The organism is Pseudocoprococcus catus (assembly GCF_019734885.1).
Classification (GTDB): Bacteria; Bacillota; Clostridia; order Lachnospirales; family Lachnospiraceae; genus Coprococcus_A; species Coprococcus_A catus.
The window spans coordinates 57,672-160,855 of record NZ_JAAXCM010000005.1 but is presented as its reverse complement, the minus strand read 5'-3'; the positions used below and the strand labels follow the sequence as shown (position 1 = coordinate 160,855).

The window sequence follows — 103,184 nt, the reverse complement described above, 5'->3', positions numbered from 1 at the left end:
CTGAGTCCTGTACAATACAGGATTCAATCCCTTGTAGCTTAGCTCTCAAATTTGTCTAACTTTTTGGGGTCAGATCAGATAAACCGGATCTGCGGTGTTTTGTTTGAGAGGGTAAATTAATTTATTCCTGGGTTAAAATGTTTTTTACATGCTGAACTTCCTGAACACTGGCTTTTTCGGCCGGGACATAGTACTGATGGGCCCGGGCCAGCTGGTAGATTTCTTCCTGGGAAGTTTCGCAGGCATTTCTCAGTTGTTTTAATGTCTGCTTCAGCTGTTTGTTCTCGGTCTGAGGGATCATTTCTCCAAAACGTGTTAATTCACCGTTGATGCCAGCCAGTGTGTCGGCAACCATTGTTTTTTCGTCGATCATTTTCAAAAACCTCCCTTAATGGATAAACTGCATGAGCTGCTGTTTGTTCTGCATGGCTGACTGGGCAGATTTCTGGAAAAACTGCCTGATCTGAGGATCAGAGGCGCCGGATGCATATTCCATCATTTTCTTATGAGTGGTTTCATAGCCACCGATGAGATGGCGGAGATTTTGCAGATCTAATACTGATAATTCGTCCATATTGTGACCTCCTGTGCAAAATGACATGTAATGAAAACTTTGTTTAAAATATTACAGATGAAATATGACAAAGCAATCATTACAATGCTTACATAGCTATTGTGCGCAGAGGTTGTTTCTTATATGTACGGAAAATTTTTCAAATCAGATCAGTCCCATGCTTCTCAAAAAGAAGATCCAGAAAGTCAGTGTGACGGATGACAACAGGGTTGCCATAACAATGATACTGGAGGACAAAACATCATCATTTCCCATATTTTTGGCCATGATATAGCAGGTAACCGTTGTGGGGGAGCCGACCATGATGAGGATAGCTACCAGTGCACTTTCACGAAATCCCATGGCAATAGCAAATGGAAAATAAATGGCAGGCAGGGCGATCAGTTTGATGAACGTGGCAATCATCGTTGGTTTGATCTTCTTGATGGCTTTGCGCCCTTCAAAACCGGCACCCACGGCAAGAAGTGCCATTGGTGTGGCTGTCTGTGCAACATTGGTCACCGTTTTTAAGACCAGAGGGGGTAGCTCGATATTCAGCAGAGAAAACGGTACACCTGCAGCAATACCAAGGATGATGGGATTGGTCAGAATATTTTTGCAGGCACGCTTGATGGTGGCTGCCCGGTTAGAGTGATCCTGGTCATTGGCGCAAAATGTCAGAATGATCACAGAATAAATATTGTACAGCGGAACGGCAGATACGATCATTAACGGTGTCATACCGGAATTGCCGTAGATATTCTGGACAAAGGCAATGCCTAGAACAGCGGCACTGCCCCGGGCAGATGCCTGGGTGAAAGCACCAACCATTGATTTATCTTTCATAAAAATGGTTGTCAGTGCCCAGATGCCCATAAACATGATAGTGGTGCCAACCATACAAAAAATAACAAATTTCGGATCAAAGGCATCTTTGATGGGTGTGGTGGCAATATCTTTAAACAACAGGACAGGCAGTGACACTTTGAAAACAAACTTGTTGATGATATCAACAAAGTTGTCGTTAAACATTTTTTTCTGCATTAAAAACCAGCCCAGAACGATGACCAGGAAAACTGGCAGCGTTGCATTCAGGCTGAACATAAAATTACTCATCTGGTAACCCCCCTTTTTCTGAATATTTCTAAAAAATTTCTCCTGATGTTTAGAGTAACATTCACAGTGTCCGCTGTCAATGCACATAAAGATGTTCTGCAGCATATGCTGATATATGAATTTAGAATAGCGGGTATAATAGATGGCCATTAAAATATTTATTGATCAGGGACATAATCCATCCGGACCAAATACCGGTGCGGAAGGTTTCGGTTTAAAAGAACAGGATATTACCTATCAAGTGGGAAAAGAACTGGCAGAGCTTTTGCGGGCAGATGACCGGTTTGAAGTCCGTCTGTCACGGAACACACCGGAAGAACGGCTGGGAACAAGCAATACAACAAGTCTGGCTGCCAGAGTGAGGGCGGCCAATGCATGGCCGGCGGATTATTTTATCAGTATCCATGCCAATGCCAATACAGATCCTGTTGTCAACGGTACGGAGGTTTATGTATACAGAAAATATACCCAGTCCTACTATCTTGCACAACACATATTAAGTGCGATTGTTGATGTTGTGGGAACCAGAGATAACGGGGTGAGAGTGAATCCATCTCTTTATGTTTTGAGAAGAACCAATATGCCTGCGGTGCTGGTGGAGCTGGCTTATGTGACCAATGCCGGGGATGCAGAGAAACTTGAAACCATGCAGCCGGAATTTGCCAGAGGCATTTATGAGGGACTGCTCAGTTATTTTGGACTGGATCAATAGAAAAAAGCAGAAATCAATGAAAATATGGTATAATGTACCTATATCTAAACGGGCGGAGTTCTTCATCCTGTTTGTAAATAGCAGCGGCAATGAATCAGAGAAAATTGAAAGAGAGGAAAATCATGCGATATAAGAAATTCGGAAAAACGGGACTGGAAGTCTCACAGATTTGTCTTGGTACATGGGGAATCGGAGGGGCCGGATGGGATACTCATTCAGATGAGGAGCGAATGGATGCCATTAAGGCGGCTCTTGATTGCGGGATTAATTTTATTGATACCGCACCGGCTTATAATGCGGGTAAAGCAGAACAGTATATCGGTGAGACACTGCATCATCTGGGTGCCCGTAAGGATGTGGTGATCGCGACAAAATGCGGTAATAAGTATGTGGATGGAAAGTATATCCGCTGCGGTTCCGAATCATTAATCCGCAGGCAGTGTGAGGAATCATTGAAAAATCTGCAGACAGATTATATCGATCTCTATCTTGTTCATTGGCCGGATCCGAATGTATCTATGGCGGAAACCATCGGTACGGTGGCACAGTTGAAAAAAGAAGGCAAGATTCTTCATGCCGGCGTTTCCAATTTTACAAAGGAGCAGATAGAAGAAGCATCGAAGTATTGTGAGATTGAAGCTTATCAGCCGCAGTATTCTATGTTAGATGGTGATAATGAGGAAACCATCCGATGGGCTGCTGACCGGGGAATGGGAGTCATGACTTACGGTACACTGGGCGGAGGTATTCTGACAGGCGATTATCGGGAAATCCGGACATTTGGCGAGACGGACAATAGAAACCGCTTTTATCCGTATTTCAGAGAACCTCTTTTTTCGAAGGTGATGGAATTGCTGAAGGTGATGGATGCCATTGCTGCTGAGAGAAATGTTCCTCTGGCGCAGATTGCAGTCAACTGGACATTGCAGCAGGAATTTATCTCATCCTGTATTACCGGGGCCCAGAGCCGCCGCAAGGTTGAGGAGAACTGTGCCGGATTGAACTGGAATCTGATGGATGAAGAAATTATTTGCCTAAATAAAGCAATAAAGTGTTATAGACAGTAAAAAATAAAAGAAGCAGTAAAGATTAAGGTGATTCCCTCGGTCTTTACTGCTTCTTTGGTGTTCGGTTTCAATTAATGCTGCTGCGGGTCTTTCGGACTGTTTGAAGTGATATCTTCAGATGAATCCTTCCGGTCTGAGAAATCCTTTGGAATAAAGACATTCTCAGGGTTGATGTCAGGAATCTCTACATTGGTCAGATCAGACCGCAGGTGCTTTTTGTAGAGCATGTAATCAAAAATATGATTCATCAGGTAAACTAAAACGGCAGTGATCGGGACACCTAAGAACATACCGATGACACCGCCTGTGGCCCCTCCTACGGTAATGGCGAAGATGATCCATATCGGTGAAAGACCTGTGGAGTCTCCGAGAATCTTTGGACCAAGGATGGTTCCGTCAAACTGCTGAAGCAGAAGGATCAGAATCAGGAAGATTAAAGCCTGTTTTGGGGAGATGATCAGTAAAATGATAAGCCCCGGAATAGCTCCGATAAAAGGTCCAAAATAAGGAATCATGTTGGTGATACCGACAACAATGCTGATGAGCAGGGCATACTGCAGTTTGAGAATGCACATGAGAACAAAGCAGATAATGCCGATAATAAGGGAATCCAGAGCCTTGCCAATGATATACTGACCAAATATCCGGTTGCATTCTTTGATGGTAAAAATGACCTTGTAGGCGGTCTTCTGGTCAAAGAATGCATAAATAATACGTTTCATGCCATGGATAATGCACTTCTTGCTGGACATCAGGTAACATGAAATCACAAAAGCCAGAATGATATTGATGATCCAGCTGATAATGGATCTGCCGGCATTATAGATCATAGGAACGATGTCAGTCATCACTGTCTGGACGGAACTGATTGCATTCGGGAGGGCATTATTGATCGTATCAATGATATATGCAAAGTCAATATTCGGATAGCGCTCATTCAGAGAATTCAAACCGTTCATGATGGTGTCATACAGAGAGGAAGACTGCATGATCAGCTGCATAATACTTTCAACAATCTGGGGAATCACAAAAGTCAGAACAAGGGCAATAAAGCCGATGACAATGACATAAGCCAGCAGGAGCGAAAGAAATTTATGTAATTTGGCAAATTTCTCGTTTTGTGACCTGCTGAAAAGAAGCTTATCAATCCTGTTGACCAGCGGATTGATAAAATAGGCGATCAAAAACGCGATCAGAAAAGGTGACAGCGTTGATAAAATAGAAGCTGTGTATTTCTGGGCATCCCGCCAGTTATTGATAAACTTAAAAATAATCAGGCAGATGGTGAATGTGGCTACAGCATACGTACATATGGAAAAATATTTATTATTAGATTCAAACTTCTTTTTCCTGCCGGAATTTTGGCTGGAATTAGAAGAGGGCTTCTGGGTGTGTTCAGGTAAAGTCATAGTGTGTATTTCGCCTCCGGTAAAATGCAGGGCCAGCCATCGGGACGGATTGGTTTGGCCATCAAAAGATACTGTTTTTATTATATGCGTTATGGTGACCTAAATACAAGATGAAAAGTTAAATTTTTACTAAAAACAGATTGAAAACTTTATTTGAAAAAAATTAAAAAAATTTAAAAAAACATGTTGACAAAACATGATTTATGCGGTAAGATTAATAGCGTCGCTGAGGTAATCACTTCGGACGATGGGTAAGCGCTTTTAGCTCAGTTGGTAGAGCACCTGACTCTTAATCAGGGTGTCCAGGGTTCGAGCCCCTGAAGGCGCATCAAAAGCACTGTTTTTGCAGACATAGGAGCTGTGGGGGCGGTGCTTTTTTTATGTCCGGAAACGATTGTTCAAAATAAAGGTATCACAAGCCGTATTTGTTACAAAATTTGCAGAACGTCTTTTTTTTAGACACAAGTGGTAAAATTTTATCGAGGAAGAATGTAACATATGAAATGACAACTTGACTTATTCATGTTGAATTTACAGCGATATGTGAAGTTGTAGAGAAAGTAAAATTCAAATAAATTGTATTTATTTGAATACATTGTCTGACGGAGTGTCAACAATAGACATTTTAAGGGTCGTGTATGATTTGGGTAAATCAGGTGTTCCGTGTATTTGGAATCGTGCTATAATGATTGTACAGAAAAAGATACATAAGTAACGGCCATTACTTCTATGCAATATCTACTGAATAAAAATCACAATGTAGTAAATGCGGGAGGTACGATTATGATTAAAGTCAATTTACAGAATATAGCAGTGAACAATATGTTAACAGGTCAGAATACATTGGATAGTATTTTCATCGACGGCAATTCTATTTTATTCATCACAAAGCCAGAGTATCTGAAGCAGCTTTACAGAGATGAGATTAGAGCAAGATCAATCAAGATGAATTTGAAGATTGCAAGGGAAGAAATCCACAAGAGAACACAAGATGACAGATACAATAATCTGGATGATATGGAGACGCTGAAGAAGTTCAGAGCCCAGACAGATGAATTGAGGAAGTCGGAGAGAGAGTACAGAAGGATGCTCAGTGAGTGTGAGAATGTGAAGATGATACCTGTTTATTCCGGCATGAAGCTCGATGTGACAACAGGCGAAAGTGTTGAAGTGAAACAGGCAGAATATACGGATTATGTTGAGACAGAAGGGAATAAGGCAAGGATGGTTCTGGATATTCTGGCACTGGATGTGGATAGACTTGAGAGAGATTGTCAGTGGCTTCAGACAAAAGGTTGCGGCATCAGCATGACGACGACACCGGGGGTTCCGTTGGAAATTGAAGGCGGTACACTGGAAGAAGCCATTGCAGCACTTATTGGAGAAAAAGCGGCTTAATCGTGTAGATTCAACAGAATATATAAAAGTGACAGGGTGCCTGTGATTTGCGAAAAAGCGAATCATGGGTACCTTTTTGCACCATTGACTTTACTTAGTGAACATGCTACCATATGAAAAGTATTTTTACTTTTAATATCAAAGGAGTTTGTATGGATTACGTTAAAAAATATGGCGAATTAATCAAGGATAAAGCAGGTGTAAAGCCTGAACGTGCGCGCTCTATGATTCGGCTGGGACTGCGTGCGGAGAATGCCAGAACCAAACTGCTTCCGAATAAAGAGATGCCGAAAGCTTTCCGGATGCTGACACATTTAGCTATGAAAAGTGTGCTGAAGGCACTGGATCATCCGGAGAAATCCTGTTGGACGAATATTTTTGCCCCGGTGGAGATTATGCAATGCTTTGGTCTGCAGTGTGTGTCTATGGAGTGTTTGTCTTCTTTTATGTCTGGCTTTAAAATAGAGGATTATCTGATTGATTATGCACAGAATGAGGGCATCGCTTCTACACTTTGTTCTTATCATAAGAATTTTATCGGTGGTGTGGATTCTGGTGTCTTGCCAAAGGCGGCTATGTCAGTGACCACTTCTATGATCTGCGACGGCAATATCAACACATTTCGGCATATGGAGCAGAAACATCAGGTGGAAAGCTATGTGTTGGATATTCCGAATACTTACTCACCGGAAGCAGAGCGTTATGTGGTGGGACAGCTTCAGGAGCTGATTGAATTGCTGGAGACAAAAACCGGGCAGATGCTGGATATGAATGAGCTGCAGGCGGCAATCCAACGTGAAAATGAATCAAAAGAATATTACAAAGCCTTTTTGAAAGAACAGAAGCACAGATATTATCCAAATACTATGACATTGGATCTGTATATGCTGTTTGCCTCACATTTGAATATCGGCACTCAGGAAACACTGGATTTCTTTAAATGTCTGGCTGAGGATGTCAAAACTTATCCGGAATTTGATGGAAAAGGCATTTTGTGGGTACATCTGATGCCTTACTATCAGGAAACTTTACAGCAATATATGAATTATCAGGAGAAATACTACATTCAGGCCTGTGATCTGAATCTGGATTACATGGAACCGTTGGATGCGGCACATCCTCTGGAAGCACTGGCAAAAAAGATGATTTTGAATATTTATAATGGCCCGTATGAGAGAAAGGTTGAGATGATACGTCATCTTGTCAAAGAATTTCAGTCGGATGCGGTGATTCATTTCTGCCACTGGGGCTGCAAGCAGTCCTCCGGCGGCGTGATGCTTTTAAAGGAAGCCATGCGTGAGGAAAATGTACCGATGCTGATTCTTGACGGAGATGCCCTGGATCGAAGAAACAGTCATGACGGACAGATCAAGACGCGTCTGCAGGCATTTCTGGAGTTGATTGACAATATTGAGGAGGACAAGGACTGATGATTGGATATGTATGTAAATATACACCGGTGGAAGTTTTTGAGGCCATGGGTGTCGAAATCAGACGAATTCAGCCGGAAGTGACCAATTTCAACCAGGCAGATACATTGATGCATCCGAATATCTGCTCATTTACCAAGTCAGTGCTGGAGGATGTGCTGGCCGGAGATTATGAAGGAGTTGTTCTCACCACATGCTGTGACAGCATCCGACGTCTGTACGATGTGCTGAAACAGCAGTGTCCGGATAAATTCCTGTATCTGTTGGATGTGCCGAGAAAAGTAAATGATTTTTCTACAGAGATGTACCGCAAAAATATTCTGGATATGGTGCATGCCTATGAAGCTTTTTCGGGGAAAACTTTTGATGAGACAGTGTTAAAGCAATTGCTGGAACGCCGTGAGGCAGGGCAGAACCTTCGAACCGCACCGAAAAATAAGGCTTCCGTGCATATCGGTCTGATGGGGGCCAGGTGCAGTAAGGGCATTATTGATCTGTTGGAAAACAGAGGCGTGGATATTTTGTTTGATATGACCTGTACAGGTCTTAAGCGGGAATTTCATGTAGAACCGGACAATCTGCTGCAGGCTTATGCGTGGCAGTTGTTAAATCAGGTGCCTTGTCTTCGTATGGTAAAGGCGGTCAACAGAGAGAATTATATGGAAGGCTTCAAGGACCGTCTGGACGGTATTCTTTATCATACAGTGCAGTTTTGTGACAATTATGCCTATGAATACACGAATCTGAAGCAGCGGTTGGATATCCCGCTTCTGATGGTGGAAACGGATGCCACAAAGCAGTGTGAGGGTCAGATTCGAACGAGAGTGGAGGCTTTTATTGAATCTCTGAAAATTGCGAAGGGCGCCTCTATTGGCAAAAAGAGTCTGAAAAAAGCGGAGGATGGAAAAATGTATGTACTTGGTATTGACAGCGGTTCGACATCAACCAATGCTGTTATTTTGAATGAAAATAAAGAAATCGTTGCTTTTGACGTTGTCCGTACCGGGGCAAAAAGCGGCGAGAGTGCGGAAAGAATTCTGGCGGAAATTCTTGAGAGAGCCGGATTAAAGCGGGAAGATATTTCTCTGATCGTGTCCACAGGTTATGGTCGTGTCAGCATTCCTTTTGCGGATGAAAATGTGACAGAAATCAGCTGTCACGGACGGGGCGCACACTATTTTAATCCGGATGTGCGGACGATTCTCGATATTGGCGGCCAGGACAGCAAGGCCATTCGGTTGAATGAAAACGGCGAAGTGGTGGATTTTGTTATGAATGATAAATGCGCTGCCGGTACAGGTCGTTTCCTTGAGATGATGGCAAGAACTCTGGAAATGGATATCAGTGAAATGGGACCGGAATCCCTGAAATGGAAGGAAGATATTGATATCAGCAGCATGTGCTCTGTCTTTGCGGAATCGGAAGTCATTTCTCTGATTGCTTTAAATAAAGAAAAAGCGGATATCGCACATGGCCTGCATAAAGCCATTGCCAATAAATCTTATTCCTTGTTGAAACGTGTCGGATTAAATGAGACATTTATGATGACCGGCGGTGTTGCCAAAAATCCCGGTGTTGTCAAAGCAGTGGAGGAAAAGCTTGGAAGCAAACTCTTTATCTGCAAGGAACCGGAGATTGTGGGTGCCCTGGGTGCGGCACTTTTTGGATTAGATAAGTAGCGGTAGATTGTGGGTACAATGGATGTGGTGGATGATTTCAACAGGGCTTTATAGAAGTGCAGAAATTTGAATAAGAAACAGGTCTGCACAGTAGAACCGAATTTCGCGCAGGACTCATCGGTGAGTCATGAATATTACAAAAAATAAACACCATGACGGTTGGAAACGCCATGGTGTTTATCTTTTGTGCATGTAAAAATTTATCTTTGGTAGTTTGATAAAGCAGTTGTCTTTGGCAATTCATCTTTTGTGTTTGCTCATGAATCATTTGCAGCTTGCAATGAATCTTTTGTGGTTTGCAATGAATCATCAGGAGTGAGATTTTACTGCAATGAGAAGTCTTTATCTTTGGTGTTTCAAAAGGTTAAATGAGTTTCTCTTGGCAATTGCAAAGTGCTTTATCTTTGGTGTTTTGTAGAAGTTTTATCTTTTGTATGATTGAATTATAGCATAGGTTTCGTGACAAATAAAGTCAAAATGTGTAGCATAGTTATGTAAAAGTTGTAACATAAGTGAAAAGACGATAAACATTTCACTATGTTTTAGGCTTGTGTCAGGTAGGCTGAAAATGGTATACTAGATGCGTGATGTCCTGCACTTTGAAGGGTGGGACAGGAAGAAGGAAAGAAATTTTTAACGGTGATGGCTGGCAGATTGCGAAAATGGAGGTGACAGGATGCCGGGATATGTGATTCATCTGGCAGAGGCGGAATTGATATTGGACAAGATGCGTAAGCTCAGGCAAATTGATGATGCCTTTGAGCAGGCCTTTCTTACGGGTACCCTGCTTCCGGATACCAGATTAAAAGGGGAAAAGTGTTTTTCACATTTCTGGGATCCGGATAAGCTGGAATGTCTGGCACTGGGACCGGAGTTGGCACGTTTTACAGATAAATACGGACAGCGGTTGAATGAGCCGGTGATGCTTGGCTATCTGGCGCATTTGCATCTGGATGCCCGCTATGTAACGGAATACTGGCCGACAGTCATGGCCTTTTATGGCTGTACCGGGGAACCGGAATATAGGAAAACCCATATTGCGGAAGTGGAGATCAAACGGCTTCAGAAGTGTGTGCCGGTGAGTCGGTTTTTCTCCGTTGATTATTATTATGGAGATTACACAAAACTCAACGGTTACTTTATTCATAAATATCACCTCAGAGTACCAAAATGGCAGAGCATTCCGATGTCGCCGCCGGAGGAAGTTAACCTGCAGGATATGCAGATGATCTGCAGAGAACTGGATCATTTGAAGAAGGAATGCCATGCCGGCGACGAGAAGAGAATACAGGTCTTTGAACTTGGATCATTGGAGCGGTTTATGGCAGCCTCGGCGGAGAAATTTTGTGATAGCTACATTTAACGATTAACCAGGATGAAGAAATCAAAGGAGGGAAGATAATAATGAATTATATTTTGACAGCTGCAACGGCTGTATCCAAGGAAGCCGGTTCAATGAGCGAAATGCTGCCGAAGTTTGGCGTTATTGCCCTTGTGGTAGTGATTATTTTAATCGGCATGTTTATTTATGCGAAGAAAAAGAAATAAACATTAGAACCAATTGCCGCAGCATGCATAGAATAATGAAAAAAGGGTGAGAATATGCGCCTTTTCTTCACAAAAATGCATGGATTGGGCAATGACTATATTTATATGGACGGCTTTGACAGTCGGATGTCAAAGCCTGCAGCATGGTCGTCGGAGCAAAAAGGACGACTGGCGGTTGTGATGAGCCGGAGGCATACGGGAATCGGTGCCGACGGCTTAATTTTTATTCAGCCCTCAGAAGAAGCTGTTTTTCGGATGGAAATGTACAATGCTGATGGTTCAAGGGGTGCCATGTGCGGTAATGGTATCCGGTGTGCGGCACGCTATGCCTATGACCATGGCATTAGTACGAATCAGTCTTTTCAGGTGCAGACTGACAGCGGCATAAAGTCTGTTTATATCAGAAAAACGGATGAAGGAGAGCATATAACCTCCGTTCAGGTGGACATGGGTGTAATGGCTAACCTTGGGGAGCAGAGAGTCCTGTTAAAAGCGAAGGAAGAATGGATAGATTTTACAGGCGGCAGCTTTCCGGTGCAGTATGTATCGGCGGGCAACCGCCATTGTATTTTCTTTGTAGAAAATGTCGAAGCATTTCCGCTGAAGAAGGCAGCGGAATTGATCCATACCTTGCCTGGTAATGAAGACGGCGTTAATGTCGAAGCCGCAGCCGTTGAAAAAATAGCCGTCACCGGAGAAAAATACATCAAAATGAGAGTCGTTGAGCGTGGATCTGGAGAAACTATGGCCTGCGGCACCGGCGCCTGTGCTGTGACAGCGGCGGCCGTATGGCAGGGATATTGCAGATATGATGAAAATGTGGAGGTCAGGCAGCCCGGAGGCATCTTAACAACAGCTTATCTTGCCGATGGGCGGATGCTGATGGAGGGGCCGACGGAATATGTTTTTGAAGGATATTTTGATATTCCCATCGCTTCGCTTTATAATAGTGCCAGATAATTGAAGCTATAAACTATGAGAAACACGCTCCGCGAGTTTCTCAAGTTATCGCGGCCTCTACACTCCGTTTCGGTCGTTGCTAAACAAGCGCCACTGGCGCTTAGCAACGCCAAGGTCTCGTGCAAGCACGGACTTTGGCTCGTTGCTCGCGTAAATAAAATAACAGGGAGACTGTGATTCCACCACTGAATCACAGTTTCCCTGTTGCCTTCATATGAATTAATCTACAAAATTAAAATCGTCTTTGAATCTCTCTTTGAATACTTCAAATACCTTGTCCAGTGTAGTTGCATCCTCAATGCTGAGGTATTCTTCGTTTTCTTCATCCAGAGGGTGGACTTCAAGGATAATTACTTCACCGTCTGCATTTTCATCTTCGCTTTCAACCGGAAGAAGAACAACATATTCCTTATCATCTAAGTCAATTAAATCCAGAAATTCAAAATCCTTGTCTGTGCCGTCTTCATCGGTCAGTGTAATAATATTCAGTTCTTCTTCGTTGAGAGTTTCATCAAAATCGCTCATGTTCAGTCCTTTCTTCTGAAGGCTGTGGCTTCAGAACCATCAATAATTAAAATTTCAGGCTGTTTCACAGGTATTATACCATGGCAGAACAAAATACATCAACTGATTTTATTGCTATTTTTTTGTAGTTAGAATATAATGATAATATTGTTCAGAATGTTCGAGAGGAGGACATGAATTGAAAGACGCAATAGGAGTCATTGGCGGAATGGGGCCGCTGGCCTCACAGCTTTTTTATAAAATGATAACAGAACATACGGCGGCAGAATGTGATCAGGATCATGTGCCACTGCTTATTTTAAGTGATGTGACGATGCCGGACAGAACAGGGGCTATTCTGGATGGGAAATATGATGCACCTTATAACAGACTGATGGAGGATGCGAAGTTTCTGGAGGAATATGGCTGTACGGCGGTGGTTGTGACATGCAATACCGCACATTTCTTTATGGATATGATTGAACATGAACTGAGAATTCCTTTTATATCCATGATCAGGGAATCGGCCAAAGAGGTGGCCAGTCTTCATCCGGGCAGTGTCGTTGCGGTACTGGCAACGGATGGAACAGTGAAAGCAGGACTGTACCAGCGTGCATTGGAGGCTGAAGATCTGATTCCATGGGTACCGGATGCAGATATTCAGAAAGAAGTCATGTATCAGATTTATGATCGTATTAAAAAAGGGCTGCCATGTGACAAGGCAAGCTGGCAGAAGATAGAAGATGCCTGTCTGGAAGCCGGATGCAGCCGTGTGCTGCTGGCCTGTACAGAGCTTTCTGTGATTAAGAATGATGAAAAACTGTCAGACTGGTATATTGACCCGATGGAAATTCTGGCCAAAAGAGTAATAGAATTCTCGGGAAAGAAATACCAATAAACACGATGTAGATAGTTTCTGAATAATCATTGCGTGATAGGTGAATTGTCAAAAATCTATATGGCAATTTTTGACAGGATAGGGCAAGTTTATTTTAAATTATGTTGCACTTTGGCCAAAAAATTGCTACACTAAAAAGTAGAGTCGTTGCATCGTATTAAAGCGGTAACCCGTGCTTAAAATGTAACTGTTCATAGCGCTGTGAGGCATTTGGAAGCAGGGTTTGGACGGTCGATTTGAAATAATTAAATGAGGTGGAAAAAATTATGAACAATCCGATTATTTCTCTCGAGGGAGTCGAGAAAAGATTCGGGTCCAATCTGGTTGTTAAGAAAATGAACCTTGAGATAGCTGAAGGTGAGTTTCTGACACTTTTAGGGCCATCGGGATGCGGAAAGACAACAACACTGCGTATGATCGCAGGTTTTGAGGAAGCATCAGCCGGTGTAATCAAGGTCGAAGGCGAACGTATCGAAGACAAGGAGCCGTTTCAGAGAAACGTCAATACTGTTTTCCAGAATTATGCATTGTTCCCACATATGACGGTTTTTAATAATGTAGCATACGGACTGACGATCAAGAAAGTACCAAAGCCTGAGATTCAGGAAAGAGTCATGGAGATGCTGAGACTTGTTCAGCTGGAAGGGTTTGAGAAGCGTAAGCCGGATGAGCTTTCCGGCGGTCAGAAACAGCGAGTGGCGATTGCAAGAGCGCTGGTCAACAGACCGAAGGTACTGCTTCTGGATGAACCTTTGGGTGCGCTTGACTTGAAGCTGCGTAAGCAGATGCAGATTGAATTGAAGCGTCTTCAGAAGAAACTGGGAATTACATTTATCTATGTTACCCATGATCAGGAAGAGGCATTGACCATGAGTGATCGGATCGCGGTTATGCATGATGGCGTTCTGGAACAGTTAGATGTACCGATGGAGATTTATGAGCATCCGAAGACAAAGTTTGTAGCCGGATTTATAGGCGAATCCAATATTTTTGATGGTAAGGTGACAGACAAGAAAGACAATGTGCTGACTGTCCAGACAGAGGCTGGTATGATGCAGGTATGCGGGGCTGATTTTGAAGTTGGCGAGGAGATGCATGTGGCTATCCGTCCGGAATATATGGATGTGAGCAAGACGCCTGTTGAAGGATTTGATCTGCCTGGCACCGTGAAGGATTTTATTTATCAGGGAACGGTTGTCAAGACAGCCCTCGATATTAAGAACGGTCAGGAGATTAAGTATTCTCGTTTTGAGCAGGATACAGATATTGCAGAAGGCAATCAGGTTTATGTTTACTGGAGACCTGAGAAGGCCGTTGCCATCAAGAAGAGTATGTAGGGGGCGGTCTGATGAACAATAAGAAAAAGAAGAATATGCTTCCGGCATTGGCCATGGCAGGCCCGGTATCTGTCTGGATGATTTTGTTTGTGACCATTCCGATGCTGTATATTATTTATATCAGTTTTATGTCCAGAGGTGTATTCGGTGATGTCGTTTATAAGTTTTCAACAGAAAGCTACAAAACGATTCTTGATCCTACATATTTTAAGGTTATTTTGAAGTCGCTGAAAGCAGCAGGAATCACGACGATTCTCTGTCTGCTGTTGGGATATCCGTTGGCTTATATTATTGCCCATAAGCCGAAGGATACAGCTGCGAAGCTGATCACGCTGATCATGATCCCGTTCTGGACGAATTCATTGATGCGTTTGAACAGCTGGCTGCTTTTGTTCCAGACAAGTGGTCCGATCAACAATTTCCTTGTGGGAACAGGCATTGTCAAGGAACCGATTACATTTATTTATACAGATGGGCTGGTGCTGATCGGTCTGATTACCAACATGCTGCCATTTGCGGTGCTTCCGCTTTACAGTACCATTGAGAAGCTGGACAAGTCTCTGATTGAGGCATCCGCAGACCTGGGTGCCAGTGCAGCCACTACATTCATGCGTGTGACGCTGCCAATCACATTTCCGGGTATTTTTTCAGCAATCATCCTTGTATTTATCCCGAGCCTGGGTATTTACACCGTTACTGATATGCTGGGCGGCGGCAAGATCTTATACATTGGTAATATTATCAAGAACCAGTTCGGTTCCATCCGAAACTGGCCGCTGGGTGCAGCACTGTCTGTAATGCTGATCGTTATTACTATGCTGCTTATCTTCATTTATACAAGATTTGCGAAGATTGAAGATATGGAGGTAGTATAATGTCGAAAATTGCCAAGAAAAGAAAAAGACTGAACATCATCAGTAATGTGTATGCATTTCTGGTGTATGCCCTTTTGTATATTCCGGTGGCAGTTATGATGGTTTTCTCTTTTAATGACCAGAAGTATAACTATTACTGGAATGGTTTTACCACACAGTGGTACACCAAGCTCTTTACCAATTCTACATTGGTGGACAGTTTGATCTACAGTTTGATCATTGCGGTACTGAGTACTCTGATTTCCGTATTTATCGGTACCATCGGTGCCCTCGGTTTGAAGCGGTATGAATTCAAGATGAAGAAATTCATCGACAATATGCTGTATATTCCGATCATCGTGCCGGAAATTGTTCTGGCGGTGGCATTGCTGATTATTTTCCTGAAAGTCGGCGTGTCTATGGGGATGGGAACCATTCTGATCGGTCACTGTACATTCTGTATTCCATATGCCATCGTCACCATTAAAGGACGTATCAGCGGCGACAACGAGACTTTGGAAGAGGCCAGCATGGATCTTGGTGCCAACCGGGTACAGACCCTGCTTCGCGTGACCCTGCCGAATATTTTTCCGGGTGTCATGAGTGCGGCATTTCTGTCCTTTACAATGTCATTTGATGATGTTGTCATGAGTAATATGCTGGCAGGTGCTAAACAGTCCACATTGCCTGTCCTGATCCTTTCTATGAACAAGACAGGTGTAACGCCGGATGTCAATGCATTGGCGACAATTATGATTCTTATCATCGTAGCAGCGATGATTTTGAATAATATTATTCAAGGGGCCCTTCACAAAAGGGTAAAATAAGGAGGTTTTCATTATGAAAAAGAGATTACTGGCGACTGTCCTTGCCGGTGCCATGGTTTTATCAATGGCAGCATGTGGCAACAGTAATGCCAACAAAACAGAATCCGCAGCAGCATCCGAAACTGCGAATGCTTCAACAGAAGCCGGAGCAGAAAGTGGTGAAACACAGGCAGCTGCTCAGGACGGCAATGCAAGCTCTGAGCTGAACATTTATATGTGGCAGCAGTACATTTCTGATGATCTGATCAAGAACTTTGAGACGGAGAACAACTGTAAGGTGAATCTTTCTTACATGAGTGATAATGCTGATGCCATCAATAAACTGACAGCAGGCGGCGGTGATGAATATGACCTGATCATGACATGTGATGCTTACATGAAATCCCTGATCGCAGGCGGTTATGTTGAAGAACTGAATCTGGACAACATTCCGAATTCATCCAACATCAACGATACATACTGGGTATCCAAGGGTTACTGTGTACCTTATCTGATGAACTACATCTATGTTGTATATGATTCAGAAACATGCCCTGTTGAAATCCACAGCTACAATGATCTGCTTCAGTCCGGTCTGAAGATTTCTACAATTGATGGCGCAAGAAACCTGTTCCCAATCGCACTTGTTGCCCTTGGTTATGATCCTAACTCCACAAATGAGAGTGAAATCGCAGAAGCTTACGAGTGGCTGCAGAAGTTCAATGAAAATGTTGTTGCTTATGGTAATGCAGAACAGAACCTGACAAATGGCACAGCGAATGTTGCTGTTACATACGATGGTAATGCTTCATGGGCTATGAAAGAAAAGAACACAATCAAAGTTGCAGATTTCACAAGCGATCCGATCCAGCTTGGTATTGACCTCTTTGTTATGCCTAAGGGTGCAAAACATGTAGATCTTGCAGAAAAATTCCTGAACTACATCTGCACAGCTGAAGTTATGGCTAAGAACCTTGAAGAGTTCCCATACTCCTGTCCGAACGATGCAGCCGTTGCAGCAGCATCTGATGATTACAAGAACGACCCTGCAAGAGATTTCTCTTACAAGGAAAATGTATTCTTCCAGGAAGATGTTGGCGATGCGCTGACAATCTACAACGACTACTATCAGAAACTTAAAGTTGGTGAATAAGCCGATTTGATAATAGGGTGGACCGCTCTTCTGATTGAAGTGGAGTGCGGTCTAGGAAAATAGAGGCCCCAGAACGGAGTTTATTCAAACACAGGCACGTTTGCACTGCCTGGTGCTGAAAGTCCAGTGGACTTTCGTTAGCACCGACCGGAGTGGAATGCAGACTCATGTTGGAAGCACCTGTTTTTGAATAAGCTCCGTTCGGGGGGCCTTTTTGTCTTTGACCGCATTCCATTGAAGGAATTTAGGCGGTCCAACTGGCATCAAAGACGTACTTTGGTCAAATTTCCTGATTAAAAAGCTTGCAACGGAGCTTCTTCTGCTGTATGATGAGATAGGTTATTTTTTTGACATTATTTAAGAAATGGAGATAAAGATTATGCTGAAATTTGATGAACAGAAGCAGCTGGACAGCGTCAATGGTGCTCTGGCTCTTCGCGGTCGTATTGAAGAAATTGTTGATGCTATTTGTGCTGAAGGCTACAAGAATATCTGCTGGCTTGGCATTGGCGGTACATGGGCTTCCGCTCTGCAGGCTGAAGTGCATATGAAGGAGAAATCTGCTATTGAACTTTTCTCAGAGAACGCAGCTGAGTATGTGACAACAGGCAACAAGCGTGTCGGCAAAGGCACAATTGTGATTCTGTCTTCTGTTACAGGAAGCACGATTGAGATGGTTGAAGGTGTGAAGAAAGCACAGGCTGACGGTGCCAAAGTATTTGGTTTCATTGATAAGGCAGAAGCTGAACTGGCGAAGATGGTAGATTATGTGATTTCTTATCCAGCCAATGAACAGCTGAAATTCTTCATGGTTGCAGACCGTTTCATGAAGAATGCAGGCGAGTTTGAAGATTACGATGAATATTATGCAGAAATGGATGCACATCTGGCTCAGGGTCTTGTAGATGTAGAGAAGGCTGCAGATGCATTTGGTGCTGCTTACGCTGAAAAGCACTGCAATGACAAACTGCATTACTTTGTAGGCGCCGGCAATCAGTACGGCTCTACATATTCTTATGCAATGTGTTATTGGGAAGAACAGCACTGGCTGCGTACAAAGTCTATCCACAGTGCAGAATTCTTCCATGGTATGCTGGAAGTTATCGACAAGGATACACCTGTAACTGTATTTGTCGGTGAAGATTCCCAGAGAAGACTCAGCGAAAGAGTTGCAGCATTCCTGCCAAAGGTATGTGCTAACTACACAATTATTGATACAAAAGATTATCCGATCAAGGGTATCAGCGAGAAATACCGCGGCAGCATCAGCCATCTGATCAGCCATGCAGTTACTCAGAGAATCGATGCGCATATCGAGAAGATCAACTGCCACCCAATGGAGATCAGAAGATATTACAGACAGTTTGATTACTAAAATATAGACAATCACGATGAAGAGGCAGTTTATTGAGACTGCCTTTTTCAATATAATTCACAAAACAACAAAAGTTGGGAAATGATATTTCCGATGATTGAAAAATAAGAGAAGGGAGGTGGAAGCTGTGGAATTAGGACTTTTTACCTGCGGCTATCAGCGCTATCCGTTAGAACAGGCCTTTGAAGATGCCGGTCGCTTTGGATACGATTACATAGAATTATGGGGCGGTTATCCGCATGCTTACGTGGAAGATTTGTCCCTTACAGGCGTCAGAGAAGTTGAAAGACTTGTTCAAAAATATCATATACCGGTGAAATGTTTTACACCGGAACACAATGCTTATCCGTTTAATTATATGACCGGAGATGCTTTTCAATGGGTTCGATCCATGAATTATCTGGAAAGAGCCATAGAGCTGACTGCGGCTATGGGGGCTTCGAAGATGTTGTTTTCAGCAGGCCATGCCGGTTATCGGATGTCGGTACAGGAGATTGATGAGAGACTTCAGAAAAGTCTGGAACGTCTTGTACAAAAGGCAGAGCAGCAGAGTGTTACATTGATACTTGAACCATTGACGGTTTATGAAAGCAATGTGATCACTGGACTGAATGATCTGGAACGGGCACTGGACAAAGTTGATTCACCAAATCTTGTCGGTATGTGTGATTTGGCGGTGCCTTTTACGACGGGAGAGCCGGCGGCTGAGTATGTGCGAAGACTTGGCAGACGTTTTGGATATCTGCATGTGATTGATAATGATGGCGTCAGTGACAGTCACATTTTACCGGGAGAAGGAAATATTCCTCTTGAGGGAATTCTTCGTGAGATCAGGCGTGCCGGGTATGACGGCTGCGCGACTATTGAACTTGTGACAGGGTATTTGAAGGAACCTTCAGTTTATGCGGAGCTGGCAATAGAGCGTATTCGTGAAATGTTAAAAAATGAGTAACAGGAGAAATATTCGTATGAAGAAAATAAGAATTGCAGCAGCTGGTGACAACTGCATGGATGTTTACGATAAAGAGAATAAGGCTTTCCCGGGAGGCAATCCTGTGAATGTGGCAGTTTATGTGGCACGTCTTGGCGGTGCATCCGCCTATATCGGACCGGTGGGTACAGATGCTTACGGTAAGCAGATGATGGATGCCATTCAGGGCAAAGGTGTGGATGTTTCCCGGATGAAGATACTTGAGGGAACAACTGCTGTGACCCACGTGGAGATTGTGGATGGCGACAGAGTGCTTGGTGATTATGAAGAGGGCGTCATGGCGGATTTTAAGCTGGATGAGGAAGATATTGATTTTCTCAGTAGTTATGATATGGTTGTTTCCGGTCTCTGGGGCATGATTGAGAATGATCTGCCGGTTTTGAAGGAAAAAGGAGCAACAGTAGCCTTTGATTTTGCCACAAGACCGGATGATCCGGTATCCGTCAAAGCTATTCCGTATGTAGATTATGGTTTCTTTGCGGATGATGACAAGGATGAAGAAGAATTGAAGAAAATGCTGATTGACCTGCATACCAAAGGACCGAAGGTGATTGTTGTTACCCGCGGCGAGAAGGGCAGCATGGCTTATGACGGCGAGAAGTTTTATTATGGCGGTATTGTGCCCTGTGAAGTGGTGGATACCATGGGGGCAGGCGACAGCTTTATCGCAGGATTTCTTTATGCTATCTGCGCGGGAAAGGGAATTCAGGAAGCTATGGCGGACGGTGCTGCTAACAGCAGTGTGACCATTGCCTATTCCGGCGCTTGGTAGGATACAAGCAGAAACAGGAATTTGAGTGAATAATGAGCCAAAACCTATGTGAACAATAAAGGATAGAATGCGGCGATATAAATGGTATTAAATTTAAGAAAAAATATACTGATTCTGAATGATTTGTCTATATCCTGCCGGCTGATTCGTTCAGACAGACGTTCTTTGGGGCTTGAGATAAGAAAAATTCCGGAGGGCGGAGCGGAACTTCTGATTCGTGCACCAAGGCGGATGAAGATAGCGTATATTGAATGGTTTATCAATGAAAAAGAACGGTGGATAACTGAGAAATATCTGGCTGCACTTGTGGAAAAACCACGTCCGCAAATGATGGAAATTCCGGAATATGTGACGGAACAATGGCTTCGGACAGAAGGGGCTGAAAGATTCCAGCAAAAGACGGCTTTTTGGGCGGCGAGAATGAAAGTGACTTACGGAAGGATCACGATCCGTGATCAGAGAACACGGTGGGGAAGCTGCAGCAGTCGGGGAAACCTGAATTTTAACTGGCGGCTGCTTCTGATGCCGGAGAGGGTTATGGATTACGTGATTGTCCATGAACTGGCCCACCGGCGAGAAATGAACCATTCTGCGGCTTTCTGGCAGATCATCGAAACGTATCTGCCGGATTACCGGGAACGGCGGCAGTGGCTGAAAGAAAATGGCGTTCGGTATGCCGGGCCTGTTGAACTGCCGAAGCACTAGAGTAAGCAGGCACTGAAATTTTCAGATAAAATGACTGTCGAATTCTGTTAAGCAGCCCCAGGCTTTTTCTCAGGAATTTGAGAAAGCATAATGGCGGCAAACATCAGCAGACAGCCGCAGAGTTCTTTCGGAGACAGATACTGATGCAGGATGATCCATCCTGCCAGCAATGAAAATGCAGATTCCAGACTCATAAGCAATGAGGCGATGACGGGATCTGTATTTTTTTGTGCCACAATCTGAAGTGTATAACCAATAGCACAGGAAAGGCCACCTGCATAAAGAATTGGCTGCCATGCGGTCAGAATGGAATGGAGATTCGGTGATTCTGTCAGTAAAGCAGGAATGCCACAGATAATACCGCAGATGAAAAACTGGATACAGGACATACGGACGCCGTCTACCTTTGGTGAAAGATAGTCCACAATCATAATATGGAATGAAAAACAAAAAGCGCAGATCAATTCCAGCAGATCGCCTTTATTCAGTGCGATACTGCCTGTCATACATAAAAGATATAATCCCACAACGGAAAGGCCGACACTGATCCAGGCCAGAGCGCGGACTTTTTTGCCGAGAAACAGTCCGAGGATTGGGACGATGACAATGTACATGGCAGTGATAAATCCGGCTTTTCCCACGGAAGTGTAGGCGATGCCGATCTGTTGGAAAGAGCTGGCAACCGCAAGACAGATACCGCAGAGGATACCGCCGATGATCAATGTCCGTCTGTCGGAGGAGGATACGTTGGCAGCAGGATCAGATGCAGGATCTGTGGAGGCAGATGTCCGGTTGGTTTTATCGATCAAAGGAATAAAAAGCAACAGGACAAAAGCACCGATAAAGTTTCGGACGGAGTTAAAGGTAAAGGGACCGACATATTCCATTCCGACACTTTGGGCGACAAAAGAGACGCCCCAGATAAAAGCTGTTAGTAGAAGCATGAGGTTGCTGTGCAATTTTTTTGAATTCATTTTATGTTCACCTCTCGTAATTTGTTGTGGTAAAGTATTGCAATAAGGTTTATAATAGCACATGTATCTATAAAAATAAAAGAAAAAAGCATAAAAGTTGGAAAAAACACTTGATTATCGACAGAAATAGTGTATTTTATGTAATTAAGAAAATATTTCGAATTAATCGGAGGATTGAATCATGAAAATCGTTGTAAAATTTGGCGGCAGCTCTCTGGCAAGTGCCGAACAGTTTAAGAAAGTTGCAGATATTATTCACGCAGACCCTCACAGAAGATTTGTTGTTCCTTCTGCACCGGGCAAGCGTTTTGATGGAGATACAAAAGTTACAGATATGTTATACGGATGCTATGATCTGGCAGAAGCCGGCAAGGATTTTGATGGTGCACTGGCAGACATCAAGGCCCGCTATGATGAAATTATTGAAGGACTTGAGCTGGATCTGACACTGGACAAAGAGTTTGAGACAATCCATGAACAGTTCCGTCTGAAAGCCGGAAGAAATTATGCGGCCTCCAGAGGTGAATATCTGAATGGTATCGTGCTGGCCAATTATCTTGGTTTTGAGTTCGTTGATGCAGCTACAGTTATCCGTTTTGATGATGCAGGCAATTTTGAAGCAGACAGAACAGATTTGATTTTGTCTTCAAGATTGAAAGATGTTGAATATGCCGTTGTGCCTGGTTTCTATGGGGCTCAGGATGATGGTGTGGTGACAACTTTCTCCAGAGGCGGTTCTGATATTACAGGTTCTATCGTGGCAAAGGCTGTCCATGCGGATGTATATGAGAACTGGACAGATGTTTCCGGTTTCCTTGTGGCGGATCCGAGAATTATCAAGAATCCTGAAGCGATTGAAGCAATTACATATAAGGAACTGCGTGAGCTTTCTTACATGGGCGCATCTGTACTGCATGAAGATGCTATCTTCCCGGTACGTAAAGAGGGTATTCCAATCAATATCCGCAATACCAACAAACCGGATGATCAGGGTACATGGATTGTAGAAAGCACATGTCGTAAGCCAAAGCACACGATTACAGGTATTGCAGGCAAGAAAGGTTTTGCATCTATCAACATTGAAAAGGATATGATGAACTCCGAAATCGGATTCGGCAGAAAAGTACTGCAGGTATTTGAGGACAATAATCTTTCATTTGAACATATGCCGTCAGGTGTCGATACAATGACTGTGTTTGTTCATCAGTCTGAGTTTGAGCACAAAGAACAGCAGGTCATCTCAGGTATTCACCGTGCCGTTCATCCGGATCTTCTGGATCTCGAATCTGGTCTGGCATTGATCGCGGTTGTAGGTCGGGGTATGAGAGATACACGTGGCGTGGCAAGTAAAGTATTCGATGCACTGGCCAAGGTGAATATCAATATTAAGATGATCGACCAGGGGTCCAGTGAGTTGAATATTATCATTGGTGTGAAAGAAAAGTATTTTGAAGATGCCATTAAAGTCATCTATGATGCATTTATTACAGGCGCAAATTAATAGCAGATATGAGATATCTGGAATGTATTGAACAAAAAAGGGGGCATTGCGTATGAAGAAAATGGGGAAATGGTTGTTAAGTCTCATGGTTGCTGTATCACTGACAATGCCGGTGCTGGCAGATGTGAATGTGCAGAGCACAGGAACAGAATTTGCATCAGAGATCGGGGCAGCAGAATTACAGGCAGACACAGAGCAAGCAATTGAATCACAGACTGAAGCAGAACCCGAGTCGCAGACAGAACCTGAGGAGCAGACAGAGGAGCAGACAGAGGATCCTGTAGATGTTGAACTGGATGATTACCTGAATACATCGGTTGTATTACAAAATGCTTCCAGTATTGGGTTTGACAGGGTGCAGATTCAGTGGCAGCCATTTTCGCTGTTGGAAGTGGAAGGATACCGTATTTACAGAAAGACGGCGAATTCCAAGTGGGCAGTACTGGCGGACGTGACAGATACTTCCTATGATGTTCTGACTGGTGCTAAGAATGTTGAAGGTGCAGATGGTTTTTATGTTTATCGAAAGACCAATAATGGAAAATGGGAAAAAATAGACGATTGTCCAGTATTTACCGGTTCGAATGCAGGACCATTATATGAAAAGGCTGAACAAACATTATTTAGAGATAGTACAGTAAGACCAGGCAATATCTATACTTATACATGCAGGGCTTACTGTAAAGTGAACGGTAAAATTATTCTCAGCGGTTATGATCCAAAAGGTTCATCTGTAACTGTTAAATAATAACGACATAACATCAGTCGGAAAACATATAACCACAGTAGGAATTGCAATTGACGCTTATTTTCGGATATGATAAAATAACTGAGAAAAGCTTGGTACGAAGCCAACTGTGAATTGAAAGAGACGATATATAAAGATAATTATAATTGTTCATAGCAAGTTTTGAATAGTTAGAATAAATAAAAGGCCACGAAGGCGTTTAAGAGTGTATAGCCATATGTGTGAATGATGGTTTGACTCAGTGCGTTTTCGTGGCCTTTGTTTATGTATGGGAGAGGAAAAATGGACGTTTTAAAATTACTGGAAGATGTGAAAAATGACAAAGTTTCACTGGAAGAAGCAGCAAAAGAATTGAAACAGCTGCCCTATGAAGATCTTGGATTTGCCAAGCTGGATCACCATCGCCAGATCCGGTCGGGTTTTGGAGAAGTCGTCTTCTGCAGCGGTAAGTCTGATGAGCATCTGCTGAAGATTTACGAGACATTTTATAAAACAGATACGGAGGTTCTTGGAACACGTGCTTCTGAACATCAGTATGAACTGGTCAAGGCTGTTATTCCGGAAGTGACCTATGATCCGCTTTCAAGAATTTTGAAAATTGAGAAACCGGGCAAAGAGAAAATCGGCCGCGTTGCTGTGTGTACAGCGGGTACAGCAGATATTGCTGTGGCTGAAGAGGCGGCACAGGTAGCGGAATATTTCGGAACGAATGTTGACAGATTTTATGATGTTGGTGTTGCAGGTATTCATCGTCTTTTTGCAAAACTGGAAGAAATCCGTAAAGCGAACTGCATTATTGCGGTAGCAGGTATGGAAGGTGCTCTCGGCGGAGTTTTAGCCGGACTGGTGGAAGTGCCTGTTATTGCGGTTCCGACATCCGTTGGCTATGGTGCGAACTTCGGCGGTCTGTCAGCACTTCTGACTATGCTGAATTCATGTTCCAACGGGATTACTGTTGTCAACATTGATAATGGTTATGGTGCGGGCTATATCAGTACCCAGATTAACCGCCTGGCAGTAAAAGCTTATAAGCCTGAATAAATATCAGGGATAGTTATTTGCTTTGGGTAATACAAAATATACATGAATAATTCAACAAAAGGGGATAGAAGAATGAGTAAAAAAGTATTATATCTGGAATGCTTTTCCGGTATCAGCGGGGATATGACAGTTGGTGCATTATTAGATCTGGGAGCAGATCCGGAGGTTTTAAAGCAGTCACTGGATTTATTGCATGTGGAGGGATATGAGATAAAAATCGGCAGAAGCAGCAAATGCGGTATTGATGCCTGTGACTTTGATGTTCTGATTCCGGATCAGCCGGAATATGATGAGGGTCATATGCATCATCACCACGATGAAGATCACGGCCATGCCCATGAGCATCATCACCATGATGAGGATCACGAATATGCCCATGAACACCATCACCACGATGAAGATCATGACCACGCCCATGAACATCATCACCACGATGAAGATCATGATCACGCCCATGAACATCATCACCACGATGAAGATCATGATCACGCCCATGAACATCACCACGATCATGACCATGCACATCATCATGCACATGTACACAGAAATATTCATGATGTATTTGCTGTCATTGACAAACTGGAGAATGAACATGTCAAAGAACTGGCCAAGAAGATGTTTATGATCGTTGCTGAAGCTGAATCAAAAGCTCATGGATTGCCAATTGAAGAAGTACATTTTCATGAAGTAGGGGCCATTGACTCTATTGTCGATATTATCAGTGTGGCAGTTTGCGTGGATAATCTGGGTGTAGATGATATTGTTGTGTCTGAATTATATGAAGGTTCCGGTCATGTACATTGCCAGCATGGTATGATGCCTGTCCCTGTGCCGGCTACAGTGAATATTGTGGCGGCCAATCATCTGCAGATGAAGATTACAGATGCTCAGGGTGAGATGGTAACACCGACAGGTGCAGCTATTGCAGCAGCACTGCGTACACAGGATCATCTGCCGGAAGATTATCAGTTATTGAAGATTGGTCTTGGTGCCGGAAAGAAGGACTTCCCGAAGGCAAATGTTTTAAGAGCGATGCTTCTTGAGACAAAGGATCAGGTTCAGACAGGCATTGAAGAGGATATCTGGAAACTGGAGAGCAATATTGATGACTGTTCAGGTGAGGTTCTTGGTTATACGATGGATCGACTTCTTGCGGCCGGCGCAAGAGATGTGTGCTATGCACCGATTTATATGAAGAAAAATCGTCCGGCCTATATGCTTCATGTATTATGTGATGGCAGTCAGATTTCAGAAATGGAAGAGATTATTTTTAATGAGACCACAACCATCGGTATTCGCAGATACAAGGTTGAACGTACCATTTTAAAACGCCATGAGGCAAAGGCAAAAACAGCTTATGGTGAAGTAGAATTAAAGATCTGTGAAAAAAATGGTACGGTTTATCGTTATCCGGAGTATGAAAGTGTTAAAAAGCTCTGTGAAGCAGCAGGGGTGCCGTTCAAAGTTGTGTATCAGGCAGCCTGCGAAGCAGAAATCAATGAATAAGGGGTGGCAAAGCAAGGAGAAGTTTGAATAGTTACATAAGTATTCAATGAAAATGTCTAATAGGCATCGAATGGGAGCCATAAAAGAGGGGAATCAGACATGGAAATCAGAACACGTTTAGTGAACTATATGAAAGAATTGGGAGATAAAGATCTGTGTGTCGCTTTTTCAGGGGGCGTGGACAGTTCAGTTATCTTAAGAGCAGCCTGTGAGGCGGCAGCGGCCAATGGTAAAAGTGTTTATGCAGTAACATTTGAAACAAAGCTTCATCCGAAGGCGGACCTGCCTCAGGCCCAGAGAGTTGCCAAAGAGGCGGGAGCCATCCATCATGTGATTTATGTCAATGAGCTGGATAATGAGGAAATGCTCAACAATCCGGAAAACAGATGTTATCTCTGCAAAAAATATCTGTTTCAGAATTTACTGGCATTTGCGGCTGAAAAAGGCATTGATACGATTATGGAGGGTAATAATGCCGATGACCTTCATGTCTATCGGCCGGGAACAAAGGCTGTCAAAGAACTGGGGGTTTTAAGCCCACTGGCAGAACTGGGTATCACAAAAGCCCAGGTGCGTGAAATTGCGGCGGATATGGGACTTTCTTGTGCCAGCCGTCCATCATCCCCTTGTCTGGCTACAAGATTGCCGTATGGCACACCGATTTCATTTGAATTGCTGGAAAGAGTAGATGCAGGTGAACAGTGGATGAAAGAGCAGGGATTTCCGATTGTCCGTCTCCGTGTACATGGTGATATTCTGCGTATTGAGATAGAAAAGGAACGTTTTGCCGATTTTATCGCGATGTCTGATCAGATTACGGCTAAAATGAAGGAGCTTGGCTTTGCTTATATTACATTAGATGCTGAAGGCTTTCGTTCCGGCAGCATGGATGTACATATCGTGAAATAACAGATAAAAATATAAAAGACAGCGTGTTTGACATGCTGTCTTTTTGCAGTTTATAATTCCCAGTAGGATACAGGCATATATGGAATAAAATCCGGTGTGGGAAGGGGGATGTTCCGACAGATATGCATTGGATTATACAGCATCAGACGATGGGCTGTTTCATCAGAAAACTTGAGAGAAATATATCGGAAGATTTCCTGCATCTGCGGGGTACGTACAATTGCCCTATGAGCATCGCTGGCAATAAAAGAAACCATTCGGTGCTCAAGCAGAAAGTGGGCGGCAATTTCAGCGTGACGGCCAAAGTCCCCGAGAAAACTGCCTTTATTGCATTGAAGCAGACATCCGGCTTTCAGCCAGTTTTCCACCAGCCAGGGAGCATCCTGGATGCAGTTATAACGTTCGGGATGTGCAATGATGGGAATTTTGCCGGTATGGCGGATATCCTGCAATTTGTCAGTCATCCATTTAGGCGGTGCTGAAAAATCAAATTCAACCAGCAGATAATCTGAAAAATTTAGTCCAATGAGCTGTTGGTTATGGATCAAAGAAGCAATATTGTCTGTAGTAAAGACTTCCATTCCCAGAAGAACCTGAAGAGAAATACCAGCTTTTTGAATGGCGGACTGCAAGTTGCGAAAAGCGGCCATCAACTCTGGTGTATAATAGTTATCGAAGTAATCAGGGATATTGCAGTGAGGTGTAAGAATAACTGTGTCGACACCGCTTGCGGCGGCAATTTCGGCCATATCAAGGCTGTTATCAAGAGTAGGAGAACCGTCATCAATAAACGGCAGAAGATGATTGTGGATATCGATCATATAAATACCTCTTTTTATTTTTATTATAACATAATATAAACATCGCCAAAAGTTAAAACAATGAAAAAGGTTGCTCTTATGAGAACATATGGGTATAATTTAGTGTGAGCAGTAAGATGCTTTTGAAAAATATGGACGCAGTCGGTGAGAGGAATGAATGAATGAAGACTATTTTGAAAGAAGGAAAATATGCGGCAAAAGGAAAGCAGGTTTATTTAGAAGTATTACGGATAATGGCAATTATTCTGGTTATTTTTAATCATACAGGGAACAATGGCTTTTTTTTGTTTTCGGTATCAGGAAAATCGATTTGGACACCGGTATATTTGTTTTGTTCGATTGCATGTAAAATTGCAGTGCCGTTGTTTTGGATGATTTCAGGATCATTGCTACTAGGCAAAGAGGAGCCGATAAAAACTGTTTACAGAAAAAGAGTTTTAAGGATGGTCATTGTACTGGCAGTATTTTCTTTTATTCAGTATTTATACAATTTGTTGTTTTTAGGACAAAGCGATATAGGGGGGATTGTATATTTTTTAAACAGGCTGTATACAAACAAATGGGCGACGGCCTATTGGTATATTTATGCTTACATAGGCATTTTAATTGTTTTGCCTGTTCTTAGGAAGTTGATAGCCAATATGGAAGAGAAAGACTATAAATATTTATTTACCATAAGTATTTTGGCCAATGGTGCTATTCCAATCGTGCAGTATTTAGCTGGTAAGGGGCAGTGGACACTGAATAGTCGTGTTTTTGAAAATTTACTGAGTATGAATGTTGTTTACTTTATTGCGGGCTATTATTTTGGAAAAGTCATTAAAAAGGAAAGCATGACAATAAAAAAAGCACTTATTTTTCTTTTTGTCGGGGGCATTGCCATTGCAATTTCATGCTTTATGACAAAGTTTCAGATTGCGCAGACGGGATCTGCCTTGGAAAAAGATGCGCAGATGTTCCATAATAGTTTAAGTATTTTTCCGACGTGTGCGGTTTTCTATACGATGCGCTTTTGGTTTGATCATATCCGAATTTCAAATCGAATGACGAAGATATTATCTGCATTGGGCGGTGCTACATTTGGTGTTATGCTGATTGAAAATATTATGAGAAATCAGTTAAAACCGATGTTTGAAAGTTTGAAAGTACATATACATATTTTCCCTGCGTGTATGGTATGGGTACTCTGTGCGTGGGGAGCGGGAACAATCATTACATTGATCATGAAGCAGATTCCCGGATTGAAAAAAATTATATAAAAGTATTTAGCAGTACTTGTTTCTTGAAAGTAAAATTTGTATAATGAAATAATCAATATGAAACATGTTTGAAGAGAATTGAGATTAGGAGTGAAATTATGAAAAAGAGATGGATGGCAGGGCTATTGGTGTTGTCTATGATGGTTGCTGATTTTGCAATGCCGGTATCAGCTTCTGTTGGAGAGACAGTATCAGGTGCAGAAGAGACAGTCATGGTTTCCGAGAGTGCTGAGAGTATGGCTCTATCTGAGTCGGAAACTTTTTTAGAAACATTAGAAATAGAGCAGGAAGTTATTCAGGAAAGTGATTCAAAAATAGAAGCACCTGTGCTGGCAGGTGAGCTTCAAAATTTAGGCTTTATATTGTCTTGGGAGAAAATAGACGGTATTTCAGAATATGAAGTTGAACGGAAAGCAGGAACTGATGATGAATGGGAACTGCTTGCCAGAATTTCTGATAATTATTATACAGATAGTTCATTAGAGTCCGGAAAGAAATATACATACAGGGTATGTGCAGTTTCAGGGGATGAGAAGAGTCCATATTCCAATGAGTATACTGAAATTGCGCAAATCGGTCCGGAAGACATTCAGGGAGTAAAGGCAGTAGCAGGAGAATGTGAGTCTGTATTAAGCTGGAATGCTGTCAAAAATGCAGAAGAATATATTGTTTATCAGTATGATCCGGCAACAAATGAGAGAACCAGGATTGGATCAACCAAAGAGCAGAAGTACAAGGTAACAGATCTTGTTCCTGATCAGGAATACTATTATCAGATCCGAGCCAGACGGTCTGTTGATGGAAAAGACGTTTACAGTAGTTTTACTGACTTTGAAGATGCAAAAGTCCTTCCTTATATTCTGAGTCCGGAACAGGCAGAAGATGTGAAAGTTGTGCCGGGAGAATGTGAAGTGACTTTGACCTGGAATAAAGGCATAAATGCTCAGGGTTATACAGTTCGTATGTATAATTATGATACGAACAGCTATGAATGGGTAGGAAGTACACAGAAATGCAGTCTTAAGCTGACAGATCTGAAACCGGGTAAATACAGTTTCCAGATTCGATCCTACAGAAAAATATATAATCAGCATAAATATAGTTTAATGACAGCGCCAGAAGAGGCTGTTATAGAACTTCTTCAGCCGCAGGAAGCACAGAATGTTAAAGTAGTGGCCGGTGAGTGCGCTGTAACTCTGACTTGGGATCCGGGTGAAAATGCCCAGGGTTATACGGTCCGTATGTATAATTATGATACAAACAGCTATGAATGGGTAGGAAGTACACAGAAATGCAGTCTTAAATTAACGGATCTGAAACCGGGTAAATACAGTTTCCAGATTCGGTCCTACAGAAAGATTTATAATCAGCATAAATACAGCGCCATGACAGAAGCCAGAGAAGCAGAAGTATATCTGCTGCAGCCGGGAGAGGCCGAGAACATCAAAGTAACGTCAGGAGAGTGCTCTGCAACATTGCAGTGGGATAAAGGTGAGAATGCTCAGGGTTATACAATCCGTATGTATAATTCTGAGACGAAGAGCTATGAATGGCTTGGAAGCACAAAAGACTGTAAATATACAATAAAAAATTTAAAACCTGGAACATATAGTTTTCAGATTCGATCCTACAGAAAAATATATAATCAGCATAAGTACAGTACGATGACGAAAGCTGTTGAAGCAAAGCCATATCTTCTTCAGCCGGAACAGGCAAAAAATGTTAAAGCTACTGCTGGCGGATATTCAGTAACTTTGAAATGGGATAAAGGCAAAAATGCTCAGGGTTACAGTATTTTAGTATATGATTACGAAACCAACAAATATGAATGGGCAGGAAGCACAACAGGAACAAGTTTTACAATAAAGGACTTAAAAGCAAAACAGAAATATGGTTTTCAGGTGCGCTCTTATAGAAAAGTTTATGATTATCATAAGTATAGTGCAATGACAAAAACTGTTGATGCAACGCCATTGGCTGTAGTAGAGGGATGGAATACGATTAATGGTCAGAAATACTATTACAAAGATGGTGCGTTTTTGAAGAGTTGTCATAAGATTGATGGAAAATACTATTATTTTGACAAAAAGACAGGCGCTATGAAGACAGGCTGGGTATATTATGCCGGTTACAAGTTTTACTTTGACAAAAAAACAGGGGCCCGGGTCAACGATGTCAGCAGTATTATTGGCAAACAGAAATCTTATGAAATTCAGGTAAACAAAAAGAAAAATGTTGTAACTATATATGCGAAGGATGGGGATCGCGGATATATTATTCCGGTGAAAGCTATGATCTGTTCCACAGGAGAGGCAACTCCGACAGGCACTTTCTATACCCCAAACAGATGGCGCTGGCTGAGGATGATGGGTGACACCTGGGGACAATGGGTTACCCAGATAAAGGGAGATTATTTATTCCACTCTGTATACTATTGGTCACAGAATAACAATGACTTAAGTGTCGGAGCCTATAATAATCTTGGGAAAACATGTTCTCATGGCTGTATTCGTCTAACAGCTGCAGATGCAAAATGGATTTATGACAATTGCAAATTAAGTACAAAAGTTATCATTAACGAGAGTGTAGGAACACCATTTGGCAAACCGACGGCATATAAACTTGAAAAATGGCACACATGGGACCCAACAGATCCAAATATGGCTTATAAGTGTAAGCAGCGAGGTTGTCATTAAAGTGACACAATGAGTCTAGGACGCAGACCGGATATCTGGTCTGCGTCTTCTTTTAGGGAAAAATATTGATTTATAGCGGTAGATATAGTATGATAATCAGAGGATTTTATAGTAAAATTGAGGAGGCGTAATGTGAACAGATTTATAAAAGATACAAAGAAATATTGGAAATATACCATTTACGCTGCAAAATCTCAGCTTAAAACAGAGGTAGCCAATTCCTATCTGAATTGGATATGGTGGATTTTAGAGCCATTTTGTTTTATGTTGATTTATGCATTTGTATTTGGATTTATTTTTAAACATAAAGAGTTATATTACAATGCCTATATATTTGTAGGTCTTGCTATTTGGGATTTCTTTAATCGCTGTATAAAGAGTTCTGTCCGAATGGTGAAGAGAAATAAGGCGATAGTTTCAAAGGTATATCTTCCAAAGCACACATTGATTATATCAGATATGATGGTAAATGGTTTTAAGATGCTTATATGTCTGGCCATTGTTGTCGGAATGCTTATTTTTTATCGTGTACCTGTAGATTTACACATCATATATGTGATTCCTATTTTGATCACGACGATTTTGTTTACATTTGGATGTTGCTGTATCCTTTTGCATCTGGGCGTTTTTATTGAAGATATGTCCAATGTCATCAATATTGTACTGAGATTTGTTTTTTATCTGACCGGTATTTTTTATAATATCCGCAGTTTCCCAGAACCATACCGGAGCCTGATTCTAAAAGGTAATCCGCTGGCACTTTTAATTACTGATTTAAGAGACTGCGTATTATATCAGACAAAACCTGATGTGCTGTGGCTTTGCATCTGGTTGGGAATTTCACTTTTATTGTCTATGTTTGGTATCTGGAATATTTATAAAAATGAAAATACGTATGTAAAGGTAATATAGTATGGAAGAATATGCAATTACAGTCAAAGATTTAAAAATTCGTTATAAAAGTGTGCAGGCTTACTCAATTAAGAAAAGCCTGCTGAGATTAAAAGGCGTTGACACGGAAGCTTTTGAGGCCGTGCGCGGTATTAGTTTTGAAGTCAAACAGGGAGAAATTCTTGGTATAACAGGTAAGAATGGCAGTGGTAAATCTACGCTTTTGCGTGCGCTTGCCAATATTTTTTCAGCGGATGAAGGCACGATAGACCTTCATGGACACTCTGTGTCTCTTCTGGCAATTGGTGTCGGTTTTAAGAATGAGATGACCGGACGTGAAAATATCATGTTATCTGGTATGCTGTTAGGATTCAGCGAAAAAGAAGTCCAGGCGCGAATGGATGAAATTATTGATTTTGCAGGCCTTGGAAAGTTTATTGATATGCCGGTACGAACTTATTCAAGTGGTATGTATTCTAAACTGGCTTTTTCGATAACAGCTATTTTAGAGACAGATATTATGCTGATTGATGAGGTTCTCAGTGTTGGTGATGAGAAGTTTAAGAAAAAGAGCTATGCCAAGATGAAGTCACTGATCTCACAGCGCAACAGAACGGTGGTTATAGTATCCCATAACCTGAAAACATTAGAAGAATTATGTGACAGGGTTATGTGGATGCATGAAGGAGAAATTGTTAAAATAGGTGAACCAAAAGAAATTTTGAAAGAATATAAAGAGTTCATGAAGTAGTATGAATGCATTTATGCAGAGGGACTGATATGGAACAAAAAATATTGGAGAAATTGAAAATGGTTAAATTCGGGGACTTAATACATATTTTTAAGTTCCTGTTTGCTTTGCTGCCATCAATATTTTATAAAAGAAAGCATAAGGATTTATGGCTGATCTGTGATTACGAAATGGAAGCAAGAGATAACCCGTATTGGCTATTTCGCTATATCTGCAAACATCATTCGGAACAGGAAGTTGTTTATGCGATTAATTATCATTCACCGGACTATAGGAGAGTGGCAAAACTGGGAAGAACGGTTCCGTATGGGAGTTTGAAACACTGGATATACTATCTGGCAGCAAGCAAAAATATCAGTTCGCAGAAGGGCGGAAAACCGAATGCGGCAGTTTGCTATGTGCTGGAAGTATCAGGCATACTCAGGAATACAAGAGTATTTCTGCAGCATGGAATTATCAAAGATGATTTATCTTATCTCTACTATAAAAATACAAAAATGAGAATGTTTGTATGCTCTGTGCCAAGAGAATATGAATTTGTACGGGATACATATGGGTATCCTAAAGGATATGTACAGATGCTTGGATTATGCAGATATGATAATCTTTTTAAGGTCAGAGGCAAAGAGCGGATTCTTCTTGTTATGCCGACATGGAGAAAATGGATTGCACATTCTGTTGCAGATTCAGTGGAATCCGTCAGTAGCTTTAATGAAACAGAGTTTGCCAAAGCCTGGAAGCATTTTTTGCATGATTCAAGACTCAGGGGATTTTTGGAAAGAGAAAACATGAAACTTGTTTTTTATCTTCATAGAAATATGCAGAAATTTTCCGGGTATTTCCAGTCTTTAAGTGATGTGGCAGTCATTGCAACCTGGCCTGAATATGATTGTCAGAAATTATTGAAAGAGGCGGAATGTCTGATTACAGATTATTCAAGTGTAGCAATGGATTTTGCTTATATGCGTAAACCGGTATTATATTACCAGTTTGATTATGAACAGTTTAGAAAAGGACACATGGGTGAGGGTTATTACGACTACCATAAAGATGGCTTTGGCCCAATTTGTGAAAACGGGGATGCATTAATTAAGAGCTTACAAAATACAGCCGAGAATAATTTCTGTATGAAACAGGAATATCAGAAACGGTGTGATGACTTCTTTTACTTTAACGACAGGAATTATTGCAGAAGAAATTATGAAGCAATCAAGAAATTGAAGTGAGGGAAATAATAAGCAGGGGGTAAGAAATGGGAAGCAAAAATAGAAAACCGATAGATTTTGTTATTATTTGGGTAGATGGCAATGACCCTGAGTGGAGAGCTATTAAAAATCAATATGATCCCAAACCGGTGGGTGAAGACGATCAGGAAGTACGATACAGAGACTGGGATAACCTTCAGTATTGGTTTAGGGCAGTGGAAAAATACACACCATGGGTGCGTAAAATCCATTTTGTAACATGGGGGCATCTGCCTTCATGGCTGAATGTGAATCATCCAAAATTGAATATTGTGAACCATAAAGATTATATACCGGAAGAATATCTGCCGACATTTAATTCACACACAATTGAATTGAATTTGCACCGTATTAAGGGATTGGCTGAGCAATTTGTATATTTTAATGACGATATGTTTATTAATAAGCCAATGTTCCCAGAAGATTTTTTTGTGGACGGAAAACCATGTGATACATTTGCAATGGATTGCATTTATTTTGGAAAAGGAAGTGCCGGTCCCTATAATGGCAATGACATGACGGTAATTAATGCGAATTTTAGTAAAAAACGCATGTTTCTGAAGAATTTTACCAAGTGGTTCCGTTTGAGGTATGGTATAAAATATCTTTACAGAACACTTGTTCTTATGCCATGGGATTGGTTCCCGGGATTCTATTATCATCATTTGCCGAATAGTTTTCTGAAATCTACTTATCGGGAAATATGGAAAACAGAGCCGGAGATTCTTGATGCGACCTGCCGATGCAAGATTCGATCCGTTACGAATGTGAATCAATGGTTAATGAAATTCTGGCAGCTTGCATCAGGTGATTTTTATCCAAGAACCATAAAAATAGGACGCTGTTACCATATTAAGGACAAAAATGTATATAAGTTATTGGATTCTATTAGAAATAGCACAGATGCGATGATTTGTGTAAATGATACAGATAAGACAGTAAATTTTGATGAAAAGAAAAAGCTGGTAATTGATGCCTTTCAGGAAAGACTGCCTGAGAAGTCATCTTTTGAGGTGTAATAAATTAAGATGGAAAACGTAATTAGAGCTGAAGAGGATCAAATCAAGGACATTTTACTTAATGGTGTTTCGTATACAAGAAAGTTAATCCCATTTGATACAGTTTGTACGGATAATGGCAATATACAATTGCATATAGGTATTTCCGGAGAACAAAACTGGCGGTATATGTTGTATGACAGAGCTGAGCAGGGCGGGATTGATTTAGATGAAGCTTGTATTTCAAGTGGATGGCTTCAGCTTGGACAATGGAAACATAAACTGGCAGAAAGATATGAGACAGGCATAGACAGGTATACGCTTCTGGCGGTAGATGATGAGAAAAAAAATGCCTATGTTTTTGCAGGTGATATAAAAGGCGAGACAGATTTTTATGATCGCATGGCGGATATGCTTTATGCAGAGCGAATTTGCGAGAATGAGAACAAAGAATATATTGAGGGCATTTTTTATCTTACAAATGCAGATAAAACACTGAAGTTGGTTGTTCGAAGGGAATATCTGCACCTGGAAAGCTTTTTCACAGCAAAAGTAGATAAAATCCAATTAAAAAAGGATAAATTGACATTAAAAGTGCATTTTAGGGATTATGGTTATGAAATTGCATCTGTAAAGATGAGATTAAGGAATGCTGTAGAAGAGATTCAATATGCTTTTGATTTGAAAAAAATAAAAACAGGCGATACTTTTTATGTGACAGCAAGTATTGCATTAGAGCCATTGAAACTTTCACAGTTTTACTGGGATATAAAAGGAACTGCAGTATATAAAGGCGGCGAGTGTTCCTTCAACTTAAAAAACAGAGATTTATGGATGCATCGGATAATGTATTTGAAACAGATGCATTATGTGTTTAAAGATGGCAATATTGTTTATCCCTACAAAACAAAATCCAATGAATTTGCTTTGCAGTACAGACAAAAGACAGAATATGACAATTGGGGTTTTATTTTTAAAGAATATATGGCTCTGGCAATTTGCTATCTGACATACCCATGGCTGAAGAAAAAAAATATCTGGCTGGTTTATGAAAAATATTGTGTAATGGCACAGGATAATGGATTTTACTTTTTTAAATATTGTATGGAAAATCTTTCGGCCAAAGAGCGGTCACATATTTTTTATGTTATTGATAAAAAAGCGTCGGATTATCAATATGTCAAAGGGTATGGCAATCAGGTGGTGGATTTCCTAAGCATAAAACATATGGTATACCTGATGGCAGCGAAACTGCTTGTTTCATCAGACACAAAGGCGCATGCGTATGCATGGCATTCTCCGAATTCCATTTATAGAAATATGCTCAAACGTAAAGAAAATGTGTTTCTGCAGCATGGGGTCATTTCTTTTAAATGTTGTCATAAAGGTTTGAGGAAGAAGAGTGTTAATGCTTCCAAATTGTTTGTTGTATCATCGGAAGAAGAAAAACAGATTGTGCTTGACTATTTTGGTTATGATGAAGATCAGATTCTGGTTACAGGGCTCGCAAGATGGGATGTACTTGAAGATAAATCTAAGGGACAGCCAAGACAGATCATTCTGATGCCGACATGGCGAACCTGGCTGGAGGAAGTAACAGAAGAAGAATTCAAAGCCAGTGAATATTATCAGCATTATATGGCATTGCTGAATAATCCGGTTTTAATCAGCACACTGGAAAAATATAATATCATATTAAATTTTTATATTCATCCAAAATTTAGGGAATATCTTGGCGCATTTTATGTTCAGAGCAATTTGATTCATATTATTCCTTTTGGTTCGGAGCCATTAAATGAGTTAATGATGAAGTGTTCCATGATGATTACGGATTATTCAAGTGCGGTATGGGATGTTTTTTATCAGGGAAAACCAGTTGCATTTTATCTTTTTGATCTGGATTTATACAATGAAGTTCAGGGAAGTTATATTGATATGAGAACGGAAGCCTTTGGAGATGTCGCATATACTCCGGAGCAGTTGTCTGAAATTGTAAAAATATATGCAGAAAGCGGCTTTAAAGAAAAGGATAAATACAAAGAGATGCGTCAGTATAGGATTGCTTATATAGACGATAAAAACAGTGAGAGAATCTATCATGAAATTATAGAGCGGTATCCTTTATAATAACAGAAATAAATAACAGGAGGAATAGCTTACAAATGAGGACAGATGATTTAGAAAATAAAAAAGCCTATGAAGATTTTTTGCTATCGGAAAAAGCAGTTCCAAGTGGAACTTATGCCGCGAATATCCAAAGTAATAATACCGGTGAATTAAATATAGAAATTACAGATCAGATTTTATCAGAAAATGATTATTATTTAGTACTTATACCATCTGATAAATCGGTTGAGCGCAAAATAATTGAAGGTAAAATCAATGGATCCAATGTTGTTTTTTCGTTTTCCAAGGCAGCTAATGATATTTTTGGGAAAGATACAATATGGCTGTGTTATTTTGCATCAAGAACAGAGAAAATTTTCAGCCGTTTAAAAAGAACAGGAAAAGCATTGTATCCGAAGCGGGGAGACAGACCTTATCCTTCATTATGGCATGACAGCGGCAGATATTTGAATAGCCTGGCCCATAAAGAAATAGCAGGTACAGAGTATTGGCTGCTGCCATTTTTTAATGAAAAGAGAAATACATTGTCCATAAAGAAAGAAGAGGCTGTAAGTGCCAGAAGTTTATGTACGGCGGAGAATCTTTATCATAAAGAAAAAATAATTAAAGACATAAAAAAATATCCATTTGAGATATCTGTTATCATGGCAGTATATATGGCAGAAGATTATCTGGAAGAGGCGATTGAAAGTATTGTACAGCAGGATATAGGATTTGAGGAAAATGTACAGTTGGTGCTGGTAGATGATGGTTCGAAGGATGGTTCCGGAGCTATTTGTGACCGTTATGCGGAAAGATATCCGCATAATGTAACCGTTATTCATAAGGGAAACGGTGGTGTTGCCAGTGCCAGAAATGAAGGCATGAAAGCTGCATCAGGGAAATATCTGAATTTCTGTGATTCAGATGACAAATTTTCTTTAAATGCATTCAGAATAGCAAAAGCGTTTTTTGACAGTAAATACGATCAGGTAGATGTCGTCACAATTCCTATTTTCTTCTTTGAGGGACAGGAAGGCGGACATTGGCAGAATTACAAATTTAATAAAGGCACAAGAGTGATCAATCTGTGGACAGAATATACAGCCAGTGATATGTTCGTTAATGCCAGTTTCTTTAAAGAAAGTGCTGCCAGAAAATTCTCCTTTGAACACAGAATTGCAACAGGGGAAGATCTTTTGTATATTGCCCAGATTTTGCTGGAGAAAATGCAATTGGGTGTTGTAACAGGCTGTAATTATTGGTATCGCCGCAGAAATGCAGGTAATTCACTGGTAGATACGTCTCGGTTAAAAAAGAGCTGGTATTTTAATTATTTTACGTGTCTGGTATTTTTCCTTGAAGCGTACAGCAGAAAGAAATATGGAAGTGTACCGTATTTTATCCAAAATACAATTATGATGGATATGCAATGGCGATTTAAGCAGGAGAGTTTCCCGGAGGGACTTCTGACAGAACGTGAAAAAGCAAAATATAGGAAAAATATTATAAAAACAATCAATAGTATTGATGATAATGTCATTGCGGCTCAGAAGAAATTATATATTGAAGAACAGATTCAATTATTTAAAATGAAATATCGGAATGGATTAAGTGTTCAAAAGACATGTAACGATATAGCTGTTCTCTGCCGGGACAAATGTCTCAGAACTGTTGGTGAAATGCAGACACACTTTGACTTTATTCAATTAGAAAAAGACAAAGTGAAGTTTGATGGCTACGTACAGATTATGGGTGTAGAGGCGTATAAGCAGGCAGATATATATTTGTCGGTAGGCAATAACTACTATTTGTGCAGTCAGATTCAAAGAAATATTCCGAAAGACAATTGCTTTGGAAATCTCAGGCATGTCATTGGATTTAAGGGAGAGCTTCCGATTACACAATATATGTATGGTAAAAAGATTCGTGTAGTTGTAGTGGTTGATGGCCATTTGATTATCAAAAGAAGATATCGCTATGGAAAATTCTGCCCGGTTAATACAAATTTTGAAAATCAATACTATTGTAAAAATGGGCTGGTTTTAAAGGGTGATTTAACAGGGGTTATTCTGGATGTGATGCAGATGCCGGAAAGTGATTATGAAGCATTGTATGAACAGGAATTACAGGCGTCTGTCATTGATAATGCGGAGGAAGAATTGTTCCCAAAACCATCCATGCAGAAGGATCTGACAGAGGAAAAGGTACAGGAAATTATTTCGTTAAGGCAATATGCGAAAACAGCTGAAAAGAAAAAACCAATTTGGTTGGTATCAGACAGATGGACGGTGGCAGATGACAATGGCGCAGCTTTGTTTAAATATCTGATGAAGCAGAAGGATTTGCCGGCGGATGTGTATTTTGTTATAGAAAAGGATTGCGAAGACTATAAAAAATTATCAGAAGTCGGTCCGGTACTGGATTATGGAAGTGAAGAACATCTGAAGAAACATCTGCAGGCGGATCTGATTATTTCATCTCAGGCGGAAGAATATGTCATGACGCCGTTCGGTCGGGATACATTCTATTATGGGGATCGAAAGTATTATAGTGATATTTTGGCAGATCATCAATTTATATTCCTTCAGCATGGAATTACGAAAGATGATTTGACAGGATGGTTGAACCGATATAATAAAAATATTACGGGATTTATCACAGCAGTCGAAAGGGAACGGGATTCTATTTTAGAATATGATTATTACTATGATGAAGAAAACGTTTGGCTGACTGGATTCCCAAGGTTTGATTATCTGTATGAGGATAACAAAAAATATATTACAATTTGTCCAACATGGCGATTATACTTAAAGGATTTGACGGAGCATCAGTTTATCAACAGTGCTTACTTTAAATTCTATATGGATTTGCTGGATAATAAACGGTTAAAGGAAGCCATTAAAACAAATGGATATCAGTTGTGCCTGAAAATGCATCCGATGCTGCAGCAGTACAGAGAGCTTTTTGCAAAAGATGATTTGCTTATTCTGGAACCGGAAGATCCGTACAGGCAGATGTATGCAGAGAGCAGACTTCTGATTACGGATTATTCATCCGCAGTTATGGATTTTGCGTATTTACGAAAGCCGGTTGTGTATTGTCAGTTTGATAAGGATGTATTCTTTGAAAAACATACAATGAAAAAGGGATATTTTGATTATGAGAGAGATGGATTTGGCGAGGTTACGTATAATGTAGAAGAGACAGTTGATGCGATTATACGTATTATCGATAACAAATGCAAAATGTCGGAAAAATATTTGGAGAGATGTGAGAAATTTTTCCCTAAACGTGATCAGGATAACTGTCATAGAGTTTATGAGAAGCTCAAAGAATTACAAAAATAATCATTATAAAATGGCCAGGTTCTAACATTTGTTTAGAACCTGGCCATTTTGATTTAGTTATTGGTTTTTAATGTAATGTTGTCGGTGTTGTCTATAATCTGCCAGGAATCTGTATCTGTAAGCGCAAGCGTAAGACTGACAGAAGAAATAGAACCGGATTCTTCAAGATTTTCACTGGCAGATATTGCGCAAATAGCATTTTTATGTTTTGGAATACTGTAATTGTAGCTGCATTCAAAATCGCTCCCGTTGATTGTGATAGTGCCGTCTTTGAGATTAAGTGAAATATTTTTATCGGATTCATTGATAACAAGGAATATAGGTGAATGATTATATTCATTATCACTGTAAAATCCTTTGCTGATGATTTTAATATCATTTTTGTCGTATACGATTGTACCGTTCAGGTTGACATTCTGTCCGGCGGAAACGGACAGGTTGGTTTGGATTTCCAGCCATCCGGTATCAAAAAGATAGTTGTAATCATTCAGATCATATATACCTAAAATAAATGAGATATCAGAAAGCTGTTTGATCTCACATGCATTTAATAAGGTATTGGAAAACGGAATACCGGTTGTCACGGATGAATGGGCGCCTATTTCCAGGGAAAAATCAGAGCTGATGATAAAATTGTTCAGCGATGCATTCTCACATATAACAGACAGATCGGAATCAGAGTCATTATTAATAGTAAGGATAATGTAGGTATCATCCGTATCGGAATCAATGCAGTCTGTCGTAACAGAAAAATTGTTGTCGTCATACAGACACTGTCCGGATGTTATCTGGACAGATTCAGGCTGGGTATTGTCATCAAGATGAAAATCAGATACCTGGGTTTCAATCACCTGGTTATGAGAGGCACAACCGGTAAGCAGAATACAACAAATTAATAGTAAAGTCCATTTTTTCATATAAAAACCCCTTTAAATATTTTGGTATAATGTGTGTTGCGTAATTTTTTCAAGTATAGAAATTCATGAAGGAAGATGTCTTTATTAATACATATATTAGGCACAAATGTCAAGAGTGATGCTTGAAAAAAGAGAAAGTTGTCGATATAATAAAATAAATATATAAATTTGCAGCTCTAGGTGAGGGAAATTATATGAAAAAGAAAATTATGGCAGGAATGCTGGTTTTAATGTTGGTAATGGGGAATGTGGACTCTTTTTCCTTTGCAGATGTGAGTGAAGCTGCAGTTGAATCAGAATCGTATGAGGTGATATCTGAATCAGAAAGCAATGGAGAGAGTACGGAACAGGTGGAAAGTCTGCAGCAGCGGGAGACAGAGAATGAGACAGAAGAGACACAGGATGATGAGCTGGAGAATATTTCAGATGCATTTGAATTGCAGGCACCTGTGGTAAGTGCGATTCCGGAGAATCTTGGTTTTTCTTTAAAATGGACAAAAATAGAAAACGCAGTGTCTTATGAGGTTGAGCGCAGCGAAGATGGCGTGGAATGGCAGCTTTTGGCGGATACGGACCAGATTCGGTATACAGATACAGGACTTCAGTCGGGTAAAGAATATTTTTACAGAGTGCGTTCAATGAATGAAGAAACACAAAGTGATTATTCGGAGATTTATTCAGAAATCGCATTAGAAGGACCGGACAAAGTACAGAAGATTACGGCAGAATCCGGAGAGTGTGAGATAACTTTAAAGTGGAAAGCGGTATCAAAGGCTCAGGAGTATGTTCTGTATATGTATGATGAGGAGTCAGATGATTATCTGGTTGTTGGGAAGACCAAAGAGTTAAGTATGAAGGTCAAGGATCTTGCACCGGATCAGAAGCATCTGTTTGTTGTCAGGGCGAGATGCAAGAACAATGAGAAAATGGTCTATAGTACAGCATCGGATGAGATTGAAGCAGAGTGTTATCTTTTTAAGCCTGAAGAAGCCAAAAAAGTGAAGGTTACAGTCGGCGAATGCGAAGCTTCCTTAGAGTGGCAGGCAGGAAAGAATGCCCAGGGATATACGATTCTGATGACGGATGAGAATGGCGAAACAAAATGGCTTGGCAGTACAAAAGGGACAAGCTACAAAGTAACGGATTTGAAACCGGGGGTATATCGTTACCAGATACGTTCTTACCGGAAGATATACAATCAGAACAAGTACAGCAGTATGACAGAGCCTGTTGAAGCCAATGTTTATCTTCTTCAGCCAGAAGCAGCAAAGAATGTAAATGTAACAAAGGGCGAGTGCGAAGCTTCCTTAAAGTGGCAGGCAGGAAAGAATGCTCAGGGCTATACGATTCTGATGACGGATGAGAATGGCGAAACAAAATGGCTTGGCAGTACAAAAGGGACAAGCTACAAAGTAACGGATTTGAAACCGGGGGTATATCGTTATCAGATACGTTCTTACCGAAAAATATACAATCAGAACAAATACAGCAATATGACAGAGCCTGTTGAAGCAAAAGCTTATCTTCTTCAGCCGGAGGAGGCAAAGGAGGTAAAGGCTGTATCAGGAGAGCATTCAGCCGTACTTAATTGGAAAGAGGGCAAAAATGCGCAAGGGTATTCCATATTCTTATATGACAACAGCACACATACTTATGAGTGGGCAGGAAGTACAAAACAAACAAGTTTTACAGTTGGAAATCTGAATGCAAATCAGAGCTACAGTTTTTGTGTACGTTCTTACCGAAAAGTCTATAATCAGTCTGCATACAGTAAGATGACAAATGCAGTAAGTGCGGTCCCGACGGAGATCATACCTGCTGTTCCGGCAGATGTAAAGGCCATTGCCGGAGATAATTGTATTACCGTACAGTGGAGTGCAGCGAAGAATGCAACGTTTTATCGTGTTTTTGCATATAATCCGACGGATGGAAAACTGAGCTATGTTGCAGGAACAGGCGGTAATAGGCTCAAATACACTGTGAACAATCTAAAAAATGGCCAGAAGTACCAGTACGTTGTTAAATCATTCAGAAAGTCTTATGATTTTACTACGGAAAGTAAGGTATCGAAAGTTGTTGAGGCGACGCCTGTTATGACACCGCCGACACCGCCGACTTCTTTGAGTGTGCAATACAAATCCGGCAATAATAATCTGTCATGGCCGAAAGTGGATAAAGCAACAGGATATTACGTATATTTATATAACTACAGCACAAATGAATATGAGCAATTGGCAAAGGTAACAACCAATTCATATGTGCATAAAGGAAATGGCAAAAAAGGAAAATATAAATATATGGTCAAAACTTATCGCGAGGACAATGGAAAGACTGTGGTAAGTAAAAAGGGCGTGGAGAAATTAGTTTTTGGTGCAGATGATATCACGGATGTAAAGAAAACAGTTCATCCAATGTATTATAGTGCAACCATTAATCAGCCTACACGTATTTATAGTTCTTTTAGTGCGAAAGAAAAATGCGGAACGGTTAATGCCGGAGAGAGAGTCACAGTTATTTACAGACGCTCAAAACGCTGTACAATTAAAAGAAAAGATGGCAGTGTTGTATATATTAAGACAAGTGGTCTGAATTTTACTGCTGAACATTATACCAGCAAAGATTATACCACCGAACAAAAAGAAATATTTGTAAATAGTCAGGGCTATTCCAGTAAAACAAAATATTTAATCTGGTTAAATACATACACACAGAGGGTTAATATTTTCAAGGGATCAAAAGGAGAATGGAAACTGATCAGGAATAATACCTGTGCAACAGGTGCTATTTTAACACCAACGCCGCCGGGTATCAGAAGTTTGTACAAAAAACAGAGAATCCACAGATATACGAATTCTCATTATGATTATTTGTCAAAATTCCAGCTGGAGAATGCGTTCCATACCCGGGTAAGATATAACAGCGGTGCCTTTGTTGATTCAAGGCTTGGCAGACCGTTGTCACATGGATGTGTACGTATGAAGGACAATGATGCTATTTATATTTATAAGAATATGCCATTGGATACAACGGTTGTTATTTACTAATTAATTGTATATTGGAACAGATAGCTTCGCAGGGCTGAGTATTTTGGCCTTGCGAAGCTTTTTTAAGGCATTGAAAAGAAAATGCAAAAATGGTAGTATAAAGGGGATAAATGTAGAAATCGGGAGAGAAGAGAAATGGATATAAAATCACGCACAGAACGAAATATGCAGGAAATGTTGCTGTTTGGCAGTGTAGTATTGATGTGCCTGCAATTGTTTGGTGCACATTCGAAGATTTTAAAATTTACAGTACATCTGGGATATTATACGATGATAGGCGCATTATGTGCTTTTATTGGTTATCAGGCCTGCCGTTGGTTTGTACAGGGAAATTTAAAGAAAAAAGCGATACAGTACAGTCTTTGCTATTATGGCCTTTTTGTGGCAGCAGGTGTGTGCAGAATGTGGCTCAATGATGAGAAACCGATTGTGAACAGCTTAGTTCAGGTGCTTGTTTTGAGAAAAATTCCAAAGTATACAGAACTTTTTTTTGCAATGGCACTTTTGGCTGTATTGTCTATATGGATTGTTCCTTTTGTATATAGAAAGCTACAATACAAAAAATTATGGATATTGATTGCCGCTGCAAGTATTATGATTACTTTTTTGCCGGATGACTTATTGGGTTATCCAGTGTTGGGAATGCTTTTTGGGACGGAAGTATTTCGCGGTCTGACGCTGGTTGCCTATTCAGGCTGTTATTTAATGGGCTGTGCCTTGTTTAAGCGCCATGAAACGGAGCGGCGATTGAAATTATCAGAGACAGTTGTGGGCACTTTTGTTTCATTTGTGATTATCTATCTGAATCGCAGAGTATTAAAACATGGTATGGATTTTCCGCTTCTTTATTGGGAAGTATTGATTTCATTTGGTCTGACAGCTGTTTGTTTGTACATCTGTGAACGTGGAAAGCTTAAAACGCTGAGAGCATCAGTGGTGTTTGCATCGACGGGACTGATGGTTGTTATGGCATATATTTTGAATATTGATGTCGGAATTGAAAAAATCGGAACAAAAACAATGCCATTTTTTTGCATTTTGTTAGGATTGGCTGCAGTGAGTATTTGTATGGCCGTGAATTGGATTGTGCGGGAACTGGCCAGTCTCTGGAAAAATAAAGAACTGGGCACTCGGCGATATTATCTGGTATATTGGTTTACATATACAGTGGCTTTTGCGGTTTTGATGACAATTGTCTTTCTTCCTTTTCGTGAGACGCAGACGGTCTTTTTGTGGTGCCGTGATGCAATTTCTCAATATTTTCCAAAGGCCATTTTCTTTTCGGGAAATGTACGCGAAGCAGTGCATAATATTCTGACAGGAAGTTATACTTTGAAAATGTATGATTTTTCTCTGGGAATGGGCGATGCGGTCATATGGAGTCTTGATCCGGTTTACTGGCTGTATGCTTTTTTTGCACCGGAGAATATGGAAGCGGGATATCAGTTCGTAACAGTACTCAGATTCTATATGATTGGTCTGAGTGTATCGGTCTTGCTTTTCTATTTAAGAAAAGGACGCAAAATTACACTTTTCTGTAGCTTTATTTATGTTTTTTCCGGATATGCACTCTATGCTGTTGCACGTCATCCGCAGTTTGCAATTCCTATGGTTATGCTTCCTCTGCTGATTATTGCGGTTGAAGAAATACTGAGGCATAAAAAGTGGCATCTTGGGTGTGCATTGATTGTATTGTCTCTTTTGAGCAATTATTATTTTCTTTTTATGAATACCATAGCGTTGGTTGTATATTTTTTGGTCAGATTTTTCTGTATGGAAAAAACAGAACGTACAGTCAGAAACTTCTTTACATATTTGAGAATTTTTACAGGGGCGTATATTCTCGGTGCGGGGATGGGGTCTATGACTATTTTTACATCTTTTATGGCTTATGCGGGTTCTGAACGTGCTGGTGCGGGGGTTATGCGGACAGCGTCGCCATTATTTTATGAAACATCATGGCCTATGGATGTTTACATGTTTTTTCTGACAACAGGAAGAAGTGCCGGAAACTGGTTAAAGATGGGATTTGTTCCATTGGCCTATGCAGCTTTGGTATTACTTTTCATCAAAAAAGGCAGAAAGGAATTAAAAGCACTGCTTAGCATTTGTCTGCTTTTTATTCTTTTCCCAGTGGCCGGATATGTGATGGGAGGCATGGGAAATGTTACGAATCGATGGAGTTATATGCTGGCATTGGTGGTGACCGTTGGTGTGGCTGAGATGCTGCCGGTTATTCATGAAATTTCCAGACGTGAGATTAAATTACTGCTGTTGTCAGTGCTTCCGTATGCAGTCATTGCTATGGGATACCGGCACTACAGCAATGAGTATACATTAAAGGCGTTGATTCTGCTTTTGATTACCTGCATGATTTTAGTTCTTTCAGCAGATGTCATTGGAATTTTGAACAGAAAGCAGATGGCAGCGGTTTTATCGGTGCTGCTTGTTGTCTGTTTGTGGGTGAATGGTGATACCATGTACAGTCTTGAGGAGGCGGGTGCTGTAGCAGAATATACGCCAAAAGGCGGAGCTATGGAGGCTGCCACAGGAACTGCTGTAAGAGCGCTGCAGGACTATGATGATGACAGTTTTTACAGAGTGGGAGAAGCGTATACAAGTGAATATCAGATTTGCGCTTCAACGATTTTGAATCTCAACAGTATTGCCTATTACAATAGTACAATTAATGGAAAAATTATTGATTATAATGTTTCCATGGGTAATCTGATGAGTGGTCTTGTAGAGCAGAGAGGTTTTAACAACAGGACTTTTATGAATGCGCTGGCCTGTGTAAAATATTATGGCGCAGATAAAGGGACAGGAGCAATCGGTCAGGAAAGCAGTTATGAGTATTTTAATAATGGTCAGTCTGAAAAGGGAGTTCCATATGGCTACATTTATGTCGGTGACAGAGAAGTGGATGGACAGGATTATGAGATTTATGAGAATCAGTATGCATTGCCTTTGGGGTATACATACAGCCAGACGATCAGCCGTTCAGAGTTTGAACAGTACAATGCAGCCGAGAAGCAGGAAATCATGCTGACGCATGCTGTTGTGGAGGATGAGCAGGAAACCGCAGAAATACAGAAGATAATCAAAAATCTGACTGTTCAGAAAATGAAGATTACGGACATAGATCTGGGTGACTGTAAGATTGAAGATGGAAAATTATATGTTCAGGAGGGGGCGACCATGACGCTGTATTTTGACGGTCTGGCTAATTCAGAGACATATCTTTATCTGAATGGGCATGTCAGTGACCAGCCGGGAGACAAAGATCAGCTGTGGTTTAAACTTCTGAGTGAGGCGGATTCTTATACGGGATTTCTGAGATCGTCCAGAAATACTTATGGTTTGGATCGGGATGAATATCTGATGAATACCGGATATAGTAAAGATGGTATTCACGCTATATCGTTGAGGTGGAGTACGGAAGGCAGTATCGATTTAAATGAGTTGGCAGTTTATTGCCAGCCGATGACACAATATGGACAGTATATTGATAATTTAAAGGAAGATGTACTGGAGAATATCAGGATATCAGATAATAAAGTGACAGGAACGATTTCCCTGGAACAGTCCAAATTGCTTGTGTTGAGTATTCCTTATCAAAATGGATGGTCTGCTTATGTGGATGGAGAAAAAACGGATTTGAAGAACGTTAACATCATGTATACAGGCTTGGAACTGTCTCCGGGAGAACATACAATTGAACTGAGATTCGAGCTTCCGGGAGTTAGATATGGAATGGCAGTAACGGCGGTCAGTATTGTGATTTTTGCAGTATTTTTAATTGCAGATAGAATAAGAAGAAAGAAAAAGAAAGAGGCATAGAAATGTTAACTTATCTTGTAACAGGAGGAGCCGGGTTTATCGGTTCAAATTTTATACTGTATATGTTAGAAAAATATGGGGATGATATTCAGATTGTTAATCTGGATGCTCTGACTTATGCCGGTAATCCGGAAAATTTGCAGCAGATAGAGAACAGGCCGAATTATGTGTTTGTAAAGGGGGATATCTGTGACCGTGTTTTGGTAGAACAGCTTTTTGAAAAGTGGGAATTTGACAGAGTTGTTCATTTCGCGGCAGAAAGTCATGTGGATCGTTCGATTAAAAAACCGGAAGTATTTGTAAAAACAAATGTACTGGGAACACAGGTTTTGCTGCAATGTACTATGAATGCATGGCAGCAGGGAGAAGGATTTAGGCAAAATAAAAAATATCTGCAGGTATCAACAGATGAGGTATATGGTTCATTAAATATTGGTGAGGATACTTATTTCAGGGAAACATCCCCTCTGAATCCACATAGTCCGTATTCGGCCAGTAAGGCTTCTGCCGATATGCTGGTCAAAGCGTATATAGATACATATGGTTTCCCGGCAAATATTACACGATGTTCCAATAATTATGGCCCATATCAGTTTCCTGAAAAACTGATACCATTAATGATTCATAATGCATTGACAGGCAAAAAGCTGCCGGTTTATGGTGATGGAAAAAATATTCGTGACTGGCTTTATGTGGTTGATCATGCGAAGGCAATTGATATGGTACTGGAACATTCAGAGAATGGACAGATTTATAATGTGGGTGGGCATAATGAGAAAAAGAATATCGATATTGTCAAGATTATTATTTGTACACTGAAAGAATTACTGCTGGAGAATGATATCCGACAAGTACATTTGAATGAAGATTTGATTACATATGTTGAGGATCGAAAGGGGCATGATCGTCGATATGCCATTGCACCGGATAAGATTAAGGCAGAACTTGGATGGTATCCTGAAACAGATTTTGAAACGGGCATCAGGCTGACAATTCAGTGGTATCTGGAACATGAAGAATGGATGCGTCATGTCACAAGCGGTGCCTATCAGCAGTATTATGTAGCCATGTATCATATGGAGAAAGGAAAATAGTTATGAAAGGAATTGTGCTTGCAGGAGGAACTGGCAGCCGACTTTATCCGATGACAAAGGCTATGTCAAAACAGATGATGCCTGTTTATGATAAACCAATGATCTATTATCCGTTATCGACATTGATGCTGGCAGGCATTCAGGAAATATTGGTCATCTCCACACCAAGGGATCTTCCTTTATTCAAAGCTCTTTTGGGTGATGGACATCAGATTGGTTTGAAATTGTCTTATATTGTGCAGGAGGAGCCAAAGGGGCTTGCAGAAGCTTTTATTCTCGGAGAAGATTTTATCGAGGAAGATGCAGTTGCATTAGTACTGGGAGATAATATTTTTTATGGACAATATTTTTCAGATACATTGAAAAAAGTGATGCAGTATAAAGAAGGCGCAACGATTTTTGGATATTACGTCAAGGATCCGAGAGCGTATGGTGTTGTAGAATTTGATGAAAACCGTATGGTGACCTCTATTGAGGAAAAGCCAAAGCAGCCAAAGTCTAATTATGCTGTTCCGGGACTTTATTTTTATGATAATCAGGTAGTAGAAATTGCAAAAGGTATTCAGCCGTCCGCAAGAGGAGAACTGGAGATTACCAGTATTAATGAAGAATATAGGCACCGTGGCCAGTTGAGAGTGCAGCTTTTGGGACGTGGATTTGCATGGCTGGATACGGGAACACCAGATGCACTGATGGATGCGGCTAATTTCGTTGCAGCTTTTCAGAACAGGCAGGGGTTGTATATTTCATGTATTGAAGAAATTGCCTATAAGCGCGGTTTTATAACGGCAGAACAGCTTTGGACACTGGGAGATGAACTGAAAATGACACCTTACGGACAATACCTGATGGATGTTGCCAAAAATGGATAGAAAGAGAACGTATGTTGAATAGATTATTCGAGAAAAAAAGAAATGTATATATATTTGCGTTGATTGCAATTGTTATTGAAAGCTTTTCTTCAGCTATTTTAAAAATAGCAGGACAGTATCCGTTGCTTTCGGCAAATTATCTTCTGTGGTTTGCATTGGCTGTGGCTGTTATGGGAATTTATGCGGTAGCATGGCAGCTGGTTTTGGAACATTTACCGCTTTCAACTGCATATATGCGGAAAGGCATTACTTATGTTCTGATTTTTGTTTGGGCAGTATTACTGTTCCATGAAGCAATTACGCTCCAGCAGGTTGTGGGCATTGCCGTGATTATTGTAGGAATGGCGGTGAGTATGCGTGGTGAGTAGTTATATTGCAGCTATTGCGGCAGTTATTATTGCAGCGGTATCACAAGTTTTGCTGAAGAAGGAGGCCAATAATAAACATGAAACTTTCATTGGAAAGTTCATGAATGCAAAAGTTATTTTAGCTTATATTCTTTTGTTTGGCTCGCTGTTTTTAAATACGGTTGCTCTTCGTAATATGGAATTGACAGTTTTGCCCTGTATTACAGCCAGTAGTTTTATATGGATTCTTTTGTTTTCTTACATTTATTTGGGAGAACGTCCTGGCAAAAATAAAATTATTGGATCCCTGATTATTGCAGCGGGTATTATTATTTCGAGAATATAAAGAGAGGTAAAAGGATTGTTTGAGGAAATACAGAAAAAAATGACGAATGTGAATCTGTTTCTTGCGTTGATGCAGATGGACAAAAAGATTGGTGCAGACTTAAAGAAAGAAAAACAAAAACAAAATGCACACATTAATCAGTTAATGAAAAAAGCATATGAAATTCCTTTTTATAGAAAAAGGTTTGATCAGGCGGGTGTAAACCCTAAAGATATCAAAACAAGTGAAGATCTTGTTAAGCTGCCGCCATTGACAAAAGACGAATTGCGTGTGTGGATGGAAGAAGAGGCAGCAAAGCCAGAGCATAAAGGGTGGTATGCGGATACAACATCAGGGTCATCGGGTATTCCGCTGACAGTAGTGATGTCGCCAAAGGAAAAAGCCTGGATGATGGCCAATTGGTTCAGAGTATTGATGAAAGCGGGATATAATCCGGTTTTTGGAAAAATGATGACACGTATTAATGCGCATGAGGATAAGCATAAAGATTATGATACATTTTTACAGCGCCTCGGATTTATGCGCAGAAAATATGTCAATCAGTTTGGATCGGAAGAAGAAGTGATTAAAGCAATCAATGACTATCATCCGGATATGCTGTACTTAAATCATTCCGAATTTATGAGAATTGCTTTATACAGCAGGGATCATGGAATTAAAGTATGGCATCCGAAGTTCTATGCTCCGGTAGGGGAAAAAACGGACGATGCGGCACGTGCTTTGTTTATGGAGGTATTCGGAGAAAACCTTGTTGATTCATATGGCAGTGCGGAGACAGGGGCTTGTTTGCTTCGGGTACCCGGAAGCGATGAATATGTTGTACATAATGATTATTATGCCGTTAATATTTATGATGAACAAAATCAACTGGCAAAAGAAGGTAAGATTGTTATTACACCGCTTTTTAAGACAGATATGCCGATTATTAATTACGTGATCGGTGATAGCGCAGAGTCCCGTGTCGAAGATGGTATTCGTTTTATTACCAATATTAAGGGACGTATAAATGATGTGTTCAAATACAGAGACGGTACTGTGACGACCTTTTTTGAGGTAACGCCCTTAATTACGCATAACAGAGATATTATTCAGATACGGTTTATTCAGGAAAGTTATGATCTTGTTCATGTACAGGCTGTACAGGATCGTGAAAAGAGTATAAAATCAAAAGAAGAAATAGAAAAGGAATTGACAGAAAAATTCCTGGAGGTTATGAAGCATCCTGTTAAGTTTGAATTTGAGTGGATGAATGCGATTCCACCGGATCCAAATGGTAAATTACGAATGATTGTATGCAATATTAAATAACTAAGCAGCAGATAGAGGGAGAACATGATTAATTTTAATGTACCGCCTTATACAGGCAATGAAGAGCGTTATATGATGGAAGCTGTTCGTGCACATAAAATATGCGGGGATGGACAGTTTACAAAAAAATGTAATCAGTGGATTGAAGAAAAGACAGGAACAGCCAAAGCACTTCTTACGACTTCTTGTACACATGCAACAGAGATGGCAGCACTTTTGGCAGATATACAGCCGGGAAATGAAGTTATTATGCCGTCTTATACATTTGTTTCTACAGCAGATGCATTTGTTCTTCGGGGAGCCACAGTGGTATTTGTTGATATCAGGCCAGATACAATGAATATAGATGAACAGTTGATTGAAGCGGCAGTTACAGAAAAAACAAGAGCAATTGTTCCTGTGCATTATGCAGGTGTACCTTGTGAAATGAACAAAATTATGGAAATTGCAGAAAAATATCATCTTTGTGTCATTGAGGATGCGGCACAAGGAGTGATGTCTTCGTATTATGGGATGGCGCTTGGAACGATTGGAGATTATGGCTGTTTTAGTTTCCATGAAACAAAGAATTACAGTATGGGCGAGGGCGGATGTCTTTTGATCAAAGACCCTGTTCAAGCAGAACGTGCTGAAATTATTCGTGAAAAAGGAACAAATAGAAGTAAATTTTTCAGAGGTCAGATTGATAAATATACATGGGTAGATAAAGGTTCTTCTTATCTTCCAAGTGATTTGAATGCAGCTTATCTTTGGGCACAGCTGGAGTATGCAGAAGATATTTATGATGACAGGATGCATAACTGGAATCTGTATAAAGAACAGCTTCAGCCGCTGGCAGATAAAGGAATCATTGATTTGCCTTTTATACCGGAGGGATGTGTCCATAATGCGCATATGTTTTATATAAAAGCCAAAGATTTGGCAGAGCGTTCGGCACTCATCAGCTGGCTGAAAGAACATGGTATATCGGCGGTTTTCCATTATATTCCGCTGCATTCTTCACCGGCAGGCCAGAAATTTGGAAGATTTTGTGGTGAAGATGTGTATACAACCCGCGAGAGTGAACGTTTACTTCGCTTGCCGATGTATTATGGATTGAAAGAAAGCGACGTTGTACAGGTGTGTGATTGTGTCAAAGCATTTTATGAAACATCACGATAGGGGGCGAGGACAGTGATATCAGTTGTTATTCCATGCTATCGCTCCAGTAAGACTATTGAAAAAGTGGTTAATCTGACAGCAGCAGAACTAGATAGACTTGGACGGTATGATTATGAATTTGTTCTTGTGGATGACTGTTCTCCTGACAATGGTGCGACGGCAGCCGTACTTCAAAAGCTGAGTGAGGAACATCCATATGTAAAATCTATTCTTCTGGCGCGGAATGCCGGACAGCATAATGCTTTAATGGCGGCGTTGAATTATGCATCGGGAGATACGTTGATCGGTATGGATGATGACATGCAGACGCATCCGTCACAGCTGCAATATCTTTTGGCGGAATTTGATAAGGGCTATGATATTGTTTATGGCTATTATCCGGAGAAAAAACACAGCGGTTTTAGAAATTTTGGCAGTTATATCAATTATCTTTCCGTACGTATTTTGATAGGTAAACCTAAAGAATTGAAAACATCCAGTTATTGGGTAGTAAGAAGATTTGTTAGAGATTATGTGATACAATATAAGAGTCCATATGCTTATATGCAGGGCCTGTTCCTGCGTACAACGAGAAATATCAGCTGTATACCGATTCGGCATTATGAGCGTGAAGTGGGAAAATCAAACTACACTTTTTCAAAATTAGTAAAGTTATGGTCCAATATTATGGGTTTCTCTGTTGTACCTTTGAGAATGGCAACATATGTCGGATATATTTTTTCAGTAATTGGTATTATTGGAGCACTCGTAATTATTATACGAAAGCTTTTAATGCCGGCAATGGCGATGGGATGGCCGTCCATGATGGTGGCAATCTGCTTTTTCTCCGGAATCAATCTTCTTTTTATGGGATTAATTGGAGAATATATTGGCCGGATGTTTTTAGGTATGAATAAAGCACCGCAGTATGTTGTGCGAAAAATTTGTGGTGCGGACACAGTAGAGAATGGAGAAGAGCAATGAAAAAGTTAATGATTTTGGGGGCAGGTATCTATCAGGTACAATTAATCAGAACAGCAAAAGAGATGGGACTTTATACGATTGTTGTAAGTATTCCGGGACATTATCCAGGGTTTGAGCTAGCTGATAAAGTTTATTATGAGAACACAGTAGATTATGAAAAAATTCTTGAAATTGCCCGAGAAGAAAAGATTGATGGTATTCTGACAGCGGGCACAGATGTTGCAGTTATTACGATTGGCCGTGTATGTGATGAATTACATTTAACAGGTCTTAGCTTTGAAGCGGCGCATGCAGCGTCCAATAAACTTCTGATGAAAGAAAAATATGAAGCAGCAGGGGTGCGGACTGCAAGATTCAGAAAGATATCGGTGAAGGAGCAGCAATTGTCGGAAAAACTTTCTGAACTAAGATTTCCGTTAATCTTTAAAGCCGTTGATACTTCGGGAAGCCGCGGAATTATGCGTGTTGACAGTTGTGAGGAGTTTGAAACGGCACGAGCGAATGTCATCAAATATACCAAACTGGATTACTATATTGTTGAGGAGTTCATTGAGGGTGAAGAGTTTGGGGCTCAGGCATTTATACGCGATGGCAAAATCCAGTTTATTCTGCCGCATGGAGATTATGTTTTCCATGGTGACACAGGCGTTCCGGTAGGTCATTTTGCACCTTATGATTTGAAGGAAGACGTTATTGAAGATACGAAGAAACAGCTGACAAGTGCGGCATTGGCCATGGGGCTTGATAATTGTGCCATCAATGCGGATTTCATATTATCAGATGATAAAGTGTATGTTCTTGAATTAGGCGGCCGGTCAGGGGCAACATGTCTTGCAGAACTGGTGTCTATTTATTATGGCTATAACTATTATGAGAAAATGATTCTCACAGCACTGGGACAGGAAGTTTCGTTTGAAAGCAATCAGTCTGTTCCGAATGCAAGTAAGCTGCTGATGAGTGACAGAACGGGAACAATTCTTTCAATTAAGAATAATAATGGACCAGACGACAGAATTTGTGAGATTCAGTTTGATTACAGTGTTGGTGAAGATGTCAATGCTTTTCGTGTGGGTCCTGACCGGATTGGGCATATTATAACAAAAGGAAGCACTCTTTTGGAGGCTGTTGAAGTTTTAGATTCAGCGATGGATAAAATTACGATTGAAGTTGGGCAGAAAGGCTGATTAAGATGATAAGAGCGTCAGTGGGTGGAGACAAATGAATAATGGATTGCTGTCAGTCATTATACCTGCGTATAATGAACAGGAAATGATTCCGCGAACAGCCGAAACCATTGCAAAGGTCCTGGAGCAGTCGGATGTTTCCTATGAATTATTGTTTGTGAATGATGGATCAAAGGACAAAAGCTGGCAATATATACAGGATGAGGCCAGGAAGAACGAGAATGTCAGAGGTGTGAATTTCTCGAGAAATTTTGGAAAAGAATCCGCTATGTTTGCCGGCCTTTCGGAGGCAGTAGGAGATTGCGTTGTGGTCATCGACTGTGACCTTCAGCATCCGCCGGAGAAGATTGTAGAAATGTATCATCTGTGGCAGGAAGGCTATGAAGTCATTGAAGGTGTGAAGCGCAGCCGTGGTAAGGAGAGTGCGGTGCATACCTTTGCGGCATCCTGCTTTTATCATATGATTGGGAAAGCAGCCGGGTTTGATATGAGCCGCGCTTCAGATTTTAAATTGCTTGACCGGAAAGCGGTCAATGTACTTTTGAATATAAAAGAGAAGAATGCTTTCTTCAGGGCACTGTCATCCTGGGTTGGATTTAAGACAACATCGGTGGAATTTGATGTTCAGGAGAGAGTGGCTGGTGAATCCAAGTGGTCTGTCTGGTCACTTGTGAAGTACGCGATTTCCAATATCACATCTTTTTCAACGGCACCTATGCAGATTGTGACTTTTCTTGGAGGAGTCATGCTGATATTATCCGTGGTGCTTGGCGCAATTGCCATCGGACAGAAGATTTCCGGGGCAGCCCTTGGCGGTTTCACGACGGTGATTATTATTCAGTTGTTTACAGGCAGTATTATCATGATTAGTCTTGGTATAATTGGATATTATATAGCGAAGATTTATGATGAAGTGAAAGGACGGCCGAGATATATTATTGCTTCTACCTGTGGGGAGAAGCAATCCCAGATGGATAAAGGAGCAACAGGAGGAAAATAAAACATGTATGATTATTTAATTGTAGGATCCGGTTTATTTGGTGCGATTTTTGCCCATGAGGCCATGAAGAAAGGCAAGACCTGTCTGGTTCTTGAGAAGAGAGACCATATCGGCGGCAATATTTACACAGAAGAAGTGGAAGGTATTCAGGTTCACCGTTATGGTGCCCACATTTTCCATACAAGCAACAAAGAAGTCTGGGATTACATTCAGCAGTTTGCAGAATTTAACCGCTATACCAATTCACCGATTGCCAGATATAAAGATGAACTTTATAATCTGCCCTTCAATATGAACACATTTTCAAAGATGTGGGGGATTGCAACACCTGCTGAAGCAAAAGCCAGGATTGAAGAACAGGTGAAGGAGGCCGGCATCACGGAACCGAAGAATCTGGAAGAACAGGCATTAAGCCTTGTGGGTCGTGATATCTATGAGAAACTGGTGAAGGGCTATACAGAGAAGCAGTGGGGACGTCGTGCCACAGAACTGCCGTCCTTTATTATCAAGCGTCTGCCGGTTCGTCTCACATATGATAATAATTACTTTAATGATAAATATCAGGGTATACCTGTAGGAGGATATACGCAGATCATTGAAAAGATGCTGGAAGGTGCCGATGTGCGTCTGAATACAGATTTCCTTTCAAATAAAGAAAGCTTTTCAGCGATGGCGCATAAGATCGTCTACACAGGCATGATCGATGCTTACTATGACTATAGTCTGGGGGAACTGGAATACAGAAGTCTGAGATTTGAGGATGAGATTCTTGATACAGACAATTATCAGGGCAATGCGGTTGTGAATTATACAGAGTATGAGGTGCCTTATACACGAATTATCGAGCATAAGCATTTTGAGTATGGAACACAGCCAAAGACAGTGATCACCCGAGAGTATCCGCAGGTATGGCATCATGGTGATGAGCCGTACTATCCGATGAATGATGAGAAAAACAATACATTATATAAGAAGTACCGTGAGCTGGCAGACAAAGAGGAGAATGTGATCTTCGGCGGAAGACTGGGAATGTATCAGTATTTTGATATGCACAATATCGTAGCTGAAGCACTGAAGTGTGCCAAACAGTACTTATAATCAGAGAAGGTGACTGGATTGAAAACAGTAATAGAATTGTATGATGCCGAAAACCGCAGATCGGAAGTTATGGAGAAGGCCGGAGAAATCCTGAAATCAGGCGGCCTTGTGGCATTTCCTACGGAAACAGTATATGGCCTCGGCGGTGATGCCCTGAATCCTGAAGCATCAGCAAAGATTTATGCGGCGAAGGGAAGACCTTCAGACAATCCGCTGATTGTGCATATTGCGGATATGGAGGCATTAAAGGTGTTGGCATCGGAAGTGCCGGAGAAAGCAAAGCTTCTGGCTGACCGCTTCTGGCCGGGACCATTGACCATGATTATGCCGAAGTCTGATGCGGTGCCTTATGCCACAACAGGGGGGCTGGATACAGTGGCGATCCGTATGCCGTCCCATCCTACTGCCTATGAACTGATCAGAAGCTCAGGGGTTTATATTGCGGCACCAAGTGCCAATACATCAGGCCGTCCTAGTCCGACAACGGCCCAGCATGTTTACGAGGATTTAAATGGCCGCATTGATATGATCATTGACAGCGGCAAGGTGGATATTGGACTGGAGTCCACAATTGTGGATCTGACCGGGGAGATTCCGACGATTCTCCGTCCGGGTTATATTACCAGGGCGATGCTTGAAGAAGTTGTCGGACCGGTGACTATTGACAAGGCTATTCTGGCAGAGCATGAGGATCCGAATCTCCGTCCAAAGGCCCCGGGAATGAAATACAAGCACTATGCACCGAAAGGTGATCTGGTCATTGTTGAGGGCAAAAAGCAGGCAGTGGCTGAGATGATCAATTATTTAACAAAGATGGATGCAGAATCCGGATTAAAAACGGCAGTTATTGCTTCGGATGAGAATTTATCGCTGTATGATGCGGACTGCAGGATCAATATCGGATCCCGGGAACATGAAGAGAGCATTGCGGCCAATTTGTATGAAGTGCTTCGTGAAATGGATGAACTGGGGGTTCAGAAGATGTATTCTGAGAGCTTTGCAGGGGGAAGCCTTGGCGCGGCTATTATGAATCGTCTGCTGAAAGCAGCGGGACATCATGTGATCCGTGTGTAGCCGGCGTAGCCATTGCTTCGTAGCGGATCTGAAAGTCGGTGTGCAAAATGGGGCATAGAGATGTCCCAGCATTATATATAACAAAGGAGAATGAGAAAATGATAGCACTTGGATGTGACCATGGTGGTTATGAACTGATGAAGGAAGTCATCAAATATCTGGAAGAACATGGATTGGAATATAAGAATTATGGTACGTATTCCACAGATTCCTGTGATTATCCGGATTATGCGAAGAAAGTGGCAGAAGCAATTCTTTCAGGTGAATGCGAAAAAGGTATTCTGATCTGTGGTACAGGTATCGGAATCACAATTGCGGCCAATCGCTATGAGGGAATCAGAGCGGCCAACTGTACAAACAGCTTTATGGCAGAAGCCACAAGAGAGCATAACGATGCCAATATCCTTGGTATGGGTGCCCGTGTCATCGGTGTCGGTACAGCGTTGAAGATTGTTGATACTTTCCTCAATACACCGTTTTCCGATGATGAAAGACATAAGAGAAGAATTGCGAAGATTGAAAACTAATGGATCAAAATCATCCGCCGGGCAGGCATCAGCGCCTGCTCTCAGCGGATGATTTTATACTATGTAAAAAAATAGATGCGTGATCAAGAAAAGGGGGATAAAGATGTCAGAAAAGAGACAGGATTATATCAGTTGGGATGAGTATTTTATGGGGGTAGCGAAGCTGGCAGGCTTGAGATCCAAAGATCCCAACAGCCAAGTGGGATCCTGCATCGTCAGCCCGGACAATAAAATTCTTTCTATTGGGTACAATGGTTTTCCGAGAGGGTGCTCAGATGATGTTTTCCCATGGAGCAGAGAGGGCGATGAACTGGATACCAAGTATTTTTATGTGACACACAGCGAATTGAATGCTATTCTGAACTATCGAGGGGGAAGCCTGGAGGGCAGCAAAATATATGTGTCACTGTTTCCCTGCAATGAATGTTCCAAGGCGATCATCCAGAGCGGAATCCGTGAGATAATCTATGATTCGGACAAATACGGAGATACACCGGCAGTTATTGCGTCAAGAAAAATGCTGGATGCGGCAGGGGTTCATTATCGTCGTTATATCCGGAGTGGCCGTGAACTGAAGATAACGGTATAGCCGGAAATAACGGTATAACCAAATGATTATAAGGTATTCATAAATTTTATTGGTAAAATATGTTCAATATGAACAGTAGGAAGATACAGAATTATGTATACAGTAGACATGTTAAATAATAAATATGAGCCTATGCAAAAGAATTATAGACATATTCGTTAAATTTTGCTAAAATAAATATTGTATGAATTTTGGAACAAATAGAGCAATCATAAAAGGGAGAGAGAGGATGAAGGATAAACATGGTATCGGACAGGCGATTGTGATGATCACACAGCTGGGTATCAATATGCTGGTGCCTGTTTTTATGTGTCTGTTTATAGGTATCTGGCTGGATAAGCAGTTGGGTACGGGATGGCTGACACTTGTTTTTCTGATTCTTGGTATTATGGCATCTATTCGTTCAATGTTCATCACATTAAAGCCATTGTTGAAGGGAGAAAGAGAGAAGAAGGATGAAGCATTTAAAAAGCAACTGGATGAGCAATTTAAAGACTCAGAATGAAGCACTTGTGGATCTGATTCTTGGTATCCTGATATTTGGCATACTGGTAGTATTTGTGGGACTGTTTGCGGCCCCGGATAAAGCAGCATTTGTGCTGGGAACAGTACTGGGTACGGCGGCTTCTGTGATTCGAGCTGTGCATATGGCGGTGACACTTGACAGACAGCTGGATTACAGTGAGAAGGATGCGAGAGCTTATGCGGCACGTAATTACAGCATTCGTTATCTCATTATGATCGCGGTACTTCTTGTTTCCACCAGACTGGGTGTTTCCGGTATGGCGGGAACGGTGATCGGACTGTTTTCGATGAAGCCGGCTGCGATTTTGAGTCCGCAGATTCACAAGTATGTGTATACCAGAATTTTTGGCAAAGGAAGGTGAAGTTATGGGCAATGAAGTCGACTTTATGGTACATGGATATGTTCCTCTGAATATTTTCGGCCATGAAGTCTGGTTGACGACAACACATGTCTGCCTGCTGATTGTCTGCCTTTTTATGCTGGTCATAGGGCTGATTGTCAACAACAAGATGAAGCACGCAACAGAGGTGCCGGGAATGGTACAGAACATTGCGGAGCTTTATGTGGAAATGATGGACGGCGTGGTCCAGTCAAGTATGTTCAGGCATTGGGGCAAATATGCCAACTATATCCTGACAATTTTCATGTTCCTTCTGTTTTCCAACATTTCGGGTCTTTTCGGACTCAGACCGCCAACTGCTGATTACGGTGTGACATTGCCGCTGGCATTGATCACGTTCGTTCTCATTCAGTTTAATGCATTCAAGTGGAAGGGTGTTGGAGGCTATGTGAAGGATCTGATGGATCCAATCCCATTATTCCTGCCAATCAATATTATCAGCGAATTTGCAACGCCGGTTTCACTGTCGCTGCGTCTGTTTGGTAATGTCATGGCCGGAACCATTATGCTGGCATTGTATTACGGCATGCTGCCTGTGCTGGCAACAGTAGTGATTCCGTCATTCTTACATGCATATCTTGACTTATTCTCTGGAGCGATCCAGGCATATGTCTTCTGTATGCTGTCAATGACATTTATCTACCAGAAAATGCCGGAATAAAATATCCGGACAATCAAAATTTATATTTTTTTAAGGAGGAAATATAATGAATGGTATAACAAATGAAGGTTTAGTATTAGCGTGTTCAGCAATTGGCGCCGGCCTCGCTGTTATTGCCGGTATCGGACCTGGTGTAGGCCAGGGTATTGCAGCCGGTCATGGTGCATCTGCAGTTGGACGTAACCCGGGTGCTAAGGGTGATATCATGCAGACAATGCTTCTTGGTCAGGCCGTTGCCGAGACAACAGGTCTTTATGGTCTGGTTATCGCTCTGATTCTGCTCTTCGCCAACCCATTATTTGGCAAACTGTAAGATCAGACAATATTGTTTAAGCAACAATATAAAACAGAGATATTCTGAAAGGAGGCTTAAACTTGGAGGACAGATTGTTTGGGCTTGACGTGCAGCTCCTGTTCGATGCGTTTGTACTGTTTGTTGTGATTATGATCATGTACGCCATCATGAGCAGGCTCTTCTTTAAGCCGGTGCGTGCCTTTCTTGAACAGAGAAAGCAGGCAGTGGCAGCAGATAGAGATGAAGCACAGCAGCTTCAGGAAGCAGCCGAGGTATCAAAGGCAGCATATGAAGAAAAGCTGAAGGCTGTACACAAAGAAGCCGAAGAGATTCTATCCGCATCCAGAAAAGCTGCAATGAAGCAGCAGGATGCCATTATTGACCAGGCGAAGTCAGAAGCCTCTGCAATCATGGAACAGGCAGACAGGGAAACAGTATCTGAAAAACAGCGTATCAAAGCGGATGTGAGAAAAGAGATGTGCGGACTGGCACTTGCAATGACAGGGCGGTTTGCAGATCATGCGGATCCACAGCGTGGCGAAGCCCTTCTTGAGGAAGCGCTGAAGGAAATGGGTGGTGAAGCATGGTTGAATTAATTGTTACAGCGATCAATGTGTTCATCCTGTTTTTCCTGATAGGATACCTTGTCTCAGATATGCTGTCCGGGATGCTCACAAAGCGTCAGGAACGGATTGCTGATGACATCAACACAGCCCGTATGAGTAAAGAAGAAGCGCTGGCTCTTAAGAATGATTATGAGCACAGACTGGCTGATTTTGAAAGTGAAAGGGCTGATATTCTTGAGAATACACGCAGGAAAGCTGCACAGATGGAAGAGAGAATTCTGCTGGATGGACAGCAGGAGGCTGACAGAGTGATTGCCCGTGCGAAGAGAGAAGCTGAGTTGAAGAAGACGAAGCTTATGGAAGATGTCAGACATGATATGATCATGGCTGCATCTATCACAGCATGCAAGCTGGCAGCAGAAACTCTTGATGACAAGAAGCAGGCGGTATATATTCAGGAAATGCTGGATGAGATGGGTGAATCAACATGGCAGAATTAATTGATAAGACGTATGGAGAGGCATTGTTTCAGCTGAGTCTTGAAGAAGGCAAAGTAGAACAGTATGCCGATGAGGTAAGAAGCATCAAAGAAGCCATTGCTGAGAACCCTGAATTCATGGTTTTACTGGACCATCCTCAGATTACGAGGGAAGAGAAAGTGGAAGTTATGAGAAACTGTCTGGATGGCAGAGCCTCTGACAGTGTGACCGGTTTCTTTGTTACCGTTATTCAGGCGGGAAGACAGCATTTTCTTATGGGAATGATTGATTATTTCCTGGATGCTGTCAGAAAGTATCAGCATATTGGCATAGCAGATGTGACCAGTGCCTGTGCATTGAGTGATGCGCAGAAGGCGGCCGTTGAAAAACGGCTTCTGGAGACAACAGGTGATGTCTCCATTGAGATTAATTATCAGGTAGATCCTGAGATCATTGGAGGATTGGTTATCCGGATCGGTGACAAGGTTGCCGACAACAGTATCCGGACAAAGATCAATACTCTGACGAAGGCTATATTAAACAGCTAGAAAGAAGGTGCCGAAAGCTCCATGAATTTAAGACCTGAAGAAATTAGTTCAGTTATTAAAGAACAGATTAAGAGATATAAATCAGAACTTGAAGTATCAGATATTGGTACAGTCGTTCAGGTAGCGGATGGTATTGCGCGTATTCACGGACTTGAGAATGCGATGCAGGGCGAACTTCTTGAATTCCCGGGTGACGTTTATGGTATGGTCATGAACCTGGAGGAAGATAATGTTGGTGCCGTTTTACTTGGCAGTAACAGAAATATCAATGAGGGTGACGTTGTTAAGACAACAGGACGAGTTGTTGAGGTACCTGTTGGTGACGCAATGCTTGGACGTGTGGTAAACTCCCTTGGCCAGCCAATTGATGGCAAAGGCCCTATTGATACCAATGCTTTCCGACAGATTGAGAGAGTAGCCCATGGCGTTATCGAGAGAAAGAAAGTCGATACACCGTTACAGACAGGAATTAAGGCGATTGACGCCATGATCCCGATTGGCCGTGGTCAGCGTGAGCTGATCATCGGTGACAGACAGACTGGTAAAACAGCTATTGCCCTTGATACAATCATCAATCAGAAAGGACAGGATGTCCTTTGTATCTATGTTGCAATTGGCCAGAAGCAGTCTACAGTTTCTTCTATTGTACACACACTGGAATCCTTCGGAGCCATGGATTATACAGTTGTTGTTGCAGCAACAGCATCCGAACTTGCACCACTGCAGTACATCGCACCATATGCGGGTTGTGCAATTGGTGAAGAGTGGATGGAGCAGGGCAAGGATGTCCTCATTGTTTATGATGACTTGACCAAGCATGCCGCTGCTTATCGTACACTTTCCTTGCTTCTCCGCAGACCACCAGGGCGTGAAGCATACCCAGGTGACGTTTTCTACCTGCATTCAAGACTTCTGGAACGTGCTTCCAGACTGTCCGATGATCTGGGCGGCGGTTCACTGACTGCACTTCCGATCATTGAAACACAGGCAGGCGACGTATCTGCGTATATTCCGACAAACGTTATCTCCATCACAGACGGACAGATCTATCTTGAAACAGAAATGTTCAACGCAGGTTTCAGACCAGCGATCAATGCCGGACTTTCTGTCAGCCGAGTTGGTGGTGATGCGCAGATCAAGGCAATGAAGAAGATTGCCGGTCCTATCCGTACAGAGCTTGCTCAGTTCAGAGAACTGCAGTCCTTCGCACAGTTCGGTTCCGACCTGGATGCGGATACACTGCAGAACCTGGCACAGGGTGAGCGTATCCAGCAGATACTGAAACAGCCTCAGTATCAGCCAATGCCGGTTGAGAAGCAGGTTGTTATGATTTATGCCGTTACAAGAAGACATCTGACAGATATTCCTGTAGATCAGGTACTTGACTTTGAAAAAGGTCTGCTTGAATACATGGACAGCAAGTGCGATGATGTTCTGACAGCTATCCGTACAGAAAAGGTATTGACAGAAGATATCGAAGCAGGTCTGGTAAAGGCAATCACAGAGTACAAGAAGGTATTTCTGGAAGAAAATAAGAGGTGATAAAGCATGGCCTCAATGAGAGAAATTAAACGACGCAAAACCAGTATTCAGAGTACGGCTCAGATTACAAAAGCCATGAAACTGGTTTCTACGGTTAAGTTTCAGAAGGCGAAAGTCAAAGCTGAAACCACTCGTCCGTATTTTGACAAGATGTATGAGACAGTGTCTTCTATCCTGTCAAGATCAGGCAATATTCACCATCGTTATCTGATGCAGGGTGAATCTCAGAAAAAGGCAGTTATTGTTATTACGTCCAATCGCGGCCTTGCCGGCGGCTACAACAGTAATGTTGAAAAGGCTGTTACCAGTGCCGGTTTTAATCCTGCAGATGTGCAGCTTTACACAGTAGGTAGTAAAGGACGTGACAATCTCTCCAAAAAAGGTTATGCCGTAGCAAAGGATTACGGCGATGTCATTGAAGCACCGACGTATCGTGCAGCAATGGATATCGGCCGTGATGTGCTGAATGCCTTTTCGTCCGGTGAAGTGGGTGAAATCTGGATGGCCTATACGGTCTTCAAGAATACGATCACTCATATTCCGAAGATGATCCGTCTTCTGCCTGTAGCTGTTCCTGAAGAGGAAACAGCCGAAGAGAAGAAAGACGGACCAATGCTTCTGATGAATTTTGAGCCGGAACCGGAAGAAGTACTGGATGCAGTCATTCCGAAGTATATCAATAGTGTTATCTACGGTGGTATGATGGATGCCGTTGCCTCTGAGAACGGTGCCCGTATGACAGCCATGGATAATGCAACAAGCAATGCAGAGGATATGATTGAGAATCTGACATTAAGCTATAACAGAGCAAGACAGGGTGCGATTACACAGGAAATTACCGAAATCGTATCCGGTGCAGAAGCGCTTAAATAAACAGAAGGGAGTGATAGCAGCATATGGCAGAGCATAGTATTGGCAAAATCACTCAGATTATCGGTGCGGTACTGGATATCAAGTTTGCCGACGGAAATCTTCCTGAGATAAACGATGCCATCCGCATTACCAGAAAAGACGGCTCAACACTCGTTGTTGAAGTTGCTCAGCATCTGGGTGATGATACTGTCCGCTGTATTTCCATGGGACCTACTGATGGTCTTGTGCGAGGTATGGAGGCTATCGCTACAGGCGGCCCTATTATGGTGCCTGTAGGTGAAAAGACACTGGGACGTATTTTCAACGTTCTCGGTGAAGCAATTGATAATAAAGAAGCTCCACAGGCTGAAGAACACCTGCCGATTCATAGAAAACCACCTGCTTTTGAAGATCTGTCTGATGAGCAGGAAATTCTTGAGACAGGTATCAAAGTCGTTGACTTACTTTGCCCTTATCAGAAGGGTGGTAAGATCGGTCTGTTCGGTGGTGCCGGTGTAGGTAAGACCGTCCTGATCCAGGAGCTGATCCGTAATATCGCAACAGAGCACGGCGGCTACTCTGTATTCACAGGTGTAGGCGAGCGTACCCGTGAAGGTAATGACCTTTACACAGAAATGTCTGAATCCGGCGTTATCAACAAGACAACCATGGTATTCGGACAGATGAATGAGCCGCCTGGCTCAAGAATGCGTGTCGGTCTGACAGGACTGACAATGGCAGAATATTTCCGTGATACCGGCAAAGACGTGCTGCTTTTCATTGACAATATTTTCCGTTTTACACAGGCTGGTTCAGAGGTATCCGCTCTGTTGGGCCGTGTACCTAGTGCCGTTGGTTATCAGCCGACACTGCAGACGGAAATGGGTGCGCTTCAGGAGCGTATCACATCTACAAAGACAGGTTCCATCACATCCGTACAGGCTGTATATGTACCTGCCGATGACTTAACGGACCCTGCTCCGGCAACGACATTCACCCATCTGGATGCAACAACGGTACTTTCACGTTCCATCGTTGAGCTGGGTATTTATCCGGCCGTTGATCCGCTGGAATCCACATCACGTATGTTGGATCCTCATATTGTTGGTGAGGAACATTACCGTGTTGCCAGAAGCGTACAGGAGATTCTTCAGCGTTATAAAGAATTACAGGATATTATCGCTATTCTTGGTATGGATGAACTTTCAGAAGAAGATAAGCTGGTTGTGTCCAGAGCACGTAAAGTTCAGAGATTCCTGTCCCAGCCTTTCTTCGTAGGAGAACAGTTTACAGGTCTGAAAGGACGTTATGTACCGCTGTCTGAGACAATCCAGGGCTTCAAGGAAATCATTGCAGGTAAATATGATGATATTCCTGAAAGCTATTTCCTGATGGCAGGTAATATTGATGACGTTCTTGCCAAAGTGAAATAAGTCTGGAGGATGAGATATGGAAGCCTTGATGCAGCTGCAGATCATTACACCGGATCGTCTGATGTGTGATGAATCTGTCAAAATGGTTGAAATGAGAACTGCGGAAGGCGAGATTGGCGTCCTTCCGGGACATATTCCGGTGACTGTCATGATGGCGCCGGGAGTCACTCATATCACAATGGCTGACGGAAGTATCCGACATATTGCGATTCATGATGGTTTTGTAGAAATACAGCCAGACAAGGTCAGCATCATGGCGGAAATTGCCGAATGGCCAGAGGAAGTCGATCTGGATAGAGCAAAAGCTGCGCTTTCCCGTGCGAGAGAGCGTATCACTAATCCAGGTCCGGATACGGATATTGCCCGCGCAAGACGTGCATGGGCCCGTGCCGCAGCTCGAATTGAATTACTTACCCGTGAGTGGTAGCAGATAAAAGACGCTGTCAGCAGCCGATGATGAAGAATCATACGCTGTTGATGGCGTCTTTTTGTTTTTATATAGACATTATTTTTAGCACAGAGAAAAAACTTTTGATGGGGATATCGGCGTGGTATAATGATAAACGGGAGAGCTTCAGAACGACAGAAAGAGAGTGACAAGCATGCAGGAAAATTATTACAAGCCGATTAAACTGGCAGAAAACATCTTTCACATTTATGAACCGGGCAATGTCTATACCACATTGATCATCGGCGAGGAGAAAGCACTTCTTATTGACACAGGGTATGGTTTTGGAGATCTGGCCGGTTTTGTCCGGACTTTGACGGATAAGCCGTTGGAGGTCGTGCTGACCCATGGCCATACAGATCATTGCGGAGGAAATTCACAGTTTCCGATGGTTTATATGAACATGATGGATGTGCCGACCTATCTCTGGTACGAAGCGACTCAGAAAACATTGATCGTGGAGAAGTTCAAAAGAGACCGTGCGGCAGCAGGACTGCCGGACGTGTGGCCCGAGGACTTTGATCAGGAGAAATGGAGTGCACAGCATACGCGGCATTTTGAACCGCTGAAGAATGGGCAGATTTTTGATCTTGGCGGAAGGAAAGAAGAAATCTTCTTTATGCCGGGACATACCGTCGGATCCATTGTGGTTTTTGATCATGAAACAGGACTTCTTTTTTCCGGGGACAATATCAGTGATAGTTTGTGGATCATGTTTGATACCAGTGCCAGACTCTCAGAATACGTTGAGCACTTGATGGATATCAAGCTGCTTCCGATACTGGGAATTGTGGCTGCGCATCGGGGGATCATTTTTCCGATAAGTATTATGAGTGATCTGCTGAGGACGATTAGCTGTATTAATCCGGAGACAGACAGGACATTTACACATCCAAGAACGGGGCAGAAAGCACTCAAACATCGGGAAGAATGTCGAGCCGTGGAAGATATCAAGTATATATATGTTGTCTACGATAAAGATAAGATTGAATAATTATTAAGAAGTTGTTCCTATATACGATCATATTTATCTTAAATATGTATGAAATATTGCGCTTTTGTTAAGAAAGTGTTATTATAAAAAGAAGATGAGTATGAGAGAGAGGGGAGCAATGTTAGCATGAAGAAGATAGGAAAAAGACTTTTGGCAGGATGTTTAATGTCCGTTCTTATTTTGGCGCAGATTCGTCCGGAGATTGTCTATGCTCAGGAGGTAATGACGGATGTTGCTTTACAGACAGAATCTGCTGTGCAGGAGACGGAAGAAACGGATATTGCAGAAACAGAAGCAGACAATCAGATAGCGTATATCGATGATAGTGAAGTACCGGGATCCGATGATATAGAAAGTACAGAGACAGAAAGTATGGAGACTGAGACTGAGACCGAGACTGAGACCGAGACTGAGACCGAGACTGAGATAGAGATGCATACGATTACAGGTGTGCAGGATCTGGCAGAGGAGGATCGCAGAATAGATATAGCCTATGCGGATAAACCATCCTTGGAAGAATTGGTTGAGGTTATGCCGAAGACAATGAATGTTTATCTGGATGGAGGTAAAGAAGTATATACGGTTCCGGTAACCTGGTATTGCGTCACCGGGGATTATGAGGAGACGGAAGGTCATTATTATCAGTTTAGCCCTTTGTTTGATGAAACACAGTATCAATTATCGGCAGATCTGGATTTATTGACGGAAGTTCCGTATATTAGTGTCTTTTTGTATGCCGGTGATGGTATTTCACTGTTGTCTTCAAATAGTGAGAGTTCGAATACAACAATTGTATTTAATTATCTGGTGGATGAATTGAAGATGAATTCAGCCGCCGCCTGCGGTGTGCTGGCAAATATTTATTATGAGTCTGGATTTGATCCTCATATGGAAGGAGATAATAATACAAGCTACGGTATTTGCCAATGGCATGCAGATCGCAAGACGAATTTAATTAATTATTGTAAGTCGAACAACTTGGATTACACGACACTTGAGGGGCAGCTGGCCTTTTTGAAATATGAATTGGTCAATAGTTACAGCAAGATTTACAATTATATGTTGGACGAGAAGAATACAGCGGATGGTGCCTATGATGCAGGATGGTACTGGTGCTATAATTTTGAAGTTCCGGCCAACAGAGAGACCGTCTCTGTGACACGAGGCAATCTTGCTAAAAATACATATTGGGAACAGTATGGAACAGAGACACTGGCGGCACCTGAATTGACAGATATTCAGAATACTGCGTCTGGTGTCTGGATAAAATGGAAAGTTCAGGCAGGTGTTTCCGGGTACAGTATTTATAGAAAAACTTCATTATCAGATGCCTGGGAGCATATAGGAACTGTAAACGGTGGGGATATAGATCGTTATACAGACAGCAATGTTAAAAGTGGTACGACATATTATTATGCAGTGGCAGCCTGTGAAGGTGAAGATTTATATGATACATATATTACTACAGAGGCTTTAAATTATAGAACTGGTCCAGGAACATCCTATTCAAAGGCGGGAACGCTGGATAAAGGAACACGTGTAAAGGTTGTTCCCGGTTATTCACAGACAACAGATGGTTACACATGGTATAAAATACACTATGCAGGAAGTGATTATTATGCTGTTTCAGAATACCTTAAGAAAGATACATCTGGTAATGCCAATTTAAAAGAGTCAGAGAAATCGGCCTATAAGAGTATTATTTATCTTTCAACAGTTACAGTATCCAAGACAGAAAATGTATCCGGTGGAGTGAAAGTTTACTGGAATAAAGTAAATGGTGCTAAGAATTATTATGTTTATCGCAAGGAAAGCGGTGGTTCATATTCGAGAATTGCCAAAGTTTCCGGAAGTACATTAGATTATACCGATAAGGATGTATCAAGCGGAAAGACTTATGTGTATACAGCCCGTGCAGTGTCAGGCAGTATAATGGGCTACTATAAATCAACGAGTACAATTGCCTATTTGTCATGTCCGTCATTGACCAGTGGAGAAAATGTAATGAATGGCGTGAAAATCATCTGGAATAAAGTTAACGGGGCAGATGGTTATATTGTTTATCGTAAAGAGAAAGGCGGTTCATATTCACGGATTGCCAAAAATTCTGCAAATACATTGAACTATACAGATAAGACCGCGGTCAATGGCAAAACTTATATCTATACAGTTCGTGCGTATAAAAACAGCACATTTAGTTTTTATAATTCCTTCAAAGAAGTATTGTGTCTAAAGACCCCTCAGTTAAATAAAGCTGTTTCAAAGCAGGGAGGGATGCAGATATCATGGAATAAAGTCAGTGGTGCTTCCGGTTATTATATCTATCGGAAAACGGGCAGCAGTAAGTGGCAGAAAATAGGAACTACCAAGAAGGGATCAGCGATTTCGTATAATGATGGCAGTGCAATTGGGGGCCTGACTTACAGCTATACAGTACGTGCGTATAAAGGTTCTACGTTATCGGGATATAATGGCACAGGTATTGTCCAAACATTTACACAGAGACTGTCCGATTATAAAACAACGGAAAAAGTTAATTATAGGACAGGGGCAGGTACGAATTATAAAATAGCCGGTACATTTAATAAGGGAGTTAAAGTAAAGGTTGTTTCAGATTATAGTGTAAAGTCAAGCGATTATACATGGTATAAAATTTATTACAACGGCAGGTATTATTATGTTGCCAATAAATATTTGAAAAAAGCATAATATTACGCTTGACTAACCTGATATCTGCGTATTATATTAATGATAATCTCTTTGCACTGCATCTATACAGTACAAACTGATCAGGCGGGGCGCACTTTTTATAAGCGATTGCAGCCGGGCCCTTTCGGGCAGCAGATGAATGGAATGATGAAGCATCTGTGGGACAGTTGGTGTTCCGCAGGTGCTTTTTATATTGAATGAGGAGTATCTGCTGCAGAATATGGAGAGAGCGAGTAGCAAAATCGTTTCATTTTCAGAATGGAGGGCGTTATTTATGAAGAATGTAAAAGCAAAGACAAATGAACAAATTGCAATGCAGGTTTCAGCGAATAGTATTGCTGTGAATTTGATGCTATCTATTTTTAAATTGATTGCCGGTCTTTTGGCATCATCGGGAGCTATGATTTCTGATGCTATTCACTCGGCATCGGATGTATTCAGTACAATTATTGTTATCATAGGTGTGAAGATTTCCGGTAAGGCATCAGATGAAGACCATCCATATGGACATGACAGATTTGAGTGCGTTGCTTCTATTATATTGGCAATCCTTCTTGGAGTTACCGGTGTGGGTATCGGATTGACAGGTGTACAGAAACTGATAGCCGGTCATTACGATACATTGGCGATACCGGGTATATTGGCATTGGCAGCGGCAGTCATTTCTATTGTGGTCAAGGAAATCATGTACTGGTATACAAGAAATGCAGCGAAGAAAATTAATTCCGGTGCGTTAATGGCAGATGCATGGCATCATCGTTCAGATGCATTATCATCTGTAGGCAGTTTTGTGGGTATATTAGGAGCCAGAATGGGATTTCCTATGCTGGATCCTTTGGCCAGTGTTGTCATCTGTCTGTTTGTTGTCAAGGCAGCTGTCGATATTTTCAGAGATGCCATCAGCAAGATGACGGATAAATCATGCGATCAGGAAACCGTGAATGAAATGCATGACTGCATTATGAATATTCAGGGTGTAGAAGACATTGACCTTCTGAAGACAAGAAGTTTCGGGTCAAAGTATTATGTAGATATTGAGATCAAAGCGGATGGTGATAAAAAATTGTGGGAGGCACATGCCATTGCTGAGAATGTCCATCATGCCATAGAGCATCAGTTCCCATTGGTCAAACATTGCATGGTCCACGTTAATCCGGCATAAAATAATAAATGCAGAATGCTGTGTTGTTTAAATGCGTAAGAAATGATAAAAAATTACTTAGACAGAGGTTTAGGTGAAACAGTATTGAAAATTTAATAGCGCGCGGTAAAAAGCTTTAGAATAGGCTTCAAAAAGGCCATTCAGACACAGGGGCTTCAACGGCGGCTGGTACTTAGACAGTGTATTGTACTGCCTTATGTACCATTGCCAGACGTTGGCAGCGGAAGCAATCCTGTGACTGAATGGCCTTTTTGAAGCCTTTTTATGTCTGGGGCCGCACGCCCTGAATTTTCGTATTTTTTTCATGAATTTTACATTTCCCTGGTTTTAGATTTTACATGGAAGTTTTATCTTTAATAGCGACACGAGAAGTCGAGTAGTAAAAAAGAAATCTCAACGAGAAGGAGAAATGAAAAATGAAAAAATTTATTTGTACAGCATTAACACTTGCAATGGTTGTAGGAAGCCTTGCAGGATGCGGAAGTTCATCATCTAAGGAAACAACAGCAGCAAGCGGTGCCGCTACGGAAGCTGCCACAGAAGCTGCTGCAGCAGGCGATTTTGATACAAGCAAAGAAATCAGTGTTAACTCACGTGAAGATGGTTCAGGTACAAGAGGCGCTTTCATTGAATTGTTTGGTGTAGAAGAGAAAGCCGCTGATGGTACAAAGGTAGATAATACAACAGTAGAGGCCAATATCACAAACAGTACAGCTGTTATGATGACAAGCGTAGCCGGTGATCCATATGCAATCGGTTACATCTCACTTGGTTCTTTAAATGATACAGTCAAGGCAGCTAAAATTGACGGTGCTGAGGCAACAACAGAAAATGTAGCAAATGGTTCATATAAAGTAGCAAGACCGTTTAATATTGTAACAAAAGACGGACTCAGTGATGTGGCAAAGGATTTTGTAGATTATATTATGAGTGCTGAAGGTCAGGATATCATTGAACAGAACGGTTACATCAAGATTGATCAGAATGCAGCAGCTTATGCAGGCAGTAAGCCTGAGGGTAAAATCGTTGTCGCAGGTTCCTCAAGTGTATCTCCGGTTATGGAAAAATTAAAAGAAGCTTATCTTGCAGTGAACACAAATGCAGATATTGAAATCCAGACATCCGATTCCACAACAGGTGTTACATCTACACAGGAAGGTATCTGTGATATCGGTATGGCTTCCAGAGATCTGAAAGATACAGAAACAGGTGTAACAGCAACAACAATTGCACAGGATGGTATCGCAGTTATTGTCAACAATGAAAACCCTGTAGAGAACCTGACAAGTGACCAGGTAAAATCTATCTTCACAGGTGAAACAACAGTCTGGGCAGATGTTCAGTAAGCAGTATTCGAGTCAATGAATTGGGGGCTGTCTCCGGACAGTCCCCATGTTTTAGGATGCAGGAGTATTTATGAAAGTTAAAGAAAAAGTAATGGAAATCGTTTTTCTGGTGGCGACCTGTGTTTCTATTCTGGCAGTTTTACTGATTTGTGTTTTCCTCTTTTCAAGTGGTATTCCGGCCATTGGTAAGATTGGACCGCTGAATTTCCTTGGAGGAACTGTCTGGAAACCAAGCAATAACTTATTTGGTATTTTACCGATGATTCTCGGCAGTATTTATGTTACAGCAGGGGCCATCATCATTGGTGTTCCAATTGGTATATTTATGGCTGTTTTCATGGCAAGGTTTTGCCCGGGCAGCCTGTATAAAATTTTGAAGCCGGCAGTAGAACTTCTGGCGGGTATCCCATCGATTGTTTATGGTTTCTTTGGTATGGAAGTTTTGGTGCCACTGCTCCGAAATACATTTGCGGCATTTAACTGCAAAGGTAATTCTATGCTGGCAGCATCCATTCTGTTAGGCATTATGATACTTCCCACCATTATCGGTGTTTCTGAATCCGCGATTCGTGCAGTGCCGAACAGTTATTATGAAGGATCTCTGGCATTGGGAGCAGATCATGAAAGAAGTGTATTCTTTGCGGTGCTTCCAGCTGCTAAATCCGGCATTCTGGCTGGCGTTGTCCTTGGTATTGGACGTGCGATCGGTGAAACAATGGCGGTTATCATGGTAGCAGGTAATCAGCCGGCGATGGCGCACAGTATATTTAAGGGTGTACGAACCATGACAGCCAATGTTGTCATTGAAATGGGGTATGCAACAGGTATTCACAGAGAAGCATTGATTGCGACGGGTGTTGTATTATTTGTATTTATTCTTTTGATCAATCTGTTGTTCTCGGTTATTAAAAGGAGGGAGAAATAATGAGTGAAGTAGACGGCGTTAAAGCAATTAATAAAGTCACTTTTGGACAGCGCCTGAAAGCTTATAAAAGAAGCAAATTATCTTTCCTTCTGGCAGTACTTGTTTTACTTTCAGCGATTATTACGATTGGCGTGCTGGGTTACCTGATATTTTATATTTTGATTAAAGGCGTCCCAAATCTCAGTCCAGACCTGTTCTCATTGACTTACACATCAGAAAATGTGTCCATGATTCCGGCGATCATTAATACGCTGATTATGACGATTCTGGCACTTTTGATTGCAGTGCCGCTTGGTATTTTCTCAGCTATTTATATGGTTGAGTATGCGAAAAAAGGAAATAAGATTGTGGGAGTGGTCAGTGTGACAACGGAAACACTGGCAGGTATTCCTTCTATTGTCTATGGCCTTTTCGGTATGCTGTTTTTCGTTACCTATTGCCATTGGAAATATTCTATACTGGCCGGTGCATTTACTCTCTCCATTATGATTCTGCCTTCTATTATGCGTACGACGCAGGAAGCCCTTTTGTCAGTGCCGGATTCATTCCGTGAAGGTAGTTATGGACTGGGAGCCGGTAAATTGAGAACCGTTTTTAGAATTGTTCTGCCGTCAGCAATTCCGGGTATACTGGCAGGTATTATTCTGGCTATTGGTCGTATTGTAGGTGAGACAGCAGCTTTAATCTTTACAGCCGGAACTGTACCGGATATTGCAAAAAACCTGATGTCATCCGGACGAACACTGGCGGTTCATATGTATGTGTTATCCGGTGAAGGACTGCATACGGATCAGGCTTATGCAACAGCGGTTGTGCTGCTGGTCGTTGTTATCATTATCAATGGATTATCTACACTGATCGCCAAGAAATTTACGAAGGCCTAGAAGAAAGAGAAAGGAATAGATATGGATAAATTTAATGTAGAACATCTTGATTTATATTATGGTGATTTCAAGGCGCTCAAGGATATCAACCTGAAGCTTCCGGCCAACGAGATCACCGCATTTATCGGACCGTCCGGCTGCGGTAAATCAACATTTTTAAAATCACTGAATCGTATGAATGATCTGGTGGAAGGATGCAAGATTACCGGTAAAGTGACGTTGGACGGTGAGGACATTTACGGATCGAATATGGACGTCAATGTGCTGAGAAAAAAAGTAGGTATGGTTTTCCAGAAACCGAATCCTTTTCCGATGAGTGTTTATGACAATATTACTTATGGACCGAGAACCCATGGTATTCACAAAAAATCCCAATTGGACGAAATTGTAGAACGCTCACTGAGAGGAGCCGCAATCTGGGATGAATTAAAGGACAGATTAAATAAGAGTGCCCTTGGACTTTCCGGTGGACAGCAGCAGAGACTTTGTATTGCAAGAGCACTGGCTGTACAGCCGGATGTCATCCTGATGGATGAACCGACGTCTGCTTTGGATCCAATCTCAACTTCCAAGATTGAAGATCTGGTTTTGGAATTGAAAAAAGATTATACCATCATCATGGTCACTCATAATATGCAGCAGGCGACCCGTGTTTCAGACAGAACCGTCTTTTTCCTGCTGGGTGAAGTGATTGAAGATGGCAAAACAGAAGAACTCTTCTCTATGCCGAGAGATAAGAGAACAGAAGATTATATCACAGGGAGGTTTGGCTAATGCGCAATCGTTTCGATTTACAGTTAAAGCAGCTTAATGACGACATTATTGAGATGGGCAATATGATTGAGAGAGCCATCGAAATGGGTGTTTATGCCCTGATTGGTCACGATACGGATAAAGCAAAGCAGACCATTGATTATGATATGGATATTGATCACATGGAACGCGATATTGAAGCACTGTGTATGAAACTTCTGCTTCAGCAGCAGCCGGTGGCAAGAGATCTGAGACAGATTTCCTCAGCATTGAAGATGATCACAGATATGGAGCGAATCGGCGATCAGGCATCGGATATTGCGGAGCTCTCACTTCAGCTGGGAGATGTATCGGATATCGCAGAACTCTCCTTGATTCAGAAAATGGCCAATGAGACAATGATGATGGTTGTCCGTGGCACAGAGGCTTATGTAACAAAGGATTTGGAAGTCGCACATAATGTCATTGACAATGATGATGTAGTAGATGATCTCTTCGATCAGATCAAAATGGCACTTGTGAAACGCATTCAGGAGAATCATGTGAAGAGTTTTGAAGCGGCGGATCTTCTGATGGTTGCCAAATATTTTGAACGAATCGGTGATCATGCCACTAATATTGCCGAATGGGTTATTTATTCCATTACCGGCAAGCATGTGGATGAGGCAGAGAATTAAGCCGTGCAATGAGATTACAGGAGCGATAAAAGAAAGGCGGGAGAGAATGATGATAAAGCGTATGTGGTATGAACTGAATATTTTGGCACTGAGAAAACATGTGCGTCCGGTCAGCCTGTTCCTGCTGGTGCATACATTGCTCTGGTGTGATCTGACATGGCTGGTTTGCCAGATAGGCTGTGATATCCTGGAGATACCAAAGGCGTTATATCAGATGGATATCCTTCTGATCACGGCCTATGCAGGCGTCTTTGGCGGATTGATCGGCGGAATGATCTATCTGATGCATGAGAATCTCATTTAGGTGAACGTGATCGGTCAGGTTTCTTTGAAAAAATACAGAATCGTAAAAATGACCCGTATACGGTGGAAGTTCCACTGCATACGGGTCATTTTCAGATAAAAATCTTCTGAACAACACGAAAACTCACGATGTCAAATAAAAATCCTTCTGTGATATCATTTCATTCATCTGCCCGGCAGAATGTACAGAGAATCAATGGAATGTTATATGTAAGTGGTAGGAATTAAAGCATCCTTGGTTCCCGTGATATTCTGAACACTGCCGACAGTGTCAATGGATGATTATCAGACACCGCAAGTTAAAGCGTTACAGCCATTATATCATTTCGCATGGAAAATATCAATGACTGAGGCTATGAAAAAAAGCAATAGACCTGTGAGTAAAAAAGAGGGCTTGCATTTCAAGGTAGCAGCTGTTAAGCTAGAAATGCAAAGAAAGGAAGGAGCAAAGGCTATGAAAAAGAAAATAATTGCTGTAGCATGTGCAGTGTCTATGCTGGTTTCACTGCCGTCTGCAGCTTTTGCGGAGGCAGATGTGTTTGTTGAATCGAATGAAGAAACAGACGTGGCTGTGTCAGAATTTGATGGGATTGAGAATTCAACAAAGGAATCTTATGATAAGGAGACAGATTTATCAGAAACACAATTTTCGGAATCTGAGACTGAATTTGAGGAATCGTATCAAACGGATGATACGGAATATGAAACTGAAAGTGAAGTTGAAACTGAAACAGAGCTGGATTCATATTATGCAGATGATCCGCAGTATGGGAAAGAAATGCAAAAAGAATATGGCATTAGTCTGATGAGTGCGAAACCTCAGAATTATGTACATAATTCACGATATGACGAAGGATATCAGATCCATTATGGTGTAGACGTGTCAAGCTACCAAAAAGATATTGACTGGGCAAAAGCAAAAGCCGATGGTGTTGAATTTGCTATTATTCGTGCTGCCTATAGAGGCTGGGGATCGGCTGGAAATCTGGTCAAAGATACTTATATCAAGAAGAATATAGAAGGTGCGAAAAAACAGGGAATAAAAGTAGGTGTGTATATTTATTCTCAGGCTATTACGAATGCAGAAGCAAAAGAAGAAGTAGATTTTGTCATTGATGCGATACAGGGGTATTCATTGGATTTACCACTGGTTATGGATTTTGAGTATGCCTATGTAAATAATGGAGAAGGTGGCAGATTATATGACGCACATCTTTCAAAAGACAAAGCAACAGAAATCTGTATGACTTTTTGCAAGTATGCTGAATCTTTAGGTTATGATCCGATGGTTTATGCGAATAAAAGTACACTTTCAAATAATTTAAATGCCAGTACAATCAGTAGTAAGTATAAAATCTGGCTGGCGCACTATACAACGCAGAGTTCTTATTCAGGTGCTTATGATTTCTGGCAGTATTCAGAAACAATCCATGTCAATGGCATTCCTGAAGAAGACGGCAAAGGTATAGACGGAGATTTCTGGTATGAAAAAGTCCAAAATGATATTTCTATCAAGGATTATAATGTGCCGGAGAGATTATTTGTGGGGGATAGTTTTGATGTTCAGGGCACAGTTTCTTCAAAGAAAAATTTAACTTCTGTTACAGTAGGTATTTATAATAAAAATGGAGATTTAATTTCAGGCAAAACAGTTAATCCAAATGCGGTATCCTATGATATTTCACAAATAAAAAATAGTATTATGTTCGATGATCTGGATTATGGCATGTATTATTACAAAGTAATTGCTAAGAATGAAATCGGCACAGAAACTGTCGTTAAACAGAGTTTTGCGGTTCTTGGACATAATGCAACCATCGATAATGGGACCTATTACATAGGAATTCAAAAGGATAATGGATATGTATTGTCGGTAGATAATAATAAGAATACAGAAGGCGCGAATATTATGCTGTGGACCAAAGCGGATCATGAGTATAGAAAGTTTGCTTTTACTTATGAGGGTGGTGGATATTATAGTATAAAAAACATCGGGTCAGGTAAGTATCTTAGTGTCAATCAGGAATCAGGTAAATCTGGAGCGAATGTACAACAGTCAGATTATAAAATGTTATGGTATATTATACCGGATGAAGATGGGTACTGCTACATATTGCCCAAAAGTTCATCAACAAGTTGTCTGGACTTAACAAGCGGAACTGTACAGAAAGGGCAGAATATTGAAATTTGGAAATACAATATGGGAAGTGCTCAGAAATGGCAATTAGAGTCCGTTTCAGAAACTTCTAAGACGGTTGCAAAAATTAGTGGTCAGACATTGCCTGACAATCAGACAGAAGGTGCCTCATTTTCCATCCGGGGCAAAATAACATCAGATAGTAAGATTACATCCGTAAAAGTGGGTATATATAATACATCAGGGGAAACGGTTATTGGTAAAAATGTTGCTCCAAATGCTCAAAGTTATGACTTGAAAAACCTTGATACAAGTGTTAAGTTTGGTAATTTAACGGCAGGTATCTACAGATATAGGGTAACAGCGGCAAACAGCGCCGGCACAGCGACATTGATAGACAAAAGGTTTGCAGTCTATAAAGATGGACAAACAATATCAATTGGAACCTATTATATCAGTATTGCAGAAAATACAGACTATGCCTTATCAGTAGATAATGATAAAAATACTTCAGGAACGAATATTCTTCTTTGGACGAAAGCAGATTATGAGTATAGGAAGTTTGAGTTCAGTTATGCAGGGGATGGTTATTACAAGATAAAGAATGTCGGTTCAGGACAGTATCTTGCAGTGACAGGACAATCGGGAGTATCTGGTACAAATGTAGAACAGTCTTCAACGGCTGCATTGTGGAGAGTATTGCCGGATGGTACAGGAAGTTATTATTTGCTGCCGGATAGTTCATCAACAAGCTGCCTGGATTTGGCAGGAGGAACGGTACAAAAAGGGCAGAATATAGAAATCTGGCAATATAATATGGGAAAGGCCCAGAGATGGAAATTACAGTCCGCATCCAGTACTGCAAAAACCACTGCAAAGATTACCGGACAGACACAGCCTCAAAATCAAAAAGAAGGGACATCCTTTTCGATAAGAGGAGAAATTAGTTCAGATAGTAATTTAACATCTGTAAAAGTAGGGGTTTATGATACAAATGGAACCAGACAAATCGGCAAAAAAGTGAATCCAAATGCTAAAAAGTATGATTTGAAGAATCTTGATACAAGTATTAAATTCGGAAATCTGACGGCTGGTGTTTATCAGTATAAAGTGACGGCAACAAACAGTGCAGGCACGGTGACACTTGTAAATAAAAGATTTGCGGTATATAAAGAAGAACAAACAATAACAGCAGGTATATATTATATTTGCAGTGCAGAAAATACAGAGTATGCCTTATCAGTAGACAGTAATAAGAATACTTCCGGAGCAAATATATTGTTGTGGACGAAAGCAGATAATAATTATAGAAAGTTTGCGTTCAGTTATGCCGGGGAAGGCTGCTATAAAATAAAGAATGTCGGTTCTGGAAAGTATCTTAGTGTGACAGGGCAGTCAGGAAATTCTGGTGCGAATGTGGAACAGTCTTCAACGGCCGCATTATGGAGAGTATTACCAGATGGTACGGGAAGTTACTACCTGCTGCCGAAGAATTCATTGACAAGTTGTTTGGACTTGACAGGAGGAACTGCACAAAAAGGACAGAATATAGAAATCTGGCAATATAATATGGGAAAAGCTCAAAGATGGAAATTGGCAAAATAATGATAAGGGTGGTGATCAGGTGATAACATCGGATGATATATTATCCCTGAATTTTTATAATTACGGGAATCCATTTACCGGAAGCTATCAGGGAATGAGATACCGAATTGTCAAACAGAAAGAGACAAAGGATGAGGAAGGCCGGACAATCAAGGAGGAAGGTCTTCTTGTAGCGATATGGCCGGAACCTTTCGCTTATGAGAAGACAGCGGATGAGCTGAAGACAACGAAGCTTTTTCCATTTAGTGAGGAGGGCAAGGCACAGGTGCTGGAATGGTTGAATTCGTCCTGGGAGAATGGAGAATGGAAGCCGGGATTTACGGCTTCCGAGCTGGATAATCTGACACAAAAGATGAAAGAAGGACATGAAGAATGAGAAGTACAAAGACAGAGAGTCTGGAATTGATCAAAGCATTATCAGAGGCGAAGGCACCTTCCGGGTTTGAGGATGCCTCCATCGCAGTGGCAGGGGAATTTGCAGAGACATTTGCAGCAGTGGAAGAGGATCATCTTCGAAATCTTTATGTGACACCGAAGAAGAGTCAGAATTCAGATAAACCGGTATTTATGCTGGATGCTCATGGAGATGAAGTGGGGATGATGATTCATTCGATTACACCAAAAGGAACATTGCATTTCCTTACATTAGGACGATGGGATCCAAATATCCTTCCGGCATCAAAGGTCATGGTGCATACAAAGTTTAACACTTGGATTCCGGGTATTATTGCAGCAAAGCCAGTGCATTTTATGACTGAGGAAGAAAAAGGAAAGCCCCTCAATATTGCAGATCTGGTCATTGATGTAGGGGCTGTATCCTATGAAGATGCCGTGGAGAATTTTGGTGTAAGAATAGGTGAACCGGCTGTATCAGCTGTAGATTTTTCGTATGATGAACAACATGATATCATGTTTGGTAAGGGATTTGACTGCAGAATTGGCTGTGCGGCTATGCTGGAATCAGTGAAGCGTCTTAGTGATAAAGATTTGCCTTTTGCAGTCAGGGGCGTGATGTCTGCCCAGGAAGAAGTGGGAGAACGCGGTGTTCAGGTGGCAGTTCAGAATACAGCACCTCAGGTTGCAATCTGTTTTGAAGGCTGCCCGGCCGATGATACATTTACTGAAGATTATGCGGTTCAGACAGCTATGAAGAAAGGTCCGATGCTGCGGTTTATGGATGTATCTATGATAGCCAATCCGCGCTATATGCGTGATACATTTGAGTTGGCTGAGAAGCTCAGTATTCCGTGTCAGGCTTCTGTTCGTGCAGGAGGCGGCAACAATGGGGCTTACGTGAATTTGACGGGACGCGGTGTTCCGGTCATTGTCATTGGTATACCGGTGCGTTATATCCATTCTCATTATGGCATTGCATCCTACAGTGATTTTGAGGCAGCAGTCGACTTGGCAGTGGCAGTTGTGGAGCATATGACACAGGAGAAACTTGAGAGTTTTTAAAACTGCAATGTTTTTAGCGGAACGAGAATATAGGGAGATTTAAAGAATGAAACAATATGATGTGATTATAATCGGTGCAGGACCGGGCGGTATTTATTCAGCATGGGAGCTGGCCATGAAGAAACCGGAGCTTAAGATTGCGGTTTTTGAGAAAGGCAGAGAGCTTGAAAAGAGAAAATGTCCGATCAACGGAGATACAGTTAAATCCTGTGTAGGATGTCCTTCCTGTGCTATTATGAGCGGCTTTGGCGGTGCAGGTGCCTTTTCTGACGGAAAATACAATATTACCAATGAATTCGGCGGTACGCTGCATGAATATATTGGCAAGAAAAAGGCCATGGAGCTGATGCGTTATGTAGATGATATCAATATGAGTCATGGCGGCGAGAAAACACGCATGTACTCAACAGGTGATACAAAGTTTAAGAAGATCTGTATTCAGAACAATCTGCATCTGTTGGATGCATCTGTGAGACATCTTGGTACAGATGTGAATTATATTGTGCTGGAACAGCTTTTTGCCGAGCTGAAGGATAAAGTTGATTTTTACTTTAACTGTAGTGTGGAGCATGTGACAAAAGAAGCTGAAGGCTATGGTGTTCATACGGCTAAGGAGAGTTATTTCTGCAAACAGTGCATTATTTCCGTTGGCCGAAGCGGCAGTAAGTGGATGGAAACTGTCTGTCAGGAGATGAATATCCCAACTAAATCCAATCGTGTGGATATCGGTGTGCGTGTTGAATTGCCGGCGGTTGTATTTTCAGATTTAACAGATGAATTGTATGAAAGCAAGATTGTTTATAGAACAGAGAAGTTTGAAGATTTGGTGCGTACGTTCTGTATGAATCCGAAGGGTGCGGTTGTGGCCGAGAATACAAACGGAATTGTGACAGTGAATGGTCACAGCTATGAGAATCCGGAACTGCAGACAGAGAATACCAACTTTGCCCTTCTTGTAGCCAAGCATTTCTCAGAACCCTTTAAGGACAGCAATGGTTACGGTGAAAGTATTGCCAGACTTTCCAATATGCTGGGCGGCGGTGTTATTGTACAGCGTTTCGGAGATTTGATCAGGGGAAGAAGAAGTACAGAAAAGCGTATCAAAGAGAGCCTTGTTGTGCCGACATTGTCAGCGACCCCGGGAGATCTGAGCCTTGTACTTCCGAAGCGAATTCTTGACGGCATTATCGAGATGATCTATGCACTGGACAAGATTGCTCCGGGTACGGCCAATGGAGACACTTTGCTTTATGGTGTGGAAGTTAAGTTCTATAACATGGAAGTGTCCATTGATGAAAACCTTGAGACAAAACACAAAGGCCTGTATATTATCGGCGACGGCAGCGGTGTGACCCATTCTCTGTCTCATGCATCTGCCAGCGGTGTGTTTGTGGCAAGACGCATTATGGAAGGCATCGAATAAAGATCATATACAAAATAGTTCCGGCGGCCAAACTTAACAGTGTATTGCGTTTCCAGATATGGAGAATAACAACACCTGCAATGGCGATCAGTAAAATAGAATGACTTGGATTCATTACGGCAGTTCCTTTCTTCTTTCAGCCTGTGTAAAAGCAGTGACAAATAAAACGGTAACAATAAGGGCCGGAAGCAGGAAATTACCTGTACCAAATATAAACAAGCAGATAATGCCTGCAAGAAGCCCGGTAACGGCACAGCGGCTGGCCATTTTAGGATGAGCCAGTACCTGATCCAGCAGAATGACAACAAAAAGTGCGGTCATTGAAAAATCAATGCCGGTAAAATCAAAAGGCAGAACCTGACCGAGAAGCGCACCGATGACGGAGCCGACGATCCAGTAACTCTGATCAAAAAGATTGATTAGAAACCAGGCTGGACGGTTTTTCTCTTCCGGATCTTCATTTTTACAGCTGCAGAGAACGGAATAGGTTTCATCCGACAGGGAGAAAATCATGTAAAGCTGCGTAAATAGCAGGCTTTTATTGACGGGAATAGATTTTCTATGTTACCCTAAGAGATGGATATTAATGAGAAATTCAATAAAAAAGCGGTGTTTACGGAGAAGGAATTTCCAATGGTCACTGATGGACAATTTTGAATGGTCATCAACAGTTGTATAGGATGGAGAGAAAAGAATGAATGAGTCTGCAGAGCTAACAATTAAAGAATTATCCGACATGGCCGTGGGTTCTTACCTGCTGGCAGATGTCAGGGATGAGATTTCCTTTGGTTACGGTGCGATTCCTGGGGCGGTCAGTATGCCGAATATTGTTGAACTGGCCAAAGAAGGAACTCTTGCAAAGGATAAGAAATATATTTTATATTGCATGAAGGGGGTGGCCAGTGCAGATGCGGCAATTGAGCTGCGAGAGCTGGATTACGATGCAGTGAGTCTGGCCGGTGGTTATAGCGCATGGCTGATGGCCAGTTTTGGCGGTGATGACAAGCAGGAGGATATTGAAAAAAGTCTTCGCAAGGGGCGTTTTCATAAGGCACTGTTCAGCAAATTTGCCAAGGCCATCAATACCTATGATCTGATTCAGCCCGGAGACAAGATTGCGGTCTGCATTTCCGGCGGTAAGGACTCTATGCTGATGGCGAAGCTGTTCCAGGAATTGAAGCGGCACAATAAGTTTCCATTTGAGCTTGTTTTCCTTGTCATGGATCCGGGTTACAGTGAGGTTAATCGAAAGCTCATTGAAAATAATGCACGGATCATGGGGGTGCCGATTACTGTTTTTGAATCTCAGATTTTTGAGGCAGTGTACGATATCAAAAAATCTCCATGTTATCTTTGTGCAAGAATGCGTCGCGGTCATCTGTACAACAAGGCAAAAGAACTGGGGTGTAATAAGATTGCATTGGGTCATCACTATGATGATGTTATTGAAACTATTCTGATGGGGATGCTTTATGGTGCACAGGTGCAGACCATGATGCCGAAACTGCACAGCAGCAATTTTGAGGGGATGGAACTGATCCGTCCGATGTATTTGATCCGTGAGGATGATATCAAGCAGTGGCGTGATTTGAACGGCCTGCACTTTATTCAGTGTGCCTGCAGATTCACGGATACCTGCAGTTCCTGCCGTCCGGATGGGACATCTGCTTCCAAACGAATGGAGATCAAGCAGTTGATCAGTGAACTTAAGAAAGTGAATCCTTTCGTGGAGGGCAATATTTTCAAGAGTGTGGAAAATGTGAATCTCAGCACAATCATCGCCTACAAACAGAATGGACAGGTTCATCATTTCCTTGATACCTACAATGACAAATAGGAGGTTTGCAAATGACTCATAAAATCATATGCTATGGTGATTCCAATACTTATGGTGCCTGCGGTTTTGTAGGCGGAAGACATGCTGCGGACAGTCGCTGGACAGGGATTCTTCATGATTCCGGTTTATATGAGGTTGTAAATTTGGGAGAGAACGGGCGGGAGATTCCATCGGACCGATGGGAGTTCAATGAATTGGCAGATTTTCTTCGTCAGGAGCCGGATTTTGATTTGCTGACGATCATGCTCGGCACGAATGATTTGTTGACCATGGTTCGCTCCGGAAGTGCCAAAGTGGCTGTGCGTATGGAGCAGTTTCTGACAGAACTTCTGAATACACAGCCAAACGTCTGCAGGACGGAACAGATATTGTTGATCGCTCCCCCTTCAACAGTACTTGGTAAAATGGCACCTTCATCCGCCGCATTGGATGAGGCTTGTCGTGAACTTGGAGATTATTATGCAGATATTGCAGGAAAACTTCATATACATTTTGCTAATGCATCTATCTGGCCTGTTGAATTGGGGCCTGACGGTGTTCATATGACAGTAACGGGACATCAGGTTTTTGCTGAAGAAATGAAAAAGGTACTGGCTGACATTTTTTAAATGTCGGTCAGTACCTTTTTATCAGTTTACCTTAAAAATTATTCTGAGACTTCAAAAACTGTTTCCAAAATAAGCTGTGAAAGTTTACTGCATCACACCAACTTTATCCGGAACGATGACGTCAGCTTCTGTACATGCCAGAATATCTTCAACTGTATATCCCGGTGCAACTTCGCGGAGAACGAGACCTTCCGGTGTTACTTCAAAGTAACATCTCTCAGTAACGATATCTGTGACACACTGATAACCTGTCAGAGGCAGTGTGCATTTCTTGAGAATCTTGGACTGACCGTTCTTCTCGCAGTGATCAGTTGCAACGATAATCTTCTTGACACCGGCACAGAGATCCATAGCGCCGCCCATACCAGGAACAAGTTTGCCAGGAATCGTCCAGTTGGCAATGCTGCCTTCCTGATCGACCTGCAATGTACCAAGAACAGCTGCGTCAATATGACCGCCGCGGATAAACATAAAGGAAGTTTCATTATCATAAACACTTCCGCCAGGAATGATAGAAGCAGGCTGACCACCGGCATCGATACAGTCGATATCAACGTCGTCCCAGCTTGGGGAAGGACCACTTCCCACCGTTCCGATTTCAGCTTCAAGCCAGAGCTCAACACCTTCAGGAAGATAGTTCACACACATAAGAGGAACACCGATACCAAGATTTACAAAATCACCATTTTTAAAGAATTTCGCGCAGCGGGATGCAATGAGTGCGCGTCCGGTTAATTCTGCCATTACTTATTCCCTCCTTCTGCCTTTTCTCTTGCTTTGGCTTCTGCCTTGGCTTTTGCACGCTGCCACATTGGACACAGTGGGCGTTTCTCGCCTGTGCGCACATAGACCATATCAACAATAGGTGCAGGTACGTGAATCTCTTCCGGTCCGAGTTCACCGACTTCTACGACTTCTTCTACTTCGGCAATGACAAAATCACCGGCGAAAGCCATCGTGCTGTTGGTAGCTCTGGAATTCAGATGGAAATAGAGATTGCCGGCTGTATCAGCTTTCGTTGCCTTAATCAGGGAAACGTCTGCATGGAGCGGCATCTCAAGGAGATATTCCTTGCCGTTGATTGTCAGTTTCTGCTTGCCGTTCTCAACTTCCGTGCCAACACCGGTAGGTGTCAGACAGCCGCCAAGACCGGCACCGCCGCAGCGGATACGTTCGGACCATGTACCCTGTGGACAGAATTCGATATCCAGTTCGCCTGCAAACATCTGATCGCGGGCAAGCGGATTGAGAGCGATATGTGTTGTTACAAGCGTTTTCACACGTTTTTCACGGATCAGCTTGCCCACACCCTGATCCGGCATACCTGCGGAAACAGCAATGGCATGGATATCCTTGACACCCTTCTCGAGCATACCGTCAATAATCTCATCGGCGGCAAATTCACCGTGCCAGTCGCCAAACATAATAGTCTGGCCATCATGAATCTTGCTAAGTGCTTCTTCTTTGCTTACAACTTTAGACAGCAATTCGACAACCACCTTTCTTAATTACTTATTCTGTTCAAAAATCTATTTGCCTTCAAAATGGGCTTTGCGTTTCTCCATAAATGCTTTGCAGCCTTCCTGGAAATCCATAGATGCAGCACATTCGCGCTGTGTAGGGATTTCAGTTTCAGCAAGCCACTGCTTGTAATCTGAATAAGCGGCATCGTAAATCTGTTTCTTGATATTCTTATAAGAAAGTAATGGGCCTGCAGCCAGCTTTCTTGCAAACTTCATGGTTGCTTCATCCAGTTCTTCTTTAGCAACAACTTTGTAAGCCAATCCGAGCTCTTTTGCTTCCTCTGCACTGACTGGGCGACCAGTAGCAGCCAGTTCCATTGTGCGGGCGGTACCAAGGCTCTTCGTCAGAAGATAAGTTGCACCTGTGTCAGGAACAAGACCGATATTGACAAAGGCCAGAATGAATTTGGCATTGTCAGCACAGATCATAAAGTCACCGCCCAGCGCAAGGCTGACACCTGCACCTGCAGATGCACCGCAAACGGAAGTGATGACGAGCTTGCTCATACGTTTGAGACCGTTAGCAACAACACCAACCTTGCCAATCAGACCATCCATGTTCACTTCACCGCCTGCCTGAATCAGATCATAGAAATATCCGATATCGCCACCAGCGGAGAAAGCACGGTCTGTACCTTTTAATACAACAACTTTAACATTCGGGTCCTTCTCAGCAGCATCCACTACATACATCAGCTCATCAGCCATCTGTTCGTCAATCGCGTTCAGATTCTTCATGTAGTTCATTGTGATCACAGCAATACCGTCTGCGTCAACGGTATAGATCAGTTTTTTCAGTTCCATAAAAAAACCCCCTTTAAAAGTACCTGTCGGCACATCACTGCAATGCAGAGATGAAATATAATTGTGCAGTATGCACAATACCTATATAGTTATTATACGATGACGTGTAAAAAACGTCAACAAGATTTTGCGTTATTCCGGCTACAAAACATGCAAAATGTCGTAAAAATAAAGTATTAACGGCAATTATATATAAAAAATAAACAAAAGTATAGCACGCTGGTAGGAATATTTCGATTTGTATTGACATGTTAGACAATATATCATATAATTCCTATCAATACACTAAGAAAAAGAAAAGAAGTGAGTCAGTTGATCAGATTTGAACATGTTTCCCGTGTTTATCACAATGATGGCCGGGAATTTGCAGCAGTGAACGATGTGAGTCTTGAGATTGAGAAAGGCGAGATATTCGGTATCATCGGATTCTCCGGCGCCGGCAAATCCACATTAGTTCGATGTATTAATTTGCTGGAGCGGCCGACTTCAGGAAAAGTCTTTATCGGTGACGAGGAACTGACTGCCATGTCACCGGCAGAACTGAGACAGCACCGCAAGAAAATCGGTATGATTTTCCAGCAGTTTAATCTCTTTGCTTCCAGAACGGTTTATGATAATGTGTCATTTCCGTTAAAGGGCAGCAATCTGACAAAGGAACAAAAGGATAAGAAAGTCCGTGATTTGCTGAAACTGGTAGAACTGGAGGAGAAGGCTTCAGCGTATCCGTCACAGTTATCCGGCGGACAGAAGCAGCGCGTGGCCATTGCCAGAGCTCTGGCTAATGATCCGGAGATTATTCTCAGCGATGAGTCCACCAGTGCGCTGGATCCGAGAACAACAAGAGCGATTCTTGACCTTTTGAAGAAAGTCAACAGAGAGCTGGGCATCACCATTGTGGTGATTACCCATGAGATGCAGGTTATTAAAGACATTTGTGATCGGGTAGCGGTTATGAAAGATGGTCGTGTTGTTGAGACAGGAACAGTATTTGATATTTTTGCCAATCCAAAGGAGCAGATTACAAGAGAGTTCGTTGAGAACACATCCAATATGTCCCGGATTTATGAATTGGTGGAGACCAAGAGCCCTGTGGTGGAGTTAAAACCGGGAGAGGCTATCTTGCGTTTCAGATATCTGGAGCGAAACGTGTCGGAAGCCCTTGTTTCACAGTTATCAAGAAAATTCGATTTGGATTTAAATATTATTTTCGGAAGCATTGAATTGATTGGTGAAAATCCAATCGGCGGGCTGGTGGTTATTGCCCAGGGAACATCGGACAATATCAATCAGGCAATTCAATACCTGAAGGACAAGAATGTAGGAGTGGAGGTGATTCTGGATGGTCGAACTGCTTAATCAATGGTTGCCGAATGTCATGGACAGACCGGATGTTTTTATCAAGAGCATTCAGGAGACCTTTATCATGGTGGGATGGTCAGGAGCTATATCATTTGTGGTTGGTTTATTTCTGGGAGTTCTGATTACAGTAACGAAGCCGGGAAATATTCTGGAACACCCGCTGGTTTATCAGATTATCGATAAGGTGGTCAACCTTTTCAGATCTGTACCCTTTATTATCCTGCTGGCTTGTCTGGTTCCCCTTAGCCGTCTGATCATGGGAACGGCCATCGGTGTCAAAGGTGCCATTGTGCCTCTGGTATTTGGATGCGCACCGTTTTTTACAAGACAGATTGAATCAGCGTTGGCGGATGTGGATCCAGGGCTGATCGAGGCTGCACAGTCTATGGGATTGGACAATAAAGATATTATTTTCAGAGTGTATCTGAAAGAGAGTATTGCAGGCATTGCCCGCGGTACAACTATTACCATTATCAGTCTGATCGGCCTGACAGCCATGGCAGGTGCCATCGGTGCAGGCGGTCTGGGAAACTTTGCCATTATGTATGGTCATCAGAGAAACATGCCGGATATCACTTATACAACAGTGGTTGTGCTGGTTATCATTGTTACGGTGGTACAGCTCATCGGCAATTATATAGCGAAAAAAAATACACATTAAAATTGAGTGACATCAGGAGGAGAGAGACATGAAAAAGAAGAGTTTTATTGCACTTGCATTAACAGCTGCACTGGCACTTGGCGCATTAACAGGCTGCGGAAGCACCACGGCAAAGGAGACAACAGGCAGCACAGATGCAGCAGCTGAGACAACAAAAGCATCCGAAACAGCAGGTTCAGAGGTAGCAGGAAGCGAAACAGCAGTTTCAGGTGAAACACGAGTGGTTAAACTGGGATTAACTGGCGTTATCTATGAAGACATCTGGAATCCAATTAAAGAAGAACTGGCCAAAGAAGGTGTTGATCTGGAATATGTTCAGTTTTCTGATTATTCCCTGCCGAATGAAGCCTTAAATGCCGGTGAAATCGACATCAACGCTTTCCAGCATCACGCATATTTCAACAATGATGTGGAAAAGAATGGTTATGATATTACACCAATTGCAGATACATTTATCATTGCTATGAATCTTTATTCTGACAAGGTAAAATCCGTAGATGAAATCAAAGATGGTGACGTTATTGCTATTCCGGATGATGCATCCAACGGCGGCCGTGCACTGAAAGTACTGGCATCCGCAGGGCTGATCACACTGAAAGCAGAAGCAGGCTCTAATCCGACGGTTGCGGATATCGATACATATAATGTAAAAATTGAAATCAAGGAAATGGGCGCAGCAGATATCCCATCTGTATTGCCGGATGTGACCGCAGCCGTTGCCAATGGTAACTATGCATTGGATTATGGTATTGATCCGAGCACAGCTATTTTTGAAGAAAAAGATTACGATGACGACAGCTATTTCTGCCTGATGGCTGTTCGCAGCAGTGACGCAGACGATGCAGTTTATAAGAGAATTGTAGAATTATTCCAGTCAGAAACAACAAAGCAGATTTTCCAGGATGAATTCAACGGTTACTTTGTTCCTGCATGGGAAGTACAGAAATAATAGACAGAATAAACATAACTATTCAGTACAATCTGAAGCATTTGCTGCCGAAGATGTGAGAAGATGATTCAAAGATGCAAAATTCCATCAGCAAAGGTGATTGTTGATGGATTTTGCATTATAACAGTGAGAGAATTGAACTGTTATGACAGAAAAGATGAGGAGAGCGAGAAAAGCCATGAAGGAAGCACTTTTATCAATTATAAAAGATGAAAACAGAATCATTACAGACCAAATTGACCCGCAGTATCTTTCTGATAATCTGGGGCGTAAAAAAGGAACAGCCGAAGCGGTTGTTTTCCCGGTATCTACAGAGGAAGTCAGCGGTGTCATGCACTATGCCTGGGAAAATAATCTGCCGGTGACACCGAGAGGTGCAGGTACGAATCTTGTTGGCTCCACTGTACCGTCAGGTCACGGCATTGTGCTGGATGTGTCTTTGATGAATCATGTCCTTGAGCTGGATGAGGAAACCTTCACGGCCACTGTTGAGCCGGGGGTTGTACTGGAAGATTTTCAGGCCTATGTTGAAAGCAAAGGTTTATTCTATCCACCGGATCCGGGCGAAAAGAAAGCCACCATCGGCGGCAATATCAGCACAAATGCCGGCGGCATGCGTGCTGTGAAATACGGTGTAACAAGAGATTATGTCATGGGGCTGGAACTGGTTCTGGCAGATGGCACCGTTGTCAAGGCGGGCAGCAAGAACAGAAAAGATACCTCCGGCCTTGATCTGAAAGAGATTGTTATCGGTTCCGAAGGAACACTGGCGGTGATCACCAAATGTATACTGAAACTGATTCCGAAGCCTGAGGACAGCCTCAGTGTCCTTCTCAGTTTCGACAGTCTGAAAGCAGGTATTGAGAGTGTCAGACAAATTATTCAGGCCAATTTGAATCCGACAGCCATGGAATTTATTGAGCGTAAAGTGATTCAGCTGGGGGAAGATTATCTGAAAATGTCATTCCCTGAACCGGAGGCCAGTGCGTATGTGCTGACAACCCTTGATGGCAGCAAAAATGAAATCAATGCTCACCTGGAAAGTCTTCGAAAAACGGCAAAAAAGAGTGGTGCACTTTCTGTCCTGCCTTTGGAAGATAAAGAAGAAGCGGCCAGAGTCTGGAAGATCCGCGGTATGCTGGTCAAAGGCGTGGAGGCTGTTTCAGAACAGGAACCAATGGATATTGTTGTCCCGATCAATCAGATTGATGCTTTTGTCAATTTTGTAAATTCATTTGAAAAAGAATGTGGTATGCGCATGATCAGTTTCGGACACGCCGGAGACGGCAATGTGCATTTGTGTGTTGTCCGAGGTGATAGAGACGATGAAACATGGGAAAAAGAGCTTGACGTTAATCTGACTGTTCTTTATGATAAAGCTTATGCACTGGGCGGTCTGGCCAGCGGCGAGCACGGTATCGGACTGAGCAAGCAGAAATATCTGCTGAAAGCATCAAAGCCGGAAAACATTGCATTGATGAAGCGTGTGAAAGCAGCTTTTGATGAGAAAAATATTTTAAATGCAGGCATTTCCTACAATGTCTAAAGGAGTATAGAATATATGAAACCGTTAAGTGATAAAACTGCCGGATTTACAGATTCGGTAATCAGAAGAATGACAAGAGTCTCAAATCAATATGGTGCTGTGAATTTATCTCAGGGATTTCCGGATTTTGACCCGCCGAAGGAAATCACAGACAGACTGCGTGAGATTGCACCGCACGGACCGCATCAGTATGCCCTGACATGGGGCGCACAGAACTTCAGAGAAGCCCTTGCGAGAAAACATGAACATTTCTCGGGTATGAAAGTAGATCCGAATAAAGAAATTGTTGTCACATGCGGCAGTACGGAGGCGATGATGGCTTCCATGCTCACCGTCTGCAATCCGGGAGATAAAGTCGTTGTCTTTTCGCCATTTTATGAAAATTATGGTGCAGATGCGATTCTATCCGGCGCACAGCCGATTTATGTGCCGTTAAATCCGCCGGAATTTAACTTTGATGCCAATGTACTGGAAGATGCCATGAAGCAGGATGGGGTGAAAGCCCTGATTCTCTGCAACCCGTCCAACCCATGTGGCAAAGTCTTTACACTGGAAGAACTACAGATCATCGCTGATCTGGCCATTAAATATGATCTGTATGTTATTACTGATGAAGTGTATGAGCATATTTTGTATAAGCCGAATAAACATATTTATATGGCCACGCTGCCTGGAATGCGTGAGCGTACAATTATCTGCAACTCCCTTTCAAAGACTTATTCCATTACAGGATGGCGTCTGGGTTATGTCATTGCACCGCCTGAAGTCATTGACAGAGTCAAGAAAGTGCACGACTTCCTGACTGTAGGCGCTGCAGCACCGCTGATGGAGGCGGTTGTGCCGGGACTGAACTTCGGTGATGATTATTATATCGAACTGCAGAACCATTACACCCATATGAAAAACCTCTTTGTAGGCGGGTTAAAAAACATCGGTTTGACCTTCACAGAGCCTCAGGGGGCTTATTATGTCATGGTAGATATCAGCGAGTTCGGTTATAAAGATGACTATGAATTCTGTGTGGATCTGACAGAGAAAGTCGGCGTCGGCGCTGTTCCGGGTTCCAGCTTCTTCAGAGAAGACGTGAACCAGTACATCCGATTCCATTTTGCAAAGAAGGACGATACATTGAATGCGGCGTTGGAAAGACTGGCGGATATTCGGAAGATATTGAAGAAATAAATTTTCTTTTTAGAAGCCTCAATATCCCCATGTCATCAGCTTCCACTTACCGCCATTAGAACGAGCCAGCCACCATTGCCAGCCGGTATATTCTTCATCAGGATTCCATGCACCGCCGCCATTTTTCGGAGAATGAAAATCGCTTGTAAACATAATGCACTGGTCGAAGGTTTTCTTGTTATCATTGGCAGCTTCCAGTTCGTTCATCCAGGCAATATGATCGGGGGTGTTGCATTGGTCATCTGAACTGTAGGAAATACTGTGCAGTTCACAGCCGTCAAAATCCTTGAATACAGTTTTAATGGCCTTGATGGCGGCATCCATATCTTCTTTGGAGTAGATGGAAGAGCTGCCATAATCAATGGTGACATCTGATATTTTGGCCTGCTTGCCGCATGCGGTTAAGGCAAAAAGACCGATGATACCTAAAAATAATAAATATTTTTTCAATGTTTCCGACCTCCGTTCTGTGAAATTTCTGAAATCCTAATATTTTTATGAGTAGTATAACATATAATTAGGAGATATAAATGAACGAATCCCTTAAGAAAAAATGACGATTTATTTAGGCTTTATTCATCCGTATACTGAAATAATTCCTCAACCGTTGTGTGAAAAACCCTGGCGATATCCATAGCCAGCTTTAGGGAAGGATTGTATTTGCCCCGTTCAAGATTGACAATGGTTTCCCGGCGGACGCCCACCAGTTCGGCGAGGTCAGCCTGTTTGAGGTTGTATTTTTCTCTGTAGGGTTTTAAATTGGTTAAAAGTGCCATGCTATACTCCTTTGGTGTCCATGATGTAGAAGAGAATCGTGCGTATAATGGCAAGAGCAATCAGGATACCCATCAGGCAATAGCCAATGAGGTCTGTTGTTATTGACAATCTGCCGACAGCACAGATGAAACTCAGAACAATGATTGCAGCGGCACCGATTTTCAGACACAGGGCATCGCAGCGTTTTAGGTTGGCCTCAGACATTTCATCCGGTCGTTCCTGTTTGTATTTCCTAAGGCGAGATGCGCGGGAGATAAAATAGAAGAATGTAAAGGCAAAGACAGCATATTGAATCGACGTATAATAGTTGTGCCAGTCATTTCTTGCCCACATCCAGTAGTAAAGGGCAATCAGAATGGCAAAGACAATCTTATCAGCAACAATTTCCCGTAATGATACTTTTCTCATAAAACAAATTCCTCCTTTGAAGTGATGTATTTCTCACTTGCTATGTGATAAATATATCACTTTTCAAAACGTGTGTCAAGACAAAATGTGCGAAATTTATCACTTAATACGCAGCCGTTGACAGCTTTGGAAAAGTATGTTATTTTGAGGTTAAGTAAAGTTTTCTTCGGAAATGAGCATGTTCTCTACTGGCGGTGACAGCCCGCGAGCCATTCGGTTAATTCGGTGTAATTCCGGAGCCAACAGTCAGTCTGGAGGGGAGAAGAAGGCTTTCCGGCTGGGCGCCGGATGCCGTTTTCTGCTCATTCTATCTAAGTCATCATATCAGCATCCGGTATTAATATTATTTCTTTTTGGAAGTAATAACTGCCGGGTGCTTTTTGCTTTGTTCAAGTCGAGCGACCGCGAGACTTGGCGCGTGATTCTGGTCAGCGTAAGCTGACATATTCTTTACAGAATCACTGCGCATCCTCGCGGAGCGTTTATCTCAGTCGGAGATTGGACTCCCACTGACACAAATTTGCTGTTACTCACCACCTGAAAGAGGTGGGAGTCTTCTCGACAGAGATAAAATTTCATGATGATTGAGGAGGAGATGGAGAATGGAAAATATGCAGACAAACAGAAATCCTTTGGAATCGGAACCGCTGACGAAGCTTTTACTGAAATATTCTGTTCCGACAACCTTGACTTTGATGGTTAATTACATCTATAATATCGCAGACCAGATTTTTGTGGGGCAGGGTGTGGGCATCACAGGAATGGCAGCCATCAATATCGCTTTTCCGCTGTCAATTCTTGTCAATGCGGTTTCACTGCTTCTGGGAGATGGTTGTGCGGCTAATGTCAGTCTGTGTCTGGGACGACGTGAACAGGAAAATGCCAATAAGATTTTTGGGCAGGCAGTGACCTGGATTGTTGCCAGCGGCATTGCGCTGGCATTCATTTGCGGTATTTTGGCACCGTATATCGTTACATTGTTTGGAACAACGGATACGGCTTATGGGGAGTCTCTGGCTTATATGCGGGTGATTGCCATTGGCATCCCGTTTCAGCTCATTTGTCCGGCTTTTACGGCGATGATTCGTGCGGACGGATCACCGCAATATACTATGAAATGTATGATGGCCGGTGCAGTGGTCAATATTATTCTGGATCCTGTATTTATTTTCGGGTTGAAAATGGGAGTCGTGGGGGCAGGTATTGCCACGGTGATTGGAGAAATGGCAGCAGGCATATTATGTCTGCTCTATCTGCGCAGATTGCAATCTGTACAGCTTGAAAAGGGCACATTGCGCCCGACATGGACGGTGACAAAGATGATTCTGCAGCTTGGTTTTCCGAGTCTGCTGACTCAGGGATTAACGGCGCTGGTACAGATCGTGTTGAACAATCTCATGCGGGTTTACGGTGAAGCCAGCATTTACGGCAGTGATATGTCGCTTTCTGTTTATGGTATGATGATGAAAGTCTATCAGCTTGCGCATTCCATGTTTGTCGGCGTTTCCTCCGCTATTCAGCCAATTAACGGCTATAATTTCGGAGCGAAGAATTATCAGCGTGTGCGTCAGACTTATCGATTGGCCACAGGAATCGCAGTCGTTATTTCAGCTGCATGGTGGCTGGTTTATATGGTATTTTCAAGACAGATAGCAGGATTGTTTGTTGCGGATAATCAGCTGTATTTTGACTGTACGCAGCATTGTTTCCGGCTTTATATGATGGCCTTTTTCCTCTATGGGGTGCATATGACGACGGCTTCCTTCTTCCAGGGAATCGGGAAGCCGACGAAATCCTTGCTGATACCGCTGATTCGACAGGGCATACTGCTTATTCCTTTGGCTTTGCTGCTGTCAAGAGCAGTAGGTCTTGACGGGGCACTGCTGGCGGCACCTGTGGCAGATACAGTTACTTGTCTGCTGTGTGTGGCTTTGGCACGAACGGAATTCAGGCGGTGGGAAAAAGCTGGGATGTTGTTACCATCTTAATAAATGAGAATGTTTATCAAAAATGCAGTATTCTATCAATGATGCTGCATTTTTATGATACACTGGTTAGAGATAACTAATATTGTGGCGAAAAACAGTCAATACAGAATGAAGAGAGGCGAGAGGAATGTTTCTGGAAATCAATCAAATCAGGAAATCTTACGGCTCAGGGGAGAGCCGGGTTGAAGTGTTGAAAGGGATTGATCTGTCCGTAGAGCAGGGGGAATTCTGTGTGCTTCTGGGACCTTCTGGTTCCGGTAAATCGACACTTTTGAATATTATCGGCGGTATTGACCAGGCGGACAGCGGGGATATCTGCATTCGAGGTGAAAGAATGGCAGATATGAAAGAAAAGAAGCTGACATTGTATCGCAGAAAACATCTGGGATATATTTTTCAGATGTACAATCTGATTCCGAATCTGACAGTCAGGGAGAATGTAGAAGTCGGGGCTTATCTCAGTGAGAAGCCGCTGGATGTGGATGAACTTTTACATACACTGGGACTTTACGACCACAGAAACAAGCTGCCGAACCAGCTTTCCGGCGGACAGCAGCAGAGAACGGCCATCGGCAGAGCCATAGTCAAAAATCCGGATATTCTGCTGTGTGATGAACCGACAGGCGCGCTGGACTACAATACATCTAAGGAAATCCTGAAACTCATTGAAAAGGTCAATCAGAAATACGGCAACACAGTGATTATGGTCACCCATAATGATGCCATCAAAGATATGGCGGATCGTGTGGTACGTCTGAGAGACGGCATGATCCGCAAGAATTATCTGAATGAGCAGAAGCTTTCGGCGGATGCATTGGACTGGTAGGAGGTGGTACAGATGAAGAATCCACTGAATCGGCGTCTGACAAGAGAATTAAAAGGAGAATTGGGAAAATATCTGGTGATTCTGATTCTTCTGATCGCAACCATCGGGTTTGTATCCGGTTTCCTTGTGGCGGATGGCAGTATGCTGACAGCTTACAATGAAAGTTTTGAAAAATACAACATAGAAGACGGTCATTTCACAGTTGTCAAACAAATGAACAAAGCCCAGAAAAAGAATATTGAATCTCTGGGAATAACGCTTTACGATTTGTTTTATGTGGAAGAAACGTTAGTGACGAATGATAGTACGCTTCGAATTTTTCCAGATCGCAAGGACGTCGATAAAGTATGTCTGATGGAAGGAAGTATGCCGGAGAAATCGGACGAAATTGCCATCGACAGAATGTATGCGGACAACAACAGTCTGAAAGTAGGCGATGTGATTGCATCAACAGATCACAGCTGGAGAGTGACTGGATTGGTGGCCTTGTCTGATTACAGCGCATTATTCTCGGACAATAATGATTCAATGTTTGATGCGATCAAGTTTGGGGTGGCCATTGTGGCTGAGAAGGGCTTTGCACAGCTGGATCAGTCTAAAGTGACCTGGCAGTATGCATGGAAATACAATCAATCGCCAAAGAACAACATAGAAGAGAAAGAAATGTCGGATGATTTGATGTCAGATATCAATAGCACTATTGTACTGGACAGCTATACACCGCGTTATCTGAATCAGGCGATTAATTTTACCGGTGAAGATATGGGAAGTGACAGAGGCATGATGATTGTCCTGCTGTATATGGTTATTGTGATCATGGCTTTTGTGTTCAGTGTGATCATCAGCAACACCATCAGCAAAGAGGCCAATGTCATCGGCACGCTTCGGGCATCCGGTTATACGAGAAGCGAGTTGGTGCGGCATTATATGATGGTGCCGATTTTTGTCACTTTGATCGGTGCCGGTATCGGCAATATTTTGGGATACACTGTTTTGAAAGATGTTTGTGCGGGCATGTATTATGGCAGCTACAGTTTGCCGACCTATGTTACATTGTGGAACTCGGAAGCCTTTGTATTGACCACCATTGTGCCAGTGGTGCTGATGGCAGTCATCACCTTCGCGGTATTATCTTACAAACTGACACTTTCACCGCTGAAGTTTCTGAGACGTGATCTGAGCAGAAGAAAACAGAAACATGCGTTGCCGTTGAGTGTGCATATTCCGTTTTTTAATCGATTCCGTATCAGGGTCATTCTACAGAATCTCAACAATTATCTAGTGCTTTTTGTCGGCATATTATTTGCCAATATGCTGCTGCTCTTTGGACTGGGATTGCCGGTAGTACTGGATCATTACAAAGCGACCATTGGCGACAATATGCTGGCCAATTATCAGTATCTGCTTCAGATGCCTGTGGGAACGGTGGATGAGGATCACAAGCTTGAAAGCATGCTGAATATGTTGATGTTCAATCGTTTTGTTGAAACGGATAATGAGGATGCGGAGAAATTCAGCGCATATTCTTTGAAAATGCAGCAGAATACATCTAAAACAGAGGAAATTTTGCTTTATGGCATTGAGTCGGACAGCCGATACGTTCACTTGGATTTGCAGCCGACGGATGTCTATATTTCATCGGCCTATGCGGATAAATATCTGATTCAGCCAGGAGATACCATTACGCTGAAAGAAACCTATGAAGATAAGAGCTATGATCTGACGGTAACCGGTATTTATGATTATGAAGGTGCATTGGATGTCTTTATGTCGAGAGAAGCATTAAATGACATGTTTGATCTGGGCAGTGATTATTTTTGCGGTTATTTTTCCAACAGTGAAATTACGGATATTGATTCGAAATATATTGGATCGGTGATTGATATTGATGATATGACCAGAATCAGTCGTCAATTGGAACAATCCATGGGCAGTATGATGTATATGGTTGATGGATTTGCAATGCTGATATTTATTGTTTTGATATATCTGCTGTCCAAAATTATTATAGAAAAAAATACCCAGTCCATTTCTATGAGCAAGATTCTTGGCTATACCAACAGTGAAATTAGTCGGTTATATATTGTTTCAACCCTCGTGGTGGTGGCTGTGTGTATCCTGATCAGCATGCCGATTGTTTATGAGGGATTGGTTTATATTTTTCGGTGGATGCTGATCAACAGTATGTCCGGATGGATTCCGATTTATCTTGGCAAATCAATTTATGTCAAAATGTTTATCATGGGTGTTGTTTCCTATGGTGTGGTTGCTTTGCTGGAGTACAGGCGTATTCAGAAGATTCCGATGGATACAGCGCTTAAAAATGTGGAATAGACGGGAGGCAGTGCGATGAAAATAAAAAAGCGATTAAAAGATAAGGCGGGAATGCTCGTATTAACAGTGGTGCTTGTGGTGGCTGCGTTGATAGCGTCTGTTGTGAGCGGTTGCACGGAGCAGGTCAAAGCAGGGGAGAATGAGGTTTCAGCAGAAACTTCAGCTGATACTGACAATAGTAGCCATAAAGAAATTAGGACAACAGATGCAGATAAGAATGGTAGTAAGAATGCTCAGGTATCGGATAGCGATAAAAGCGCTGACAAAGGCAGTGATAAAACAGATAAAACGGAAACTGTCTATGCCAAGGCAGATTCATCCGGCAAAATTTATGATGTGTCTGTGGAGGCAGTGCTGAAAAATGAAGGAGAGGGTGAAATCACAGATTATTCGACACTTTCTGACATTAAGAACACAGAAGGCGACGAAGAATTTACAGAGAAGGGCAGCAACGTGGTTATATGGGAGAATCATGGTGAGGACATTCAATATAAAGGTACTTCTACAGATGCTCTGCCGGTGGATGTCAAGATTACTTATTATCTGAATGACAAACAGGTGACTGCGGATGAATTAAAAGGACAAAGCGGCAAAGTCAGAATCCGCTTTGATTATACCAACAAGTATTCTCAGAAAGTAGAAGTAAATGGAAAGACAGTTGAGGTATCCACACCTTTTGTTGTGTGCTCAGCCATGTTCCTGTCATCGGATAACTTCAGTAATATTGAAGTGACCAACGGCAAAACCGTGGAAATGGATGACCAGAACATTGTAATTGGTTATGCCATGCCGGGACTTTCCGACAGTCTGCAGTTGAAGAATTATGAAGC

General features: G+C 42.0%; 96 protein-coding genes, 1 tRNA gene and 2 riboswitches (1 of these 99 only partly in view). Of the genes, 81 read left to right on the top strand and 16 right to left on the bottom strand.

Annotation, left to right across the window (positions count from 1 at the left end):
* Positions 1–121: 121 nt before the first annotated feature.
* From HED67_RS00800 to HED67_RS00790, 3 genes are all read right to left on the bottom strand, one after another.
* On the bottom strand, positions 122–370 hold the full coding sequence (locus HED67_RS00800) for a spore coat protein (protein ID WP_456298676.1): 249 nt from the start codon (positions 368–370) through the stop codon (positions 122–124).
* 18 nt (positions 371–388) lie between these two features.
* Entirely contained in the window at positions 389–574 is a 186-nt protein-coding gene (locus HED67_RS00795) for a hypothetical protein (RefSeq protein WP_178441676.1), read from the bottom strand.
* A gap of 144 nt (positions 575–718) precedes the next feature.
* A complete protein-coding gene (locus HED67_RS00790; protein WP_221717225.1) occupies positions 719–1,669 on the bottom strand; it encodes an AEC family transporter in 951 nt (316 codons plus the stop codon).
* Between the two features lie 142 nt (positions 1,670–1,811).
* On the opposite strand from HED67_RS00790, the gene HED67_RS00785 reads away from it, so the two are divergent.
* Positions 1,812–2,381, top strand: a complete 570-nt coding sequence (locus tag HED67_RS00785) for an N-acetylmuramoyl-L-alanine amidase family protein (RefSeq protein WP_178441674.1) — start codon at positions 1,812–1,814, stop codon at positions 2,379–2,381.
* A 122-nt stretch (positions 2,382–2,503) separates the two neighbouring features.
* The gene (locus HED67_RS00780) at positions 2,504–3,448 is read left to right on the top strand and encodes an aldo/keto reductase (protein ID WP_221717224.1); all 945 of its coding nucleotides are present in this window, start codon (positions 2,504–2,506) and stop codon (positions 3,446–3,448) included.
* Positions 3,449–3,519: 71 nt separating this feature from the next.
* Here HED67_RS00780 and HED67_RS00775 read toward each other — a convergent pair whose 3' ends face one another.
* Positions 3,520–4,857 carry an AI-2E family transporter gene (locus HED67_RS00775; RefSeq protein ID WP_221717223.1) on the bottom strand — a complete coding sequence of 446 codons (1,338 nt, stop codon included), beginning with the start codon at positions 4,855–4,857 and terminating at the stop codon, positions 3,520–3,522.
* Between the two features lie 255 nt (positions 4,858–5,112).
* Here HED67_RS00775 and HED67_RS00770 point away from each other — a divergent pair.
* From HED67_RS00770 to dapF, 7 genes are all read left to right on the top strand, one after another.
* A tRNA-Lys gene (locus tag HED67_RS00770) sits at positions 5,113–5,185 on the top strand.
* Positions 5,186–5,640: 455 nt separating this feature from the next.
* On the top strand, positions 5,641–6,255 hold the full coding sequence (locus tag HED67_RS00765) for a hypothetical protein (protein WP_221717222.1): 615 nt from the start codon (positions 5,641–5,643) through the stop codon (positions 6,253–6,255).
* 152 nt (positions 6,256–6,407) lie between these two features.
* Complete coding sequence (locus HED67_RS00760) at positions 6,408–7,685, top strand: 2-hydroxyacyl-CoA dehydratase subunit D (protein WP_221717221.1); 1,278 nt, start codon at positions 6,408–6,410, stop codon at positions 7,683–7,685.
* On the top strand, positions 7,685–9,364 hold the full coding sequence (locus HED67_RS00755) for an acyl-CoA dehydratase activase (RefSeq protein ID WP_221717220.1): 1,680 nt from the start codon (positions 7,685–7,687) through the stop codon (positions 9,362–9,364). The genes HED67_RS00760 and HED67_RS00755 overlap by 1 nt, the downstream gene beginning before the upstream one ends.
* 676 nt (positions 9,365–10,040) lie before the next feature.
* Positions 10,041–10,727 (top strand): hypothetical protein, encoded by a 687-nt coding sequence (locus HED67_RS00750; RefSeq protein ID WP_221717219.1) that lies wholly within the window; start codon positions 10,041–10,043, stop codon positions 10,725–10,727.
* Between the two features lie 41 nt (positions 10,728–10,768).
* Positions 10,769–10,912 (top strand): hypothetical protein, encoded by a 144-nt coding sequence (locus HED67_RS00745; RefSeq protein WP_015513188.1) that lies wholly within the window; start codon positions 10,769–10,771, stop codon positions 10,910–10,912.
* Between the two features lie 54 nt (positions 10,913–10,966).
* On the top strand, positions 10,967–11,872 hold the full coding sequence (gene dapF / locus HED67_RS00740; protein ID WP_221717218.1) for a diaminopimelate epimerase: 906 nt from the start codon (positions 10,967–10,969) through the stop codon (positions 11,870–11,872).
* A gap of 219 nt (positions 11,873–12,091) precedes the next feature.
* Here dapF and HED67_RS00735 read toward each other — a convergent pair whose 3' ends face one another.
* Positions 12,092–12,397: a DUF1292 domain-containing protein gene (locus HED67_RS00735; RefSeq protein ID WP_178440087.1), complete on the bottom strand. Its 306-nt coding sequence runs from the start codon at positions 12,395–12,397 to the stop codon at positions 12,092–12,094.
* Between the two features lie 178 nt (positions 12,398–12,575).
* Here HED67_RS00735 and cuyB point away from each other — a divergent pair, with 178 nt between their 5' ends.
* The 9 genes from cuyB (at position 12,576) to HED67_RS00690 (ending at position 21,267) form a co-directional block, all read left to right on the top strand.
* A complete protein-coding gene (cuyB, locus tag HED67_RS00730) occupies positions 12,576–13,274 on the top strand; it encodes a cysteate racemase (protein ID WP_215689099.1) in 699 nt (232 codons plus the stop codon).
* Positions 13,275–13,540: 266 nt separating this feature from the next.
* Positions 13,541–14,611 (top strand): ABC transporter ATP-binding protein, encoded by a 1,071-nt coding sequence (locus HED67_RS00725; RefSeq protein ID WP_015513191.1) that lies wholly within the window; start codon positions 13,541–13,543, stop codon positions 14,609–14,611.
* Positions 14,612–14,622: 11 nt separating this feature from the next.
* Entirely contained in the window at positions 14,623–15,486 is an 864-nt protein-coding gene (locus HED67_RS00720) for an ABC transporter permease (RefSeq protein ID WP_221717217.1), read from the top strand.
* Positions 15,486–16,292 carry an ABC transporter permease gene (locus HED67_RS00715; RefSeq protein WP_221717216.1) on the top strand — a complete coding sequence of 269 codons (807 nt, stop codon included), beginning with the start codon at positions 15,486–15,488 and terminating at the stop codon, positions 16,290–16,292. The genes HED67_RS00720 and HED67_RS00715 overlap by 1 nt, the downstream gene beginning before the upstream one ends.
* Positions 16,293–16,305: 13 nt before the next feature.
* Entirely contained in the window at positions 16,306–17,424 is a 1,119-nt protein-coding gene (locus tag HED67_RS00710; protein ID WP_221717215.1) for a polyamine ABC transporter substrate-binding protein, read from the top strand.
* Between the two features lie 379 nt (positions 17,425–17,803).
* Positions 17,804–18,799: an SIS domain-containing protein gene (locus HED67_RS00705; protein WP_178441409.1), complete on the top strand. Its 996-nt coding sequence runs from the start codon at positions 17,804–17,806 to the stop codon at positions 18,797–18,799.
* A gap of 127 nt (positions 18,800–18,926) precedes the next feature.
* Positions 18,927–19,751: a fructoselysine 3-epimerase gene (gene frlC, locus HED67_RS00700; RefSeq protein WP_221717214.1), complete on the top strand. Its 825-nt coding sequence runs from the start codon at positions 18,927–18,929 to the stop codon at positions 19,749–19,751.
* A 16-nt stretch (positions 19,752–19,767) separates the two neighbouring features.
* Positions 19,768–20,562 (top strand): fructoselysine 6-kinase, encoded by a 795-nt coding sequence (gene frlD / locus HED67_RS00695; protein ID WP_221717213.1) that lies wholly within the window; start codon positions 19,768–19,770, stop codon positions 20,560–20,562.
* Between the two features lie 81 nt (positions 20,563–20,643).
* Positions 20,644–21,267: a M48 family metallopeptidase gene (locus HED67_RS00690; RefSeq protein WP_221717212.1), complete on the top strand. Its 624-nt coding sequence runs from the start codon at positions 20,644–20,646 to the stop codon at positions 21,265–21,267.
* Positions 21,268–21,314: 47 nt separating this feature from the next.
* Here the strand turns inward: HED67_RS00690 and HED67_RS00685 are convergent, their stop codons facing one another.
* On the bottom strand, positions 21,315–22,241 hold the full coding sequence (locus tag HED67_RS00685; protein WP_221717211.1) for a DMT family transporter: 927 nt from the start codon (positions 22,239–22,241) through the stop codon (positions 21,315–21,317).
* A gap of 181 nt (positions 22,242–22,422) precedes the next feature.
* Between HED67_RS00685 and HED67_RS00680 the strand changes: the two genes are divergently transcribed.
* The 5 genes from HED67_RS00680 (at position 22,423) to larE (ending at position 27,946) form a co-directional block, all read left to right on the top strand.
* Positions 22,423–23,742 carry an aspartate kinase gene (locus HED67_RS00680; protein ID WP_215631857.1) on the top strand — a complete coding sequence of 440 codons (1,320 nt, stop codon included), beginning with the start codon at positions 22,423–22,425 and terminating at the stop codon, positions 23,740–23,742.
* A gap of 52 nt (positions 23,743–23,794) precedes the next feature.
* The gene (locus HED67_RS00675) at positions 23,795–24,490 is read left to right on the top strand and encodes a hypothetical protein (protein ID WP_221717210.1); all 696 of its coding nucleotides are present in this window, start codon (positions 23,795–23,797) and stop codon (positions 24,488–24,490) included.
* A gap of 282 nt (positions 24,491–24,772) precedes the next feature.
* A complete protein-coding gene (larB, locus tag HED67_RS00670; protein WP_178441234.1) occupies positions 24,773–25,531 on the top strand; it encodes a nickel pincer cofactor biosynthesis protein LarB in 759 nt (252 codons plus the stop codon).
* A gap of 72 nt (positions 25,532–25,603) precedes the next feature.
* The gene (larC, locus tag HED67_RS00665) at positions 25,604–27,037 is read left to right on the top strand and encodes a nickel pincer cofactor biosynthesis protein LarC (RefSeq protein WP_221717209.1); all 1,434 of its coding nucleotides are present in this window, start codon (positions 25,604–25,606) and stop codon (positions 27,035–27,037) included.
* 99 nt (positions 27,038–27,136) lie between these two features.
* A complete protein-coding gene (gene larE / locus HED67_RS00660; protein ID WP_178440164.1) occupies positions 27,137–27,946 on the top strand; it encodes an ATP-dependent sacrificial sulfur transferase LarE in 810 nt (269 codons plus the stop codon).
* A 50-nt stretch (positions 27,947–27,996) separates the two neighbouring features.
* On the opposite strand, the gene HED67_RS00655 is transcribed toward larE, so the two are convergent.
* Positions 27,997–28,767, bottom strand: coding sequence for a tyrosine-protein phosphatase (locus HED67_RS00655; RefSeq protein WP_221717208.1), 771 nt, complete (start codon positions 28,765–28,767; stop codon positions 27,997–27,999).
* A gap of 173 nt (positions 28,768–28,940) precedes the next feature.
* Here HED67_RS00655 and HED67_RS00650 point away from each other — a divergent pair, with 173 nt between their 5' ends.
* The 8 genes from HED67_RS00650 (at position 28,941) to HED67_RS00615 (ending at position 42,062) form a co-directional block, all read left to right on the top strand.
* Positions 28,941–30,026 carry an acyltransferase gene (locus tag HED67_RS00650; protein ID WP_221717207.1) on the top strand — a complete coding sequence of 362 codons (1,086 nt, stop codon included), beginning with the start codon at positions 28,941–28,943 and terminating at the stop codon, positions 30,024–30,026.
* Between the two features lie 98 nt (positions 30,027–30,124).
* Positions 30,125–32,722 carry a fibronectin type III domain-containing protein gene (locus HED67_RS00645; protein WP_221717206.1) on the top strand — a complete coding sequence of 866 codons (2,598 nt, stop codon included), beginning with the start codon at positions 30,125–30,127 and terminating at the stop codon, positions 32,720–32,722.
* Between the two features lie 132 nt (positions 32,723–32,854).
* Complete coding sequence (locus tag HED67_RS00640; RefSeq protein ID WP_221717205.1) at positions 32,855–33,634, top strand: ABC transporter permease; 780 nt, start codon at positions 32,855–32,857, stop codon at positions 33,632–33,634.
* Between the two features lies 1 nt (position 33,635).
* Positions 33,636–34,364, top strand: a complete 729-nt coding sequence (locus tag HED67_RS00635; RefSeq protein WP_221717204.1) for an ABC transporter ATP-binding protein — start codon at positions 33,636–33,638, stop codon at positions 34,362–34,364.
* A 29-nt stretch (positions 34,365–34,393) separates the two neighbouring features.
* A complete protein-coding gene (locus HED67_RS00630) occupies positions 34,394–35,590 on the top strand; it encodes a CDP-glycerol glycerophosphotransferase family protein (RefSeq protein WP_221717203.1) in 1,197 nt (398 codons plus the stop codon).
* A gap of 26 nt (positions 35,591–35,616) precedes the next feature.
* Positions 35,617–36,627 carry a Stealth CR1 domain-containing protein gene (locus HED67_RS00625; RefSeq protein ID WP_221717228.1) on the top strand — a complete coding sequence of 337 codons (1,011 nt, stop codon included), beginning with the start codon at positions 35,617–35,619 and terminating at the stop codon, positions 36,625–36,627.
* 9 nt (positions 36,628–36,636) lie between these two features.
* Complete coding sequence (locus tag HED67_RS00620; RefSeq protein ID WP_221717202.1) at positions 36,637–38,733, top strand: CDP-glycerol glycerophosphotransferase family protein; 2,097 nt, start codon at positions 36,637–36,639, stop codon at positions 38,731–38,733.
* 35 nt (positions 38,734–38,768) lie between these two features.
* Positions 38,769–42,062 carry a bifunctional glycosyltransferase/CDP-glycerol:glycerophosphate glycerophosphotransferase gene (locus tag HED67_RS00615; protein ID WP_221717201.1) on the top strand — a complete coding sequence of 1,098 codons (3,294 nt, stop codon included), beginning with the start codon at positions 38,769–38,771 and terminating at the stop codon, positions 42,060–42,062.
* A gap of 53 nt (positions 42,063–42,115) precedes the next feature.
* Here HED67_RS00615 and HED67_RS00610 read toward each other — a convergent pair whose 3' ends face one another.
* Complete coding sequence (locus tag HED67_RS00610) at positions 42,116–42,979, bottom strand: hypothetical protein (protein ID WP_221717200.1); 864 nt, start codon at positions 42,977–42,979, stop codon at positions 42,116–42,118.
* A gap of 194 nt (positions 42,980–43,173) precedes the next feature.
* On the opposite strand from HED67_RS00610, the gene HED67_RS00605 reads away from it, so the two are divergent.
* The 39 genes from HED67_RS00605 (at position 43,174) to HED67_RS00415 (ending at position 85,552) form a co-directional block, all read left to right on the top strand.
* Positions 43,174–46,023, top strand: coding sequence for a L,D-transpeptidase family protein (locus HED67_RS00605; RefSeq protein ID WP_221717199.1), 2,850 nt, complete (start codon positions 43,174–43,176; stop codon positions 46,021–46,023).
* Positions 46,024–46,158: 135 nt separating this feature from the next.
* A complete protein-coding gene (locus HED67_RS00600) occupies positions 46,159–49,863 on the top strand; it encodes a YfhO family protein (protein WP_221717198.1) in 3,705 nt (1,234 codons plus the stop codon).
* A 2-nt stretch (positions 49,864–49,865) separates the two neighbouring features.
* A complete protein-coding gene (gene rfbB, locus HED67_RS00595) occupies positions 49,866–50,957 on the top strand; it encodes a dTDP-glucose 4,6-dehydratase (RefSeq protein ID WP_221717197.1) in 1,092 nt (363 codons plus the stop codon).
* Positions 50,958–50,959: 2 nt separating this feature from the next.
* On the top strand, positions 50,960–51,829 hold the full coding sequence (rfbA, locus tag HED67_RS00590; protein WP_221717196.1) for a glucose-1-phosphate thymidylyltransferase RfbA: 870 nt from the start codon (positions 50,960–50,962) through the stop codon (positions 51,827–51,829).
* Positions 51,830–51,840: 11 nt separating this feature from the next.
* Positions 51,841–52,197 (top strand): DMT family transporter, encoded by a 357-nt coding sequence (locus HED67_RS00585; RefSeq protein WP_221717195.1) that lies wholly within the window; start codon positions 51,841–51,843, stop codon positions 52,195–52,197.
* The gene (locus HED67_RS00580) at positions 52,190–52,522 is read left to right on the top strand and encodes an EamA family transporter (RefSeq protein WP_221717194.1); all 333 of its coding nucleotides are present in this window, start codon (positions 52,190–52,192) and stop codon (positions 52,520–52,522) included. Before HED67_RS00585 ends, HED67_RS00580 begins: the two co-directional genes overlap by 8 nt.
* Positions 52,523–52,537: 15 nt before the next feature.
* Positions 52,538–53,830 carry a phenylacetate--CoA ligase family protein gene (locus HED67_RS00575; RefSeq protein WP_221717193.1) on the top strand — a complete coding sequence of 431 codons (1,293 nt, stop codon included), beginning with the start codon at positions 52,538–52,540 and terminating at the stop codon, positions 53,828–53,830.
* A 24-nt stretch (positions 53,831–53,854) separates the two neighbouring features.
* Positions 53,855–54,991 (top strand): dTDP-4-amino-4,6-dideoxygalactose transaminase, encoded by a 1,137-nt coding sequence (gene rffA / locus HED67_RS00570; protein ID WP_221717192.1) that lies wholly within the window; start codon positions 53,855–53,857, stop codon positions 54,989–54,991.
* A 12-nt stretch (positions 54,992–55,003) separates the two neighbouring features.
* Positions 55,004–55,954, top strand: a complete 951-nt coding sequence (locus HED67_RS00565) for a glycosyltransferase family 2 protein (protein WP_221717191.1) — start codon at positions 55,004–55,006, stop codon at positions 55,952–55,954.
* Positions 55,951–57,138 carry an ATP-grasp domain-containing protein gene (locus HED67_RS00560; protein WP_221717190.1) on the top strand — a complete coding sequence of 396 codons (1,188 nt, stop codon included), beginning with the start codon at positions 55,951–55,953 and terminating at the stop codon, positions 57,136–57,138. Before HED67_RS00565 ends, HED67_RS00560 begins: the two co-directional genes overlap by 4 nt.
* A 34-nt stretch (positions 57,139–57,172) precedes the next feature.
* Positions 57,173–58,138 carry a glycosyltransferase family 2 protein gene (locus tag HED67_RS00555; RefSeq protein WP_221717189.1) on the top strand — a complete coding sequence of 322 codons (966 nt, stop codon included), beginning with the start codon at positions 57,173–57,175 and terminating at the stop codon, positions 58,136–58,138.
* A gap of 3 nt (positions 58,139–58,141) precedes the next feature.
* A complete protein-coding gene (glf, locus tag HED67_RS00550; protein WP_221717188.1) occupies positions 58,142–59,236 on the top strand; it encodes a UDP-galactopyranose mutase in 1,095 nt (364 codons plus the stop codon).
* 18 nt (positions 59,237–59,254) lie between these two features.
* Entirely contained in the window at positions 59,255–60,310 is a 1,056-nt protein-coding gene (locus tag HED67_RS00545) for an L-threonylcarbamoyladenylate synthase (RefSeq protein ID WP_178441744.1), read from the top strand.
* A 98-nt stretch (positions 60,311–60,408) separates the two neighbouring features.
* Positions 60,409–60,837 carry a ribose 5-phosphate isomerase B gene (gene rpiB / locus HED67_RS00540; RefSeq protein WP_215631959.1) on the top strand — a complete coding sequence of 143 codons (429 nt, stop codon included), beginning with the start codon at positions 60,409–60,411 and terminating at the stop codon, positions 60,835–60,837.
* A 103-nt stretch (positions 60,838–60,940) separates the two neighbouring features.
* Positions 60,941–61,426 (top strand): deoxycytidylate deaminase, encoded by a 486-nt coding sequence (locus HED67_RS00535; RefSeq protein ID WP_015513209.1) that lies wholly within the window; start codon positions 60,941–60,943, stop codon positions 61,424–61,426.
* Between the two features lie 229 nt (positions 61,427–61,655).
* Positions 61,656–61,931 carry an AtpZ/AtpI family protein gene (locus HED67_RS00530; RefSeq protein WP_221717187.1) on the top strand — a complete coding sequence of 92 codons (276 nt, stop codon included), beginning with the start codon at positions 61,656–61,658 and terminating at the stop codon, positions 61,929–61,931.
* The gene (locus tag HED67_RS00525) at positions 61,882–62,313 is read left to right on the top strand and encodes an ATP synthase subunit I (protein ID WP_178441747.1); all 432 of its coding nucleotides are present in this window, start codon (positions 61,882–61,884) and stop codon (positions 62,311–62,313) included. Before HED67_RS00530 ends, HED67_RS00525 begins: the two co-directional genes overlap by 50 nt.
* A 4-nt stretch (positions 62,314–62,317) precedes the next feature.
* The gene (atpB, locus tag HED67_RS00520; RefSeq protein WP_015513212.1) at positions 62,318–63,013 is read left to right on the top strand and encodes a F0F1 ATP synthase subunit A; all 696 of its coding nucleotides are present in this window, start codon (positions 62,318–62,320) and stop codon (positions 63,011–63,013) included.
* A 46-nt stretch (positions 63,014–63,059) separates the two neighbouring features.
* Positions 63,060–63,326, top strand: coding sequence for an ATP synthase F0 subunit C (gene atpE / locus HED67_RS00515; protein ID WP_015513213.1), 267 nt, complete (start codon positions 63,060–63,062; stop codon positions 63,324–63,326).
* A gap of 62 nt (positions 63,327–63,388) precedes the next feature.
* On the top strand, positions 63,389–63,904 hold the full coding sequence (locus HED67_RS00510) for an ATP synthase F0 subunit B (protein WP_178441748.1): 516 nt from the start codon (positions 63,389–63,391) through the stop codon (positions 63,902–63,904).
* A complete protein-coding gene (locus tag HED67_RS00505) occupies positions 63,892–64,374 on the top strand; it encodes a F0F1 ATP synthase subunit B family protein (protein ID WP_117539263.1) in 483 nt (160 codons plus the stop codon). The genes HED67_RS00510 and HED67_RS00505 overlap by 13 nt, the downstream gene beginning before the upstream one ends.
* Positions 64,362–64,901, top strand: coding sequence for an ATP synthase F1 subunit delta (atpH, locus tag HED67_RS00500; RefSeq protein ID WP_178441749.1), 540 nt, complete (start codon positions 64,362–64,364; stop codon positions 64,899–64,901). Before HED67_RS00505 ends, atpH begins: the two co-directional genes overlap by 13 nt.
* A gap of 21 nt (positions 64,902–64,922) precedes the next feature.
* The gene (gene atpA / locus HED67_RS00495; RefSeq protein ID WP_221717186.1) at positions 64,923–66,443 is read left to right on the top strand and encodes a F0F1 ATP synthase subunit alpha; all 1,521 of its coding nucleotides are present in this window, start codon (positions 64,923–64,925) and stop codon (positions 66,441–66,443) included.
* A gap of 6 nt (positions 66,444–66,449) precedes the next feature.
* Positions 66,450–67,316 carry an ATP synthase F1 subunit gamma gene (gene atpG / locus HED67_RS00490; RefSeq protein ID WP_178441751.1) on the top strand — a complete coding sequence of 289 codons (867 nt, stop codon included), beginning with the start codon at positions 66,450–66,452 and terminating at the stop codon, positions 67,314–67,316.
* Positions 67,317–67,339: 23 nt separating this feature from the next.
* Complete coding sequence (gene atpD, locus HED67_RS00485; RefSeq protein WP_221717185.1) at positions 67,340–68,728, top strand: F0F1 ATP synthase subunit beta; 1,389 nt, start codon at positions 67,340–67,342, stop codon at positions 68,726–68,728.
* 16 nt (positions 68,729–68,744) lie between these two features.
* Positions 68,745–69,155, top strand: a complete 411-nt coding sequence (gene atpC, locus HED67_RS00480; protein WP_178441752.1) for an ATP synthase F1 subunit epsilon — start codon at positions 68,745–68,747, stop codon at positions 69,153–69,155.
* A 175-nt stretch (positions 69,156–69,330) separates the two neighbouring features.
* The gene (locus tag HED67_RS00475; protein WP_221717184.1) at positions 69,331–70,170 is read left to right on the top strand and encodes an MBL fold metallo-hydrolase; all 840 of its coding nucleotides are present in this window, start codon (positions 69,331–69,333) and stop codon (positions 70,168–70,170) included.
* A gap of 126 nt (positions 70,171–70,296) precedes the next feature.
* Positions 70,297–72,879: a phage tail tip lysozyme gene (locus tag HED67_RS00470; RefSeq protein WP_221717183.1), complete on the top strand. Its 2,583-nt coding sequence runs from the start codon at positions 70,297–70,299 to the stop codon at positions 72,877–72,879.
* A gap of 66 nt (positions 72,880–72,945) precedes the next feature.
* Positions 72,946–73,048: riboswitch (NiCo riboswitch) on the top strand.
* Between the two features lie 105 nt (positions 73,049–73,153).
* Complete coding sequence (locus HED67_RS00465; protein ID WP_221717182.1) at positions 73,154–74,041, top strand: cation diffusion facilitator family transporter; 888 nt, start codon at positions 73,154–73,156, stop codon at positions 74,039–74,041.
* 416 nt (positions 74,042–74,457) lie between these two features.
* Positions 74,458–75,387 carry a substrate-binding domain-containing protein gene (locus HED67_RS00460; protein ID WP_221717181.1) on the top strand — a complete coding sequence of 310 codons (930 nt, stop codon included), beginning with the start codon at positions 74,458–74,460 and terminating at the stop codon, positions 75,385–75,387.
* Positions 75,388–75,457: 70 nt separating this feature from the next.
* Entirely contained in the window at positions 75,458–76,312 is an 855-nt protein-coding gene (gene pstC / locus HED67_RS00455; protein WP_221717180.1) for a phosphate ABC transporter permease subunit PstC, read from the top strand.
* Positions 76,312–77,196, top strand: coding sequence for a phosphate ABC transporter permease PstA (gene pstA, locus HED67_RS00450; protein WP_178441638.1), 885 nt, complete (start codon positions 76,312–76,314; stop codon positions 77,194–77,196). Before pstC ends, pstA begins: the two co-directional genes overlap by 1 nt.
* Positions 77,197–77,217: 21 nt before the next feature.
* The gene (pstB, locus tag HED67_RS00445; protein ID WP_015513235.1) at positions 77,218–77,970 is read left to right on the top strand and encodes a phosphate ABC transporter ATP-binding protein PstB; all 753 of its coding nucleotides are present in this window, start codon (positions 77,218–77,220) and stop codon (positions 77,968–77,970) included.
* The gene (gene phoU / locus HED67_RS00440) at positions 77,970–78,626 is read left to right on the top strand and encodes a phosphate signaling complex protein PhoU (protein ID WP_178441639.1); all 657 of its coding nucleotides are present in this window, start codon (positions 77,970–77,972) and stop codon (positions 78,624–78,626) included. The genes pstB and phoU overlap by 1 nt, the downstream gene beginning before the upstream one ends.
* 46 nt (positions 78,627–78,672) lie before the next feature.
* Complete coding sequence (locus HED67_RS00435; RefSeq protein ID WP_178441640.1) at positions 78,673–78,930, top strand: hypothetical protein; 258 nt, start codon at positions 78,673–78,675, stop codon at positions 78,928–78,930.
* A 453-nt stretch (positions 78,931–79,383) separates the two neighbouring features.
* The gene (locus tag HED67_RS00430) at positions 79,384–82,671 is read left to right on the top strand and encodes an RICIN domain-containing protein (protein ID WP_221717179.1); all 3,288 of its coding nucleotides are present in this window, start codon (positions 79,384–79,386) and stop codon (positions 82,669–82,671) included.
* Positions 82,672–82,690: 19 nt separating this feature from the next.
* Positions 82,691–83,047, top strand: coding sequence for a GNAT family acetyltransferase (locus HED67_RS00425; RefSeq protein ID WP_260702720.1), 357 nt, complete (start codon positions 82,691–82,693; stop codon positions 83,045–83,047).
* Positions 83,044–84,129 carry a M42 family metallopeptidase gene (locus tag HED67_RS00420; protein WP_221717178.1) on the top strand — a complete coding sequence of 362 codons (1,086 nt, stop codon included), beginning with the start codon at positions 83,044–83,046 and terminating at the stop codon, positions 84,127–84,129. The genes HED67_RS00425 and HED67_RS00420 overlap by 4 nt, the downstream gene beginning before the upstream one ends.
* A 46-nt stretch (positions 84,130–84,175) precedes the next feature.
* Positions 84,176–85,552 (top strand): NAD(P)/FAD-dependent oxidoreductase, encoded by a 1,377-nt coding sequence (locus tag HED67_RS00415; RefSeq protein WP_221717177.1) that lies wholly within the window; start codon positions 84,176–84,178, stop codon positions 85,550–85,552.
* Here the strand turns inward: HED67_RS00415 and HED67_RS17480 are convergent.
* Positions 85,533–85,667, bottom strand: coding sequence for an AzlD domain-containing protein (locus tag HED67_RS17480; RefSeq protein WP_178441643.1), 135 nt, complete (start codon positions 85,665–85,667; stop codon positions 85,533–85,535). The genes HED67_RS00415 and HED67_RS17480 overlap by 20 nt on opposite strands.
* Complete coding sequence (locus HED67_RS00405) at positions 85,667–86,086, bottom strand: AzlC family ABC transporter permease (protein WP_260702721.1); 420 nt, start codon at positions 86,084–86,086, stop codon at positions 85,667–85,669. The genes HED67_RS17480 and HED67_RS00405 overlap by 1 nt, the downstream gene beginning before the upstream one ends.
* Positions 86,087–86,246: 160 nt before the next feature.
* Here HED67_RS00405 and HED67_RS00400 point away from each other — a divergent pair, with 160 nt between their 5' ends.
* Positions 86,247–87,389 (top strand): ATP-binding protein, encoded by a 1,143-nt coding sequence (locus HED67_RS00400; protein WP_221717176.1) that lies wholly within the window; start codon positions 86,247–86,249, stop codon positions 87,387–87,389.
* 11 nt (positions 87,390–87,400) lie between these two features.
* Positions 87,401–87,997, top strand: a complete 597-nt coding sequence (locus HED67_RS00395) for a GDSL-type esterase/lipase family protein (RefSeq protein ID WP_221717175.1) — start codon at positions 87,401–87,403, stop codon at positions 87,995–87,997.
* 84 nt (positions 87,998–88,081) lie between these two features.
* Here HED67_RS00395 and HED67_RS00390 read toward each other — a convergent pair whose 3' ends face one another.
* Genes HED67_RS00390 through HED67_RS00380 form a run of 3 tightly spaced genes read right to left on the bottom strand, consistent with a single transcriptional unit; the run spans position 88,082 to position 90,324 of the window.
* Positions 88,082–88,741 carry a 3-oxoacid CoA-transferase subunit B gene (locus HED67_RS00390; RefSeq protein WP_178441646.1) on the bottom strand — a complete coding sequence of 220 codons (660 nt, stop codon included), beginning with the start codon at positions 88,739–88,741 and terminating at the stop codon, positions 88,082–88,084.
* The gene (locus tag HED67_RS00385; RefSeq protein ID WP_178441647.1) at positions 88,741–89,484 is read right to left on the bottom strand and encodes a CoA transferase subunit A; all 744 of its coding nucleotides are present in this window, start codon (positions 89,482–89,484) and stop codon (positions 88,741–88,743) included. Before HED67_RS00385 ends, HED67_RS00390 begins: the two co-directional genes overlap by 1 nt.
* 42 nt (positions 89,485–89,526) lie before the next feature.
* Positions 89,527–90,324 carry an enoyl-CoA hydratase/isomerase family protein gene (locus HED67_RS00380; RefSeq protein ID WP_221717174.1) on the bottom strand — a complete coding sequence of 266 codons (798 nt, stop codon included), beginning with the start codon at positions 90,322–90,324 and terminating at the stop codon, positions 89,527–89,529.
* 312 nt (positions 90,325–90,636) lie between these two features.
* Here HED67_RS00380 and HED67_RS00375 point away from each other — a divergent pair, with 312 nt between their 5' ends.
* The 5 genes from HED67_RS00375 (at position 90,637) to HED67_RS00355 (ending at position 96,021) form a co-directional block, all read left to right on the top strand.
* Positions 90,637–91,680: a methionine ABC transporter ATP-binding protein gene (locus tag HED67_RS00375; RefSeq protein WP_221717173.1), complete on the top strand. Its 1,044-nt coding sequence runs from the start codon at positions 90,637–90,639 to the stop codon at positions 91,678–91,680.
* Positions 91,664–92,344 (top strand): methionine ABC transporter permease, encoded by a 681-nt coding sequence (locus tag HED67_RS00370; RefSeq protein WP_117539223.1) that lies wholly within the window; start codon positions 91,664–91,666, stop codon positions 92,342–92,344. Before HED67_RS00375 ends, HED67_RS00370 begins: the two co-directional genes overlap by 17 nt.
* A gap of 28 nt (positions 92,345–92,372) precedes the next feature.
* Entirely contained in the window at positions 92,373–93,293 is a 921-nt protein-coding gene (locus HED67_RS00365; RefSeq protein ID WP_221717172.1) for a MetQ/NlpA family ABC transporter substrate-binding protein, read from the top strand.
* 178 nt (positions 93,294–93,471) lie between these two features.
* On the top strand, positions 93,472–94,839 hold the full coding sequence (locus HED67_RS00360) for an FAD-binding oxidoreductase (RefSeq protein ID WP_221717227.1): 1,368 nt from the start codon (positions 93,472–93,474) through the stop codon (positions 94,837–94,839).
* Positions 94,840–94,854: 15 nt separating this feature from the next.
* Entirely contained in the window at positions 94,855–96,021 is a 1,167-nt protein-coding gene (locus HED67_RS00355) for a pyridoxal phosphate-dependent aminotransferase (protein WP_221717171.1), read from the top strand.
* 18 nt (positions 96,022–96,039) lie between these two features.
* On the opposite strand, the gene HED67_RS00350 is transcribed toward HED67_RS00355, so the two are convergent.
* The 3 genes from HED67_RS00350 to HED67_RS00340 all read right to left on the bottom strand — a co-directional run bounded on the left by HED67_RS00350 (position 96,040) and on the right by HED67_RS00340 (position 97,206).
* Positions 96,040–96,471 (bottom strand): hypothetical protein, encoded by a 432-nt coding sequence (locus HED67_RS00350; protein ID WP_246612043.1) that lies wholly within the window; start codon positions 96,469–96,471, stop codon positions 96,040–96,042.
* 122 nt (positions 96,472–96,593) lie between these two features.
* Positions 96,594–96,797: a helix-turn-helix transcriptional regulator gene (locus HED67_RS00345; protein ID WP_117539215.1), complete on the bottom strand. Its 204-nt coding sequence runs from the start codon at positions 96,795–96,797 to the stop codon at positions 96,594–96,596.
* A 1-nt stretch (position 96,798) separates the two neighbouring features.
* Positions 96,799–97,206, bottom strand: a complete 408-nt coding sequence (locus HED67_RS00340) for a hypothetical protein (protein ID WP_221717170.1) — start codon at positions 97,204–97,206, stop codon at positions 96,799–96,801.
* Between the two features lie 158 nt (positions 97,207–97,364).
* Positions 97,365–97,477, top strand: a riboswitch (FMN riboswitch).
* 331 nt (positions 97,478–97,808) lie between these two features.
* On the opposite strand from HED67_RS00340, the gene HED67_RS00335 reads away from it, so the two are divergent.
* The 4 genes from HED67_RS00335 to HED67_RS00320 all read left to right on the top strand — a co-directional run.
* Entirely contained in the window at positions 97,809–99,194 is a 1,386-nt protein-coding gene (locus HED67_RS00335) for an MATE family efflux transporter (RefSeq protein ID WP_221717169.1), read from the top strand.
* 127 nt (positions 99,195–99,321) lie between these two features.
* A complete protein-coding gene (locus HED67_RS00330; RefSeq protein WP_117539203.1) occupies positions 99,322–100,020 on the top strand; it encodes an ABC transporter ATP-binding protein in 699 nt (232 codons plus the stop codon).
* A gap of 12 nt (positions 100,021–100,032) precedes the next feature.
* Positions 100,033–102,354, top strand: a complete 2,322-nt coding sequence (locus HED67_RS00325) for an ABC transporter permease (RefSeq protein ID WP_221717168.1) — start codon at positions 100,033–100,035, stop codon at positions 102,352–102,354.
* A gap of 15 nt (positions 102,355–102,369) precedes the next feature.
* On the top strand, positions 102,370–103,184 hold the start of the coding sequence (locus HED67_RS00320; protein WP_221717167.1) for a hypothetical protein. Its footprint extends 1,351 nt past the window's final position; the window shows 815 of its 2,166 coding nt (coding positions 1–815); it begins with the start codon at positions 102,370–102,372; the stop codon falls past the right edge of the window.

Excerpts from the sequence above, each read along its gene's own strand:
- HED67_RS00795 (WP_178441676.1), bottom strand. The coding sequence starts at position 574 with ATGGACGAATTATCAGTATTAGATCTGCAAAATCTCCGCCATCTCATC.
- HED67_RS00790 (WP_221717225.1), bottom strand. The coding sequence starts at position 1,669 with ATGAGTAATTTTATGTTCAGCCTGAATGCAACGCTGCCAGTTTTCCTG.
- HED67_RS00785 (WP_178441674.1), top strand. The coding sequence starts at position 1,812 with ATGGCCATTAAAATATTTATTGATCAGGGACATAATCCATCCGGACCA.
- HED67_RS00780 (WP_221717224.1), top strand. The coding sequence starts at position 2,504 with ATGCGATATAAGAAATTCGGAAAAACGGGACTGGAAGTCTCACAGATT.
- HED67_RS00775 (WP_221717223.1), bottom strand. The coding sequence starts at position 4,857 with ATGACTTTACCTGAACACACCCAGAAGCCCTCTTCTAATTCCAGCCAA.
- HED67_RS00765 (WP_221717222.1), top strand. The coding sequence starts at position 5,641 with ATGATTAAAGTCAATTTACAGAATATAGCAGTGAACAATATGTTAACA.
- HED67_RS00760 (WP_221717221.1), top strand. The coding sequence starts at position 6,408 with ATGGATTACGTTAAAAAATATGGCGAATTAATCAAGGATAAAGCAGGT.
- HED67_RS00755 (WP_221717220.1), top strand. The coding sequence starts at position 7,685 with ATGATTGGATATGTATGTAAATATACACCGGTGGAAGTTTTTGAGGCC.
- HED67_RS00750 (WP_221717219.1), top strand. The coding sequence starts at position 10,041 with ATGCCGGGATATGTGATTCATCTGGCAGAGGCGGAATTGATATTGGAC.
- HED67_RS00745 (WP_015513188.1), top strand. The coding sequence starts at position 10,769 with ATGAATTATATTTTGACAGCTGCAACGGCTGTATCCAAGGAAGCCGGT.
- dapF (WP_221717218.1), top strand. The coding sequence starts at position 10,967 with ATGCGCCTTTTCTTCACAAAAATGCATGGATTGGGCAATGACTATATT.
- HED67_RS00735 (WP_178440087.1), bottom strand. The coding sequence starts at position 12,397 with ATGAGCGATTTTGATGAAACTCTCAACGAAGAAGAACTGAATATTATT.
- HED67_RS00725 (WP_015513191.1), top strand. The coding sequence starts at position 13,541 with ATGAACAATCCGATTATTTCTCTCGAGGGAGTCGAGAAAAGATTCGGG.
- HED67_RS00720 (WP_221717217.1), top strand. The coding sequence starts at position 14,623 with ATGAACAATAAGAAAAAGAAGAATATGCTTCCGGCATTGGCCATGGCA.
- HED67_RS00715 (WP_221717216.1), top strand. The coding sequence starts at position 15,486 with ATGTCGAAAATTGCCAAGAAAAGAAAAAGACTGAACATCATCAGTAAT.
- HED67_RS00710 (WP_221717215.1), top strand. The coding sequence starts at position 16,306 with ATGAAAAAGAGATTACTGGCGACTGTCCTTGCCGGTGCCATGGTTTTA.
- HED67_RS00705 (WP_178441409.1), top strand. The coding sequence starts at position 17,804 with ATGCTGAAATTTGATGAACAGAAGCAGCTGGACAGCGTCAATGGTGCT.
- frlD (WP_221717213.1), top strand. The coding sequence starts at position 19,768 with ATGAAGAAAATAAGAATTGCAGCAGCTGGTGACAACTGCATGGATGTT.
- HED67_RS00690 (WP_221717212.1), top strand. The coding sequence starts at position 20,644 with ATGGTATTAAATTTAAGAAAAAATATACTGATTCTGAATGATTTGTCT.
- HED67_RS00685 (WP_221717211.1), bottom strand. The coding sequence starts at position 22,241 with ATGAATTCAAAAAAATTGCACAGCAACCTCATGCTTCTACTAACAGCT.
- HED67_RS00680 (WP_215631857.1), top strand. The coding sequence starts at position 22,423 with ATGAAAATCGTTGTAAAATTTGGCGGCAGCTCTCTGGCAAGTGCCGAA.
- HED67_RS00675 (WP_221717210.1), top strand. The coding sequence starts at position 23,795 with ATGAAGAAAATGGGGAAATGGTTGTTAAGTCTCATGGTTGCTGTATCA.
- larB (WP_178441234.1), top strand. The coding sequence starts at position 24,773 with ATGGACGTTTTAAAATTACTGGAAGATGTGAAAAATGACAAAGTTTCA.
- larC (WP_221717209.1), top strand. The coding sequence starts at position 25,604 with ATGAGTAAAAAAGTATTATATCTGGAATGCTTTTCCGGTATCAGCGGG.
- larE (WP_178440164.1), top strand. The coding sequence starts at position 27,137 with ATGGAAATCAGAACACGTTTAGTGAACTATATGAAAGAATTGGGAGAT.
- HED67_RS00655 (WP_221717208.1), bottom strand. The coding sequence starts at position 28,767 with ATGATCGATATCCACAATCATCTTCTGCCGTTTATTGATGACGGTTCT.
- HED67_RS00645 (WP_221717206.1), top strand. The coding sequence starts at position 30,125 with ATGAAAAAGAGATGGATGGCAGGGCTATTGGTGTTGTCTATGATGGTT.
- HED67_RS00635 (WP_221717204.1), top strand. The coding sequence starts at position 33,636 with ATGGAAGAATATGCAATTACAGTCAAAGATTTAAAAATTCGTTATAAA.
- HED67_RS00630 (WP_221717203.1), top strand. The coding sequence starts at position 34,394 with ATGGAACAAAAAATATTGGAGAAATTGAAAATGGTTAAATTCGGGGAC.
- HED67_RS00625 (WP_221717228.1), top strand. The coding sequence starts at position 35,617 with ATGGGAAGCAAAAATAGAAAACCGATAGATTTTGTTATTATTTGGGTA.
- HED67_RS00620 (WP_221717202.1), top strand. The coding sequence starts at position 36,637 with ATGGAAAACGTAATTAGAGCTGAAGAGGATCAAATCAAGGACATTTTA.
- HED67_RS00615 (WP_221717201.1), top strand. The coding sequence starts at position 38,769 with ATGAGGACAGATGATTTAGAAAATAAAAAAGCCTATGAAGATTTTTTG.
- HED67_RS00610 (WP_221717200.1), bottom strand. The coding sequence starts at position 42,979 with ATGAAAAAATGGACTTTACTATTAATTTGTTGTATTCTGCTTACCGGT.
- HED67_RS00605 (WP_221717199.1), top strand. The coding sequence starts at position 43,174 with ATGAAAAAGAAAATTATGGCAGGAATGCTGGTTTTAATGTTGGTAATG.
- HED67_RS00600 (WP_221717198.1), top strand. The coding sequence starts at position 46,159 with ATGGATATAAAATCACGCACAGAACGAAATATGCAGGAAATGTTGCTG.
- rfbB (WP_221717197.1), top strand. The coding sequence starts at position 49,866 with ATGTTAACTTATCTTGTAACAGGAGGAGCCGGGTTTATCGGTTCAAAT.
- rfbA (WP_221717196.1), top strand. The coding sequence starts at position 50,960 with ATGAAAGGAATTGTGCTTGCAGGAGGAACTGGCAGCCGACTTTATCCG.
- HED67_RS00585 (WP_221717195.1), top strand. The coding sequence starts at position 51,841 with ATGTTGAATAGATTATTCGAGAAAAAAAGAAATGTATATATATTTGCG.
- rffA (WP_221717192.1), top strand. The coding sequence starts at position 53,855 with ATGATTAATTTTAATGTACCGCCTTATACAGGCAATGAAGAGCGTTAT.
- HED67_RS00560 (WP_221717190.1), top strand. The coding sequence starts at position 55,951 with ATGAAAAAGTTAATGATTTTGGGGGCAGGTATCTATCAGGTACAATTA.
- HED67_RS00555 (WP_221717189.1), top strand. The coding sequence starts at position 57,173 with ATGAATAATGGATTGCTGTCAGTCATTATACCTGCGTATAATGAACAG.
- glf (WP_221717188.1), top strand. The coding sequence starts at position 58,142 with ATGTATGATTATTTAATTGTAGGATCCGGTTTATTTGGTGCGATTTTT.
- rpiB (WP_215631959.1), top strand. The coding sequence starts at position 60,409 with ATGATAGCACTTGGATGTGACCATGGTGGTTATGAACTGATGAAGGAA.
- HED67_RS00535 (WP_015513209.1), top strand. The coding sequence starts at position 60,941 with ATGTCAGAAAAGAGACAGGATTATATCAGTTGGGATGAGTATTTTATG.
- HED67_RS00530 (WP_221717187.1), top strand. The coding sequence starts at position 61,656 with ATGAAGGATAAACATGGTATCGGACAGGCGATTGTGATGATCACACAG.
- HED67_RS00525 (WP_178441747.1), top strand. The coding sequence starts at position 61,882 with ATGAAGCATTTAAAAAGCAACTGGATGAGCAATTTAAAGACTCAGAAT.
- atpB (WP_015513212.1), top strand. The coding sequence starts at position 62,318 with ATGGGCAATGAAGTCGACTTTATGGTACATGGATATGTTCCTCTGAAT.
- atpE (WP_015513213.1), top strand. The coding sequence starts at position 63,060 with ATGAATGGTATAACAAATGAAGGTTTAGTATTAGCGTGTTCAGCAATT.
- HED67_RS00505 (WP_117539263.1), top strand. The coding sequence starts at position 63,892 with ATGGTTGAATTAATTGTTACAGCGATCAATGTGTTCATCCTGTTTTTC.
- atpH (WP_178441749.1), top strand. The coding sequence starts at position 64,362 with ATGGCAGAATTAATTGATAAGACGTATGGAGAGGCATTGTTTCAGCTG.
- atpA (WP_221717186.1), top strand. The coding sequence starts at position 64,923 with ATGAATTTAAGACCTGAAGAAATTAGTTCAGTTATTAAAGAACAGATT.
- atpG (WP_178441751.1), top strand. The coding sequence starts at position 66,450 with ATGGCCTCAATGAGAGAAATTAAACGACGCAAAACCAGTATTCAGAGT.
- atpD (WP_221717185.1), top strand. The coding sequence starts at position 67,340 with ATGGCAGAGCATAGTATTGGCAAAATCACTCAGATTATCGGTGCGGTA.
- atpC (WP_178441752.1), top strand. The coding sequence starts at position 68,745 with ATGGAAGCCTTGATGCAGCTGCAGATCATTACACCGGATCGTCTGATG.
- HED67_RS00475 (WP_221717184.1), top strand. The coding sequence starts at position 69,331 with ATGCAGGAAAATTATTACAAGCCGATTAAACTGGCAGAAAACATCTTT.
- HED67_RS00470 (WP_221717183.1), top strand. The coding sequence starts at position 70,297 with ATGAAGAAGATAGGAAAAAGACTTTTGGCAGGATGTTTAATGTCCGTT.
- HED67_RS00465 (WP_221717182.1), top strand. The coding sequence starts at position 73,154 with ATGAAGAATGTAAAAGCAAAGACAAATGAACAAATTGCAATGCAGGTT.
- HED67_RS00460 (WP_221717181.1), top strand. The coding sequence starts at position 74,458 with ATGAAAAAATTTATTTGTACAGCATTAACACTTGCAATGGTTGTAGGA.
- pstC (WP_221717180.1), top strand. The coding sequence starts at position 75,458 with ATGAAAGTTAAAGAAAAAGTAATGGAAATCGTTTTTCTGGTGGCGACC.
- pstA (WP_178441638.1), top strand. The coding sequence starts at position 76,312 with ATGAGTGAAGTAGACGGCGTTAAAGCAATTAATAAAGTCACTTTTGGA.
- pstB (WP_015513235.1), top strand. The coding sequence starts at position 77,218 with ATGGATAAATTTAATGTAGAACATCTTGATTTATATTATGGTGATTTC.
- phoU (WP_178441639.1), top strand. The coding sequence starts at position 77,970 with ATGCGCAATCGTTTCGATTTACAGTTAAAGCAGCTTAATGACGACATT.
- HED67_RS00435 (WP_178441640.1), top strand. The coding sequence starts at position 78,673 with ATGATGATAAAGCGTATGTGGTATGAACTGAATATTTTGGCACTGAGA.
- HED67_RS00430 (WP_221717179.1), top strand. The coding sequence starts at position 79,384 with ATGAAAAAGAAAATAATTGCTGTAGCATGTGCAGTGTCTATGCTGGTT.
- HED67_RS00420 (WP_221717178.1), top strand. The coding sequence starts at position 83,044 with ATGAGAAGTACAAAGACAGAGAGTCTGGAATTGATCAAAGCATTATCA.
- HED67_RS00415 (WP_221717177.1), top strand. The coding sequence starts at position 84,176 with ATGAAACAATATGATGTGATTATAATCGGTGCAGGACCGGGCGGTATT.
- HED67_RS17480 (WP_178441643.1), bottom strand. The coding sequence starts at position 85,667 with ATGAATCCAAGTCATTCTATTTTACTGATCGCCATTGCAGGTGTTGTT.
- HED67_RS00400 (WP_221717176.1), top strand. The coding sequence starts at position 86,247 with ATGAATGAGTCTGCAGAGCTAACAATTAAAGAATTATCCGACATGGCC.
- HED67_RS00395 (WP_221717175.1), top strand. The coding sequence starts at position 87,401 with ATGACTCATAAAATCATATGCTATGGTGATTCCAATACTTATGGTGCC.
- HED67_RS00390 (WP_178441646.1), bottom strand. The coding sequence starts at position 88,741 with ATGGCAGAATTAACCGGACGCGCACTCATTGCATCCCGCTGCGCGAAA.
- HED67_RS00380 (WP_221717174.1), bottom strand. The coding sequence starts at position 90,324 with ATGGAACTGAAAAAACTGATCTATACCGTTGACGCAGACGGTATTGCT.
- HED67_RS00370 (WP_117539223.1), top strand. The coding sequence starts at position 91,664 with ATGGTCGAACTGCTTAATCAATGGTTGCCGAATGTCATGGACAGACCG.
- HED67_RS00365 (WP_221717172.1), top strand. The coding sequence starts at position 92,373 with ATGAAAAAGAAGAGTTTTATTGCACTTGCATTAACAGCTGCACTGGCA.
- HED67_RS00360 (WP_221717227.1), top strand. The coding sequence starts at position 93,472 with ATGAAGGAAGCACTTTTATCAATTATAAAAGATGAAAACAGAATCATT.
- HED67_RS00355 (WP_221717171.1), top strand. The coding sequence starts at position 94,855 with ATGAAACCGTTAAGTGATAAAACTGCCGGATTTACAGATTCGGTAATC.
- HED67_RS00345 (WP_117539215.1), bottom strand. The coding sequence starts at position 96,797 with ATGGCACTTTTAACCAATTTAAAACCCTACAGAGAAAAATACAACCTC.
- HED67_RS00340 (WP_221717170.1), bottom strand. The coding sequence starts at position 97,206 with ATGAGAAAAGTATCATTACGGGAAATTGTTGCTGATAAGATTGTCTTT.
- HED67_RS00335 (WP_221717169.1), top strand. The coding sequence starts at position 97,809 with ATGGAAAATATGCAGACAAACAGAAATCCTTTGGAATCGGAACCGCTG.
- HED67_RS00330 (WP_117539203.1), top strand. The coding sequence starts at position 99,322 with ATGTTTCTGGAAATCAATCAAATCAGGAAATCTTACGGCTCAGGGGAG.
- HED67_RS00325 (WP_221717168.1), top strand. The coding sequence starts at position 100,033 with ATGAAGAATCCACTGAATCGGCGTCTGACAAGAGAATTAAAAGGAGAA.